The following is a 114202-nucleotide window of genomic DNA, read 5'->3' as shown; positions in this document are numbered from 1 at the left end:
TGCTGTGGTCCTTCGACCAGGCAGGCGCCCGCATCAGCGACCACCACAGCGAGTCGGAACGGTTCCTCGCCCACATCGCCAGCGAGGAACGTGCCGGCCGGCCGACCCCGGCCGACTGGACCTGGATCGTGCCGCCGATGAGCGGCGCCACGACCGGCGTCTTCCACCGGTACTACCACGAGGCGGACCAGCGGCCCGCCTTCTACCTGGACAGCGACGCCCGCGAGCTGGGCCGCCGGGGCCGCTCCCCCATCGCGCCGCAGGCCCAGGACGAGCCGGCGTCGTGCCCGTTCCACGAGGCGGCGCCGGCCGCGCCGCAGGAGCACCGGGGCTGGTTCGGCCGGCTCTTCCACCGCACCTGAGGGCCGGCGTGCAGGCGGAGGGCGACGCCTGCACGCCGTTCAGGCAGCCGGCCGTCAGCCCTTCAGCACCGCCGTCAGCGCGTCCACCGCGACGTCCACGTCCCCCTCGGTCACCAGCAGCGGCGGGGCGAGGCGGAGAGTGGAGCCGTGGGTGTCCTTCGCCAGGACGCCGTGCGTCAGCAACGCCTCGCACGCCTGCCGGCCGGTCATCAGCGCCGGGTCGATGTCGATGCCGGCCCACAGCCCGCGGCCGCGCACGGCGGTGAGGCCGTGGCCGACGAGGGTGTTGAGCCGCTCGTGCAGGTACGCGCCGACCAGCCGCGCGTTGGCCTGCGGCTGGCCGGTGCCGAGCAGGGCGATGACGGCACGGGCGACGGCGCAGGCGAGGGGGTTGCCGCCGAACGTGGAGCCGTGCTCGCCGGGGCGCAGCACGCCGAGGACGTCGCGGTTCGCGGCGATCGCGGAGACGGGCACGATGCCGCCGCCGAGGGCCTTGCCCAGGACGTACACGTCGGGGACGACGTCGCCGCAGGCGAACGTGGCGCCGGTGCGGCCGAGGCCGGACTGGACCTCGTCGGCGACGAACAGCACGTTGCTGGCGGTGCACAGCTCACGCACGCCGGGCAGGTAGTCCGGCGGCGGGACGAGCACGCCGGCCTCGCCCTGGATCGGTTCGATGAGCACGGCGACGGTGGTGTCGTCGATGGCGTCGGCGAGCGCGGCCAGGTCGCCGTACGGCACGATCCGGAACCCTGGCGTGTAGGGGCCGTAGTCGGCGCGGGCGTCGGGGTCGGTGGAGAAGCTGATGATCGTGGTGGTGCGGCCGTGGAAGTTGTCGGCGGCCACGACGATGGTGGCCTGGCCGTCGGGGACGCCCTTCACCTTGTAACCCCACTTGCGGGCCACCTTGATCGCGGTCTCGACGGCCTCGGCGCCGGTGTTCATCGGCAGGACCAGGTCCTTGCCGCACAGGGTGGCGAGCTCCTGGCAGAACGGGCCGAACTGGTCGTGCAGGAACGCGCGGCTGGTCAGCGTGACCCGGTCCAGCTGGGCGTGCGCGGCGGCGATGAGATCCGGGTGGCGGTGGCCGAAGTTGAGCGCGGAGTAGCCGGCCAGGCAGTCCAGGTACCGGCGGCCGTCGACGTCGGTGACCCAGGCGCCCTCCCCGGAGGCGATGACCACCGGCAGCGGGTGGTAGTTGTGCGCGGTCCAGTGTTCCGCGAGCTCGATGGCGGGCCCGGTGAGGCCGTCCAGAGCGGTGGTCATGAGCGCACCTCCAGCGTGCAGCACTTCGGTCCGCCACCGGCCTTGTGCAGTTCGGACACGTCGACCGGCACCGGCTGGAACCCTTTCGACGCTAGCTCCCCGGCAAGGCGGGTGGCGGCGGACGGCAGGACGACCCGGTGGCCGTCGCTGACGGCGTTGAGGCCGAGGACGGCGGCGTCATCGGCGGTGGCGATGACCGCGTCGGGGTACAGCCGGCGCAGCACCGCCTGGCTGCCGGGCGAGAACGCGCCCGGGTAGTACGCGACGTTGCGCTCCGACAGCACGGTCAGCGCGGTGTCGAGGTGGTAGTAGCGCGGGTCGACGAGCTGCAGGGTGATCACCGGCCGGCCGAACAGCTCCTGGGCCTCGGCGTGCGCGGCGAGCTCGGTGCGCAGGCCGGTGCCGGCCAGGAGGTGCTCGCCGGCGAGCAGGATGTCGCCCTCGCCCTCGTTGACGCTCTTCGGCGCGTGCACGTCGAAGCCGTTGCGCTCGAACCAGGCCAGGTAGGCGGGGCCTTCGTCGGCGCGTTCCGGGTGGCGGAACTGGGCGCCGTAGACGGTGCCGTCCACGACGGTGGCGCCGTTGGCGGCGAACACCATGTCGGGCAGGCCCGGGACCGGGTCGATGAGCTCGACGGTGTGGCCGAGGGACAGGTAGAGCTCGTACAGCCGGGTCCACTGCGCTACGGCGAGGTCGGCGTCGACGGGCGCGGTCGGGTCCATCCAGGGATTGATCGCGTAGTCAACGGCGAAATATGTCGGTCGACACATCAGGTAGCGACGGCTCATGCGATCAAACCTAAAGGCGGCACGCCTGGCGTTCCATTGCGGAAAGCTGCTTCTTACCGCGTTTTCCTTGTCCGGTACGGCCAGCGAACGGCGATTCGTTGCGCACCCGGGTGCGCACGGCCCGCCGGACGCCGACCGGCGGTCAGTGCAGCTCGCGCCAGTCGCCGGGCTGGGCGAGCAGGCCGGACACGCAGTCCATGGCGGGCTCCTCGGCGTCGAACTCGTAGGTGCGGCAGCGCCCGTCGGCGCCGCCCTCCCGCGACTCGACCCACCAGTGACCGGCGTCCTCGAACAGGTACACGTCGCGGCGGGCCAGCCGCCCCCAGGCCCCGTTCCACCAGTGCTTCCTTCGCTCCATGAGCAGTCATTCGAACACACGTACCAACGCCACGGAAGTCCGACACGCCGATATCGATCAAGTCTGCTGTGTGACGGTTAGCCGGGTGGCACGGCGGGTACGCCAACGCATGCCCGAGCCGTGGACCCTGGGGAGCTGACCATGGAGCAGGACCTCGTCGACCTGCTCGTCGCCGAACACCGCCGGATCGAGTCGCTGTTCGCCGACATCGAGACGGCGCAGTCGCCGGCCGAGCGCCGGGCCGCCCTCGACGCCGCGGTCACCGTGCTGGCCGCGCACACCGCGACCGAGGAACGGCTGCTGCACCGGCACCTGCCCGAGGAGCTGGCCGGGTACGAGGCCGCCGAGCACCGCCGCATCGACGACCTCATGGCCCGGCTGGCCGAGCCCAACGACGTCGATCCCGCGTTCGAGGTGCTGCTGGCGGCGCTGCTGGAAGCGGTGCGCGAACACTTCCAGGAGGAGGAGACCGAACTCTTCCCGCGACTGCCGAAATCGGTGCGTGTGACGGAATGACCTGGCGGGTAAGCCACTGTTCATGGCAGTTTCGGAGGACAGGCAGCCGCTCATCGCCACGCTGAAGCGTGCCGCGTACCACTTGAAGGATTCGGGCATCCCGTTCTGCCTGGCCGGCAGTTTCGCGGTCTACGCGCGCGGCGGCGAGTCCGTCGACCACGACATCGACTTCCTCATCAAGGCCGAGGACGCCGAACGGGTTCTGACCGCGCTGTCGGAGGTCGGGTTCCGCGGCGAGGTGCCGCCCGAGGGATGGCTGGTCAAGGCGTTCGACGAGGACAACCTGATCGACTTCATCTTCTGCCCGGTGCAGCGTCCGGTCACCGACGCGACCCTCGCCGACACCGACGTGATCGCCGTCAACGCCTGCCACATGCCGGTACTGTCGGCGACCGAGCTGATGATCCACAAGGTGCTGACGTGGTCGGCACACTACTGCGACTACGCCCGCGGGCTGCCGGTCGCTCGGTCGCTGCGCGAGCAGATCGACTGGCCACGCGTCTACCGGGAAACCGCACACTCGCCGTACGCGCATGCTTTCCTGTTCTTGATCGACCGCCTCGGCGTCATGTCGCTGGACGAGACCAGCGCCCTCGCCGATTCCCTGTGAGGAGGCACTCATGATCATCGACCAGCACGTCGAGAGCGAGCTGCACCAGCTGCTGATCGAGGACGAACGCATCGCCGAGCAGGGCATCCGGGTGGTCCGCACCGAAGAGGGGGTCAGCCTCGTCGGCGAGGTGGAGAGCACCGAGCGCCGCGACCTGATCTGCCAGGTGATCGCCGAGGCGTTCCCGGAGCTGCCGGTGCGCTGCAACATCGGGCTCACCAGGGTCCACGAGCCGGAAGACGTGGAGGAGCTATGACGTCCGAAGGATGCGTCAGGGTCGCCGCGGTCGGCGACGTCCACCTCGACGCCGACGTCCTCGGCCGGTACCGCCCGGCGCTGGAGCACCTCGGCGACAAGGCCGACCTGCTGCTGCTCGCCGGTGACCTGACCCGGCACGGCACCACCGACGAGGCGCAGTGCGTGGCCCGGGAGTTCGGCGGGCTCGCGGTACCGGTGATCGCCATCCTCGGCAACCACGACTACCACTGCGACCAGCAGGACGAGGTCACCAAGGTCCTGCAGGACGCCGACATCACCGTGCTGGAGTGCGCCGGCACCGTCGTGCGGGTCGGTGACGTGCGCGTCGGCGTCGCCGGGACAAAGGGGTTCGGCGGCGGGTTCGCCGGCGCGTGCGCCAGCGAGTTCGGCGAGCCGGAGATGAAGGCGTTCACCCGGCACGGCCGGGAGCTGGCGGAGCGGTTCGGGGTGGCCCTCGCGGAGCTGGACTGCGACATGCGGATCGCGCTGACCCACTACTCGCCGGTGCCGGAGACGCTGCTGGGCGAGCCGCAGGAGATCTACCCGTTTCTCGGCTCGTACCTGCTGGCGCAGGCGATCGACACCGTGCCCGGGGTGGGGCTCGCGGTCCACGGGCACGCGCACGCCGGCTCCGAGCGGGGCACGACGCCGGGCGGCGTGCCCGTCCGCAACGTCGCCCACCCGGTGATCAAGCAGGCGTACAACGTGTACCAGCTGTCGTCGGTCCTGGCCCCCGCGTAGGCCTCTGCTACGGCGGCGTGACGAGGGCGCCGCGCAGCTGGCTGAGGGCGTGGGCGAGCAGCCTCGACACGTGCATCTGGGAGATGCCGAGCCGGACGGCGATCTGCGTCTGGGTCATGTTGCCGAAGAACCGCATCGCGATGATGCGCTGCTCGCGCTCGGGCAACTCGGCGATCAGCGGCCGCAGCGACTCCCGGTCGTCGACGGCCTCCAGGTCCCGGTCGACGTCGCCGAGCAGGTCGGCGAGCTCGACGCCCGCCTCGTCGCCGCTGGCCGGGGCGTTGATGGACAGGGCGCGGTACGCGTGGCCGGACTCGATGCCCTCGATGACGTCCTCCTCGCTGACGCCGAGGCGGTCGGCCAGGTCGGCGACCGTCGGCGCGCGGCCCAGCAGCTGCGCAAGGTCCCCGGAGACCTTCGAGATCTCCAGCCGCAGCTCCTGCAGCCGGCGGGGCACCCGCACGTCCCAGCCCTTGTCGCGGAAGTGCCGCTTGAGCTCGCCGACGATCATCGGGATGGCGTAGCTGGTGAACGCGGCGCCGCGGGCCGGGTCGTAACCGTCGACGGACTTGATGAGCCCGAGGCCGGCGACCTGCACGAGGTCGTCGAGGGGCTCGCCGCGGTTGCGGAACCGCCGGGCCAGGTACTCGGCCAGGGGCAGGTACAGCTCGATGAGCCGGGCGCGGACGCCGTCCCGCTCGGCGTCGCCTGCGGGCAGGCCGGACAGGCGCAGCAGCAGCGCGCGCGCCTCGACCTCCATGTCCCGGTGCTGCTGGCGGGCGCCGGCCCGGGCGCGCGGGAGCTTGGCGGCGCGGGTGGGTCCGGTCGTGGACGGGCGGGTGATGGCGGTCATGGGGGATCCCCCTGCCTGCTGCCATGGCCGTCCGCCACGGATGCGGGCGCTGCGGCCACGTGAGGATTGTCGCCAGCTGACGCCCTGGTCTCGAGCGTCCGGCGTACTCCGCCGCCGGTCGATCGCGACTGTTTCACGACCACGGCCACATCAGCCGTTCAGCCGATGTTGCGGGTCATACCAACGTACGCCCGTCTTTCTGTGATGACAAGGTTACGAGCTGACGTCGCTGAGTGCCTCGTCGTCGGCGTCCGCGTCGCTGTCCGCCTCCGCGCCCCCGGCGCCCTGCCCGGTCACCGCCCGGTAGACCCGCTCGACGTCGGCCGCGGTGCGCTCCCACGTGTACCGGGAACGGACCCGGTCGATCGCGGCGCTCGCGTAGCTCATCCGGCGCACCTCGTCGCCGAGCAGGCCACGCAGCGCGCCCGCCAGCGCCGGCACGTCCCGCGGCGGCACCAGCAGCCCGGTGACGTTGTCGATGACGCTCTCCGCGATGCCGCCGACCTCGTACGCGACGACCGGCACCCCGCACGACATCGCCTCCAGGGGCGTGAGGCCGAACGGCTCGTACCAGGGCGCGCAGGCCAGCACGTCGGCGGAGCGGTACCAGCCGGGCAGCTCGCGCTGGGCGACGGCACCGATGAGCCTGACCCGGTCGCCGACGCCGCACCGGTCGGCCAGCTCCATCAGCCGGCGCGCCTGCGGGTCACGGTCGAGGTGGTCCGGTGCCGGCCCGCCGACGACGACCAGCTCGGCGCCGGGGACGCGGCGCAGCGCCTCGATGAGGTCGGCGAAGCCCCGGCGCGGCACGAGCGGCCCGACGCTGAGGATCCGGCGCATCCCGGCGCGCAGGTGGTCGGCACGGGGGCCGCTCGGCGCGAACAGCTCACCGTCGACGCCGGACGGCACGATCACGGTGTCGGATCTGCGGATGCCCATCCGGCCGAGCTCGGTGACCTCGTCCTCGCACTGCGCGACGACCCGGTCGACCATCGTGCCGAGGGTGCGCTCCAGGCCGATGCGGGCCTCGGGGCTGCCGTCGTGGTCCTTGAGCATGCGCCGCTTCACCGTGCCGAGCCCGTGGTACGTCTGCACCACGGGGATGCGGTGCTCGGCGGTGGCGGTGAGGGCGGCCAGCCCGCTGAGCCAGAAGTGGCTGTGGATCACGTCCGGGTGGGCCGCGTCGTCGCGCCAGTGCGCGGCGAGCCAGCGGCCGAAGTCGCCGACGTGCGGCAGCAGCGCGTCGGCGGGCAGGTCCTCGGCGGGCCCGGCGGGCACGTGCTCGACGGTGACCCCGCCGTCGGTCGTGACGACGTCGTCGGGGGCCGCGGCGTCGCGCCGGGTGTAGACCCGCACCTCGTGCCCGCGGCGGCCGAGCGCCTCGGCGAGGGAGGTGACGTGGGTGTGCTGTCCGCCGGTGCCCGATCCGCCGAGCGCCAGCGGGCTCGCGTGCACGGACACGATCGCGATCCTCAACCCGCACCCGCCCGCGACGAAGATGCCTGTTGCACCGTGCGCACCTCCACCTGGCCGACTGCGCTGACCTTCCAACGCCCCTACCCGGGCCGGATGGTGGTAAACATCAACGGTCGAGTCACAACCGGCTCGGTGACACACCGGATCCGGCCGTGCACGGCGGCTCGGGCGAGGAGGTTGGAGGGCATGGTGGCCAAGCCGTCGGGCACCGGTCGGTCGGGCGCCGGACCGGCCGGGCAGGCTCGGCCGGCCGCGCCGGGCGGGCAGGCCGCGCCGGCCGGGCGCACCGGGCAGGGCCGTTCTGCCGCTGCGCCTGGTGGGTCCTCCGGGTCGTCCGGGCCCGCCGGGCCCGGACCGGTCGAGGGTGGCAGCGCCGAGCCGGCCGAGGCGCTCGCGGCGCTCGTCGCCAAGCTGCGGGCCGAGCTCACCGGCGTCCGGACCGCGATGCGCAACCGGGCCGTGATCGAGCAGGCCAAGGGTGTGCTGGTGGAGCGGCTCGGGGTCAGCCCCGACCAGGGGTTCGACCAGCTGGTCCGGCTGTCGCAGCGCACCAACATCAAGCTGATCGAGGTCGCCGCGGCGATCGTCGGCACCACGTCACCCGACCCCGACGCGCCCGATGTGGTGAACCTCATCGACGACGAGCTGCGCCAGCACGTCGCGCGCAGCCGCACCCGTACCGCTGCCACCTCCGAAGCGCCGGCACCGGCCGTGGAGAAGCCGCGCCGCCGGGCCAGCCGCACCCCGGAGGTCGAGGCGCTGCAGTCGCAGCACCAGCTGCTCAGCGCCCGCATCGCCGCCGCCCGCGGCTACGACGAGATCGCCGAGGTCCTCGGCACCGCGCCGACCGCGTGGCCCGCGCCGAGCGCCATCATGATCACGCTGCTCGACCCGGACGGCGCGCAGCGCGGCGTCGGCGCCTTCGGCATCCCCGGCGAGGTGCGCAGCCGCTGGTCGCGCATCCCCCCGGACCCGGCGCTGCCGCTGGTCGTCGCCGTGCAGGAGGTCGAGACGATCTGGCTCGTCGGCGGCGAGGAGGTCGCCCGCCGGTTCCCGGTGATGGACCAGCTGCCGTTCAGCGGCGACACCGTCCTCGCCTCGCCGCTGATCTCCGGCGAGCGGATCCTCGGCGCCATCATCATGAGCTGGGCCGACGGCCTGCCCGACGGCGACGAACTGCGGCGGTACGTGGCGGCCCTGCTGGAGCCCGTCGCCCGGCAGATCGACACGCTCATCGGCGACGAGATCGCCAGCGCCTGGTTCCACGTCGAGGGCGAGGAGAGCGCGCAGGCCGCCCCGGCGCAGGTGTGGCTGCCGACCGTCGTCGACGTGCTGCACAACCCCGCGGCGCTGCTGTCCCCGGTCACCGTCGACGGCCAGCTCGTCGACTTCCGCGTCGAGTATGCCAACGTCATGGCCAGGCAGGTCCTCGCCACCGCCAGGGTCGACCCCGACGAGGCGACGCTGCTGGCCGCGTACCCGACGCTGGGCAGCACGACCCTGCTGCCGGAGTTCGCCCGCATGCTGCACGACGGCCAGCCCCGCCGCCTGGAAGGGCTGCGCGCCGACCCGCGCACCGACGGGGTACCGGCGGCGCAGACCATCTCCATGCACGCGGTGCGGCTGTGGGACCGGGTGTTCGCGGTGTGGCGCATCGCGACCGAGGCCGACCTGCTCTACGACCAGCTGCTGCAGGCCGAGCGCATCGCCGGCGTCGGCTCGTTCTGCTGGGAGCTGCGCGACCCCGAGCCGCGCTGCTCACCGGAGCTGATCCGGCTCTTCCACGGCGGCCGCGACGCCGCCCACGTCCCCGTCGACGAGCTCACCGCCAGCGTCCATGCCGACGACCTGCTCGCCGTGCAGGACGCGGTCCGGCGCACCGTCGTGGAGGGCAAGAACCTGCTCGCCGAGGTCCGCGGCGCCGGCCGGGTCAACGGCCGCCGGCTGCGCCTCGCAGCCGAACCCCTCTTCGACGACACCGGCAACGTGTACGCGGTGCGCGGCACCGTCCAGGACGTCACCGAGGAGCGCGCGATCGAGGCCCGCCTGCGCCGCGCCGAGGAGGCCCTGGCCGCGCAACGGCACCGCCTCGCCGACGAACGCCGGGCCGCCCAGGCCCTGCAGAAGGCGCTCCTGCCCACCGACCCCGAGCTCGGCCACATGCAGGGCGTCGAGATCTGCGGCCACTGCCGCTCCGCCGACCGCGTCGGCACCGTCGACGGCGACTGGTTCGACGCCACCTCCCTGCCCGACGGCGGCACCGTCCTCGTCCTCGGCGACGTCGACGACCGGGGCCTGTCCTCCATGACGACGGCGGCGCGGCTGCGGTACGCGGTGCGCGCGTACGCGGCCCTCGACATGACCCCCGGCGACATCCTCAGCGCCGTCAACGGGATGCTCTGCGCGATGGAGGTCGAGCACACCGCCTGCCTCGTCGTGGCCCGCTACTCCCCCGCGACCCGCGAGCTGCGCTGGGCCGCCGCGGGGCAGGTCGCGCCCGTCCGGTACACCGCGTCCGGCCAGGGCACCGTGCTGTCCGGCCCGCTCGGCCTGCCGCTCGGCGAGGTCACCGAGATGCGCTACTCCGACACCACGGTGGCCCTGGACCCCGGCGACCGCATCCTGCTGTACACCGGCGGCCAGGCCCGCGTCGACCGCCGCCGCGGCGGCGGCCTGGACCTGGTCCGCCGGGCCGGCGAGCACATCGACCTGAGCGACTTCGACGCCATGGTCACCCACCTCGTCACCAGCCTCAACATCCCCGACGACGAGGACGTGTGCGCCATGCTGGTGCACGTGCCCTGAGCTGTCACAGGGCCTGTCACACGGTCCTGGTGTCCCAGTCCCACGGCAGGCCGAGGCCGTCGAAGCGGCCGAGGGCGTCGCGGTGGCGGGCGGCCAGGACGACGCGGTCCGGGCCGAGGTGGCCGAGCAGGTCGTCGTCGCCGTAGTAGCGGGTCCCAGGGTCCGGCCAGCGCCACAGCGGGTCGTCCAGCTCGCGCAGGCGCAGCCGGACCTGGCGCAGCTCGTCGGGGGTCGGGGACAGGTAGACGAGGCCGTGCAGCGGGGCGTACGTGGCCTCGTACACCGCGGCGTACACGAGGAACCGCGACAACGGCACGCCGGTGCTGGTGGTGTCGTTCTCGACGACGATCGGGTCGGCGGGGCCCGGGGCGTAGGAGTACCAGTCCTCGGCGCCGACCCAGAAGCGGACCAGGCCGCCCGACTCGACGAGGTCGGCGGGGTCGACCATCACGTGGTCGCGGCTCAGGGGCAGCGAGTAGCGGGCGGCGGCGCGGTGCCAGCCGGCGAGCGGCTCCGGCACGAGGTCGGGGACGCCGGGCAGGTCGAGGTCGCGGCGGGGGCGGTCGGGCAGCCCGTACCAGCGCGCAACGAAGCGGGCGAGGCTGTCGTCGGCGATCACGTCGAGCTCGTACACGCCCCAAATCATGCACGGTGACCCACCGTTGCCGTTTCGCGACCAAAACCTGAACTATCACGGTTACAAATATTTATGAAACCTTGTACTCTCCGGCCGTGCCGGAACCTGAGAACGCCAGGCCGGGTGTGGTGGAGCCCGCCGAACCGGACCCCACCGAACCGGACGACACCGCGCCGGCGCCCCGGGCCGCGGTCGCCGACGCCGGTGTCAGTGCCAGCGTCGGCGCTACCCTCGATGACGAGAGCGTCCGCGAGCTCGCCGCCCAGTTCGAGGACGAGAAGCCCGGCCGCCGGCTCACCGGGGCCGTCGATCTCGGCGTCACCGTCGTCGCGGCCGCGTCGGCGGTGCTCGTGCTGTGGCAGGTGTTCCGGCCCCTCGCCCAGGGCGGCCAGTACTACCTCGCGATCTTCCTCGCCTGCGTCCTGCCGCTCGTGTTCGTCGTGTACCCGTCCGGCGTGCGGCTCCGTCGTACCCCGGCGGAACACCGACACGGGCCGACCGCCGGTGACTACGTCCTGGCGGCGGTCGCCCTCGCGGCGTGCGCCTATCCGCTGCTGCCGTTCGCCAGCGGGGGCTACGACGCGTTCCTGAACCGCCAGGGGCAGCTCGGCCCGCTGGACGTCGCCATGGGCACGGCGCTGCTCCTGCTCGTGCTCGAGGCGTGCCGGCGTACCACGGGCTGGGTGCTGCCGGTCGTGTGCGGGGTGTTCCTCGCGTACGACTACTACGGCGGCTACCTGCCGCAGCACTGGTCGCTCGCGCACCTGGGGCTGGACTTCGACCAGATCGTCGACGCGCTGTACAACTCGCAGAGCGGCTTCTACGGCACCCCGCTGGACGTCGCCGCGTCGTACATCGTGCTGTTCACGATCTACGGGGCGGTCCTGGACGCGTCCGGCGCCGGCGCGTTCTTCGTGGAGCTGTCGGTGGCGGCGTTCCGCCGGTCGCGGTCGGCGGCGGGGCGCACCGCGGTCGCGTCCGGGTTCCTGCTCGGCACGGTGTCGGGGTCCGGCGCCGCGACGACGGTGAGCATCGGCGCGGTCACCTGGCCGATCCTGCGCCGGGCCGGCTACCCGGCGGACCGGGCCGGCGGGATGCTCGCCGCGGCCGGGGTCGGCGCGATCCTGTCACCGCCGACGCTGGGCGCCGCCGCGTTCATCATCGCGGAGTACCTCGACGTGTCGTACCTGTCGGTGCTGGGCTGGGCGACGATCCCGACGCTGCTGTACTACCTGGGCATCCTGCTCGCGGTCGAGATCGACGCCCGGCGGTTCGGGGCGCGGCCGGTGGCGTTGCGGGTCCGGTCGCCGTGGGCGCTGCTGGGCCGGTTCGGGTACCACTTCGCGTCGCTGCTGGTGATCATCGTGCTGCTGGCGCTGGAGCAGCCGGCGACCCGTGCGGTCATCTACGCCACGCTCCTCGCGGCGCTGCTGTCGTTCCTGGACCGCCGGCACCGGCTCACGCCGCGGCGTCTCGTCGCGTCGCTCGCCGCCGGGATCCGCGGGGTCCTGCCCGTCGTCGCGGTCTGCGTCGCGGCCGGCATCGTCACCGCCAGCACCACCAAGACCGGCCTCGGCCCGCAGATGTCGGGGCTGATGGTCGACTGGGCGCAGTCGCTGGCGAGCGGGCACACGGCGGTGATCGCGTTGACGGCGGTGTTCGCCGCGGTCGCGTTGACGCTGCTGGGGCTCGCGGTACCGGTGACCGCGTCGTTCATCATCGGCTGGGTCATCATCGGCCAGGCGCTGCTCGACCTCGGCGTCGACCGGCCCGCGACGGCGATGTTCATCTTCTACTTCGCGGTGCTGTCCGAGGCGACCCCGCCGACTGCGCTCGCGTCCGTGGCCGCCGCGGCCGTCACGGGCGGCAAGGTGTTCCCGACGATGTGGCAGACGCTGCGGTACGCCCTCCCTGCCTACCTCGTGCCCATCGCATTCGTGGTCACCCCGGCCGGCCGGGGGCTGCTCGGCTTCGGCGGCTGGGACGACGTCGGGTTCGCGTTCGCCGCGTCCGCCGCCGGGGTGCTCGCGTTGTCCGTCGCCGCCGGCGGCTGGTTCATCGGCGTCGGCCGGGCCGGCGTCCCGGCCCGGGTCGTCGCCGGCCTCGCCGCGCTGGCACTGCTGTGGCTGTCCCTGTGGACGGTGCTCACCGGCGTCGCGCTGCTGCTCGTCGCGGCCCTGCTGGTGCTCGTCTCCGCATCCCGTTCGACCCCATCCCTGGAGGAACCCGCGTGAAACCCCGGATTCTGCTCACCGCCACCACACTCACCCTCGTCGCGCTGGCCGGCTGCGGGGGCCGGCAGGACGCGAACACCAAGGACACCGGCACCGCCACCGCGATCACCTGCGAGGTCACCGCCGACACCCGCATCTCCATCGCGACCGGCAACACCACCGGCGTGTACTACGTCGTCGGCAACGCCCTCGCCACCCAGGTCACGAAGGCCACCAACGACAAGGTGAAGGCGACCGCGGCGGAGACCAGCGCCTCCGTCGCCAACATCCAGGGCCTCGACAAGGGCCAGTACCAGGTGGCGTTCTCCCTCTTCGACAGCGCCACCGACGCCGTGCAGGGCAAGGCCGCGTTCGACGGCAAACCGGTGAAGATCGCGGCGCTCGGCCGCATCTACGACAACGCCACCCAGGTCGTCGTCCGCAAGGACGCCGGGATCACGTCCGTGGCCGGCATGAAGGGCAAGCGCATCTCGACCGGCTCCCCCAACTCCGGCACCGAGGTCATCGCCAAGCGCATCCTCACCGCCGCCGGCCTCAACCCCGAGACCGACATCCAGGCGCAGCGCCTCGACCTGCCGAAGACCACCGAGGCCATGAAGGCCGGCACGATCGACGCCTTCTTCTTCTCCGGCGGCCTGCCCACCGGCGGCGTCACCGACCTGTTCACCACCAGCGCCGACAAGGTCCAGCTGCTCGACCTCGGCGACCTGCTGCCGCAGATGCAGAAGCTCGGCCCCGCGTACCAGGAGGGCACGATCCCCGCCGCCACGTACAAGACCGCGGCGGACGTGAAGACGATCGTGGTGCCCAACGTCCTGCTCGTCCGCGAGGACATGGACGCCAACCTCGCCTGCGTCCTGACGAAGACCCTCATCGACAAGCGGGAAGACCTCGCCAGGGCCAACGCCGCCGCCAAGGGCATCACCCTGGAGACGGTCCGCAAGACCGACCCCGTCCCCCTCCACCGCGGCGCCGTGGCCGCCCTCGACCAGGCGGGCGCCAAGTAGGGCTTCGGGTCCGGGCCGCCTTGCGCTCTTCCAGCGGGGGCGGCCCGGCCTGTCCACCTGAGCCCCCACCCGACGCACAGCAAGCAGCGCACGCCATCGGAGGGGCCAGCCGTCATCCGCTCGGTCTTCCGGGCCGGGCGGTGGTGCTGTGCCGCTTCCCCGCAACGTGTAGCGATTTCGGGGTACGGGCACAATGCCGCGTAGTTAGGTATTTGCGGGTTTTGTCAAGTTGCTGTGTTTTGTGGCGTTTGGGCTGGTGGGGATGGTGTAGAGGCCTGGTCCGGTTCGCTGGAGGTGGCCTTGGCGGGTCCAGAGCGCGATTTGGGCTCTGCAGGTTTCGTAGTTGGTGAACGGTAGTCGGGCGGCGATGTCGCGGAGGTGCCAGTTGTGGGTGGGTCGGGTGTTGAGGAGGGCGATGCAGTGTTCGCGCATGCTGGTGGGTTGGTCGCCGAGTCCGGGGACGTGTCGGAGTGCGGTGCGGGGTGTCTCGGTGTGTCGGCGGGGGTGGATGGTGTGGGTGCGGGTGGTGACGGGGGTGCTGGTGTCGGGGCGGTGGTCGTCGGGGGGTCGGCGGGTGTAGCGGGAGGTCGGGGCTTTGACTTTGCGGACGCTGATGCGGTCGCGGCGTTTGGGCAGGAGCCCGGCGAGGACGGCGGTGCCGATCACGCCGAGTGCTCTGGCAGGGTCGGGGGTGATGTCGGTGCTGTTGATGATCTGGTCGGTGGCGTGTTGCAGCGCGATGGTGAAGCTGGCCCGGTCGGGGTTGGTGCCGGGGCGGGTTTCGACGGCTTCGAGCATCGCCATCCGCAGTGCCTGGTAGGTGATGAGCAGGGCCCAGAGTTCCTGGTGCAGGCCGGTCGGGTCGGTGGAGCGTAGGACGCGGCCGTTGAGCAGGGTGTGTCGTAGGGCGTAGAACGTGGATTCGATCTCCCACCGTTCGTGGTAGAGCCGGAGCAGGGCTTCGGCTGGGTGCCGGTGGTGCTGCAGCAGGGTGGTGGCGAGCCGGTACTCGCCGGTGACCTGTTGTCCGGTGCTGGTGGTGACGGTGACCACGGCTTCGATGACCCGGACGGGCAGCCCGGCGAAGGTGGTGAGGTAGGAGCCGTCCGGCAGTGGGGTGAGCACGGTCGGGCGGCGTTGTGTGGTGATGCGGGTGAGGAACTGTGCGCCGGTGCCGGCGACGGCGTGCAGGAAGGTGTTGCTGTCGAAGCCGCGGTCGGTGAGCAGCAGCATGTCCGGGGTGAGCAGGTGCAGCAGCCGGTGGGCGTAGCCGGTTTCGCCGGTGTCGGTGACCGGCCCGGACCGGGCGCCGAGCAGACCGCGGGTGCCGGTCTCGACCAGGGCCATCAGCATCAGGGCGGGGTAGCCGGCCCAGCCCTGCTGGTGGCGGATCTTGCCCAGCCAGGACCGGCTGCGTTCCGCGTCCGGGGCCTTGATCGAGCTGCAGCCGTCGAACGCGACGGTGCGCAACCCGCGATAGCGGACACCCGGTGTGTGTGGCTGCGCGAGGGGGCCGGCGACGATCTCGAACAGGGCCCGCATCGGGGCGACCCCGACCCGGCGGCGCAGATCACGCAGCGCCTTCTCCGACGGCACTGCCGGCATCCGACCCGGCAGACCGGTCAACCCCGCAACGAGTTTGTCCCAGACCCGGGCATACCCCAACCTCGGGAACAGGCCCAGCGTGAGCACGAAATAGACCCCGACCCGAGACGGCAGCAGCCGCAGCCGCCGCTGCACCCGTCCGGTCTCGGCCAGCACCGCATCAACCAGGTCGAACGGCACGAACCGGGTCAGCCCGCCCACATGCCCGGGCGCGTACACCCCGGCCGCGACGGTGATGGTGCGGGTGAACGTGGCCATGACAGACTGAGCCAACGGGACCTCCCGACAGCAGATGGATCTTGGTCGACTACCTGCCTACCAGAGGTCCCGTCTCTCATGCACCACCACCGATCAACCGAACAGCCACTTGCGCCCGCCGCAAACCGCCTAACTACGCGGCATTGGGTACGGGCACCGATTCCGCTACGCCTTGTGCGCCTGGAGTGGGACCGAGGGCGGGGCTGTCTGCCGTAGTCGTCGGCCTGCCGGGCTGGGCGGTGGTGGCGGCCGGTGCCGTCCCACTTCCCTGCAGCGCGGAGCGGTTTGGAGGGTGGGGCCGCCATCGCGACGGGCAAGCGGCGGCACATGGCATCGCAGCGGGCGAGAGACAGCACACCGCGTCGCGGCGGGCAGGGGCAGCGCACGGCGCGCCACGGCATACCGAATCGCCACGGCGCGCCACGGCATACCGAATCGCCACGGCGCCCGACAGACAGCACTGCGAAACCGCGGCGCCCCGCGGCACCCGCCGCGGCACACCCCCACCACGACGCCCACAGGACCGCCACGGCACACCCCGCCGCGGCGCCCGCAGGACCGGCCGCGGCACACCCAAACGCGGCGCGCGGAAGGCGGCGGACAGCGTCGCCGTGCGGGACGTGGCGTGACCCGCTGCCGCGGCGGCGGCGGGCGGCGGCGGCGGGCGGCGGGGTGGCTTACATGGCGGCCGCTCGGTGCTGCGCCACGATGGTGTCCAGGGCGGCCTGGATCTCGCGGGCGGCGAGCTCGGCCCTGCGCAGGGCGGCGAGGTCGGCGGCGTCGGCAGGGTAGAACGTCAAGCGGCCGTCGTCGTGCAGGGTCATCGGGACGTCGACACGGTCGAGGATCGCGCAGAGCAGCTCCTGGCCGTGGCGGAGAGCTGCCGAGGACCGGCGCAGCGCGTCGGCGGTCGCGCGGCGGTCGTCGCGCAGCCGCAGCGCGGCCTCGCGCATCGCCCGCCAGTCGCCTCGCACCCGCCACACATCGTCGACCGTGATCGCCGCAGTCATGCGTTCGACGGTAGGTGTGGGCGCTCCTGGGTGTGAAGCAGCAATTTCCTCCTGTGGATAACCGATGCGCTGCGGTGTTGCCATTGCGGTCCGCGTGCGGGTCCGATGCACCTTTTATACGAATATGTTCAGTGCAGGGGACTTTGTGGTCCCGTAGCCTCCGGCCGCGCGCATGGGTGGCGTGGTCCCGGTCCGTGCCGTAGTGCGGTGATGTTCCCCGGCCGCCGTCCTCACATGTTCCACCGCGGTCGAGGGCGTCATTCGGTGGTGCCGCACCACCGTCAGTTTCCAGAACCAGGGCACATCGATCTGAGCGACGATCATTGCGGTCCGCGGTGGTTTCCGCGGTCCAGGCAAGCGGCCAGCGGTCCAGGCCGGCAGCCAGTAATCCAGCCACCGGCCATCCGCGCCCGGAGCGGGGTGGTCACACGGAGACGGTCACGGCCACGGCGGCCAGCTCGCTCGAGTGGCTCCCGAACACCCCCACCGCCGAGGGCCGTGGCGTGAAGCCCGGCAGGCTGTCGAGCCCGTCGCTGCCGTCCACCAGGCGCAGCCGCAGCGGCCCGGTGCCCTCCAGCACGAGCGTGACCTCGATGCCGTCGGTGGGTGGGCCGTGGAAGACGACGCCGAAGCGGTCCTGCTCGGCGAGGTACGGCACGGCGTCGCGGCCGGCGACCGTCGCCTGCTGGACGCGGTGGGAGCCGACCTCGCCGTAGAAGGACACGAACCGGACCTGCCGCTGCGACGCGAGCCGGAACCGGACGGTGCGCCGGTCGCCACTGGTGGTGTCGGACAGGACGGTGACGGTCGGGACGGGCAGCGCCGCCGCCTGGGCCGGGCCGACGGACAGCTTGCCGGCGGGCAGGACCGGGAAGCGCTGGTCGAGCGCCTGCCGGTCGCGCACGTACCGCGAGGTCCAGGCGCCCGGTGCCTGCTCGAGGCTGACCCACTGGGCGGTGCCGGTGTCGCGGTCCAGCGCGTACATGAGGTGGGTCGGCTCGGGGTGGCCGGCGTCCCAGCGGTCGACGATCATGCCGGTGGTGGTGCAGGCGAGCGCGACCACGAGCGCCGCGGCCGCCGGGGCGGCGCCGAGCAAGCGGTGCCGGTCGGCGCCGGCGGGACGGAACAAGGGCTCGAACGCGGGCAGCGCGGCCAGGCCGAGCAGGGTGGCGAGGAGCGCGGGGGCGGCACCGGTGGCGAGGCCCAGCGCGGGGAAGAACAGCGCGACGGTCGGGGCGAGGATCAGCACGGCGACGGCGGCGCCCGCGGTGAGGACGGCGGCGGCGAGCCACGGCTTCGGCACGTACAGCGCGCCGATGCCGGCCAGCGCGCCGGCCAGGGCAGGCAGGGCGACGAGGTAGGAGCCGCCGGGGACGGCGGCGGCGAGGACCAGGCCGAGGACGGCGAGGAGGCCGAGGGCGCCGGTGGCCAGCGGGACGGGGCCGAGCCGCCGGCGGGTCAGGGCATACCAGCCGAGCAGGACGGCGGCGGTGAGCGCGACGACGCCGAAGCGGAACCAGGTGGGCCGGGCCGGGTCGAGCAGCTCGCCGTAGCCGGGGCGCAGCGCGACCAGCAGCGCCCACAGCAGCTGGGCGGCGACGGCCACGACGACGAGCGGCACGAGGGCGAGGCCGAGGCCGGCGGCGGTGCGGGGCACGGAGGTGAGGCCGCGGCGGCGGGCGAGGTAGGCGAGCGCGGCGACGGCCAGCAGCGCGAGGACGGCGATCGGCCAGGTGAGCGCGGACGGGTAGCGCAGCAGCAGGCCGGCGAACGGGAAGTAGACGGCGTCGCCGGAGGCGGGGCGCAGCAGCGGCGGCAGGTCGGCGCCGCCGAGGGCGCGGGTGAGGGCGAGGGCGTTGTCGCCGTGGTGCTGCAGGCTGGCCTTGTCCATCGTCGAGGGCCGGTCGAGCGGGCTGTGGTAGACGCTGGAGCCGTCGATGTAGGCGGTGTTGAGACCGGTGAAGCGCGACTGGCCCAGGAACGGGGTGAAGTCGGTGTCGTTGGACAGCAGCCGGTAGACCTCGACGGCGAGGCTGGTGCCGACGGGGTGCGGGGTGCGCGCGTAGACGTCGATGAGGTCGGCGTTGCCGACGGAGGTCTGGAACATGACGGCGGGGCCGCTGCTGCCGCGGGCCTCGAAGTTGAGCACGACGGACGGCTTCTGGCCCAGGGGGTGCCGGCTGACGAACGCCTCCGCGCCGCAGAGGCAGGCCTCCTCGGCGTCGGTGAACAGGAACACGATGTCGTTGCGGGGTGGCGCGCCGCCGGTCAGCGCGCGGGCGACCTCCAGCAGGGTGCTGGTGCCGGCGCCGTCGTCGCTGGCACCGTAGCTGACCTGGACGGAGTCGTAGTGCGCCATGAGGACGACCTGGCCGGTGGAGGCGGCACCGGGCAGCACGGCGACGACGTTGCGGACGCGCGCCATGCCGCCGTCGCCGAACTTGCCGGCGTTGACCCCCACGGTGTCCTGCACCTCGGGGCGCAGCCCGTAGCCGGTCAGGGTGGCCACGATGTGCTCGCGGACCCGGTCGGCGGCGGGGCTGCCGGTGACGTGGACCTCCTGGCCGATCCGCTCGACGTGGGTGAACGCGCGGGCCGCGGAGAAGTCGCCGGCGGGCGCCGAGGCGGGGCGGGGCGCCGGCGGCTGGACGTCGGCGATGCTCAGCACCGCGAGCAGCGCCAGCACCGCGAGGGCGGCGGCGGCCGCGAGGGGTCGCCGCGACGGTGCGGCGAAGCTTCGGTCGGACAAGGTGGGCCTCCTGGGGGGTGCCCACATTCTGCACGCCCCCACCGACAGAAACAGCGCCGGAACGCAAGGCAGGTCGCCCGGACGGAGTGCAGTGGGTCATGATCGGGTGCCGGATGGTTGTTGGGGATCCCAGGGGGCCCGCGACTGCCTAGCGTCATCGTCCATGAGCAACGAACGCACCCCCGCCGTCCCGGCCACCTTCGACGCCGGCCACTTGGCCACCGCCGAGCTCGACGCCCGGTTCCACCTCGACCGGGTCATGGCCATGGTCGGCGTCGACGGCCTGGTGGAGGCCCTGGCGCAGCCGTTCCTGCTGGCGAAGGTCGACCAGCACGCGGCCGCCGTCCGGCAGAGCATCACGGCCGCTGGGAAGCCCATCGACTCGATCTCGCTCGCCGGGTACGCCCGCAGCGTCATCGCCGTGCACCAGCGGCACGGGCGGCCCCTGCCGACGCCGGACAGCATCGACTGGAGTGACGCCGACTGGACGGTCCTGCGCCTGGTGTCGGTGTGTTCCCTGGCCGACGCCGCCGACGCGTTCTGACCCCCGCCGGGCGGTCAGCGCCGCCCGCGGCCCGTTGACTCGTTCCAGCGGAAGTGGACGAAGAGCCGGCCGAAGTTGTCCGAGTCCTTCTCCACCCGGTGATACAGCGCCTTGATCTCGCGCTGGTCCAGGAAGCGCAGGACCCGCTTCTTCAGCGCCCCCGACCCCTTTCCGGGGATGATCTCGACGAGGGTGGCCCGTTTGGCCACCGCCTCGTCGATGATCCCCTTCAGCGCGCGGTCGATGTCGCCGCTGCGGTTGAAGATGTCGTGGAGGTCCAGCTTCAGCTTCACGCGCTCTAGTTTGACACCGGCAGCCCGGCGTGTTTCCACGCCTTGAAGCCGCCGGCCAGGTCGGTCGCCCGGTGCAGGCCGAGGTCCTGCAGGGACGCGGCGGCGAGGGACGACGTGTAGCCCTCCGAGCAGAAGACGACGACGGGCAGGTCGAACCGGTCGGCGATGGGCAGCCTGGCGTCGCTGCGGGGGTCGAACCGCCACTCCAGGACGTTGCGCTCGACGATGAGGGCGCCCGGGATCCCGCCCTCGGCGGCGCGCTGCGCGGCGGGGCGGATGTCGACCAGGACGGCGCCGTCGGGCACCTCGTGCGGCGTGAGGCGGCGCAGGCGGGCGCGGGCGTCGGCGAGGATGTCGTCGATGGAGCGGCCGGTCACCAGTCGGCTCCCGCCCGGGAGATGGATTCGACGCTGAGGCGGCCCTCGTGCAGCTGGTAGCGGGTCATGACGGTGAGCGCCGGGCTGTAGGCGTGCACGGTGACGGCGGGGCGGGTGCCGGCGTTGACGACGCGGTGCACGTGGTGGGCGCCGAAGCGCCGGCCGCTGCCGGCGGTCATCGTGGTGTTGAGCAGGGTGCCGTCCTGCACGGTCTGCTCGACGATCTCGCCGGACACGACGGTGAACGCGCCGGAGGAGCCGCCGTGGTCGTGCAGGTCGGTGGCCTGGCCGGGCAGCCAGGTGAGCAGCCACACCTCGTGGTCGTCGGCGGCGTGCAGCCGTCCGTACCAGCGCTGGCGAGGGTCGAAGCGGGGCGCGAACGGCCATGCCTCCGGGTCCTCGGCGTGCCAGCGGGCGACGGAGAGCAGGTCCGTCCGGGTAGCGACAGTCATGGCAAATACTCCATTATTCTCATCTCCTAAGTAGGAATTACTATCACACGCCGCCCCGCCGCGCGACGGCAACAGGCGGATGTGCGTGAAATGACAGCGGCGTACGGCACCCTGGCGGAGGACACACCAAAGGGGGAACACCACCATGAGCTTCGCTTTCCAGGCCACCGGCCTGGTCAAGCGCTTCGGCCGGACCACCGCCCTGGCGGGCGTGGACCTCGCCGCCGAGCCCGGCACGGTGCTCGGGGTCCTCGGACCCAACGGCGCCGGCAAGACCACCGCCGTGCGCATCCTCGCCACCCTGCTGCGCCCCGACGCGGGCACCGCGGTCGTCGGCGGGTACGACGTCGTCAAGCACCCCGCCGCGGTCCGCCGCATCAGCGGGCTGACCGGGCAGTTCGCCTCCGTCGACGAGGACCTGACCGGCACCGAGAACCTGGTGCTCATCGGCCAGCTGCTGGACCTGCGCCGGCGCGACGCCAAGGCCCGCGCCGCGCAGCTGCTGGCCGACTTCGACCTCAGCGAGGCCGGCGACCGGCCGGTCAAGACCTACTCCGGCGGCATGCGGCGCCGCCTCGACCTGGCCGCGAGCCTCGTCGGGCGGCCCGCGATCGTGTACCTCGACGAGCCGACCACCGGCCTCGACCCGGCGAAGCGCGAGGACGTCTGGAACATGGTCCGGGCCCAGGTGCGGGAGGGCACCACGGTGCTGCTGACCACGCAGTACCTGGAGGAGGCCGACGCCCTCGCCGACGAGATCTCCGTGATCGACCACGGCAAGGTGATCGCGCACGGCACGCCGGCGCAGCTCAAGCACATCGTCGGCGGCCAGACGGTCAGCGTGCGCCCGGCCGACCCGGCGCACCTGGACACCGTCTCCACCATCCTCGCCAAGATCTCCGGCGGGCAGGTCGAGTCCCGCGGCCGCGGGGTGCTGTCGGTGCCGGTCGACGACGGCCGGGTCCTCGGCACCGTCGTGCGGCACCTGGAGGAGGCCGGCATCGACGTCATCGAGCTGTCGCTGCACCTGCCGAGCCTCGACGAGGTCTTCTTCACCCTGACCCGCGGCACCGCCGCCACCACGCACCAGGAGGTGCCGGTATGACCACGATGACCGCGGCCGTCCCCGGCCGGCCGTTCGGCCTGGTCAGGCACAGCCTGGTGATGGCCCGCCGCAGCCTTGTCAAGACCATGCGCACCCCGGAGCAGCTGCTGGACGTGACGCTCCAGCCGATCATCTTCGTCGTGCTGTTCGTGTACCTGCTGGGCGGCGCCATCGCCGGTTCCCGCCACGACTACCTGCAGTTCCTGCTGCCGGCGCTGCTGGTGCAGAACGTGCTGTTCGCCTCGGCGCCGACCGGCGTCAGCCTCAACACCGACATCAAGACCGGCGTGTTCGACCGGTTCCGCAGCCTGCCGATCGGCCGGTCCGCGCCGCTCATCGGCGGCGTGCTCGGCGACATGATCCGGTTCGTGGTGTCGATCGTGGTGATGCTCGGTTTCGGGTACCTGCTGGGCTTCCGTTTCGGCACGAACCCCCTCGCGGTGCTCGCCGCGTGCCTGCTGGTGATGTTCCTGGCGTTCAGCTTCAGCTGGATGTTCGTGCTGCTGGGCATGCTGGTGCGCGAGCCCGGCGCGGTGCAGGGCCTCGGCTTCGTGATCATGTTTCCGCTGACGTTCGGTACCAACGTGCTCGTACCGACGAACACGCTGCCCGGGTGGCTGCAGGCGTGGGTGAAGGTCAACCCGGTCGCCGACGCGATGCAGGCCGCCCGCGGGCTCATGGTCGGCGGACCGGTGCTCGACGCCGTGGTCAAGACGGTGCTGTGGTCGCTGGGCATCCTCGCGGTGTTCGCGCCGCTGGCGGTGCGCGCCTACCGGCGCAGGACCTGAGCCTGCACGAGGGTCAACGCCGCGGCGCGGTCCAGGGCCGCGCCGCGGCGCACCGCCTCGTCGAACCCGGCGGCGCCCAGCTCGTCCCGCAGCGCCGCGGCCTGCGCGACGAGGTCGGCGTTGGACAGGTCGTCTCCCCCGGCGAGCCCGCGGGCCACGCCGAGGATCTCCGCGGCCGTCCCCGGCGCACCGCGGGCGGCGGCAAGGGCCGCCACGCCGATCGCCACCTGCCCGACCACCGGCATGTCCCGCACCGGCACCGCCAGCTCCAGGGCGTCCGCGAGCCGCTGCCGGGCTGCCGGCAGGTCGTCGCGGCGCAGGTCCAGCTGCGCCCTGGCGACCTGCACCAGCGCCCGGTACTGCGGCGCCACCAGCGGCGACTCGGCCTGCCGGCGCCACGCCTGCAGGTAACAGCGCTCCGCCTCGTCGAGGTCGCCGGCGTGCCGGGCCAGCTGGCCGAGCTCCAGCATCGCGTGCGACACGTCGCGCGGCAACGCCGCCGGGTCCTCAGCGAAGCGGCGCAGCTCGGCGCGGGCCGCGTCCAGGCCGTCGGTGTGGCGGCGGACCGCGGCGAGCCGGATGCGCTGGTACGCCTCGCCGTCGCGGACCCCGAGCTGGTGGTGCAGGTCGATCGACTCGGCGAACAGCGCCGCCGCCGTGGCGAAGTCGCCGCGCCGCGACCGGGCGTCGGCGATCGACGCCAGGGTGATCGACAGCCCCCACCGCTCCCCCACCTCGCGGAACGCGGCCGCCGCCGCTTCGTGGGCGGCCAGCATGCCGGCGATGTCGCCGTCGTTCTCCCGCAGGTTTCCGAGGATCGCCAGCAGCATGCCGCGTGACCACGGCTCGATCGGCCCGGCGAGGCGCCGCCGCACCGACTCGGCGCCGCGGACGCCGTCGTCGCCGAACATCAGCACCACCGGCTCGACCAGTGCGACGAACGGGTGGCCGGTGCCCGGCGGCACCTCCGCGGCGAGGCGCAGCACCTCCCGCAGCAGCCCGTCGTCGAACTGGAAGTCCCCGGCGAAACCGCTGTTGATGAGGTACACGGCGAGCACGACCGTGCGCACGTCCGGCGGCACCTCACCGGGGACCGCGAGGATCCGCCCGAGCAGCCCGGCGGCCTCGGCGTGGTTGTCCTCGAACGTCCAGAACCAGCCGCACGCGGCGCCGAGCCGGAACGCGGTGGCGGCGTCGCCGCTGTCGCAGGCGTGCGCGACCGCGGCGTGCAGGTTCGCCCGCTCCGGCCGCAGCCGGGCCAGCCAGTCCAGCTGCGCGGCGGCGCGCAGGTGCGGCTCGGCCCGCTCGGCCAGGGCCAGGTAGTGCGCGGCGTGCGCGGATCTCACCGGTCCGGCGCGGCCGGCGCGCAGCAGCTCCTCCAGGGCGAACTCGCGGATCGTCTCCAGCATCCGGTACCGCACCGTCGCGCCCGCCACCACCTGCAGCAGTGACCGGTCGACGAGCAGGTCCAGGTACGGCCCCGCGTCGGGTACACCGGCGACCGCGGCGGCAGCGCCGGCGTCGAACGTGCCGGGGAACACCGCGATCGCGGCCCCGAAGTCCCGCTCCGGCTGCTCCAGCAGGTCCCAGCTCCACGCCACGACCGCGTGCAGGGTCCGGTGCCGCGGCAGGGCGGTGCGGCTGCCGCCGGTGAGCAGCCGGAACCGGTCGTCGAGGCCGGCCGCGAGCTGCTCGGCGGTGAACGAGCGCAGCCTCGCCGCGGCCAGCTCGATGGCCAGGGGCAGCCCGTCGAGCCGGCGGCAGATCTCCGCCGCGGCCGGGGTCACCTCGAATCCGGGGCGCACCGCCTCCGCGCGGTCCCGCAGCAGCCGTACCGCCGCCTGCGGGTCGAGCGGGCCGACGGGAAACAGGGTCTCGCCGAGGATGCCCAGCGGCTCCCGGCTGGTCGCCATGATCCGCAGCTTCGGGCAGCGGCCCAGCAGGTCCTCGCTGAGCCGGGCGGCCGCGTCCACGACGTGCTCGCAGTTGTCGAGCACGAGCAGCGCGGCGGCCGGGGCGAGGATCTCGGCGAGCCGGTCGGTGACGTCGGCCCGGCGGGTCCGCTGCGGCGCCTCCAGCTGCCCGCCACCGTCCAGGGCGCGCAGGACGGCGGCCGGCACCTCGGCCGCCTCGGCGACGGGGGCGAGCTCCACCAGCCACGCCGGGTGCGGGTCGCGGGCGGCGACGGTCGTGGCGAGCCGGGTCTTGCCGGCGCCGCCCGGCCCGACGAGGGTGACGAGCCGGCGGTCCAGGATCTGCGTGGCGAGCCGCGTCACGTCCTCGTCGCGGCCGACGAAGCTGGTCAGCGGGGTACGCAGGTTCCCGCCGGGGCGGTCGGTGAGCGCCAGCAGGTGCGCCTGGCGCAGCTGCGGCGACGGGTCGACGCCGAGCTCGTCGGCGAGCCGGTGCCGGCACTCCTCGAAGGCGGCGAGCGCCTCGGCCCGGCGGCCCTGCGCGTGCAGCGCCGTGACCAGCTGCGCGGCGAGGCGCTCGCGCAGCGGGTGCGCGGCGGTCAGCTCCCGCAGCCGGGCCACCAGGCCGGGCGCGCGTGGGCCGGCCGCCTCGACGTGGTCCTCGATCGCGGTGAGGCGCAGCTCCTGCCAGCGGGCGGCGAGCGCGGCGTCGACGTCCGGGGTGCCGCGCCACAGGTCCAGGGCCTCGGCGAGCAGCGCCGCGGCACGGGCCGGGTCGCCGTCGCGCAACGCCCGCCGGCCCTCGCCGGCGAGCCGCTCGAAGCGGTGCGCGTCGACCGCGTCGGCCGGGACGTCGAGGCGGTACCCACCGGCGCCGGAGACGAGCGCGGGATGCCCGTCGAGGGTCTTGCGCAGCCGCGACACGAGCGACTGCACGGCGTTGGCCGGGTCGGTGGGCGCGGCGTCCGGCCACAGCGCGCCGGCCAGCCGCTCCACGGGCACGAGGCGGCCGGGCTCGCAGGCGAGGCGGGCCAGCAGGGTGCGCAGCCGGGCGCCGCCGACGTCGACGGCCCGGCCGTCGACCTCGACGGTCAACGGCCCGAGGATGCCCACCCGCATGCGCACCACTGTGCCACCCGCCGCGTGAGGACGGGTGGCACAGGTGGGATGGTGCCTAGTAGACGCTGACGCCGTACACGCTCAGCGGCTCGGTGACCGGCTGGAAGTACGTGACGCCGCCGGTGCTGCAGTTGCCGCTGCCGCCGGAGGTCAGGCCCAGGGCCACCGAACCGGCGAAGAGCGAGCCGCCGCTGTCGCCGGGCTCGGCGCAGACCGTGGTGCGGATCAGGCCGGTGACCCGGCCCTGCGAGTAGGTGACGGTCGCGTTGAGCTGCGTCACCGAGCCGCTGCGCACGCCGGTGGTGGAGCCGCTGCGGCGCACCGACTGCCCGACGGTCGCGTTGCCGGCGGAGGTGATGTCCTGGAACGAGCCGTTGTACAGCGACACGTTGCCAGGGTGCGCGACACCGGTGGCGTAGCGCACGATGCCGTAGTCGTTGCCGGGGAAGCTGGTGCCGGTCCGGGTGCCGAGGACCGAGCCGCCGCTCGTGGTCCACGTCGAGCCGATGTTGGTGCAGTGCCCGGCGGTCAGGAAGTAGTACGTGCTGCCGCTGACCACGTTGAAGCCGAGCGAGCACCGGGAGCCGCCGGAGTAGATCGCCTGCCCGCCGGAGATGGTCGGGCGCAGCTCACCGGAGAGCCGCTCGATCCGCGCGCCGCTGCCGAGCGACGCGACGGTCGCCTCGATCGTCTTCACGTGCTCGGCCGTGACCGTCGGGTCGATGGAGACGACGACCTGGTTGGCGACCGGGTCGACGGCCCAGGCGGTGCCCGGGACGGAGACCTTCGCGTCCAGCGTCGAGGTGATGCGGGCCAGCTCGGCGCCGCTGTGCTTGACCTTGCGGGCCACGGCACCGGTCGACTCGACGCTCTTGGCGGTGTTCGCGTCGGTGACGGTGACGACCATCTTGCCGAGCTGGGCGTCCCAGTAGGAGCCAGCGGTGGCGAGCCCGAGCCGCTCCACGAGGGCGTCGGTGCTGCCGATCGGCGCGGCCTGAGCCGGTGACGGCGTGAGGACGGATCCGGCGACGAGGGCGGTGCCGGCGGCGATGACCACGGCGCGACGGAGTCTGGACCTTGTGAGTCTCACGTGAGCCTCCCCTGTATCGGAGCCGATAAATATCGGCCGCGACCGATGCTGTCATCGGACGGGGAGGCGCACAAGAATCAGAGTCCAAATTGCCCCATAGCACCCGTGTCATATCACTAAGCGACTATCCCTTCTAGAAGGTATGCACTGATTGGTCCGTACAGGTGCGGCTGGACGTTGTCGTCGATCGGCACCGTCACCGACACCCGGCCCTCGGCCTCGCCGACGAACAGCGCCGGGTCGTTGCTGTCCGCGAACGACACCACGTCCAGCCCCGCGGCGGCCGCCGCGCCCGCGAACCCGTGGTCGGCGAAGACCAGGTCCGGCATCGGCTCGCCGCGCTGCTCCAGGTCGGCCAGCATCGCCCGCATGCCGTCCGGCGAGTGCGTGTGCCACAGCGCGATGCCCCGCTCCGCGGCCATGGCGACGCCGCCGACGTACCGCAGCGCCAACGGAAAGTCGCGCCCGTCATAGCGGCCCGGATGCTCGAACGGCACCCCCGGCGCCGGGGTCAGGATCTCGCAGCCGGCCGCCCGCAACGCCGCGACGACCGCCAGGTGCACCTCGACGATACCGGCCGGGTGTCCGGACGCCACCAAAACACGCTCCTTGCGGCGCGCCGCCACCTGCAGCCGCTCCCGCATCCGGTCGAGCGCCGCGACGGTCTTGTACGGGTCGATCCTGTCGATGCCCGTGGAACGCTCCGGATCGGGGTCGATGCCGACCCGCTCCGCCATCACACTCAGCACCTGAACGACGGTCCAAGGCTTGAGCGGCGCGAGACCGAACAGGTAACCCTCGTGACCGTCGGCGAACGCCGCGGCGTTGCCGTAGTTGGAGTCCCGGGTGGTCTCGACGTCGCCGGCGAGGAGTGCTTCACGAAGATAGCTCACGAGCTCAGGCATATGACCCATGGTATTCAGACACCTCTGCGGCGCCGAGGAAAGCGGCCTAAGGTCACAGTCATGGCCGACGTGTATCTCGAGATCAGCGACAAGAAGGTGTTCGCGGCGAGCCTCGACTGGCCCGGGTGGGGACGCTTCGCCAAGACCGAGGACGACGCGCTGCGCGCCCTGGCCGACTACGGCAGCCGGTACGCGCCGATCGCCGCCGCCGCGGGCTACACCTTCCCGGCCGCGCCGACGTTCAAGGTCGTCGAACGCTGCCCGGGCACCTCCGCCACCCAGTTCGGCGTCCCCGACGCGCACCCCGAGGCCGACAACCGCGCCGTGACGAAGGCCGTCGCCGACCGGCAGAAGAAGCTGCTGACGGCCGCGTGGGCGGCCTTCGACGCGTTCGCCGCGACCGCCCCGGCCTCGCTGCGCAAGGGCCCGCGCGGCGGCGGCCGGGACCGCGACAAGATGATCGACCATGTCGTCGGCGCCGAGGCCGGGTACGCCCGCAAGCTCGGCATCAAACACCCCCAGCCGGCGATCACCGACACGGCCGCGATCGCCGCCCTGCGCGAGGACATCCTCACCGTCCTCGGCCGCCCCCACGACGGCAGCCCCGTCGTCGACAACGGCTGGACGCCCCGCTACGCCACCCGCCGGTACGCCTGGCACGTCCTGGACCACCTCTGGGAGATGCAGGACCGCGCCGAGTAACCCACCCGGTCCCATGATCCCGAATGGTTCCGGTAGCCCTGGCCACCAAGACCATTCGGGATCATGAAGGGCGGGCGAGTGATCGCCTTCGGCGCGCCGGCCGCGCGGTACGCCGGGCTGTGGACCATCGGCGGGCGCTCGGCGCACGCCGTCGCGCCGGGCGCGTTCAGCATCATGTTCGGCGCGAGGGCGACGATGGTGTACGCCCCGACCGCCGAGGGCACCCTGTGGGCCGCCCAGGTGCCGGCGGACCGGCCGCCCACGGCAACGCCCGGTCAGGAGGAGCTCGCCGCGCTGTTCGCCGGGGACCGCGGGCCGGCCGCGGACCTGGTGCGGCGGACCACGCAGTGGCATCCGCGCACGGTGATGCAGGCGATGCCGGACGGTGTACGGCGCTGGCACCGCGACGGCATGGTCGTGCTCGGCGACGCGGCCCACCCGATGGGCGCCGGGCAGGGCGCGAACCTCGCCGTCGAGGACGCGGTCGTGCTCGCGAAGTGCCTGCGGGACGAGCCCTCGACCGGCGCGGCCCTGCAACGGTACGAGCGGCTGCGCCGCCCCCGCACCGACCGGATGCTGAAGGCGGCCGGCGCCAACCGGGACGCGAAGGTGGCCGGGCCCGTCGCCGCCCGGCTGCGCGACGTAATGATGCCGTTGTTCTTCAAGCGGTTCGCGCAGCGGGGCAGCGCCTGGATGTACGACTACGACGTGGCGTGGAACGCGGTCAGCGCGCCGGCCTCGGCGGCGACCTGACGGCGGACCCGGGCGGGCAGCGGCGCGAACGGCTCCCAGGCGACCGCGCCGTCGCGCCACGACCAGGTGCCGGCGACCTGGCCGTCGACGAGGAACGTGCCGATGGACTGCGGCATCCGGACGTGGAACACCTTCGTGCGGTGCTCCTCCGGCAGGATCAGGGTCCGGCGGGCGTGCGCGAGCAGGGTCGCGTCGTAGGTCGGCAGGAACCGCACCGGCGCCGGCGTGTCCGGGTCCGGCAGCGGCTGGTCCGGCAGGTCGACCAGCTCGCGGCCGCGCTCGTCGCGGAAGCGGCGCAGCTCCATCGGCGCCAGCACCTTCGCGACGTCGGCGACGCTCAAGCCGGCCCAGTCGGCGATCTCGGAGCGGTGCGCCGGGCCGAAGCCGCCGAGGTACCGGCGCACCAGCAGCTCACGGGCCTCGGCGACGGTGACCCCGGTCGGCGGGACCCAGTCCTCCGCGAGCCCGAAGAGGTCGGCCCGGCGGCGGGCCCACGTGCCGGACGGCGGCACGCGGACCATGTCGAGATACATGCCGACCCCGCCGCGGACCTCCGCCCCGTACATCTGGTCGATCTCGGTGCGCCGGACCGGCCGCTGCCGCAGCAGCTCGCGCAGGCCCTCCGCGGCCCGGGCGAGCTCCTCCGGGCCGACGTTGTTGCGGATGACGCGGTGGTACCACTCGCGCCGCGCGTCACGGACGGCGACGACGAACGGCCAGAAGTCGGCCCGGGACACGAGGTGGATGGTTGCCCGCAGCAGCGTCGCCTGCACCACCTCGCGGGCCTCGAGCAGCCGGGTCAGCGACTCCCGCTCGAAACCCTCGATCCGGGTCCACAGCCCGATGTACATCGAGGGTGCGTACTGCGCCTGCAGCCCGGCCATCCGCTCCAGCACGGCCGGCGGGCCGGCGGGCACCCGGGCGAGCAGGCACTGCCGGGCCAATAGCGCGCGGTTGAGGTCCCGCCACGTGAGGGTCCGCTCCATGGGCCCCCACGCTAGCGCCTACGCGACGTTGCGCAGCGCCGCCTTGACGAGCTCCGTGGTGCGCTCGTAGCTCATGCCCTGCTCGCGCAGCAGGCGGCCGCCGGTGCCGCGCTCGTCGCGCAGGACGCCCAGCAGCAGGTGCTCGGTGCCGATGTAGTTGTGCTTCATCGACAGCGCTACCCGCAGCGACAGCTCCAGGGCCTTCTTCGAGTCGTTGCCGAACCGGCCGGACAGCTTGCTGCGCCGGAACAGGAACCCGCCGCGGCGGGGCGGCTCGGCGCGCTCCAGGGCGCCCGGGCCGAACGTCTCCTCGACCTTCTCGCGCACCGCGTCGAGGTCGATGCCGACGGAGCGCAGCGCGGCCGCGTCGTCGGCGCCGGCGACCGTCGCGCGGAGCTGCTCGGCCTCGATGCCGCAGGCGCGCAGCACGTCGGCGGCGATCCCGCCGGCGGTGAACATGGCCAGCACCAGGTGCTCGGTGCCGACCGTGCGGTGGCCGAGGGCGTCGGCCTCCTCGTGCGCCGATTGGACCACGGTGCGGGCCCGAGTGGTGAACCGCTCGAACATCACTGCTCTCCCATCTCTGAAATCACTGGGGTCCGGCCGGCGTGCTTCTTGTGCACCGCCTGGCGCGTCACGTCGAGGGCGTCCGCGATCTCCTGCCACGACCAGCCGTGCCGGCGCGCGTTGTCGACCTGGAGGGTCTCGAGCGCGTCGGCGAGGCGGCGCAGTGCCACCGCGGCGCGAAGGCCGATCCTGGGATCGGGGCTGGCCGCGGCGTCGGCGAGGTCGCCTGCTTCCGTCATGTGTCAACCGTAGTTGACAACGCCGAACGCGTCAACATTGGTTGACAGTTAGTCTCCGTCGCATGGACGCGCTGCCGGTCATCGACATCTCCGACCTCGCCACCGCCGCCCCGCAGATCGAGGCGGCCTGCCGCAGCAGCGGTTTCTTCTACGTGACCGGCCACGGTGTACCGGCCGAGCTGACCGACCGGCTCGACGCCGCCGCCCGCGCCTTCTTCGCACTCCCCGAGCAGGAGAAGCTGGAGATCGCGATGGCCCGCGGCGGCCGGGCCTGGCGTGGCTTCTTCCCGGTCGGCGCGGAGCTCACCTCCGGCGTCCCCGACCGCAAGGAGGGCCTCTACTTCGGCACCGAGCTCGGCCCCGACGCCCCGCAGGTGCGCGACGGGCTGCCGCTGCACGGCGCCAACCTCTTCCCGCGGCAGGTGCCCGACCTGCGCCCGGCGGTCCTGGCGTACCTGGAGCGCATGACCGGCGTCGCGCAGCGCGTCCTGCGGGGCGTGGCGCTCAGCCTGGGACTGCCCGAGGAGTACTTCGCGACGTCGTACACCGCCGACCCGACCGTGCTGTTCCGGATCTTCCATTACCCGCCGGACGACCCGGACCAGCAGCCCGGCAGCGACGAGTGGGGCGTCGGCGAGCACACCGACTACGGCCTGCTGACCCTGCTGCTGCAGGACGGCAACGGCGGGCTGCAGGTGCGCACCCCCGGCGGCTGGCTCGACGCGCCGCCGATCCCCGGCACGTTCGTGTGCAACATCGGCGACATGCTCGACCGGCTCACCGGCGGGTGGTACCGCTCGACCCCGCACCGGGTGCGCAACACCAGCGGCAACGAGCGGCTGTCGTTCCCGTTCTTCTTCGACCCCGACTTCAGCCAGGAGGTGCCGCCGCTGCCGGCCACCACCCACGAGGCCGGGCAGCGGTGGGACGGACAGGACCTGCGGGCGTTCACCGGTACGTACGGCGCATATCTCGTCGGCAAGGTGGGCAAGGTGTTTCCAGAGCTGAGTGCGGACACCCGTCACCAGGAGGTCCCGAACATCGGTTAGACCTGTGGTCAGGTGCTGCTCAGGCGCCGGATCGGCTGGCACGATGACGGGAGCAAACCTGCGCGCGGTGTACCTACCGTTTGAGTCACCACACCGCAACAGGAGGCCCCCCGATGACCACCCCGACCACGACCCGCAAGATCACCAACCTCGACAGCGAGCAGGGCATGCTGGTGTTCCTCGCCGTGCTCGTCCTGATCAGCGTCATCGGCGTGATCGTCGTCGGCGGCTGATCCCCCAGGTGACTGTGAGGCACACCGAAGTGCAATCACCGGCGCCCTTCATACCGTCATGAGGGTATGACCTCCGACGCCTCGCTCGAACAGGAGCTGCGGGACGTGTTCCAACGCCACGAGCATCTCGCCGAGGACCTGCGCCTCGACGACCGGCCGGCCGGCGCACCGTCGAGCCGGCCTTCGTCGTCCCCACAGCCCTCGCGCCCGGCCGCCCGCCGCGGCGCCGCGAAGCAGCGGCCCGGCTCCCCCGGTCCCGGCCGGACCGGCGACGGCTCGCTGCGGCGCAGCCGGAAAGACCCCCGATGGGCGCGCGCGCTGGTGGTGGCGGGCGCGCTCATGATGGTGGTGGCGGGCAGCGCGTTCGTGGTCAAGGACGTGCTGTTCGACTACGCCACGGGCAGCGTCAAGCAGGAGGACCTGATCGTCCCCGCCGCCGAGCAGCAGGGCCGGCACGTCTCGATCAGCGGCGCGAAGAACATCCTGCTCATGGGCATCGACCCGCGCCCCGGTCAGGACGAGTCCGAGGCGATCCGCTCCGACTCGATCATCGTCCTGCACATCCCGGCGAGCCACGACCAGGCGTACCTGGTCTCGATCCCCCGCGACACGTGGGTGAAGATCCCCAAGTTCGACAACGGCAAGAAGAGCTACGCCGGCGGCCACGACAAGATCAACGGTGCGTTCGCGATCGGCGGGCTCGGCACCACCGGCAAGGACCAGCGCAAGTTCGGCGTGGCCCTGCTCGCCGACACGATCAAGGAGAACTGGGGCATCACGTTCGACGCCGCGGCGATCATCGACTTCACCGGCTTCCAGGACGTGGTCTATGAGCTCGGCGGCGTCGACATGTACGTCGACCAGGAGGTCAAGTCGGTCCACATCGGCCACGACGCCAAGGGCAACACCAAGGTCCCCTACATCCAGCGGGACAACGGCCGCGGCGGCACCGACCTCATCCCGATCGCCGGGGTGACCCCGCAGACGTACCACGTCGGCTTCCAGCACCTGGAGCCGTGGCAGGCGCTGGACTACGTGCGCCAGCGCGAGACGCTGCCCAACAGTGACTACGACCGGCAGCGCCACCAGCAGCAGTTCATCAAGGCGCTGTTCAAGCAGATCGTGAGCAAGAACGTGCTCACCAACCCGGCCAAGCTCAAGAGGGTCCTCGATGTCATCGGCCACTCGATGACGATCGACTCCGGCGGCATCGGCCTGGACGACTGGATCTTCGCCATGAAGGGCATCAGCGGCGACAACCTGCTCACCATCAAGACCAACAACGGCACGTTCCACTCGTCGCCGGAGAACCCGGGCGCCGAGGCCCTCGACGCGACGACCCTGGAGCTGCTGGCGGCGATCAAGGCCAACGCGGTGGAGTCCTTCATGCAGGAGCACACGAACCTGATCTCCAGCTAGGTGCCCCGGTGACCTCGGCCGGGTTTTCCGTCGCACCCGTGCCGAGGTGCCCCGGGTCAGGGGCGCGGTGGGCGGGCAAGTAGAAACATCGGTATGGCACGGATCGTCGTCACAGGAGCACACGGCAAGACCGGGCGGGCGGTCGTCAGCGACCTGCTCGCCCACGGCCACCACGTCGTGGCGACCGACGCCACCGGCCCGGCCGGGCACCTCAGCCGGCTCGGCACGCCGATGGTGGTCGCCGACCTGACCGACTACGGCCAGGCGGTCGAGGTGCTGCAGGACGCCGACGCCGTGGTGCACCTGGCGAACATCCCGGCGCCCGGCATGTATCCGCCGGCCGTCACGTTCAACCGCAACTCGGCGATGAACTTCAACGTGTTCCACGCCGCGCATCAGGCCGGGGTCGGCCGGGTCGTCTGGTCCTCCAGCGAGACGACCCTCGGCCTGCCGTTCGACACGCCCCCGCGCTACGCCCCGGTCGACGAGGAGCACTTCCCGTTCCCCACGACGACCTACGCGCTGTCCAAGGTCGTCGGCGAGACCCTGGCCCGGGAGATCTCCGCGTGGAGCGGCATCCCGTTCGTCGGGCTGCGCCTGTCCAACGTGCACGCCGCCGAGGACTACGCGGCCGTCCCCGGGTACTGGTCCGACCCGCACCTGCGCAAGTGGAACCTGTGGGGGTACGTGGACGTGCGCGACGTCGCCGCCGCCTGCCGGCTCGCGCTGGACGCGCCGGTCACGGGCGCCGCGTCGTTCGTCATCGCCGCCGCCGACACGATCATGGACCGGCCCTCGGCGGACCTGATGCGCGAGGTCTTCCCGGACGTGCCGCTGACCCGGGAGCTGAGCGGGTTCGAGACGCTGCTGGGCATCGACCGGGCCCGCGAGGTCCTCGGCTACGACCCGCAGCACAGCTGGCGCACCGAGCTGCAGCGGTAGGCGCGCCGCAGCCGGCCGGAGCGTCCCGCCGGAGCACCCCGCCGGAACGCCCGGCCGGAACGCCCGGCCGGAATGCTCTGCCGGGCCGCGGCGCGCGGCCCAGACTCAGACCGGTGGGGCGGCGAGCAGGGCGAGCAGGTCGGGCAGGGCCGCCGAGGAGACGGCCAGCTCGTGCAGGTTGCACTCGATGCCCGTCTCGGAGACCAGCACGCCAGGGGTGGCGGGGTGGATCCGGCGCCAGCCGCGGGAGGTCAGCGCCGCCTCCATCACCACGACCACCGACGGGGTGGCGTCGAGCTCCTCGGGCTCGACGGGCGGCTCGGGCTGGGCCGGCCAGTTCGCCGCGACCAGCTCGTCCAGGCGGGTCAGCAGCACCTCCACGACCTCCGCCGGTCCGACCGCCTGGCGGCCCAGCAGCGTGGCGACCTGATCGTGCACGGCGCGGGCCTGCCGCACCACCCAGCCGGGCCAGGCGCTCGGCGGCACCGCGGCGAACGTGGTCCACTCCGCGGGTGAGCGGCGCAGCACGTGCCGGGCCAGGGCGCGCTCGTCGGCGGCCGGGAGCGGGTCGACGGGCACCAGGTCGGCGGCGCGCAGCGCGACGTGCGCGGCGGTCAGCGGCGCGATCGCGCCGGCGAGGTTGGGGTGCCGGCTCATCAGCGCGGTGCGGGTGTCGTCGTCGACGGAGGCGATCACGGCGCCGGCGCGGATCGCGGCCCGCCAGCCGTCGTGGACGTCCTGGATGGCGGCGGCGGCGTGCTGCCAGACCTGCTCCTCCAGGTCGAAGGCCAGATCGGCGAACTCGAACTCGGCCAGGTCGGCCTTGACCACCGCCCGGGCCGCGGTGTGCAGCCCGGACGCGCTGCTGGCGGCCTGGTCGGCCTTGCGCTCCAGGGCGCTGGCGAACTCGCGGGTGGCCCGCAGCACGGCCGCGACGCGGGGCGGCAGCTCGACGCGGGACGGGTCGGCGGCCTCCTCGTACAGGTCCCGCAGCCGCGCGACGAGGTGGGCGCGGCGGTGGTCGACGACGGCGAGCTCGTGCGCGACGAGGGCGCGGACCTCGTCGACGGTGAGGCAGTACAGCAGCGGCAGCCCGACGAACAGCAGGCGCCGCCGGCGGCTGGCCCAGGAGCGGATGGCGCCGTGACCGGTGAGCAGCACGGCGTCCGGAGCGGCCACGCCGACCCGCGCGGCGACCTCGGTGACCAGGGCGAGCAGCTGTCCGGTGGCGGCGACGCCCGCAGGTGGGGGTTCTGGGGGACGGCCGTAGCGCATCAGGACCCATCTGGCGCGCCACACACTGATCTTGCCGGGCAACGGATCTTCGACGACGGCAACCGACACAGCGATGCATCCTCACGACGGCAGCGGTGCACGTCAACGAGCGCCGTCCATCCGGCGTGGGTGAATCCCGAAAGTCACCCTGATCGGTGCCGATGATGCCCTTGAGGGCTCGGGGGTGAGATGTACCAGACGTTCAGTCCGTTGCTGGACGCGCTGAAGCAACGCGGGGCGGACCCGCAGGCGGTCGACCGGGCGGCGGAGGAGGCGGAGCGCACCGGGCGGTCGATCCGGGCCGTGCTGATCAACGATCACATCGTCACCGAGGATCAACTGACCGAGGCGTCCGCCGACGCGTACGGGATCCAGACGCTGGACCTGGTCGGGTACCCGATCGACCCGGCCGCGATCACCAAGATCCCGATGGCGCTGGTCCTGAAGCACCGGGTGCTCGGCATCGCCCTCAACGAGCACGAAATCACCGTCGGCATCACCGACCCGGGTGACGTCCTGGCGCTGGATGACGTCCGCGCCGCGACCGGGCTCACGGTCCGCCCGGTCGTGGTGGCCCGCTCCGAGCTGCGCAAGATCATCGACCGGTTGAAGCGCGAGGAGAACGATCTCGGTGAGGTCGCCGAGAGCCTGCGCGCCGAGGCGGCGCCGTCGGTGTCGAACCTCACCACGCTCAACGAGGACGCGCCGATCGTGCGGTACGTCAACTCGCTCATCGAGCAGGCGATCGTGAACCGCGCCTCCGACCTGCACCTGGAGCCGGGCGAGCACAAGATGCGGGTGCGGTACCGCATCGACGGCGTCCTGCACGAGGTCGACACGGTGCCCAGGCACGTGCAGTCGGCGCTCATCTCCCGGCTGAAGATCATGTCGAACGTCGACATCACGGAGCGGCGCGTCCCGCAGAACGGCCGGATCACCGTCGAGATCAACCAGCGGGCGGTGGACCTGCGCACCGCGACGCTGCCGACCGTGTGGGGCGAGAAGATCGTGCTGCGGGTCCTGGACACCAGCGGGATGGACCTGAAGCTGTCGAAGCTCGGCTTCAGCAAGGCCAACGCGGAGCGGTTCGCGGCGTCCTACAGCAAGCCGCACGGCATGCTGCTGGTGACCGGCCCGACCGGCTCGGGCAAGTCGACGACGCTGTACGCGACCCTCGCCGAGATCAGCAAGCCCACGGTCAACATCATCACCGTCGAGGACCCGGTCGAGTACCGGTTGCCCGGCATCAACCAGGTGCAGGTGGACCACAAGGCGGGCCTGACGTTCGCGGCGGTGCTGCCGGCGATCCTGCGCTCGGACCCCGACGTCGTGCTCATCGGCGAGATCCGGGACCGCACGACCGCGCAGCTGGCAGTCGAGGCCGCGCTCACCGGCCACCTGGTGCTGTCGACGCTGCACACGAACGACGCGCCGAGCGCGGTCACCCGGCTCGTGGAGATGGGCATCGAGCCGTTCCTGGTCGGCTCGTCGGTCGACTGCGTGCTGGCCCAGCGGCTCGCCCGCCGGCTGTGCGACTGGTGCCGCACCGAGTACGAACCGACCGAGGCGGAGCTGGCCGGCGCGCGCTGGCCGTTCGACCTGCTCGGCCCGCCGGAGCGGCTGTGGCGCCCGGTCGGCTGCCGGTCCTGCGCCAACACCGGCTACCGGGGCCGCATCGCGCTGCACGAGGTCATGCCGGTCTCCGCCGAGATCGAGAAGCTGGCGATCGACCGGGCCTCGGCGCACGAGATCCAGGCCGTCGCCCGCCGGGAGGGCCTGGTCGACCTGCGCCTGGACGGGCTGGCGAAGGCCGCCGAGGGGCAGACCTCGATCCCCGAGGTGGTCCGCGTCGCCGTGTAAGTCTCAACCCGGCGCGGCGCCTGCCGATGGGCCGCGTGTGGAGACCATGGTGACCAGCGACGAGCGCGCCTCGCTCGACGCGATGCTGGTGTCGCTCGTCCGCGTCGGCGGCTCCGACCTGCACCTCACCGTCGGCGCGCCGCCGACGGTGCGGATCAACGGCGGGCTGCGGTACCTGCCGGGCTACGACGACCTCACGCCCGGCGACACGGAGATGCTGGTCCGCGCCGCGGTGCTCAACGAGAGCCAGTGGAAGCACTTCGAGCAGGTCCAGGAGCTCGACTTCGCCTACGCGATCGAGGGCGTGTCGCGCTTCCGGGTCAACCTGTACGCGCAGCGCGGCTCGTTCGGCGCGGCGTTCCGGGCGATCCCGCACACCATCAAGCCCCTCGACCAGCTCGGCGTGCCGGAGCAGGTGGCCCGGTTCGCGCACCTGCACCGCGGCCTGGTCCTGGTCACCGGGCCGACCGGGTCGGGCAAGACGACGACCCTCGCCGCGATCCTGGACCTGGCGAACCGCACCCGGTCCTCGCACATCGTGACGATCGAGGACCCGATCGAGTTCCTGCACGAGCACAAGCGGTGCCTGGTGAACCAGCGCGAGGTCGGCGCCGACACCACGTCGTTCTCGACGGCGCTGAAGCACGCGCTGCGCCAGGACCCCGACATCATCCTCGTCGGCGAGCTGCGCGACCTGGAGACCACCTCGACCGCGCTGACCGCGGCCGAGACCGGCCACCTGGTCCTGGCGACCCTGCACACGCAGAGCGCGGCGCAGACGGTCGACCGGGTCATCGACATCTTCCCGCCGCACCAGCAGCAGCAGATCCGGGCGCAGCTGTCCAACGCGCTGCAGGGCGTCGTCACGCAGACCCTCGCGCCGCGCGCCGACGGGCAGGGCCGCACGATCGTCACAGAGATCATGTTCGCCACCCCGGCGATCCGGAACCTGATCCGTGAGGGCAAGAACCACCAGATCCCGTCGTTCATGCAGTCCAGCGGCAACGACGGGATGCTCTCGTTCGACCAGCACCTGGCCGAGCGAGTCCGCCAGCAGCTCGTCACCTACGAGACGGCGCTGGAGCTGTGCCACTCGGCGGAGGAGTTCCGCCGCCTCGCCGGCCGGATGTGAGTCAGCCGTAATGACAGCCACCAAGACCTACGACCACCAGTCGATCGACCACGACGGCAAGCGCACCAAGGGCAAGATCGAGGCCTCCAACGAGCTGGCCGCCGCGCAGCAGCTGCGCCAGCAGGGCCTGACCCCGCTCGCCATCACCAACGCGGACACGCTGATGAAGCGCGACATCCGCATCCCCGGCCTCGGCGACCGCACGTCGCTGAAGGACCTGTCCGTGTTCTCCCGGCAGTTCGCCACGATGACCCAGTCCGGCATGTCCCTGCTGCGGTCCCTCGCCGTCCTGGAGGAGCAGGCGCAGAAGGAAAGCCTGAAGAAGGCCGTCGGCGAGGTCCGGCTCGACATCGAGGGCGGCATGTCGCTGTCCGGCGCGCTGGGCAAGCACCCCAAGGTGTTCCCGGCGCTGATGGTGGCGATGATCCGGGCCGGCGAGACCGGCGGCTTCCTCGACAGCGCGCTGGACCGCATCGCGACCAACTTCGAGAAGGACGCGCAGCTGCGCGGAAAGATCAAGAGCGCGCTCACGTACCCGGTGATCGTGCTGATCTTCACGGTCGTGATGATCAGCGCGGTGCTCATCTTCATCGTGCCGATCTTCGAGAAGATGTTCCAGCAGCTCGGCGGCGAGCTGCCGCTGCCGACGCAGATCATCGTCAACGCCAGCCATACCCTCTTCTGGCTCGGGCCGCTGATCATCGGGGTGCTGGTGGTGTCCACGGTGACGCTGCGCAGGATGATGGCGGTGAATCCGGCGGTGCGGCTGCGGGTCGACCGGGTGAAGCTGAAGCTGCCCGTGTTCGGGCCGCTGTTCACGAAGATCGCGCTGAGCCGCTTCTCCCGCAACCTCGGCACACTGCTGGGCGTCGGCGTGCCGGTACTGCAGGCCCTCGACGTCGTCGGCGCCACCACGGGCAACGCCGTCATCAGCACCGCCATGGCCGACCTGCAGAACGCGGTGCGCGAGGGCCGGCCCATGTCCTCGCAGCTCGGCGCGCACAAGATCTTCCCATCGATGGTCGTGCAAATGGTCGAAGTCGGCGAAGAGAGCGGCCAAATCAGTCAGATGCTGGAAAAGGTTGCCGATTTCTACGACCGGGAGGTGGACAGCGCGGCCGAGGCTCTCACCGCGTCCATCGAACCGATCATGGTGCTCGTCATGGGCGGCGTGGTCGGCGGGATGATCATCTGCCTCTACCTGCCGATGTTCTCGATCTACCAGAACATCCAGAGCAACTGAACACGAACGGCGCAAGGCAGTGGAGCCTCGCCAACACCTCACCATTGCATGCAGGAGCAGGAGGCTCATCCATGAAGGAAACGCTGCGCAGGATGCAGAAGAAGCGTGCCGCCGGAGACAGCGGCTTCACGCTCGTCGAGCTCCTCGTCGTTGTCGTGATCATCGGCGTGCTCGTCGCGATCGCCGTGCCGATGTACCTGAACTACCGCAAGGGCGCGGCGAACAAGTCCGCCGAGTCCGACGTACGGGCCGCCGTCAGCGCCGTCGAGCAGTTCTACACCGAGAACGGCAACAAGTACCCGGACGACGTCCTCACCCCGGGCACCGCGGGCAACAACGTCGTCTTCAAGATCGGCGCCGCGACGGACGGCCAGCAGATCGCGACCCTCTCGCCCGGCAACACCCTGGTCTACAAGCAGCTCACCACCGGCACGTACCGGATCTGCGGTATGAACGAGGACGGCAAGGTCGTGTACAAGTACGAGAGCGCGGTCGGCGGCTCGGTCAAGAAGGCCACCGAGAAGAACCTCCCCGACTGCATCGGCGCCGCCGCGCCCGCGACCCCCTGACCGGTCCAGTCCGACGCTGTGGCGGCCCGTCTCCAACGGGCCGCCACACCCGGCTCTGCCGCAAGAAACCCTGACGCACGAAACTTTCGCGCACGAAAGGAGCACGCTGATGCTGTTCACGCTCGTCGGCGTGCTCGGCCTGGCGATCGGGTCGTTCCTCAACGTCGTCATCCACCGCGTCCCCCGCGGTGAGTCGCTGCTGCGCCCGGCGTCGCACTGTCCACAGTGCACGGCGCCGGTCCGGCCGTGGCACAACGTCCCGGTCCTCGGCTGGCTGCTGCTGCGCGGCCGCTGCGCCGACTGCGCCGCCCCGATCAGCGTCCGCTACCCCCTGGTGGAGCTCGGCACGGCCGCCCTGTTCGTCGCCGTCGCCGCCCGGTTCGGCTGGTCCGCGGCGCTGCCCGCGTGGCTGTACCTCGCCGCGGTCGCGGTCGCCCTCGCCCTCATCGACCTCGACGTGCTGCGGCTGCCGAACGCGATCGTCCTGCCGTCCTACCTGGTGGTGCCGGCGCTGTTCCTGCCCGCCGTGGTGCTGGAGCGGGACTGGTCCGCCGGGCTGCGCGGCCTGCTGGGCATGGCGGTGCTGTTCGCCTTCTATCTGCTGCTGTCCGTGGTGTACCCGGGCGGCATGGGCTTCGGCGACGTCAAGCTCGCCGGCGTGCTGGGTCTCTACCTCGGCTGGCTCGGCTGGGCGCCGCTGGCCGTCGGGACCCTGGCGGCGTTCCTCCTCGGCGGGGTCGCCGGGGTCGCGCTGATGGCCGGCGGCAGGGCCGGCCGCAAGACCGCGCTGCCCTTCGGCCCCTCGATGCTCGCCGGGGCGCTGGTCGCGCTCTTCGCGGCGGCGCCGATCGCCGACTGGTACACCGCCATCCTCCTGCCCGCCTGACGGTCTTATCTAAGGAGCACGATGCCTGCCATCAACCTGATCGGACTGGACATCGGCACGACGTCCATCCGCGCGGCGGAGACCAGCAACAGCAAGGACGGGCCGATCATCAGCAACTTCGGCCACATCCTGCTGGGCCCCGGTGTCGTGCAGGGCGGCGCGGTGCAGGACGAGACCGCGGTGACCGTGGCGCTCAAGCAGCTGTGGTCGACGCATCGGTTCCGCAGCCGCAAGGTCGCCCTCGGCGTCACCCACCAGCAGGTCGTCGTCCGCGAGACCACGGTGGCCAACCTGCCGGCGAAGGAGATGCGCAAGGCGCTGCCCTTCCAGGTCCGCGACGCGCTGCCGCTGCCCCCGGAGAAGTCGCTCATCGACTTCTACCCCCTCGCCGAGCCCGACGGCGACACCGTGCGCGGGCTGCTCATCGCCGCGCCGAAGGAGCCGGTCCTCGCCGCGATCCGCGCCATCGAGGCGGCGAAGCTGCGCGTGGTACGGGTGGACCTGTCCTCGTTCGCGCTGCTGCGCGCCGCGTCCCGGCTCGACGAGTACGTCGAGGCCCTGGTCGACATCGGCGCCCATGCGACCAGCGTCATCGTGCACCACGACGGCGAGCCCCTCATCGTGCGGACCATCCCCCGTGGCGGCAACGAGATCACCAAGACCATCGCCGACCGGCTCGACGTGCCGGTCGAGCAGGCCGAGCAGCTCAAGTGCCGCATCGGCCTGCGCACCGACACCGACGGGCGGACCGCCTCGGCGCTCAAGGACGCGGTCCGGCCGCTCATCAACGAGATCGGCAGCTCGTTCGCGTACCTCACCGCCGGCGGCCGGCAGGCCCGGGTGAGCCGGCTCGCCCTGTCCGGCGGCGGCTCGATGCTGCCCGGCCTCCTGGAGGCCCTGCACACCCAGCTGCGCGTGGAGGTGATCGCCGTCGACCCCGTCATGCGGGTGCGCGGCCTGCGCCGCGTCCGGCACGGCAGCCTCGAACAGGTCCGCGCCTCCGCGGCCGTGTCGGTCGGCATGACCCTGGCGGGCGCCTCATGAGCGGCCAGCGCAGCGTCTCGGGCCGCTCATCATGTGGCAGTTGTGGCTCAGGCCGGCGCCGGAGCGCAGCGGAGGTGACGGCATGAGCGGCCAGCGCAGCGTCTCGGGCCGCTCATCATGTGGCAGTTGTGGCTCAGGCCGGCGCCGGAGCGCAGCGGAGGTGGCGGCATGAGCGGCACCTGGTGGGAGGACGAGCCCGAGCGCAAACTCACCGGCATCGTCCTGCCCTCCTGGGACAACGACCCGGACGACGGCCCGGACGACGGCCGGGGCGACGGCCCGGACGACGGCCGGGGCGACGGCCCGGACGACCGTCCGAACGACGGCGGCCGTGGTCCGGGCCCGTCCGCGCAGCCCCTGGGCCGCCACCAGCCGGCGCCCCCGACCGGCGAACGGCCCGCCGACCCGCTCACCGACCCCCTCGACGGCGGCTGGTGGCAGGAGCCGGCGGCGGCGCGGCCGGAGCGTCTCGTGCCGGTCGTGCCGTCGGGGCCGCCGCCGGTGTGGCCCCCCACCACCCCCGAAGCCGCGGTACCCGAAGGCACGGGCGCCGTCGCCGCCGACCCCTTCCCGCAGGCCCGCGTCGATTTGCGGCCGCTCACCGCCGCGGCCCCCGAGGCGGCACTCGTCCCGCAGGCGGCGGAGGCGGCCGCGCCGCAGCGGGCGTTCCCGCCCCCTGCTGCGGAGATGGCCGCGCCACGGCGGGCGTTCCCCAAATACATCGCCGGAGAGCTCGTCCTGCCCGGCACCGCCGAGCCTGCCGCCACCCCAGACACGCGCACCCGGCCCGTCGAGACCGGGCACCAGCCGGCCGGCGCCCTGACGCGGCCGGCCGAGACGTGGGCTCCCCAGCCGACCTCCCAGCAGTTCCCCCAGCCGACCTCCCAGTCGGCCTCCCAGCCGGAGGCCGGCCCGTACGCCGCCCCACCACCGCGCCCTGCGCCGCCGGTCACGCAGCCGCCATCGATCACGCAGCCGCCGGAAGAGGCCGATGCGACGCACCCCCGCGCGAAGCAAGCCGGCGAGCGGCCCGCGGACGCGGTGACCGCGGTCCAGCCCGCCGTGCCCGCAGTGGTCCACGCCGCGCAGCAGGGCGCGCCGGGCACCGGGCAGGAGGGGCAGGCACCGCCCGTACCGGCGAAAAAACACCGTGAAGGCGCGCCGCATCCCGCGTTCCCCGACGCGACGGCGCGGACGATGCGGATCCTGCCGATCGCCGCCGATCTGCTGCCCTTGGAGATCACGGAGCTGCGACGGCTGCGAATGGTGCGGCGGCTGGTGATCGCCGGGGTGGCGATGTGCGTCGCGCTGCTGCTCGGGTGGTACGTGGTCGCAGACGGCCAGACCGACGAAGCGCAGTCGGAGCTGACCGCCGTGCAGGACCTCCGGCGCGACCTGAACCGCAAGAAGGCCACCTACACGCAGCTGGAGTCGACCCGCCAGCAGATCAAGGACATCACGACCCAGCTGGGAATCCTGATGGAGCGGGACATGTCGTGGTCGGCCCTGCTCGGCTCGCTGCGCAAGGCGGCGCCGAGGAACGTCACGGTGGCGAACGTGACCGGTTCGCTGGACCTGGACGACACCACGGGCACCACGGGCACTGCGGACACCTCCGGCGACGTGGTCGGCATGCTCACCCTGTCCGGCACGGCACCGTCCAAGGACGAGGTCGCGTCCTACGTCGACACCCTCGGCACGGTCCCCGGCCTGGCCAACCCGTTCCCCTCCGAGGCGACGCAGGACGACTCCGGGCTCCACTTCACCATCCGGGTCGACATCACCAAGGCGGCGCTCGGTGGGCGGTTCACCTCGCCCGGCGCGGCTCCGAGCGCGTCAGGAGGCAAGTGATGCGACCCGAGCGGCTCTGGATCATCGGCGGCGCGTTCACCGCCGCCATCCTGCTGGTGGTCGGCTACTACTTCGTCATCCGGCCGCGGTACCAGGAAGCCGAGGACCTCAGGGCGCAGGCCGACGAGACGACCATCGAGGTGGCGAAGCTGCGCGCCCGTATCGCGGACCTGGACAAGGACAACCGGAACCTCGATCAGTACACCGCGCAGCTGGGCAAGGACCTCGACGCGCTGCCCGCCTCGGACTCGGTGGCCGCGCTGCTGCGCCAGGTGCAGAACGCGGGCGACCTGACCGGGGTCACCGTGAGCGGGGTCAGCGTTGGCGGCGCGACCGACGTCGCCGTCCCCGGGCCGTTGAAGGTCCATGCGCTGCCGATCAGCCTGACCGCCGCAGGCCCCGCCGGGAAGATCGACCCGTTCCTCGACCAGCTGCAGAAGGTGCAGCCCCGGGCGCTGCTCGTCGGCGCCGCGAACCTGGCCACCACCACCGAGGGGCGCACCTCGCTGACCCTGACCATCCAGGCGTTCTACGCCACCGGGAAGTAGCGGGCACCATGCGACGGACTCCCCCATCCGACGCCGGGTTCAGCCTCGTCGAGACGCTCACGTCGATCGCGATCATCGGCGTGGTCATGACCGCGCTGACCACGTTCTTCGTGCGCACGACCACGACGCTCAACACGCAACGCGGCCTGCAGAGCGCGGTCCGGCTCGCCCACGACGGCGTCGACCTGGTGAAGTCGCTGCCGGGCGCGACCATCGTCGCCGGCCGTGGCGGGCTGGACGCGAAGCAGCAGCTCGACGACCTCAAGGCGGGCACCATCCCCGGCCTCAGGCTGCCGAGCCTGCGCAACCTGCTGGACACAATGACGCCGGCGTTCGACCCGGACCTGGGCCCCCTCGCCAAGAGCGGGCCGGCCCCGGCCCTGCCGATCGCGCCGGAGGTGGACACGGTCAACAACACCGAGTTCAAGCGGTACTGGTTCGTCGGCTCCTGCACCATGCCGCTGGGCAACCTGTCGATCCTGAAGGCGGAGCAGCTCGGCGTGTGCAGCCTGGCCTCGCTGCCCGGCATCCTGGTGCCGTACTACCGGGTGATCGTCGCCGTCACGTGGAACAACGACCGGGGCTGCCCGGACACCGGCGGGGTCTGCCACTACGTGACGCAGACCCTGGTCAGCGCGGCGGCAACGGACCCGGTCTTCAACCCGAGCGTGACCGTCACGCCACCGCTGCCGGACAACCCCGACAACAGGACCGACGAGGTGACGGTGCCGCTGGCGGCGCCGCTGACGCTGACCGCGACGACCGCGTACCCGCCGCTGACCTGGACCGTGGAGGGCCTCCCGCCCGGCCTGACGTGGACACCCGCCGGCGTCATCAGCGGCACCCCGACGACCGCCGGCTCCTACGTGGTGCGCATCGTCGTCACGGACGCCATGTCGGCCAACGACGCGTCGTTCACCTGGACGGTTGCCGCGCTACCGGCGCTCGCGCCGGCCACCCAGGCCTGGGATCCGAACCTGGCCGTGTCCTATCAGGTGCCGCTGACCGGCGGAATCGGGCCCTTCACGTGGACGGCGACCGGCCTGCCGCCCGGCCTGGCGATCAACCCCGCCACCGGCCTCATCACCGGCACGAAGACAGCGGCCGCGCCGGCGACGAACACGGCGATCAAGGTGACGGTGGTCGACAAGAACCAGAAGAGCGCCACGGCGACGTTCCAGCTGAACTGGAAGGTGGCGGTGCAGTTCCCGAACTCGACGACGCCGATCGCGTTGGACAAGGACGCGCAGTACACCGGGAACGTCACCGGGTACGGCGGCACCGCACCGTACACCTGGAGCGCGGAGAACATGCCGTCCGGGTTGTCCATCGACAGCGCGGGGAAGGTCACCGGCAAGGTGTCCGGCACGACCCGCTACCTGGTCAAGCTGAACGTCACCGACAGCAAGGGCGGAACCAACTCGACCCTGGTGCCGGTCAACGTCACCGCGACCTCGGGGCTGCGGGTGACCTCACCGTCGTTCGACCCGAAGGTCTGGACGCCGGACCTGACCACCGTCAAGGGGACGGCGGTCACCAACTTCCCGACCCTGACGGCCGCCGGCGGGACCGGCGCGACGACCTGGACCCAGAAAGGGCTGCCGGCCGGCCTGACGTTGAGCGGCAACAAGATCACCGGTACGCCCACGACGCCCGGCACCTATCCGGTCACCCTGACCGTGACCGACGGCAGCGGTACCAAGTCGGTCTTCATGTTCGTGTGGACGGTGACCGCGTGAACGTGCTGCCCCGGGCCCTGGCGCGGCTGCGCCGCGACGACGGCGTCACGCTCGCCGAGCTGGCCGTGACGACCGGCATCATGTCGGTGGTGATGGCCGTCTTCACCACCGGGGTGGTGCAGCTGTTCCAGGCCGGCAACAACAACGAGCTGGTGGCGATGACCCAGGCGCAGCTCAACACGGCGTTCCTGCGGCTGGACCGCAACGTGCGCTACGCGGCGGGGATCAGCAGGCAGCACACCAACGCCGCCGGCAACAAGGTCGTGGAGTACCTCAACACGGAGGTCGCGTCCGGCCAGCCGGAGTGCGCCCAGCTGGAGCTGAACGCGGCCACGCAGGTGCTGCGCCGCCAGGTGTGGCCGCAGGCGACGAAACCACCCGGCAACTGGGTCGTGCTCGCCAGCCAGATCGACGTCGGCAAGAGCTCGTTCGAGCTGCTGGACCCCGGACCCAACACCGGTTTCCAGCGGCTGAAGATCGTCCTGGTGGTGGCCAGCAACCCGGGTCGCGGCAAGACCGCGGCGGAGACCGAGATCACGTTCACCGCACTGAACTCCACCAGGCTCACCAAGCCGGCCGACATCTGCCCGGAGGCGAGCAAATGAGTGTGCTCAGGTGGTTCCGCCGCGACGACCGCGGGTCGCTGCCCCTCGCCATGATGCTGACCCTCGTCGGGACGTCGCTGTCCACGCTGATGGTGCCGGTGGTGATCACCCAGCTGCGTGACACCGCGGCGACGGTCGACCGGGCGCAGGCGCTGCACGCCGCGCAGGCGGGCATCGACATCGTGATGGGCCGGATCCGCGGGTCGCTCGGCAGCATCGCCAACCTGGTCTGCGTCCCTGCCGCCACGCCGCTGCGCGGGACGATCGGCGCCACGGCGTCCGGTGTCGCCGACGCGCTGCCCGGCCGGTACCAGGTCTCCGTCGAATACCAGGACGCGGTGAACAAGGCCATCCCGTGTGTGGAGACGACGGCCGGGATCCTGACGGTCCAGAGGGCGCCGGCCTACGCCGTCATCACGGCCCTGGGGACCGACGAGCCGGGCGGGGTCACCGACGAGATCGACCCCAAGGACCGGCAGACCCGGACGCTGACCGCCACGTACGTCTTCCGGTTCACCAACGAGAACATCGACGGTGGCCTGCTCCGCCTGTACGGCGGGGCGTACTGCCTGGACGCCGGCTCCGGCTCGCCCGCGACGGGCACGATCGTCACCACCCAGCCGTGCAACACCGGCAGCTCCCGGCAGACCTTCGCCTACACGAAGGACCTGACGCTGCGGCTGGTCTCGTCGATCACCGCCAAGAACCCGCTGGGCATGTGCATCAGCTCGAAGGCCGACCCGGTCGCCGGGGACCTGCTGCAGTTCCAGACGTGCGGTGTCAGCCCGGTCATCCCGTACTACCAACGCTGGAGCCTCAACGACAGCTCCAACTTCCAGAACACCGCGAGCAACGGCACCGACCTCGGCAAACTCTGCATGCACGCGAAGGCCGGCGGCACGAAGGGCGCCTTCATGGAGCTCACCTCGTGCGGCGGCTCCGCGGACAACACCCGCACATTCGCGCCGGACGCGACCGTGGGCGCCGGCGCCGCCGACGCGCCTGACCAGCTGGTCAACTTCCAGCAGTTCGGCCGGTGCGTCGACGTCACCAACTTCAACGTGAACCTCGGGTTCCTCATCGTGTGGCCGTGCAAGCAGGCACCCGTCATCACCGGCGTCGGCTGGAACCAGCGCTTCGTGGTGCCGGTCGCGCCTGACAAGAAGGGCACGGTCAGTGGCCGCATCACCACGTACGACAGCACGAACAAGAAGACCTACTGCCTGACCACGTTCACGCCGGGCGGCGGCTCACACTTCGTCACGATGAAGACCTGCCCGGCGCCCACCGCGAGCAACGAGGACAAGAAGGCCGTCGAGTGGAAGGTCTCCTACCAGGAGGGCACCTACGGGACGAGCTACGTCATCGTCGACGCCAACGACCGGTGCCTGAGCCCGGCGGACCTCGACGACCCCAAGCTGCCCGCCGAGGACATCTTCAAGGGCAGCACCGTGGTCAGCAAGCTCACCACCGCGGTGTGCAACGGCGGAAAGCTGCAGAAGTGGAACGCGCCGGCGAACATCGCCAACCCGACACCCCTGAAGGACGTCGGGGAGAAGTGACGATCCCGTAAGGGAAGTCCTGACACCGGCCCGCAGCAGAGATCAGGGTCGGGTCCGTGCATCGCCTGGATGGCGTGCGGCGCCGCGGTGACGAGGCTGTACGCCATGACCATCACCTGGGAGAAACCGGCCCTGCGACGGGTGGGCCTCGGCCGGCAGGTCGGCATCGTGGCGGCGGCGGTGACCGCGTACTTCGGGGTCCGCGGCGCCACGGAGGCGGCGACGGACACCGCGCTCGCGAACGCGGCGGCCGTCGTGAACTTCGAGAAGTCGGTGGGGCTGTTCCACGAATCGTGGCTGCAGTCGACGTTCGCCGGCACACCCGCCGTGGCGACGTTCTTCAACTGGATCTACATCTACGGGCACTGGCCGGTCATCGTCGCGACCCTCGTCTGGCTCGCGCGGACCAACCCGGCGATCTACTACCGCACGCGCAACGCGATGCTGCTGTCCGGCGGGATCGGCCTGGTCGTCTTCATGCTCTTTCCGCTCGCCCCGCCGCGGCTGGCCGAGCTCGGCCTGGTCGACACCGTGACGCAGTCCGACGGCGCGTACCGGGTGCTGCAGCCGACCATGTTCACCAACCAGTACGCCGCGATGCCGAGCCTGCACGTCGGCTGGGACCTGCTCATCGGCCTGGCGATCCTGGCCGCGGCGCGCGGGCCGCTGCTGCGGGCGTTCGGTGCGGCGATGCCCGTGCTGATGACGGCCGCCGTCGTGCTGACCGCCAACCACTACATCGTCGACGCGATCGCCGGCGCCGCGCTCACCACCACCTGCTGGTTCGCCATGCTCGCCCAGGAGCGGCGCCAGCCGCGCGGCTATGCCGGATGGGACGGCCTGGTCGTGCGTTAGGGCCTACGCTTTGCACATGGAACCCCTCGACCTGGAACACCTCGGGTTCCCGGCAGACGTGATCCCGCTGCAGTATCAGGCGTTGCTGCTGTCCGACGACCGCCGGATGGAGGCCTTCTCCACCGCGATCGCGCACGCGGTGCGGCCCGGCTCCCGGGTGCTCGACCTCGGTTGCGGGACCGGCGTGCTGTCCTACTTCGCCGCCCGGCAGGGCGCCACGGTCACCGCCATCGAGCGGGAGCCGCGGGTCTTCGCCGCCGCCGAGGCGGCGTTGCGGGCCTCCGTCGGCGACGCGGTCACCGTCCTGCACGCCGACGCCCGCGACCACCTGCCCGAGGAGCCGGTCGACGTGGTGCTGTGCGAGATGCTGCACGTGGGGCTGCTCCGGGAGCGCCAGATCGAGGTCGTCAACAGCTTCAAGCGGCGGTATCTGCGCCACATCGGCGGCCCGCTGCCGCGCTTCGTGCCCGAGGCGTGCGTGCAGGCGATCCAGCCGGTCGAGCAGGACTTCACCTACTTCGGCTACACGGTGCCGGCACCGGTGTTCCAGCTGCCGGAGAGCTTCCAGCCGCGCACCGTGGAGGCCGCCGCACCGCAGGTGTTCCAGCAGTTCTTCTACGCCGACCCGCTGCCGCACCACTGCACCGGCGACCTGCGCTTCGTCGCCGAGCGCCCGGCGCTGGTCAACGCGGTGCGGGTGGTGACGAAGAACCTGCTCTGCCTGCTGTACGAGCCGCCGGGCAGCATCGACTGGACCATGAACTACCTGGTGGTGCCGCTGCGCGAGCCGGTCGAGGTGCTCACCGGCGACGAGGTGCGGATCCGGTTCGACTACTGCCCCGGTGACGAGATCACCGTCCTGGCCGACAGCCTCACCGCCAGCGTGCCGGCCCACGCGCGGTGATGCTGCGCTGGGGCGCGATCCTCGCCGCGTGCGCCGCCCTGGGCGGGCTGTGGTGGCTCGCCGCCGGCCGCCGCGCCGCCGACCGCCGGCGCGCGTTGGGCCTGGTCGTCTCGGTCTGCGGCACACTGCCGTGGATCTGGATGATCCTCACCCCGGCGGCGGCGCCACGCCGGGTGCAGCTCGACCCGGTCGCGGGCCTGGCGGGGGTGCTGTCCGGCGGCGTCGGCGCCGCCGCCGTGCAGCTGGTCGGCAACCTGCTGGTCTTCGCCGCGTTCGGCGCGTTCGCCCCGCTGCGGTGGCCGCGGCTCACCCTGTGGTGGGTGCTGCCGCTGGCCGCGCTCGGCTCGGCGACGGTGGAGGTGCTGCAGTACGCGCTGGACCTGGGCCGGGTCAGCGCCACCGACGACGTGCTGGTCAACACGCTCGGCGCGGGCCTGGCGTACGGGGCCGGGCGGCTGCTGCTGCGGCCGCCCGGCCCTGCCGCCTCAGGCCCCCTTGATGTGGAACCGTTCGTCCGCGACGAGGGCGGTGAGCCGCTCCTCGGTCAGGGGTAGCGCCGCGAGGGGCTTGGCGCCGCCGCCGGGGCGGTCGTCGAGCTTCTGCTGGGCCAGGAACACCACGGTGCCGTCGGCGTGCCGGTAGGCGGCCCACTGGTCGTAGTCGCCCTTGGTGCCGCTGGCGAGGCCGACGGTAACGCCGGTGGTGGTCGTCACCAGCCGGCAGTCCGCCGGGGCGGTCCAGAACGCGGCCGCCACCGCGCAGTTGTCGCCGGCCACCGTGATCAGGCCCGGCTCGTACACGGTGACCAGCAGCTCGCCAACCCCGCCGTCCTTGCCGAGCTGGGTGCTGGCCAGGTATGACCACGCGTCCCGGTCGCCGACCTTGTTCTCGAACTGGGCCTGCGCCATGCGCGACGACACCAGTTGGTCGGTGCCGGGGTTGTCCAGCGCCGTGTAGCCGGCCGGCACGACGGCGAGCAGGTCGACCATGAGCTGCTGGCCCAGGTCGTACTTGGTGCCGGCGCGGGCGGTGCGGTCCTGCTGCGGCTCCCCGTTGGGCTGGGTCGGCCAGACCGTCTTGCCGCTGACGGTCGGGACGGGTGTGGTGACCGCCGGTGTCCCGCCGGGCGTCGGTGTGCCGCCCGCGGTCGGCGTGCCACCCGGCGCGCCGACCTGTTGCGGTGCCGCCGAGCCGAGACCGCCGCCGGCGACCGCGACCGCCACCGCGGCGACGACGGCGGCCACCGAGACCGCCGCCCCTGCGGCGAGCAGGTTGCGGCGGCGGACGGCTCGGCGCCCGCTGGTCACGGCCACGGCCGGCGACATCGGCGGCGGTGGGGTGGCGCTGTCGAGGGCGTCGCGCAGCGACACCCGGAATTCATCCTCGTTCATATCCGATTCCTCGTGGCATGCGAGTGGCTGCTGGATTCCAGATGGGTGCGTAGGGTCTGCAGCCCCCGCGCGGCCTGGCTCTTGACGGTGCCGGTCGTGCAGCTGAGCAGGGTCGCCGTCTCCTCGACGGACAGGTCCTCCCAGTACCGCAGGATCAGGACCGCCCGCTGCCGGGCGGGCACGGCAGACAGGGCGGCGAGCATCGCCATCCTGTCGTCGGGTGACCTGTCGTGGGTGGCGCCGTCCAGCGGCACGTCCGTGACCCGGACCCGGTGCCACCAGCCGAGCCGCCGCTCGTCCAGGAACGCCCGGAAGAGCACCTGCCGGACGTACCCGTCGAGGGCCTCGTGCCGGCTCACCCGGTCCCACGCCAGGTACAACTTGGTGAACGCCACCTGGGTGAGATCCTCGGCCCGGTGCCAGTCGCCGCACAGCAGGAACGCCGTGCCGCGCATCGCGTCCGAACGCGCGGCGAAGTACTCGGCGAACGCCGTGTCCCGATCCGTCATGCGTTACTCACGGTCCCGGCAGTCGGATCGGTTGCACAGACTTCCGCAAAAGTCCCGCCCCGATACAGTCGGTAGGTGACCACGGACAACCCGTTCTTCGCCGCGAGTGACCTGCCGTATCAACTGCCGCCCTTCGACCGCATCGAGACCGGGCACTACCTGCCCGCGTTCGAGCGGGGCATGGCCGAGCAGCGGGCGGAGGTCGAGGCCATCGCCACCCTGCCCGAGCCGCCGACGTTCGACAACACCCTCGTGGCGCTGGAGCGCTCCGGCCGCGTGCTGCAGCGCGTCTCCGCCGCGTTCTTCAACGTCACCAGCTCCGACACCAGTCCCGAGCTGCAGCAGATCGAGTCGCAGGTGGTGCCGCTGCTTTCCGCGCACGGCGACGCGATCATGCTCGACCGGCGGCTCTTCGCCCGCATCGAGCAGCTGTACGCCGAGCGCGACGCCCTGGCCCTGGACGGCGAGTCGGCGTGGCTGCTGGAGCGGTACCACACCGAGTTCGTCCGCGCCGGGGCGCGGCTGTCCGAGGACGAGCACGTACGGCTGCGGGAGCTCAACGCCGAGCTCGCCGCCCTGGCCACCGAGTTCGGCAACAAGGTCCGCGACGAGATGAAGGCCAGCGCCGTCGTCGTGCAGGACGCCGGGGACCTCGCCGGGCTGTCCGCCGACGCGGTCGCCGCCGCCGAGGTCGCGGCCCGGGACCGGGGCCTCGAGCAGGGCTACGCGCTGAACCTGATCCTGCCGACCGCGCAGCCGGCGCTCGCGTCGCTGCACAACCGGGCGGTCCGGGAGCGGCTGCACGCCGCCTCCGTCGGGCGCGGCTCCGGCGGTGGCGAGCACGACACGACCGCGCTGGTGCTGCGCATCGTGCGGCTGCGGGCGGAGCGGGCCCGGCTGCTCGGCTTCGAACACCACGCGGCGTACAACATCGCCGACAACACCGCCCGCAGCGTCGGCGCCGTCCAGGAGATGCTGGCGAAGCTGGCCCCGGCCGCCGTCGCCAACGCGCGGATCGAGGCCGAGGACCTGCAGGAGACGATCGGTGACGCGTTCACCCTGCAGCCGTGGGACTGGGCGTACTACACCGAGCAGATCCGCCGGGACCGGTACGCGATCGACGAGGCGGAGCTGCGGCCGTACTTCGAGCTGGAGCGGGTCCTGCACGACGGGGTGTTCTTCGCCGCGGGCCGGCTGTACGGCATCCGCTTCGAGGAGCGGCCCGACCTGCCCGCGTATCACGCCGACGCCCGCGTCTTCGAGGTCTTCGACCGGGACGGCGGGCCCCTCGGCCTGTTCATCGGCGACTTCTTCACCCGCCCGTCGAAGCGCGGCGGCGCCTGGGCCAACGCCCTCGTGCCGCAGTCGCAGCTGTTCGGCACCGCGCCCGTCGTCGTCAACAACCTCAACATCAACCGGGCACCGGACGGCGAGCCGACGCTGCTCACCCTCGACGAGGTCCGGACCCTGTTCCACGAGTTCGGTCACGCGCTGCACACCCTCTTCTCGCAGGTGCACTTCCCGAAGTTCGCCGGCACCCGGGTCCCCCGCGACTTCGTCGAGTATCCGTCGCAGGTCAACGAGGTCTGGATGCTGTGGCCGGAGGTCCTGGCCAACTACGCCACGCACCACCGCACCGGCGAGCCGCTGCCGGCCGCGGTGGTGGAGCGGCTGCAGGCGGCGGAGCAGTTCAACAAGGGCTTCGCGACCACGGAGTACCTGGCCGCGACGCTGCTCGACCTGGCCTGGCACACGCTGACCGTCGAGGAGGCCGATGCGGTGACCGACGTGCTCGCCTTCGAGGCTGCGGCGCTTTCGCGGGCCGGCGTCGCGGTGCCGTTCGTGCCGCCGCGGTACCGGACCACCTACTTCGCGCACATCTTCAGCGGCGCCGCGTACAGCGCGGGCTACTACTCCTACATCTGGAGCGAGGTCCTCGACGCCGACACCGTCGACTGGCTCACCGAGCAGGGCGGGCTGCGCCGCGAGCTCGGTGACACGTTCCGTGACGGCCTGCTCGCCAAGGGCGGCAGCGCCGACTCGATGGACGTGTACCGGGCGTTCCGCGGTCGCGATCCGTTGATCGAGCCGCTACTCAAACGGCGCGGATTGATCAGTGTTCCTTAGGTTTTGTTAAGACGACTACCGGACGGGGCGCCGCGTTCCCTAAGCTTGCGCGGTGCGTGGCGCCACCCCCCGGCGGAGGCCCGCTGCCGCACGTCGCCTGCACCTGAGCAGGATGGCGCTGCTTGCCGCGGTCAGCCTCGTCGCCTCACTGATCAGTGTCGGTATCTCCTGGGCGATTTTTCCCAACGAGCCGGCGGCGGTCACCGACGACATCTCCTTCGACGCCGCCAAGTTCTACGAGACGCACGCACGGGCCAACGCCGCCCGCGGGGTCGAGCTGGCCTCCGCCCCCGGCGCGTCCCTGGTCCCGAAGCCCGTGGCCGGTCTCACCCAGGCAGCGACCAACAACGCCTTCATCGTCATCGAGGTCGGCCGCCAGATGGGCCTGCCAGAACGCGCGTTCGTCGTGGCGATCGCGACCGCGCTGCAGGAGACGTACCTGAAGAACCTGGCCAACCCGAAGGTCCCCGCGTCGCTGAAACTCCCCCACGAGGGCACCGGCACCAACTACGACTCCGTCGGCATCTTCCAGCAACGCGTCAGCATCTGGGGCACCGTCGAGCAGCTCATGGACCCGGCCGTCGCGTCGGCGAAGTTCTACACCAGGCTGATGAAGGTCTCCGGCTGGCAGTCCATGAGCGTCACCGGCGCCGCGCAGGCGGTGCAGCGGAGCGCTTTCGCCAGCGCGTACGCCAAGCACGCCACGACGGCCCAGAAGATCGTCGACCAACTGACCGACTGAGCCCGCTGACCCCCTGCTGGCCTGCGCTGGCCACACTGGCCTGCGCTGGCCACACTGGCCTGCGCTGGCCACACTGGCCTGCGCTGGCCACACTGGCCTGCGCCGACCGCACTGACCTGCCGGCCCCGCCGGCCCCCGCCGGCCCCGCCGGCGGCACCGCCGCCCGGTGATCGAAGTCGCCGGGCGGTCGTCGGGACGGCCATTCCCGTCCTTGGATCACCAGCAGCACCACGGCTGATCCACAACCCGGCGCCCACCGGCGGGCGAACGGCTCACGCCGAACGGCGGAGATAACCCTTGCCCGGCCACGCCACCCGCGGCCCAGCCCGCCCGCACCGATCCAGCCCGCCCGCACCGATCCAGCCTGCCCGGAACCTGCCTCGGCACCGTCCGGTGCCGGCCCGCGCCACCGCCCGATGATCGAAGTCGCCGGGCGGTCGTCGGGACGGCCATTCCCGTCCTTGGATCACCAGCAGCACCACGGCTGATCCACAACCCGGCGCCCACCGGCGGGCGAACGGCCCACGCCGAACGGCGGAGATAACCCTTGCCCGGCCACGCCACCCGCGATCCAGCCCGCCCGCACCGATCCAGCCTGCCGCGCCGATCCAGCCTGCCCGGCACCTGCCTCGGCACCGTCCGGTGCCGGCCCGCGCCACCGCCCGATGATCGAAGTCGCCGGGCGGTCATCGGGATAGCCATTCCCGTCCTTGGATCACCAAGAGCACACCGGCTGATCCACAACCCGGCACCCACCAGCCAGCGAACGGCCCACGCCGAACGGCGGAGACAACCCCCTTGCCCGGCCACGCCACCCGTGATCCAGCCCGTCCCCATACCGCCGCCACCCGCGTCGAATTGCGCCGGCACGCCCGCAGCGGCCGGGGACCTGCGCAACGCCCATGCCGCCCCGCCCCGCGACCCGCCCCGCGACCCGCCCCGCGACCCGCCCCGCGACCCGCTGCGGCAGGCCGCAGAACCACACCTACCGACCGCGATCACCCCGGCACCGACTGCTCAAGTAGCGTGGCCGCGTCCAATCCGGCGCCACTGCCAGCACGACACTCCGCATCAGTGCCGCAATCCGTGCCAGCACCACGCCGGTCCCCTCACCAGACCACCAACTCTGCTGTTGGTCCAACCAGTTGATGTGTGAGACAGTCACCCGGTGACATTGACGCCGGCTCCTCGTAGCAACGTGTCCGACCATGTGTTCGCGCAGCTGCGGGATGCGATCGTCAGCGGGGCGTACGAGCCCGACGCGAGCCTGCCGAGTGAGCGCGAGTTCGCGGCGACGTTCGAGGTGAACCGGCATGCGGTGCGTGAGGCGCTGCGCCGGCTGCAGCAGCTCGGCCTGGTCAAGGTCAGCCAGGGCGGTGCGACCAGGGTCCTGGACTGGCGGCTGCACGCCGGGCTCGACCTCGCCATGTCCACCGCCATGGCCGCCGGTGACGTCCTGCCGCTCGGCACACTCGTGCGCGACATGATGGAGATGCGCGCCTGCATCGGGGCCGATTCGGCCAGGTTGTGCGCGCTTCGGGGTACACCTGCCGCGAAAGCACAAATCGCTGCCAGGGTCGACGACCTCGCCGCCGCCGCGCCGGACCTGGACCGGATGGGCGAGGCCAATGTCGCGCTGTGGCGGGCGGTCGTCACGGGGAGCGGCAACACGGCGTACCTGCTGGCGTTCAACAGCCTCGTCAGCGGTGCCCTCGCGGTCGGGCACGTGCCACCGCGGCTGCGCACCGCCGAACTGCTCGACGTCGCGGGGCACCGGCGGCTCAGCGAACACATCGCCGACGGCGCCGCCGATCTCGCCGAGGAGCAGGCCCGGACGCTGCTCACCGCCTCCCTTTCCGCGCCGCTCGCCACGCGCAAGGAAAGCCCCGCCCCGCGCGAGGAAAGCCCCGCACCGCGCAAAGCAAACCCCGCCCCGCGCAAGGACCACCCCGCCGCGCGAAAGGAAAGCCGAGCATGATCCCCGCCGTGCTCTACGCCGTGCCCGCGTTCCTGCTGCTCATCGTGATGGAGGCGGTCTCGTACCGCTTCCTGCCGGACGACGACGAACGCGGCTACGAGGTCCGCGACACCACCACCAGCCTCTCCATGGGACTCGGCAGCCAGATCATCGGCGTGCCGTGGAAGATCGTGGTCGCGCTCGCGTACGCCGGCCTCTACGTCCTCACCCCGCTCAAGCTCGACCCGCACAGCCCTTGGACGTGGGTCCTGCTGTTCTTCGCCGACGACCTCGCGTACTACTGGTTCCACCGGCTGCACCACGAGGTCCGGCTGTTCTGGGCCGGCCATGTCGTGCACCACTCGAGCGTCTTCTTCAATCTGTCCACGGCGCTGCGGCAGAGCTGGACCCCGATGACCGGCACCCCGTTCTGGCTGCTCCTGCCGCTGCTGGGCATCCCGCCGTGGATGGTGTTCCTGCAGCAGTCGATCAGTCTCGCGTACCAGTTCTTCCTGCACAGCGAGCGGATCAACCGGCTTCCCGCCGTCGTGGAGTGGTGCTTCAACACCCCGTCGCACCACCGCGTCCACCACGGCGCCAACGCCGAGTACCTGGACCGTAACTACGGCGGCATCCTCATCGTCTGGGACCGCCTCTTCGGTACGTTCGAGCCCGAACGAGCCCGCGTCGTCTACGGGCTCACGAAGAACATCACCACGTACAACCCGCTGCGAGTCGCGACCCATGAGTACCGCGACATCTGGCGCGATGTGCGTACCGCCGCCTCCTGGCGTCACCGGCTGCGCTTCGTGTTCGGCCGCCCCGGCTGGCAGCCGGCCGCATGAGACTCCCCCTGTGGCTCTTGGCCTGCGCGGCCACCGCCGAGCTCACGGGCGTCGCGCTGTCCTGGCACCCGTTGCAGTGGGTGGCGAAGCCGCTCCTTGCTCCGTTGCTGCTCTGGTACCTGCTCCGCACGGCCGGCAGGTCCGCACTCGGCTGGGGCCTGGCCTTCGCGTGCGCGGGTGACGTGGCGCTGCTCGTGCCGGGTACCGCATCCTTCCTGATCGGCATGGCCTGCTTCCTGGGCACCCAGGTCTGCTTCCTGCTCGCCTTCCTGCGCCGCGCTCCCCTGCACCGCCCGGCCGCCGCAGGTTACGCGGTGCTGTGGGCGTCGCTCAACGCCGTACTCTGGCCGTCATTGGGCTCGCTGCGGGTGCCGATTCTGGTGTACAGCCTCGCTTTGAGCGCCATGGCCGCCGCCGCGTACGCCGTCTCCCGCCGCGTCGCCGCCGGAGCCGCCCTGTTCCTGCTCTCGGACCTCCTGATCGGCCTGGGCGCCGCCGACCTGGACTTCCCGGCCCGCGACCTGATCGTCATGACAACGTACATCGCCGCCCTCTTCCTCATCACCACCGGCTACGTACGGGCATTGGATGGTGACGGAGAGGTCATGGAGCGTCGGGGCGCTGGACGGGGGGTGGTGCGCCCGGGAGAATGAGGTGCGGCGCCTACCGGGGGGGAGGCGGCACGTGCCACGACCGTATTTCTCTTTGGACGCACCAGATTCCGGTGCGTTCTCGTCCTTCGACTCGATCGACTGGGAGGCCCGTTTCGCGGCCGCCCGAGCCGACCGCGCCCGTCGGCGTGACGAGCGGCTGCGGGTCAGAGCGGAGTTCGCCGAGGCTCGCCGGCATGGGCTGATCGCCCGCCACGCGACGAAGCTGGCCAGGCTGCGGACCGCCCGCCTGCTGTCGACGGGACCTGATGCGGCTTCACTGGGCGACGGTGGTTCGCAGCGGGCAGCCGCGCCGGTCGACGCTGCTTCGCAGCGGGCAGCCGGGAGTCAATCGACGGTGCCGCCGCCGGGCCGGGCCGCGGCTGTCGGGCCGGCGCCTGTTGATCAGGCGCCTGGACGCTCGATGCCTGCACGTTCGGTGCCTGCGCGCCTGGCATCGGGACGCCCGACGACGGCGGACCCGACACCGGCGAGCTCAGCACCCGAGCATCTGCCGCCGACTCGGCCACCACTCGCGGAATATCCGCCAGTAGGCTCGACGCCCGGTCGCTCGACGTCTATTCACCAAGCGCCCGCACCCGAATCGCCGACATCGGTGCCGGTGACACCGACCCGACCGACGCCTGCATCGATCCGGTCAGTACCCGAACGATCGACACCTGCGCGACCGGCACCCGTACGGTCGGTGCCCGAGCGATCGGCACCCGCATTCGCACGGCCAAAGCCAACGCGGGCACCCTCGCCGAACCCCGCACCGACGTCCGGCCGACCGGCATCGCCACCGCTGACATCCACACCAGCACAGCCCATGCCGACACAACCAGCGTCCACGCCGACGCCGCCAACACCAGCACGGGGAACGCCGACGTTGGCACAGGCAACGTCGACACCGCCGGAGAATCCGCAAACACCGGCACGGGCGCCGCAAGCACCGCCGACGCCGACACCGGCACGGGCGCCGCAGGCAACACCGACACCGGCGACGCCAGTACGTCCAGTGCCGCCACGGTCCGCGCCGGCACTGGGCCGCTCAGCAGGGCTGCAGTCAACACCGGCGCCCGCTCGACCGGGGCGCTCGGCCGGACCGACGGCGCCGCCGGGTAACGCACCGGCAGCGGACCGCCCCGCTCGTCCGCAGCGAAGGCCCGCACCTGCCGCAGCCATTCGGCGACGTCCGCCGCGCTCGGTCCATGCAGCGACACAGCCCGCCACCACCCGGCCGACATCCGCAAGTTCAGCACGGGCGGCAGTGATCAGCGCGGCACCTTGTCGACGAAGACCCGCACCTGCCCACGGGGCAACCATGCCCGCTGCCCGGACCCGGCGCTGCCGGGCTAGCCGCCGGTGGTCATGGCGGGCATCGCGGGGTCCGCCGGACTGGCGCAGTGGCAGGGCGTGGACGGTCGGCTCCGCAGATCGCGAGCCGTCCGGCGACGGGATCGGCATTTGCCCATCTCGCGATCCGCCACGGGGCGATTGCCAGACGGCGCGCTGCCTGAGGCCCGGCGGCCGGACCTCGGTGCCGCGGTTCACGCCCGGGCAGACGAGATCCGAGCGGCCACGGCGGCTGGGCCGGGAAGGTCAGGCTGCCCCGTCGCGCGAGCCACGGCCGAGGTCAAGGCCGGCACGCGCGAGCCACGGCCGAGGTCAAGGCCGGCACGCGTGAGCCCGCGGCGAAGGGAGGGTGCGACGTGGCGGGCGACCACAGGATGCCGCGCGCACGCGCCAGAAGCTGCCGCGCGCACGCGCAGGCAGTGCGAGCGGCAGCGAGCATTGGGGGTGTGGGGTGAGAATCCCCCACCGGCCGCGAGAGCGGCCAGCATCACAGCATGCCGTGTTGGACGATCCAGTCGAAGGAGGCGGTCTCTTCGTACGTGAACTCCAGGGCCACGATCAGGGTGAAGCGGCGGTCGATCTGGTACGGGGTGAAGCGGTGAACGGCGCACTCCATCCAGACGGGGATGCGCGACGCCGGGTTGGCCAGGACGGCGTGTTTGCCGCAGCGGTGCTCCATGGCCCGCAACGCTATCGACGGTGGCGCGATGGCATCAGCCTGCTGCCTGATACTCCAAATGGTGTACGAGAGGGTGCCTCCGCGCGGACGACGACCTGGCGAGCTGCCGCCCCTAGCGTTCGACGGCATGACGAAGACGAAGATGGTCGCCGCGTTCGCCGCGGTCACGTTCATCGCGGTGCTGAGCGGCAGCGGGGACCGGCTGACAGAAGGGTCGTTGCCGCTGGCGACCTGGCTGGCGGCGCTGGTCTGGGCGCAGGTGCGGTGGCCGCTCACCGGGCTGGTCGCCGGGATCTGCAGCGTCGTGGCGATGCGGCTCGCCGAGCTGACCACCGGCGGCTGGCTGTGGCCGGTGACGCTGCTGTACGTGTCGGTGGTCATCGGGCCGCGGCCGCGGCTGCGGCTGGTCGTGGGGATCGCGGCCGTGCACGCGGTGTGGGCGTTCAACCTGGAGTGGACGGTGCTGCAGCACAGCGCGAGCCGGGCGATCGCCGGGGTCGGTCCGGACGTGCTGTGGCTGACGGCGGCGCTCGCGGTGACCGTGGCGATCGGCAGCTGGCGGCAGTGGACCCAGGCCACGATCCAGCAGCAGCGGGCCGAGGCCGAGCAGCAACGGGCCGAGATCCAGCAGCAGCGAGCCGAGGCGAAGCAGCAACGCGCCGAAGCAGAGCGGCAGCAGGCCGAGATCGAGCGGCAACAGGCCGAAGCCGAGCGGCAGCGGGCCGAGATCCAGCAGCAGCGCGCCGAAGCCGAGCAGCAGCGGAGCGAGATCGAGCGGCAGCGGGCCGAAGCCGAGCGGCAGCGGGCTGAGGAGCGGCTGCGGGTCGCGCGGGAGGTGCATGACACGGTGGCGCACACCCTCGCGGTCGTCGGCGTGCACCTGAATGTCGCCGCCGATGCCCTCGACAGCGCGCCTGAGGAGGCGCGGGCGGCATTGCGGCTGGCGCAGGACGTGCGGCGCCGGGCGATGGGTGACCTGTCCTCGCTCGTCGGGGTGCTCCGCGAGGACCTGCGGCCGACCGCCGAGCCGCTCGACCTGGAGGCCCTCGTGGCGCAGGTACGGGCGGCCGGGCTCGACGCGCGGCTGCACGTCGACGGAGGCGGAGGCGCACACGGAGATGCACGCACACACGGAGACGCAGGCGCACACAGAGACGCAGGCGCACACAGAGACGGAGGCGGAGGCGCACGCGGAGACGCACGCACACACGGAGACGCAGGCGCACACAGAGACGGAGGCGGAGGCGCACACGGAGACGCACGCACACACGGAGACACAGGCGCACACAGAGACGGAGACGGGGGCGAAGACAGAGACGGGGGTGAAGTCCCGCTGCCCGTACGGCTCGCGGTCGGGCTCATCGTCCGGGAAGCGCTGACCAACACCGTCCGGCACGCTGCGGCCAGCACGGTCACCGTGGAGGTCCACTATGGACCGGCGACCAGGGTGACGGTCATCGACGACGGCAGGGGTTCCACGGCGCCGGCCGGGCACGGGCTGACCGGGATGCGGGAGCGGGTCGAGGCGCTCGGCGGCCGGCTCACCACGGACGGCGCCGGTGGCTTCACCGTACACGCGACAATCCCGTCATGACGGTGCACGTGTTGCTCGCCGACGACCAGGCCCTCGTCCGCGCCGGGTTCAGCAGCCTGCTGCGGCGGGCGCGGGACATCACGGTCGCCGGTGAGGCGTCCACCGGTGACGAGGCGGTCCGGCAGGCCCGGCGGCTGCGGCCCGACGTGGTGCTGATGGACATCCGGATGCCAGGACTGGACGGGATCGCGGCGACCGCGCAGATCGTCGCGGACCGGGACCTCGCCGGCACCAGGGTCGTCATCCTGACCACGTTCGAGACCGACGAGCACGTGTTCGCGGCGCTGCGGGCCGGTGCGAGCGGCTTCCTCACCAAGGAGGTCGAGCCCGACGAGCTGCGCCGTGCGGTGCGGGTGGTGGCGGCCGGCGAGGCGCTGCTGTCGCCGAGCGTGACCGCGCGGGTGATCGGCCAGTTCGCGCACCGGCCGGCCGGGCCGGCGGGCGACGGCGGCGGCCGGCTCGCCGTCCTGACCCCGCGGGAGGTCGAGGTGGTGCGCCTGGTCGCCGCCGGCCTGTCCAACGAGGAGGTCGCCCGGGAGCTGTTCATCAGCCCGCTGACCGCGAAGACCCACGTGACCCGCGCCATCGCGAAGGTGGGGGTACGGGACCGCGTCCAGCTGGTGATCCTCGCCTACACGTCGGGGCTGGTCAGCTGATCACGGCTTGTGCCGGTCGACGCCGAAGCCGTTGCACTGCCGGCCGCCGTTGATGCAGTGGCTGACGAGGGCGGCCTGGCGGGCGGCGTCCCAGCCGTTCATGTAGTCGTAGTGGAACGACGAGCCGTTGCCCGAGGAGTACGCGAGGCCGGACGTGTTGCCGCCGGGCAGCTTGTACGGCACCTTCATCTCGAACATCGGCAGCGGCACCGGGTTGCTCTTCGGGCAGACCCCGTTGACGGGCCACACCACGTGCGACTTGTGGTCGGCGCTGTCCAGGCTGCGGCCGTCCCAGCAGCTCGGGGCCTGCATCCGCACGATCAGCGACGACCCGGCGGGGCACGACGGCGGGATGGCCTTGCCGAGGTAGTCACCGCAGTTCCAGGTGCCGCTGAACTGCGCGGCGTCCTGCAGCTTCATGTCGCCGACGATGAGCCGGAAGCCGGCGGGGAACGGCTGCACGGTCCGGTAGTCCTTGACCCCGGACTTGTAGTAGACGGTGACCCGTTCCGGTTTCACGACGGCGCCGTTCTGGGTCAGGGTCGGGAACCAGTACGACGACGCGTCGAGGGTGTCCTCGCAGGAGGTCCGGCCCTTGAGCAGGGTCTGCGGGGTGGAGGTCGCGTTCGCGGCGGGGTTGCCGACGAACGTGTGGTTGTGCGCGGCGCCCGCGAGGCCGGGGAAGACGATCGGGTCGTCGCTGAGCCGGTGCGTCTCGGTGCAGTTGGCGGGGAACTCGCGGTACTGCGCCTGCGGCGGCTTGTCGGTGAACGTCTTGACCGGCGCGGCGGTCGCGGTCGGGACCGGGGCCGACGGCAAAGACCGGGAAGGCGGGGAAGGCGCGGCGCTGGAGGGCGCGGCCGACGACGGCGGAGGCGGCTGGGAGATCACCACCGGGCCCTGGTTCGGATCGCACGCGGCCAGCAGCAGGCCGGCTGCCAGCAGGAACCCAAGACGTCTGCGCACGGTTGCGGTGCCTTTCGAGATCGACGGTGCAACCCACCGCCGAACCTATGGCCGCCCGCGGCGAACGGTCATGAGTCGAAAGTCCCAGCGCGCCAGCGGACCACCGCCTCGATGCGGCTGCCGACCTGCAGCTTGCCGAAGGCGTTGTACAGGTGGTTCTTCACGGTCTTCTCGGTGAGCCCGAGCCGCTCGGCGATCGCCGCGTTGGACAGCCCGTCGCAGAGCAGGTCGAGCACGTCGCGCTCCCGGTCGGTGAGGCCGGCGCGGTCCCGGGCCTGCCGGCGTGTCCCCTGCTCGCGCAGCGCCGACGCGGCCACCGACGCGGCGACCGGCGACAGCCAGCCCTGCCCGGCGGCGACGGCGAGGACCGCGCGGTGCAGGTCCGGCGGGTCGAAGTGGCCGTGCACCAGGTACCCGCGGGCGCCGCCGCGCAGCATCGAGGCGATCACGCCGGGGCTCGCGTCGCTGGTGAGGGCGAGCACCGAGGTGTGCCGGGCGAGCTCGTCCACGATGGACAGCCCGTCGGCGATCGGCATGCGGTGGTCGAGCAGGGTCACGTCGGGCCGGTGCCGCAGCGCCAGGGTGAGCGCGTCCCGGCCGTTGCCGGCCTCCCCCACGACCCGCACGTCGTCGCTGAGCTCCAGCACGCCGCGCAGCGACTCCCGTACGACCGGGTTGTCGTCCACGACGAGCACGGTCACCGTCATCCCGGTACCTCCGCCGCGTCCGCCTCCATGGGGGTGACCGCCACGATCTCGGTGCCGCCGCCCGGCACCGACGACACCCGCAGGGAGCCGCCGACGGTGCGGGCCCGCTCCGCCATTCCGACGATGCCGAGGTGCCCGCCGGCCTGCAGCTCGGCCAGGTCGCGCGGGGTGAAGCCGCGGCCGTCGTCGCGGATGCGCAGCTCCAGCCGGCCGCGGGCGGCGCGGACCGTGACGTCGACGTGCCGGGCGCCGGCGTGGCGGGCCACGTTGTGCAGCGCCTCGGCGAGGATGCGGACCAGCTCGTAGCGCACCTCGACGCCGGGCTCGAGCGGTGCCGCGTCGACCCGGACCGGGATCCGCCAGCGGTCGGACCAGTCGTGCGCGGTGGCCCGTACGGTCTCGGCGAAGTCCAGGTCGAGCTGGTCGATGCGCAGCCCCTCCAGCAGCTGCCGGGCCTCCCGGGCGGCGGCCTCCGCGCCGCGGGACACGGTGCCGGCGAGCTGCTCGGCCAGGGCCGGGTGCCGGCGCAGCGACTGCGGCAGGGCCAGCGCGGCGAAGGACACGCCACGCAGCGTCTTGGCGACCGAGTCGTGCAGCTCCCGGGCGAGCCGGGCCCGCTCGGAGGCGGCCGCCGAGCGCTGCGCCGCGCCGACCACCTCGACGGCGAGGTCCAGGTGCCGTTGCAGGGCCGTGGTCGCGGCCGCCGCGCCGATCCCGGCGAGCACGCTGACCATCGGGAACGCGACGATGAACGCGGCCACGTCCGGCGGCGGGTCGTTGGCCCGCAGGACCGCACCCGCCGCGGCGAAGCCGAGCGCCGCCTGCGCCGCCCACAGCGGCAGCGCCCGCATGCCGAGCAGCGCGCCGCCGAGTGCGGCGGAGCCGGCGACGTAGCAGAAGAACGCCATCCCGCCGCGGCTGAGCACCAGCACCGCCACGGCGCCCCCGAGGTCCGCGGCGAGGGCCGGCCACGGGTGGCGGGTCACCGCGGGCCAGCGCGTCAGGACGCTCACTGCCGCGACGGTACCGGCGGCAACGACCGCCACGACGGTACCGGCGGCGACGACCGCCACGACGGCGAGGATGCGCCACCAGTCCTCGACGAGCAGCAGCCCCGCGGCCGCGGCGGTGGACGCGATCGCGGCCCGGCCGAGCAGCACCGCCCGGGCGATGGCGGCCGGGGCGGCGGCGGTGACGGCGAGCGGACCCATCAGCGCAGCTGCAGGTCGTCGACGAAGAAGCGGTACGCGTTGGGCAGCATGTCGGTCGCGACGACCAGGTCGATCCGGCGCACCGGCCGGCCACCTCCGCAGAACCGCGCTGACGGCACCGAAGGCGCCTCTGACCTGGCACAACGATTCGGATCGAGGCTGCGATGCGCACGTCAGCCGACCCGGGTGAGCGGCGGGGCCGGGATGGGGCCGAGGGCGCGGGCGTACGCGTCGGCGAGGGCGGACGCCTGCGCCTGCGGGGTGTGCCGGGCCGCGAACGCCTCCTGCAGCCGGGGGCGGCCGGGCCGGCCGGTGGTGAGGACCGTGCCGAGCTCGGCGGCGACCGCCTCCGCGGTGCTCAGGTCCGGGTCGAGGCCGAGGGAGTCCAGCGCGGGGATGCTGCGGGCGACCAGCGGCAGCCCGGCCACGGCCGCCTCCAGCAGCGGCAGGGGACAGCTCTCCCAGGCGGCGGTGTGCAGGTACACGTCGGCGGCGGCGAGATGGTTGCGCACCTCGGCGGGTGACCGCCAGCCGGTCACCCGGACCCCCGCGGCGCGCAGGGCGGCCTCGCCGCGCGGATCGCCGCCGCCGACCCAGGTCCAGGTCACGCCGCTGCCGGCGAGCCGGTCGTCGCGGGCGAGCAGGGCCTTGACCCGTAGGAGGAAGGCGGGGTCCTTCTGCGCGCAGACCCGGCCGACGGTGACGATCGAGCCGTCGTGGCGGCGGCGGTCGGGCCGGGCGGTGCGGGCCCGGGTGGTGTTGGGCACGACGACGGCGGGGATGCCCAGCTCCGCGGCGAGCTCCGCCTCGCGGGGGCTGACGCAGACGGCGAGGTCGGTGGAGGCGGCGACGGCCCGTTCGGCGGCCCGCAGCAGCCGCGTGACCGGCGCCGGCACGCCGGTGCGCTCGAAGCTGAAGCAGTGCGGCGTGAACAGGATCGCCGGTCCGGTCGCGGAGCGGGCGACCGCCGGGATCACCGTCCGGCCGACCAGGCCGGCCCAGGTGCCGTGCAGGTGCACGACGCGCGGCGCCACGGCGGGCAGCGTCTCGCGCAGCGCCCGGGCGAGGTGGACCCGGCCGCCGCCGGCGTCGCGGCTGCCGGCGAACAGGTCCTCGTGCCGGACCGGCACCTCGCTGCCGGGGCGCCGGCGGAACAGCAGATGGTGCTCGAACTGCGGGGTCGAGCGGACGAACTCGACGACCGCGCCGGCGGTGCCGCCGCCCATGGACCCGGTGACGTGCAGGATGCGCGGGATCTCACGCCGCATGTCTCGCCCCTCCGCTCGCAGGACCGGCGGCCGGACCACGCGCCGGACCACGCCGGACCACGCGTGGCCTGTCACCGGCACGTCGAACCACCTATACGGAACGTATCAGCGTAAACACCGTGTGTTCGTACACACCACGCAAATCACCCGGGCAGAACGCATGGGGATCCGGTGACACCGCGCATCTGCCCCTTGGCACCGCCGGGCCGCACCGTCGAGGCATGACACGAACACTGCACCGGCCCGCCGTGGCCGCCGGGGTCCTCATCGGCGTGCTCGGCCTCGCCGACCTCGGCCCATTCACCCCCGGCGGGCCCGTCACCTGGATCCTGCCGCTCGTCGCGCTCGGCTACCTCATCGCCGCCCACCTGCGCGGCACGCCCCGGCGCCGGCAGCTCGCCGGGCTGGCGGCGTTCACCGGCGTCGCGGCCGTCACGCTGCTGCTCGACCCGGCCGTCGGGCAGTTCGTCCTCGCCGCCGGCTGGGTCGGCCACGCCGCCTGGGACTGGGCGCACCGTGACGGTTCGGTCGTGCCGCGCTGGTACGTCGACTGCTGCCTGCCGCTGGACCTGCTCATCGCCGCCTCGCTGGTGGCCGCCGCCGTTAGCATCGGCTGATGTCGACGCGACCCGCAGACCAGCAGCTGCGCCAGGCCCGGCACGGCTGATGTCGACGCGACCCGCAGACCGGCGGCTGCGCCGGGCCCGGCACGTCGCGCTGGCCGCGCTCGCCACCGGCGCGGCCGGCGGCCTCCTCGCCCCTGGGTGGGTCGTGCTGCGCGAGGGTCACCAGGTGCCGCTCGGGCTCGCCGGGGTGCTGGCCTTCGCCGCCGGGCACGCCGCGGCGCTGCACGCGGCGCTCACCCCGTGGCTGCCGGAGGCGACGAGGATGCGGCGGCTGCTCTGGTACGTGACAGCCGCCGCCCTCTCCGTCGCGCTGGTCGGGGCCACGGCAGGCCCACGCGCCTGGGCATGGATCGGCGCCGCGGTCGTCGGCAGCGCGCCGCTGCTCGGCCACCGGGGTGCGGCCCTGCTCGCCGCCCTCGCCCCGCCGGCGGTCACCGCGGGCCTGGGCTGGTGGCAGCACGACGTGGCCGGGCCGGTGCTGCTCACCGCCGCCGTCGGCGCCGGGATCGCACTGGTCAACCGGCTGCAGCTGTGGTTCTGGGACCTGCTGCTCGACCTCGACCAGGGCCGGGCCGCCCAGGCGTCGCTGGCCGCCGCCGAGGAACGGCTGCGCTTCGCTCGCGACGTGCACGACCTGCTCGGCCACAGCCTGACCGTCATCGCGCTGAAGGCGGAGCTCGCTGCCCGGCTCGCCGCCGTCGACGCCGGCCGCGCCGCGCGGGAGGCCGCCGAGGTGCAGCGCCTCGCCGCCGGCGCCCTCACCGGCGTGCGCGACGCCGTGCACGGGTACCGCAGCGTCGACCTCGCCGGGCAGCTCGAGGACGTCCGCCGGCTGCTGGACTCCTGCGGCGTCCGCTGCACCGTCACGGCGCACGGTACTGTGCCGCCCGACCCGGCCGCCCAGTTCGCCGCGGTGCTGCGCGAGGCGGCCACCAACGTCCTGCGGCACAGCAGTGCGACCTGGTGCACGATCGACGTGGCCGCCGATGGGCCCGGCGCCACGCTCACCGTCACCAACGACGGCGCCAAGCCCGGGACCGCCGGCGGCCACGGGCTGCGCGGTCTGGCCGAACGCCTCGCCGAGGCCGGCGGCACCCTCACCCACCGGCTCGACGGCGACCGGTTCGAGCTGCGGGCCACCGCGTGATCCGGGTCGTGCTCGCCGACGACGAGGAGCTGATCCGGGCCGCCCTCGCCGCGCTCCTCGGCCTGGAGCCGGACCTCGACGTCGTCGCGCAGGCCGCCGACGGCCGGGCGGCGCTGGACGCGGCCCTCGCGCACCGGCCCGATGTCGCCGTCGTCGACCTGGAGATGCCGGCCCTCGACGGCCTGCAGGTCACCGCCGAGCTGACCCGGGCGCTGCCGGAGTGCGCGGTGGTGATCCTGACCGGCCGGGGCCGCCCCGCCCACCCGGCCCGGGCCCTCGCCGCCGGCGCGAAGGGCTTCCTGGTGAAGGGCGCCCCCGGCGGTGCCCTCGCCGACGTGATCCGCCGGGTGCACGGCGGCGGCCGGTACGTCGACCCGGCCCTCGCCGCCGACGCCCTCGCCGCCCCGCCGTGCCCGCTCACCCCACGCGAGCTGGAGGTGCTCCGGCTCGCCGAGCACGGCACCCCGACCGCGGTCATCGCTCGCCGGACGAACCTGTCCGCCGGTACGGTCCGCAACTACCTTGCCGCCGCCACCCAGAAGCTCGGCGTCGCCGACCGCGCCGAGGCGTACGCCCTCGCTCACCGCCACGGCTGGCTCTGACCCGCGGCTCCCACCCCCGGCGGCGGCCGGACCGGAGAGCGCTCTCCATCCGCGTCGTAAGTTCCGCTGAGATACGACCGGAATATCCGGCTTCGCACCGGCAGGATGTCGCCACGTATTGACGGACCGGCCACGCGGGCGCAACATTTGGGAGAGCGCTCTCCAAACGACGCTACCCGCCACTGGTTCCTCGCCGGCACCGGCGACGCGTGTGACCGCCGCACGTCGTCGCGCACCACCCACGGCCCGGCGACGGCGCCCGCCCACACCCCTGGGAGCTCCATGAGTACAAGACGGCTCAGAAGAATCCTGACCCCCATCGGGGTCACCACCGCGGTGGTCGCATCGATGGTCGTCGGCGCGATCCAGCTCACGGCCGCCGACGCCGCGGACGTCACCCTGCTCTCGCTCAACAAGCCGGCCCTCGCGTCCTCGCAGGAGCTCGGCGAGTCACCACCGGCCGGCGCGTTCGACAACAACCCCGGCACCCGCTGGGGCAGCCAGTGGAGCGACCCGCAGTGGCTGCGCGTCGACCTCGGCGCGACCGCGACCATCACCCAGGTCGTGCTGCAGTGGGAGAACGCGTACGGCAAGGCGTTCCAGATCCAGACCTCGCCCGACGGCAACGCCTGGACGAGCATCTACAGCACCACCACCGGCGCCGGCGGCACGCAGACGCTCAACGTCAACGGCACCGGCCGTTACGTGCGGATGTACGGCACGCAGCGCGGCACCGGCTACGGCTACTCGCTGTGGGAATTCAAGGTCTACGGCACGTCGACCGGCACGCCGCCGGCGACCAGCGGCCCCGGCTGGGTCATGGCCCCGAACCCGGTCACCGGCGTGACCCCGTCCACGGCGACCCCGCCGCCGACGAACCCGCCGACGACCCACCACGAGTTCCAGGCCAACTGCGCGGTGAGCCGCAGCAACCTGCCCGACGACCCGATCGTGTTCTTCGGGCTGCCGGGTGCGTCGCATTCGCACACGTTCATGGGCAACACCACCACCAACGCGAACACGACCCTGTCGTCGCTGCAGGCCGGTGGCACCGCCTGCATCACGCCCGGCGACAAGACCGCGTACTGGATGCCGACCCTGCTCAACAACGGCGTCGCCGTGCAGCCGATCGACCGCCAGGTCATCTACTACAAGAGCGGCGTGCTCGACTGGCGCAGCGTCCGGCCGATGCCGGCGGGCCTGCGGTACGTCGTGGGCAGCCCGTCCTCGACGCTCGAGCAGTTCCGGGACCACCCCGGCGCGGTCGAGGGCTTCGAGTGCGGTGACCTGACCCGGCAGTGGGACATCCCGGCCAACTGCGCCCCGGGCAGCCAGCTCAACGTCCGGTTCCAGGCCCCCAGCTGCTGGGACGGCCTGCACCTGGACTCCCCGGACCACAAGGCGCACATGGCCTACCCGGTCGTCGGGGTCTGCCCGTCGTCGCACCCGGTCGCCGTCAACATGATCGAGTTCAAGATGGCGTGGCCGGTCAGCGGCAACATGGCGAACGTGCAGTTCTCCAGCGGTCGCGGCTTCTCGTTCCACTACGACGTGTACAACGCGTGGGACCCGGCGACCCTGGCCGCGCTGACCACCCACTGCATCAACGGTGGCCTGCAGTGCAACCCGCGGGGCTACGACCAGTACAAGCCGGAGCGGGGCGCGGCGCTCAACGAGAACTACGTCCTGCCGTAACCGTCCGGTGAACGTCCCGGCGCCCCACCCGCACCCGGGTGGGGCGCCGACTCACGTCCAGGTCCGCGTCTATGTCGTGCGGCGCCGCGGGGCGTAGAGTCCCGGCCGTGGGGCAGCATGTCGACAGGGTGGTGGCGCCGGCCGCCCTCGGACGTGCGGTGCTGCTCGGCCGGGCGGCCGTCACGCTGACCGCCGGCACCGTCGGGCTGCGGCTGGTCCCCGACCTCCGCCCGCTGCTGGCCGCCCTCGCCCTCGTCGCCGTGACCACCGCGGCCGGGCTCGACCTGCTCGCCGAAGGGCTGTCCAACGCGGCGATCGCGCACCGCCTGCTGCTGACGGAGAAGACGGTGAAGAACCACCTGCACCACATCTTCACCAAGCTGGGCGTCAGCGGCCGCATGGAGGCGGTGCTGCTGTGGACCGGCCGCCGGTGACCGGCGACGCCACCGTGGACGGCGAGGGCCGGGTGTGGCCGCGCCGGCTCGGCTGGGCGGCGCTCGCGGTCGCGGTCGGGGCCACCGCGACGTTCGTGCCGCCGCTCGTGCTGCCGGGCGGCCGCGACCACCCGCCGGCCGCGACCGCCCCGACGCCCACGCCGGCTGCGGGGGTGGGCGGCAGCACCCCGGCGCCGGTCCCGACGTCGCCGGCCACCACGCCGTCGCGCTCGGCGGTGCCGTCCACCTCGTCCGCGAGACCCTCGGCGAGGCCGGGGTTCGACCCGATCAGCCTGCACGCGGCCGACGAGGCCAACCTGCGCAACGGTGCCCGGGTCATCGAGTGCCCGACCTGCGTCGGCGGCAGCCGGGTCGGCTACATCGGCGGGCCGAACACCCTGGCGATCCGGGTCGCGGACGTCCCGGCCGCCGGCGAGCGGACCCTGACCGTCACGTACGAGACGGCGGAGACCCGCACGCTGCTGGTCGCCGTCGGCGACGGGCCCGTCCAGGCGCTGACCCTCAGCGGCGCCGGCGACTGGCGCATCCCGGCGACGGTGTCGCTGCGGGTACACCTGCCGGCCGGCACCAGCTGGGTCAGGTTCTTCAACGACGCCGGGCCGGCCCCCGACGTCAACCGCATCGAGCTGCGCTGACGCCGGGGGCCGGCTCAGGTCAGAACGTGCCGGCGGTGTTGCACTTGGCTCGCTGCACGACGCAGTTCTTCACCCGCTTGCCGAGGACGGTGTTGTCCCAGGCGAGGAACGCGTCGCCGTGGAACGACGAGGCCATCCCCGACGACAGCGTGAACCCGTCGACGGAGCCCGGCGTCGGGTACGCGATGACGAACGACACCGACGGGATCGCCACCGGGAACGCGGCGGGGCAGGTGCCGTCGTTGGTGTAGGCGACGTGCCCCTTGTGGGTCGGGCTGTCCAGGTTGACGCCGTCCCAGCAGTCCTGGAAGACGAGCTGGAACAGCAGCGACGCGCCGGGCGCGCACCGGGGCCAGTTGCCGTCGGCGCTGCGGCCGACCTCGCCGCCGGGGCCAGCGCAGTAGAACTGGTTGACCGTCCCGGCCGGGGTCGGCGCCTGCAGCTTCGCGTCACCGGCGATCATCCGGAAGCCCTGCGGGAACGGCACCGTCTTGCTGGAGTCGGTGAGGCGGGAGCCGTAGTAGACGACCACGGCCTTCGGCTCGACGGGCTGGCCGTGCTCGTACAGCGTCGGCACCCAGTACGCGGAGAGGTCCGGCGCGGGCGCGCAGCTGGTGCCGGCGTTGGCCAGCAGCGTGTCGGCGGTGCTGTTCGCGTCGGTGCTGCGGTTGCCGATGAAGCTGTGCATGTGCGACGCGCCGGGCAGGCCGGGGAAGACGATCGGGTCGTCCTTGCGCGAGTGGCTGTACGTGCACGACGCGTTGAACTCCGGAACCCGCACCGCGTTCGCCGGCGCCGGGTCCATCGGCAGCGCGTCGAACGCGGCCAGCTGCGCGTTCCACTTCGCCTGGTCGACCCGCACCCAGCCGGTATCGGACGCGGGGGCGGACGGGGTACCGCTGCCGCCGCTGGTGAACGAGAACCAGTTGATGTTCACGAAGTCGGCGCCGCCACTGGCCCGCACGACCGCGAACACCGCCTGCGGGCCGGCCGTCGCGTGGGTGCCGGTCGCGGACAGCGTCGTCCACGCCTGCCACCCCCCGGTGGGCGTGATCGGGAACTGGGCGAGCAGCGGCCCGCTCACCGAGCCGGTGCGCAGCTCCACGGTGCCGCTGCCGGTGGCCGACGCGACCCGCGCCGCGGCGGTGACGCTGCCGGCGGGGCCGAGGTCGACGCCGTCGAACCGCATCCAGTCACCGTTGGCGAGGTACGCGACGTTCTGCCCGCCGCCGGTGTCGACGGTGGTCTCGACCTGGACGCCGGACTGCGCGGCGTACGCCTCGGCCTGCACGACGACGGTGGTCGCCGCGTCGGCCATGGTGACGGCGGTGACGGTGACACCGGCGAGCACGACGGCGAGGATGCCGGCCGCGCGCCTGAGTCTGGACATGATGCTCCTCCTGGCGGGGAAGGGGAACGATTGCGTTCCACGCTAGGAGCCGCCGCCGGTGGGCACCTGAGTCCAAAGGTTCATGCGGGAGGCCCAATTCCCGTCCACAGGCCGGTGGCGGTGCCGGCGTCGACGTGCCGCTCGTACGTGGCGACCTTCCCCGCGATCAGGCCGAGGCAGTCGTGCAGCTCGGCCAGCTGCCGCTCGATCCTGCCCCGGTGCTCGCGCAGCAGCTCCAGGCGCTCGGCCTCGTTGCCGGGGCCGGCCTTGACCAGGTCCGCGAACCGCCGGATCGACTGCAGCGGCATGCCGGTCGCGCGCAGCTTCGTGCACACCTCGAGCCAGTCGAGGTCGGCCTGGCCGTAGACCCGCCGGCCCGTCGCGGAGCGGCGGACCTCCGTGGTGAAGAGCCCTTCCCGTTCGTACATGCGCAACGTGTGGACGCTGAGTCCGGTGCGCTCGGCGACCTGGCCGATGCTCAGCGCCGTGTCAAGGGCCGTCATGGCTGGCAGGGTACCGCCGTTGACCTAGACCACGGTCTAGGAAATAGCGTCCGCGGCATGACCCATCCCACCGCCGACGACGTCCTGCGCGGCGTCGACCTGACCGGCCGGACCGCGATCGTCACCGGCGGCACCTCCGGCATCGGCCTGGAGACCGCGACCGCCCTCGCCCGGGCCGGCGCCCGCGTCATCGCCGGGGCGCGCAGTGTTTCTGGAGCCGTGTCCGGCGTTGAGGTGCGCCGGCTCGACCTCGCCGACCTCGACCAGGTCCGCGAGTTCGCCGCCGGCTTCGACACCGTCGACATCCTCATCGCCAACGCCGGCATCATGGCGTGCCCGCTCACCCGCGTCGGACCCGGGTGGGAGGCGCAGTTCGCGGTCAACCACCTCGGGCACTTCGCGCTCGTGCACCACCTGTGGCCGGCGCTGCTGCGGGGGCGGGCCGCCCGGGTCGTCGTGGTGTCCTCCAACGCCAAGCCCGACGCGCCGATCCGCTGGGACGACCCGCACTTCACCACCGGCTACGACAAGTGGGCCGCCTACGGGCAGTCGAAGGCCGCCAACGCCCTCTTCGCCGCGCAGCTGGACGTATTGGGTCAGGCCGCAGGGGTACGGGCAAGCTCCACCCATCCGGGAGCGATCCTGACGCCGTTGCAGCGCCACCTGACCCGGGAGGAGATGGTGGCGGCCGGCTGGATCGACGCGACGGGCCGGCCGGCGGACTACTTCAAGACCCCGGCACAGGGCGCGGCGACGCAGGTCTGGGCGGCGATCACACCTGAGGCGGCGGGCCGGCACTGCGACGACTGCGCCGTGACACCGTTCCGCCCGTCACCGCAGGACGCCGCGAGGCTGTGGGAGATGTCGGCGTCGATGACGGGCGTTTTTTGTCGTACCTGATGGTTAGGGTGGCGGCGTGAATCGGACGGACAGGTTGTATGCGCTGGTCGAGGAGCTGCGCGCGGTCGCCCCTCGGCCGCGCAGCGCCCGCTGGCTCGCCACCCGCTTCGAGGTCTCCACCCGCACCGTGGAGCGCGACATCAGCGCCCTGCAGCAGTCCGGCGTCCCGATCTGGGTCTCCCTCGGCCGCACCGGCGGCTATGCCCTCGACCGCTCCCGCACCCTCCCCCCGCTGAACATGACGCCGGCCGAGGCGGTCGCGGTCGCGGTGGCCCTGCACCGCCTCGCCGACACCCCGTTCCACGCCGCCGCCCGCACCGCCCTGCACAAGCTCCTCGCCGTCATGCCCGCCGCCGACGTCACCCGAGCTGAGGACCTCGCCGCCCGCATCCACCTCGTCCAGGGCACCGCTTCGGGCCGGTCCTCATACAGCGCCGGGTCGCCGGCTGCGGTGACCCCTCCTGGTGCGACTTCGTCCACCGCCACTGTCCCGGCTACCGCGACCGCGCCCGGTGCGGCCTCGGCCACCGCCGTTGTGTCCCCTGCCGCCGCCGACTCGGCTGTCGCGGTCTCTCCTGCTGGGGCTTCGTCTGCTGCCTCTCCCGCTGCCACCTCCGCCGTTGCCATCGCTCCTGTTGCGGCTTCATCCATGGCCGCGGCGGCTGCCTCTCGCACCGCTGTCTCGTCCACCGCCACCGCTCCCGCCGCCTCCCCTGTCACGGCCTCGACCGCCACGGCCTCGACCGCCAGGGTCTCGCCCGCGAAGGTCTCGCCCATCCTCGTCGAGGCTTTCACCACCGGCCGCGTCCTCGACATCGCCTATGCCGACCGCTTCGGCGTCACCACCCGCCGCCAGATCGAGCCAGCCGGCTACCTCGGTGGTCCCGCCGGCTGGTACCTGCTCGCCTGGTGCCGCCTGCGCGGCGACCTGCGCTCGTTCCGCATCGACCGCATCCACGAGGTGGTGGCGACGGCAGAGCTCGCCGCCCGCCGCCCGCTGCCGGACCGCGCCCTCGACATTCCGGGCCACCTGGTGAGGCGGGTCGCCATGGCCGCCTGACACTTCAAGCAGGCCGCCAGCATCTTGCTCGGCTTCCTCCGCTTTCCACGCCTTTGCCCGCGGCCTCCTTCTTCATCCGGCGTCACCGAAGTCACCGGCCACCTGGCGTCGCCGTCCTTGCGGCGTCGCCAGCGTCTCCGTTCGTCTGGCATCGTTCGCCCGGCATCGCCGGTCGTCCCGCGTTCCCGGCATCGCCGGTCATCTGGCATCGCCGTTTTTCGGCGTTCTCAGCGTCGCCGTTCGTCTGGCATCGCCGTTCGTCCAGCGTCGCCGACGGCGCCGTTTGTCCGGCGCCCCGGGCATCGCCGTTCGTCGGGATCGTTCGTCTGGCAGCGCCGTTCGTCCAGCGTCCCCGACGGCGCCGTTCGTCCAGCGGCCCCGGCATCGCCGTTCGTCTGGCAGCGCCGTTCGTCCAGCGTCCCCGACGGCGCCGTTTGTCCGGCGCCCCGGGCATCGCCGTTCGTCTGGGTCGTTCGTCTGGCAGCGCCGTTTGTCCAGCGGCCCCGGCATCGCCGTTCGTCTGGCGTTTCCGGCATCGTTGGTGTCGGCCCGCCGGCCGGTGACGGCGCGCTCATCGAGCGTGGCGGGGACGGGTTCCAGCCGATGTTCGTCGCGTTGCTCCATCGCGAGCAGCAACGCCCGTCACCGGGCCACGACGCCAACGACGACCACGGCGCCGGCGGGCGGCAGTTGGCTTGCTCGCCGCCCTCTTCGCCTTGTCCCGTCAGCGTGGACGTGGCCGCCGACGTCGTTGTGCTCGCCGGCCGCTGAGGGTGGCGAGCCAGCCGCACCACCATGCCGTCGAACGTACCTCCCGGGTACGACACTTTCGGCGGTGCCGGCGGCACGTCGGCTGAGGGCTGCTTCGGGAAGGAAGAAAGCGAATGGAAATGCCGACAGGACGGTGTCGGGGGACGGGCGGAGGGTGGGGGCACGCGGCCGGGGGTTGCCTGGCTGGATGGAATGAATGGAGTAGTGGCGACGATGAACGGCATCGGGTGGTTCCAGATCGGGGTCAGTGACGCGCAGGTGGCGCGCCGGTTCTACGGGGACCTGTTCGGGTGGACGTTCGGCGAGGATCCGGCGTACCAGATGATCACGACACCGGACGAGCGGTCGGTCAAGGGTGGGCTCGCTGTCGGGCAGCCGGGGCACGCGGTGTTCTGTGTGGTGGTCGAGGACGTGCCGGGGGTGTGCGGGAAGGCGGAGGCGGCCGGGGGCAAGGTGCTCGTGCCGCCGACGACGACCGAGGACGGGCTGGTGTTCGCGAACATCACCGACCCCGAGGGCAACCACTTCGGGATCTTCCAGCCGCGGGCATGACAGGCGGGCGTGACCGGCGGGCGTGACCGGCGGGCGTGACGTGCCGCGGGCGTGACAGGCGGCGGGGTCTGGTAGATCTACCGGATGCTCCTGACCTCGGATGCGCGGGCCCTCGAAGCGGCGCGGCGGCCCGCGTGGTTCCGGTTCGTGCCGGGCGTGGTCCTACTGGTCGCGGCGGCGGTGCTCGGTGGACTGCACGCGACGTTCGACGTGGTGCCGGTGTGCACGGACGCTGAGCCGTGCGGGCCGGCGCCGTTCGGGGCGGTGGCGGTGGGGCTGGCGTTCGCGGCGCCGTTCGCGGCGCTCGCCTCGACGCGGGTCGCGGCGGGGCTGGCCTGCGGGTTCCTGGCGACCGACATCGTGGGGCAGCTGACCGCACCGCAGCCGCAGGAGCAGGCCGCCTGGTTGTGGCTGCTCGACGCCGGGTACGCCGCGCTCGCCCTGGTCATCGCCGTCGCCGCCGGGACGCGGCGGGCCGGGACATGGCAGGTCGGGACGCGGCGGGTCGGGCGGGTCGAGGCGGCGTGGGCGGCCCGGGCGGAGCACCGTACGCCGCCGTCGGCCGGGCCGGGGCCAAGGCGGCACGGGTTCGGGTGGCGGCTCGCCGCGGTGGCACTCTTCGTGGTCGCGGCCGGGATCGCCGCGGCGGCCCTCGCAGCGCAGGCCGGCGCGCAGGCGCAGCAGGACTCGGCGCGGCGGGTCGCGGGTGAGGTGACCGGGCACCCGGACGAGTTCACCGTGCAGGTGCGCCTCGTGACCGGCGACGTGACCCGGATCGACGTGATCGACGCGCGGTCCCACCCGCTCGGCGCCCGCCGCACCGTCCTGGTCGACGACGACGGGCTGCGGCAGCTGGCCGCCGAGCCGTACGACGCGACCGGCTGGCTCGCCCTCGCCGTCATCGCCGCCGGGGTGGGGATGGCGCTGCTGACCCCGGCGCGGGAGCCGGGCGCCGCCCTGCGCGCGTTGTTCACCCGGGAGCAGCCGGCGGCACGGGTGTACGCCCGCACAGCGCCCGGCCGGGTCGCCGTCTACGCCGCCGACGCCCGCCCTGGCGAGCCAGCGATCCTGGAACTGGAACTGGAACTGGAGACGGAAACGGAGACCGAGACCGAAGCGCACGAATACGACGAAGACGAAGACGAAGTCACCATGACGGCCGTCCGCCCCGCTGTCCTGTACGGCATCCCCGCCCCTGGACACTGGTGCGCGGTCGAGGTCGGCGGCCGGGTCCTCGTGCCCCGGCGCCCGGCCCGCGTCCCCGTGCTGGCCCCCGCGTTCACCACCCCGCCGCCCGACGGCGCGCCGATCGAGGTGGTCCCCCTCGACGTCGCCACGCCGCGGCCCGAGGCGCTGCCGCTGCGGCCCGAGGAGGTCGCCGCGCTGCGCCCCGAGGACCGCGACACCGACCCCGACCTGATCCGGACCCACCGGCGCGGCCCGCTCACCCTGTACGGCTTCGTCCTCGTCGCGCCGCTGTCGCTGTGGGGGACGCGGCAGTGGCTGCCGGACTGGCCGGTCCCGGTGTGGGTGACGGTGGCCGCCGCGGCCGTGGCGCTGTCCTGTTACGGCGGCTGGCGGGTGTACCTGCGCCCGGCGCTGAGCTGGAACGGCGCCGGCATCAGCGCCGTCGGCGTGGCCGGAGCGGGACTGCTCACGTGGAACGGCGTCGACGCGGTCGAGCTGGACAGCGACGGTTCCGTCCTCGTCCGGACCGGCGACGGCGGGTTCCTGTTCACCGCGCACCAGGGCGGGCCCCTGGCCCGGCTGCTGCACCACGGCGAACGCAGCGGCACGCAGCTCGTGGCGGCCCTGCGGCTGGCGCAACGGCGGGCCCGGGAGCGAGAGGAGGCCGGCGAGCGCGACGTCACGACGCTGCCCCCGCCGCCGGCGCCGTCGCGGGCACCCGTGGTGCTGTGGTGTCTCGGTCTCGCCGAGGTCATCGCGTACGCCTGGCTGCTGTCCTCGATGTGACCCACCCGACGCTGCCGTCTCGATGTGAACCAGCCGGCGCTGCCGTCTCGATGCAACCCAGCCGGCATTGCTGTCGTCGATGTGACCCAGCTGGCACTGTCCGAAAGCCGGGCGTTCGGTTAGACCGGATTCGCGAATTCCGACAGGCCGGCCGCAGGTCACGACTGTGTATCATCGCCCGGTGAAGGTATGCGTCGTCGGAACTGGATACGTCGGCCTCACCACCGGCATCTGCCTGGCCTATCTCGGTCATGAGGTCACCTGCGTCGACCTCAACCAGGAGAAGGTCGACCTGCTGCGTGGGGGGCGCTCACCCATCTACGAGCCGTTCCTCGACGAGCTCATGCACGAGGCGGCACACAACCTGACCTTCACCACCGACTACGCCGAGGGCGTCCCGGGCGCCGAGGTCGTGTTCGTCGCCGTGCAGACCCCGTCGCTGCCGGACGGTCAGCCGGACCTGCGCTACCTGCGGATGGCCGCGGAGAGCATCGGCCGCACGATCGACGGCGAGTTCACCGTCGTGGTCAACAAGTCGACGGTGCCGATCGGCAGCGGCAACTGGGTCGAGTCGATCCTGCGGGAGTCGTTCGAGCAGTTCCACTCGCGGCGGGCCACGGGCGAGTTCGCGGTGGCGTCCAACCCGGAGTTCCTGCGCGAGGGTTCCGCGATCCACGACACGCTGTACCCGGACCGCATCGTCATCGGCTCGGACAACCCGCGCAGCCTCGACGTGCTCAACCGGCTCTACCGGGCGGTGCTCAACCAGTCGTTCACGGCGCCGACGTTCCTGCCGCGGCCGGAGGAGCTCGGCGCGGTGCCGCTGGTCTCCACCGACCTTGCCTCGGCCGAGCTGATCAAGTACGCGGCCAACGCCTTCCTGGCGCTGAAGATCAGCTACATCAACGAGATCGGCAAACTGGCCAACAAGGTCGGCGCCGACATCAACCAGGTGGCGCGGGGCACCGGCCTGGACGCGCGGATCGGCTCGCGGTTCCTGCAGCCGGGCGTCGGCTGGGGCGGGTCGTGCTTCGGCAAGGACACCGCGGCGCTGATCGCGACCGCCGCCGAGTACAGCTACGACATGCCGATCGTCGCCGCCGCCCGCGTGGTCAACCAGCGCCAGCGCGAGGAGGCGGTCAACAAGCTCCTCGACGAGCTGCGCATCCTCAAGGGCCGCAAGATCGGCCTGCTGGGCCTGGCGTTCAAGCCCAACACCGACGACCTGCGCGACTCCCCCGCGATCGACATCGCCCGGCTGATGATCGCCCGGGGCGCCCGGGTGAAGCTGCACGACCCGATCGCCGCCGAGCGGTTCCGGGCCGAGGAGCCGGAGCTCGCCACGAGCCTGTGCGAGACGGTCGACGAGGTCTTCGACGACAGCGACGCCGTCGTGCTGGTCACCGAGTGGCCGCAGTACCTGGAGCTCGACTGGGGCAAGTACGTCGGCCTCATGCGCACCCCGCTCGTCCTGGACGGCCGCAACGTGCTCGACCCGCAGCGGCTGAGCCGGCTCGGCTACACGTACCTCACCATCGCCGGGCGGCCCGTCGGCCTCTGAAGGTCCGGCGCGGCCGGCGGTGAAGTTGCGCGGCGGGCGCACAGTGGGCGGATGCGACGCCTCCACGTGGTGCTCTCGCTACTGGTCGCCGCTGAGGTGGCGGTCCAGGCGGCGGCGCTCGCCTGGTTCGTCGCCGGCCTCAACCGCTGGATGGTGTCCGGCGGTTGAGGCCGGGTGTCGCGCACCCGTCGCGGCGCTCCTCCTTCGGCGGCACCGCGCCCGGGGAGCTCGACCGGCGGCTGCCGCACTCGGCCGCGCAGTGGCTCGACGCCGGGCCGGTCGCCGAGCGGCTGCGCGAGCTGCTCGACGAGATCGACCGCGGCGACTACGACGGCGACCGCGAGACCGTCACCGAGCTGCTCGGACACCTCGAGTTCTGCCGCCGGCACGACCTGTTCATGGTCGTGGCCTAGCGTTTCACGGCCGCGGCCCCCGGTACTTGACGCCGAGGTGCGCCCGCGCGACGGCGGCCACGGGCGCGTCGCCGCCGGGGTGCCAGCCGAGCCACGCCTCGCGGCGGCCCTGCAGGCCCAGCCGGGGAGAGCGGGGCATCGGGACGCCGGTGCGCACGTGGTACAGGTGGCCGCCGGCGGACGGCACGGCCCGCAGCTCGTCGACGTCGATCCACCCGATGGTCGCCGTGCGGTCGCCGGAGCGCAGCACGATGCCCCGGTCGGTGATCTCGGTCGATCCGGCCAGCCAGGGCAGCTCCAGGGCGACCAGAGCGGCCGCGGCAAGCACGGACAGCACCGCGACGACCGCCCACGCCCAGCGCAGCCCGGCCGTGAGCCCCTCGAGGAACCCGGGCAGCTCGGCGTCGCCGCTGGTGACCGCGGCCTGCAGCGCGCCGCACCCGGTCAGCACCAGCAGGACGGCGAGCAGCAGCAGCGTCAGCCAGTGGCTGCGGTGCAGCGCCCGGGCCCGCCGCAGCACGAGCGGGGCCACGGTCAGTACCCGCCCTGCCGGCGCAGGCGCTCGAGGGTCTCCATGGCCTCGTCGGCGGACATCTGGAAGCGCTGCTCGGCCTCGGCGACCAGCTTGCCCGGGTCGCCGGTGCCGTCGACGGCGGCCATCACGTCGTCGCCGAGGACCTCGCGCATCGCCTCCATGGTCTGCCGCCGCAGGTCCTCCAGGGCGCCCTGGGCGGCGCGCAGGGTCGCCTCGCCGAGATCCTGCGACGACGTGCGCATCGCCCGCGGGTCGATGCTGATCTGCGACAGCCCGGCGTCGCCGCGCGCCTCGGCGGTGACCAGCCCGTCGAGGGCCTCACCGCGGCCGACCATCGCCGCCGAGCGCCGCTGGAAGTCCTCGACCTGCCGCATCTGCCGCAGCGCGTCCTCGACGAGCCTGTCCGGGTCCACGTTCGGGTCCACAGCTGTTCCTATCTCACTTCGCTGGTCCGGGCAGCTCGCGCCGCGGCGCGACATACCCGTTGCCGCCGTTCAGCGGCGAGTAGTCGATGGTGATGACCTTGAAGTCGGCGCCCTTGACGCCGCCCGGCTGCGACTGGAACGCCTTGGCCAGCGCCACCCCGGCGAGCAGGATGGCGGTGGCGCCGCCGGCGATCGCGGTGATCGTCTTCGCGGCCGCGCCCGCGGTGATCGCCACCGCCGAGACCGCCGCCTCGGCCGCCGCCCGCACCGCGGGGAACGCCGGGGTCGCCATGGCCAGGCCGACCGCGACGGCGCAGGCGAACGCGAACGTGCCGGCCACGATCGCCATCGCGGCGAACGCGTAGTACGCCGCGGCGACCGCCTGCAGGCTGGTCCCCACGTTCTCCAGGTACTTCTTGAGGTCGTCGACCTCCTGGTTGTACACCGAGACGGCGTTGAGGTAGGCGTCCTTGTCCTCCGCGATCCACTGCGGGCCGACCTTGGCGTTCGCGTTGGCGATCCGCGTCTTGACCACCTCGAGCTGGTTGGCCGCCTGCTTCCACTCGTCGCCGGCCTGCCAGATCGACCCCGGGTTGGACACCCCGAGCCCGACGGCGATGCCGAGCCGCACGGCGCTGGACACGAACGGGGCGGCCCCGAACGACGAGCCCAGCGCGAAGCGCAGCATGATGACACCAGACGTGAACGGGTTCATGACGCCTCCTACCGGTACATGACCTGGTTGGCTGACTCGGCCTGCTCCCACGTGGCCGCGATGCCGTCGAGCTTGTCGCGGAACGTGCCCAGCTGCCCCTTGCCGGCCGCGACGTAGTCGGCGAGGTAGCCCTGCGCCGATTCGTACGCCCCCTGCAGCGCGAACCCGAGCAACCCGAACCCGGGCGCCTCGATCGCCGCCTCGGCGACCTGGCGCGCCACCGGATCGAACGCGGGCGCCGCGTCCTCCACCAGGTCCTTGCCGAGCTGCCGGATCGCGTTGGACGTGACGTGGATGTCCTGGGCCATCGACCCTCCCCGAATCGTTGCGAAGCCCCGACTGTATCGGTTCCCGCCGACCCGCGAGCCGCAGGCCGCCGCCCTCCTCCCCGTCCCGGCCGGTCAGCCCGCCCGCGCGGCAGCCCGGCGAACGGCGAGGTAACTTCGTCCGATAAGCGTGCTTGAGTGGGGTATACGCTTGATGCGGCGACCGACATGGAGGTGTCGGAATGGGAGCAGGCGAGACGCTGCTCGGCCGAGATCCGCCCGTTCTGGGCGAAACAGTGCACGAGAGCGAGCGCACGCGCGTGACTCGGCTGTTCCTGGAGGGGCGCACGGTCGTCCGCAAGGAGCCGTTGGGGGCGGACGCGCAGCACCGGCTGCGGCACGAGACGGCGATCCTGGAGCTGCTCCGTGGTGTCACCGGAGTTCCGCAGCTGGTAAAGGCGCCGCAGCACCCCGAGGCGATCGTCATGGAGGACGTCGACGGCGCCTGCCTGGCCGATCAGGCCACGCCGCTGGCGGTCGACGAGCTGGTCGGGCTGGCCATTGGGTTGGCCCGTACGGTGGCGGGCATGCACCGGCGGGGTGTGATGCACCGGGACATCACGCCGGCGAACATCCTCGTCACCCGCGGCGACCGCGCTCCCTGCCTGGTGGACTTCGCCCTGGCGACGCCGTTCGCCGAGCTTCGTCCCGAGTTCACGCACCACACCGAGATCGTCGGGACGTTGCCGTACCTCGCGCCGGAGCAGACCGGGCGGACCGGCCGGCCGGTGGATCAGCGCGCCGACCTGTACGCGTTGGGTGCGACGCTGTACGAGCTGGCGACGGGCGCGCCGCCGTTCGGCTCCGGGGACCCGTTGCGGCTCACCCACGCGCATCTGGCGTGCGTGGCGGTGCCGCCGGCCGAGGTGAACCCGGCGGTGCCGGCGCCCCTGTCCGAGATCGTCATGCACCTGCTGGAGAAGGAGCCGGACAACCGGTACCAGACGGCCGAGGGCGTGCTCCACGACCTGCAGCGGCTGCGGGACGCGGATCCCCGGCTGCGGGTCGGCGAGCGGGACGTCCCGCTGCGGCTGCTGCCACCGTCTCGGCTTATCGGGCGCGACGACGAGGTGGCGGCGCTGACGGCGGCATTCGAGGACGCGCTGGCGGGCCGGTGCCGTGGGGTGCTGGTCTGCGGGGCGCCGGGGGTGGGCAAGACGGCGCTGGTCGACAAGCTGCGGCCGGTCGTGACAGGCAGCGACGGCTGGTTCGTGGCGGGCAAGTTCGACCAGTACCGGCGCGACCTGGACTTCGACGCGGTGTTCCAGGCGTTCCGCGCGCTGGGCCGGCTGCTGCTGGCCGAGCCGGAGGACGAGCTGGTCTGGCTCCGCGAGCGGATCCTGGCGACGATCGGGGCGAACGCGGGTCTGCTGACCGCGCTGATCCCGGAGTTCGCCGCGCTGCTGGCGGTGCCGCCCGACCGCGGGGACCCGCTGACCGCGCAGGTGCGGACGCAGCGCGTGGCGGTGGACGCGCTGCGGGCGGTCGTGTCGCCCGACCGGCCGCTGGTGCTGTTCGTCGACGACCTGCAGTGGGCGGGGCGCACGCCGCTGGGGTTCGTCGACGCCGTGCTGAGCGAGGAGCAGATCGACGGCCTGCTGCTCGTGGCCGCGTACCGCGACGACGACGTGGACGCGATGCGCCTGCTGGCAGCGCCGCTGTCCCGCTGCCGGGAGCAGCCCGCGGTGCGGCACCTGCAGCTGACCGACCTGCCGCCGTCAGGGGTCGTCGCCATGGTCGCCGAGATGCTGCACAGGGACCGGGCCGCGGCGGCGAGTCTGGCCGAGGCGATCCGCCCGTGTACGTCCGGCAACCCCTACGAGATCGTGGAGGTGCTCAACGCTCTGCGCCGCGACGGCGTACTGTCCGCGACGGCCGCCGGGTGGCGGTGGGACCCGGCGGCAGTACGTGCCCATCTGGGCGAGTCCGAGGTCGCCGAGCTGCTGGCGGCGCGGGTCGAGGCCCTGCCGGAGCCGTCGCGGCAGACGGTGGAGGCGATGGCGTGCTTCGGCGGGTACGCCGAGCCGAGTACGCTGCAGGCCGCGACCGGCGCGCCACCGGGCATGGTGGAGCAGTGGCTGGCACCCGCCCTCGACGAGGGTCTGCTGGTCATGGAGCCCGGGGCGGGCAACACGGTACGGTTCCGCCACGACCGGATCCGCGAGGCGGTCCTGCAGAGGCTGGAGCCGCGGCAGCGCCGCACCCTGCGGCTGGCGATGGCGCGGCGGCTGGCCGGCGTGCCGGCGCGGTTCTCGTGCGCGGCGGAGCAGTACCTGCCGGTGATCGACGCGGTCGACGACCCGGCGGAGCGGCGGACGGTCGTCGGGCTGCTGCGGCGCGCCGCCGACCAGGCGACGATGATCGGCAACTACGTGGTGGTGAACGCGCTGCTGACCGGCGCGCTGCGGCTCGTCGAGCCGGGCGACGCCGCCGCCCTCGCCGCGCTGCACACCGGCCGGCACGCCGCACTGTTCGGCATGGGCCGGCTGGAGGAGGCGGACGAGGAGTACCAGACGATCGAACGCCTGCGCACCGACGCCATGGACCGGGCGGACGCGACAGTGGTGCAGGCGTGCAGCCTGACCCACCGCAGCCGGTTCCCGGAGGCGATCGACCTCGGTGTCCAGTCGTTGCGCGCGCTCGGCGTCACCATGCCCGCCGGCGAACCCGGCCACCAGTTCGATCGCCTGTACCAGTGGCTGGAGCACGTCGACGCCGCGGACGACCTGGCCCGCCCGGACATCACCGACGCGAGGCTGCTCGCCACTGCCCGCCTGATCAACGCGGTTCTGCCGGCGGCGTACGTCTCCGCCGACCACGCCTCGCTCGCCTGGCTGAGCCTGGAGGCGCTACGGATGTGGATGGAGCACGGCCCCGCCGCCGTGCTGCTCGGACCGGTGGGCCACACCGCCTTCGCCGCCGGCTCGGTGCACGGCGACCACGCCGCCGGCTGGCGGGCGATGCGGCGGGTCCTGGCGCTGGGCGAGGCCCGCGGCTACGAGCCCGCCACCTCCCATGTACGCCTCCTGTACACGCTCCTGAGCTCCTGGTTCGAGCCGGTCGAAGCCGGTGTCCGGGCGGCTCGGCAGTCCCGGGAGGGGCTGATCGCGGGGGGTGACCTGACCAACGCCGGTTACACGTACCACGCGATCATGAGCGGCCTGCTGGACAGCGCGCCGTCGCTGGACGTCTACGTCGCCGAGGTGGAGGCCGCGCTGGCCTTCGTGCGGCGGACCGGCGGCCGGCAGCTCGGCGAGTCGTTCGACACCTACCAGTGGCTGGCCGGCGTGCTGCGCGGCGAGAGCGCGACCGCCGCCGGCGTGGCGCTGGCCGCCGACGTGTGCGTCGACAACGTCCAGGCGCTGCTGGACACCCATGTCACCCGCGCGCTCGCCGCCGCCGTCCTCGGCGACCAGATCGCGCTGGCCCGGCACAGCGCGGCGGCGATGCCGCTGCTGCCGAACGCCGTCGGCCTCCACACGGTCGCCGTGACGCACCTGCTGCGCGGGTTGGCCCTCGCCGGCCAGGCCCGCGACAGCCGCGGTGACGAGCGCGACAAGCTGCTCAGCGAGCTGGACGGCGTGACCGAGTGGCTGGCCACCCGCGCCGCGGACGCGCCGGACAACTACCTGCACCTGGTGCGGCTGCTCGAAGCGGAGCGGGTCTGGGCCACCGGCGACTTCCGTGCCGCCGCGCTCGCCTTCGACGCCGCCCGCGGCGAGGTCGCCGGCCGCCCGCGGCCGTGGCACCGGGCCCTGATCGCCGAACGCGCGGCCCGCTTCCACCTGACCCACGGCCTCGAACACGCCGGCGCCGGCCTGCTCGCCGAGGCCCGCCGCGAGTACCTCGCCTGGGGCGCGACGGCCAAGGTCGACCAGCTCGACTGGGCGTACCCGACCCTGCGGCCGCAGCTCGACGCGGCCGCCGGCCGGCCCGCGGACGTCCAGCACCGCCGCGCCACCGTCACGACCGGGACGCTCGACCTGCTCGGCATCCTGTCCGCGTCGCGGGCGCTGAGCTCCGAGACCAGTATCGGCGGGCTGCACGCCCGGCTGGTCCAGGTGCTCAGCGCCATGACCGGCGCAACCGCCGTACACCTGCTGCTGTGGAGCGACGACCAGCACCGGTGGCTGCTGCCCGACGGCGACGGCGCCACCGTCCCGCTCAACGGCACCGGACCCGAACCCACGGTCCCCATGTCCGTGCTGCGCTACGCCCAGCGGATCTGCGAACCACTGGTCGTGGCCGACGCCACCCGCGACGACCGCTTCGCCCGCGACCCGTACTTCACCGGCGTCGCCCGCTGCTCGCTGCTGGCGGTGCCGATCCACAACCGCGGCACCCTGCGGGCCGTGCTGCTGCTGGAGAACCGCCTCATCCGCGGCGCCTTCACCATCGAACGGCTCGACGGTGTCAAGCTCATCGCCGGCCAGCTCGCCGTCTCCCTCGACAACACGCAGCTGTACGCCGCGCTCACCACCTCCCGCGCGCGCATCGTCGCCACCGCCGACCAGACCCGCCGGCGCATCGAACGGAACCTGCACGACGGCGTCCAGCAGCAACTGGTCGCGCTGGCGCTCGAGCTGCGCACCGCGCAGGCGGCGGTGCCCCCCGAACTCGAAGCGCTGCGCGCCCAGCTCGACCAGGTCGTCGCCGGCGCGATCGGCGCACTGGACGAACTGCGCGAGACCGCCCGCGGCATCCACCCCGCGATCCTGACCGAGGGCGGCCTGGGCCCGGCGCTGCGCACACTCGCCCGCCGCGCGCCGATCCCGGTCCATCTGGACATGCACGTGGAGGGCCGGCTGCCCGAGCACGTCGAGGTCAGCACGTACTACGTCGTCGCCGAGGCCCTGACCAACGCCGCCAAGCACGCGCGCGCCTCAACCGCCACCGTCACCGTCGAGACCACCGGCGACGTCCTGCGCGTCGCCGTGCAGGACGACGGCATCGGCGGCGCCGACTTCGCCCGCGGCACAGGCCTGGTCGGCCTGCGCGACCGCGTCGAGGCGCTCGGCGGCCGGATCGTGCTGGACAGTCCCCCGGGAGCGGGGACCAGCCTGCGCCTGGAACTGCCGTGCCCACGCGCGAGCACGGCGGAGTGCAGGTCCGACGGCTGATACGTCCCCGTCCGGGTTTCGTCGCCAGTCGGTAGCCTGCCGTGTATGCAGCCCGCCTCGAAGCTGGAGCGTCGCGTAGTGGCCGCCGCCGAGCAGTCGCTGACGAAACAGCGTCACGTGAGCCCGCTCGACGTGCTGACCGGAATCGGCTGGGTGCCGCTCGGGCTGGTCACGGACTGGAGGCAGGGCCGGGCGCCGCACCTGGAGGCGGTCGCGGCAGTGCCGGCCGACCGGCTCGCCGAGGCGCTGGAGGCGTTCCACCGCTGGGTCGCCGGCCGTGGCCTGCAGCCCATGGAGGTGGAGTACGTGTCGGCCACCCGCGACCGGCGGCCGCTGCGCTTCACGGCCGCCGGCGACCCCGCGCTCGAGCTGGCGTACCGCACCCACTGGATGCCGGCAGACCTGCCGCAGCAGCAGCGAGCCCGGCTGACCGCCAAACAGAGCAAGCTGCCGGACCTCGTGGTGGTACAGCCGCTGAAGACGTTCACCTGTGTCTCCTGCGGGAGTACCGACGCCGACATGCTGACGATGGAGGACGCCGGGCCGGTCTGCCTCACCTGTGCGGACCTCGATCACCTGGTGTTCCTGCCAGCCGGCGACGCGGCCCTGACCCGCCGGGCCAAACAGACCAGCCGGCTCTCGGCTGTCGTGGTGCGGTTCAGCCGCTCCCGCAAGCGCCACGAGCGGCAGGGACTCCTGGTCGAGGAGGCGGCCATCGAAGAGGCCGAACGGCAATGCCTGTCCGACGAGGATGCCCGCGCCCGCCGCCGGGAGCGGGACCGGCAGCGGCGAGAAGCCTCGGACGATCGGTTCCAGCAGGAGCTGGCCGAGCAGATCGGCAGGCTGTTCCCCGGCTGCCCACCAGAGCGGGCAGCGGCGATCAGCCGGCACACCGGCACCCGCGGCAGCGGCCGGGTAGGACGCAGCGCCGCCGGCCGGGCCTTCGACTCGGACGCCGTGACCCGGGCCGTGATCGCCTCGGTCCGGCACGAGGACACCGCGTACGACGAGCTGCTGATGGCTGGCCTGCCACGGGAGCAGGCCCGGGAACGGATCCGGGACGACATCGACCGGGTCATCGAACGGTGGCGGCACGCGGACTGAGCCGCTTACACCTGGAATGCGCCGGTTTCAGCGCGCATCTGGCGTTCTGACTGGCGGGGCGCACAGCGGGTGACGTCGATGGTACAAATCCGCCATGATCTCTATTGTTGCCCGCGGATTCGTCCGCGGGGCGGTGACGCTGGCGGTTGCCGCCACCGCGATCATCGGTGTTTCGTCCACGGCGCAGGCCGCTGGACCGGGCGGAAAGCTGTCGCTGTCCGCGTTGTCGTTCGCGCAGTCCACTGTGAACTCCACCGCTGGGGCCGTCGCCGACGACCTCACCTGGACCGTCAAGGACTCGAGCCAGGACGCCGTCCAGGTGTCCGGGCACGTGACGATCCGGATGTACGACAACGCCGCGGGGGCGTTCGTCGGACACGACTACGTGATCCCCTTCTCGTACGGCAACACCTGCTGCAGCAGCGAAATCGGCAGGTACGTGGACGGAACCCCGCAGGAGTCGACCTACACGTACACGTTCGTGGTCCCGCAGTGGGCGAGTTCGTCGTCCGTGACCTGGAAGGTCACGAAGGTCACCCTCGAGGACAACCTGGGCAACACCGCGACCGTCGGTGCGGCCAAACTTGAGACCTTCGGCTCCACGATCGCGACCACCGCGGCGGTCGACGGGGCCGCCCCGACCATCAGCGGGCTCAGCCTGTACCAGAACGTGTCGCCGCTGCGCCCGTACGTCTACGTCAACGGCACCAGCGCGAACGTGACGTACACCTTCTACATCCAGGACTGGCAGACCGGCTTCTGGAAGGGTTCGTTGAAGCTCGCCGGACCCTCCGGCCAGAGCGTCACCACGCACTTCCAGTACACGAAGCCCGAGTCCAGCACCGGGGTCACCTGCGGCGGCGGCTTCATGGGCGGCACCGTGTACGACCTCTACTGCGGCGTCACCGTGACGCTGCCGGCCGGCTCCGCCGCGGGCAACTGGCGGGTCGCGCAGATCGTCGTGTTCGACAACGCCGGCCGGCAGGCCACCTTCAAGAACCCGGCGGCACAGTCCGTCACGGCGACGTCGAACGCCGCCATCACCGCGAGCAACCTCACCCTCAGCCCCAACCCGGTCAACAACTGGCGCGGCGACGTGACGGGCGCCCTGACCTTCTCGGTCGCCGGCGCCACGAAGGGCGTCTCCGCGGTCTACGTCAACTTCTCCGACAACAGCTGCACGGCGTGGGGCGCCACGACCGCCAACGCCGACGGCACCGTCTCGGTGCCGGTGCGCATCTTCTCGTCCAGCCAGGGCTGCGCCGTCACCGGCATCGCCGTGGTGGACGGGGCGGCGAACGTCTCGCTGTACGGCGTCCAGTACAACGCGCCCGACCCCGGCCTCGCATTCACGCGGGTGCCGAACACGACGCCACCGGTCGCCACCAGCGCGTCGCTGAGCACGACCTCGATCCCGCTCAGCGAACTGAGCCAGACCTCGGTGCAACTCGTCGTCAACGCCGAGATCCTGACCGCGCCGATCACCGGCTTCGGCTACTACGTCTACAACGCCGCCGGCGACATCGTCAGCCAGTCCTTCGGTGGCACCGGCCAGGCCGCCGACGGCACCGTCACCATGTACCTCTACCTGCCGTGGTGGGGCGGGATGGGCCCGGGCGAGTACCGGGTCGGCTTCTACCTCAGCGACGCCGGCTACCTGGCCAGCTACTACGACGTCCTCGGCGACCCCCGCAGCCAGCCCCTCCCCGGCGGTCCCTTGACCTTCACGATCGTCGACGACTCCACAACCGCCGCCTGACAGCTCACCGACGAGGCCGGCCGTACCCTCCCTGGTCCGGCCGGCCTCGCACCCCGTACGAACGTCGCCTGTCATGCGGCGGAACGGAGGTGCGAGCAGGACCGCTCGCAGGATGAGCGAACTGCTGAGCCGATGGAGCCAGGATCGGCTGAACGCAAGAACGGCGGACGAATCGCCCAAATCAACCCCGGCCGCCCGGCCACACAACGCACGCCCGCCCGGCAGCTGCGACAAAGTCCAGCCCTGGAGACGGTCTTGAGAGGGTGCGGGCTACGCCCGTGCGCGGGGAATCCCACCGACCGCGGCGAGCCGGACCGGAGGTCCGGCGAGCAGGGTCGACCCAGGTCGGTGGAGCGCACGACGCACCATGCGAACCGCGCGATTGCGGTCGCCGGCAGCCCACTGACCGAATGCTTGAGCAACTCGCGCGTCGGACGTACTGCTTGAGTGCCCGTGCCAGGCCATATCCTCGGAGTACCACACTCGCCCGCACTTCGCAGACCGGTAGCACCTGTTTTTATCTACGCGTTTCATGCATGGCGAAAATTTTTATCGCTGTTCATCTATATTTTCTCCCAGTGATCAATCGACATCAGTTAATCTATAATTGATCGCTTCACTCACGGGGAGGAACCCACATGCCATCACCATGCCATTCGAGCGCACTGCGCAGGCTGTTCACGCTCGCCGTACCAGGACTGGTTCTGCTCGGTGCAGTGCTGACACCAGCGGCGGCGCACGCAACCCCCGACGGCAAGCCCGGAGACAACTCCGGCGGCAAGGTGACTCAGGTCCGGGCCGAATCCCGCATGTACCTGGTCGGCTTCGACGAAAAGCTGGCCAGGGCCAACGGCCGGGAAATCGTGACACTGCCGGACGGCTCGCTCGCATCCGTACCCGCCGACAAGGCAGCCGCAGCGCGGGCCGGCACGTACCGGCCTGCCTCCGGGATCGTGCCGAGCGCCAGCGCAGCGACCTCCAGCTACGGTGAGGTACATGGCGAATGCGGCACCTCTTGGGTTTCCCTGGATCCAGTGGGGAATACAGACGCGACCCTCACCACCGGCATGCGACTGTCCCCCAACGCCGGCACGCCGTGGGACGTGCACTGGCACGCCGACATCGCCGACACCGCCGGATACTCGTCACAGAACTACACCGAGCAGGACGGCTTCACCGGGAGCTTCTCCTGGACTGCGTACGCTCGGGTGCTGAATCTGTCGCCCGGCTGGGCAAACGCCACGATCACCTGGGGAAGCTTCGCCCTGACGTCAGAGGCATGGCTCTGCTACTCCTATTCACCCACTACGTCGACGACTATCTACTAGTCAGGGTCAAGCGGGGGCACCACGCTCCGGCGGGTGCCCCCGTTCGCCGTACCCGCGGGCGTTTCCGCAATGCGAGAATGGACTCGGTACGACACGGGGAGGCAGAAGCCATGGAATTCGACCGGTCCCGCCGAGCGGACGAGTACTACGCCAGCCAGACGGATCGCATCCGCCGGACGCTGCGCGACAGCAACATGCCGATCGTCGCTCTGACCGAGTCGACGCGACCCGCGGATGAGCTGTTCGGCGGCCTGACGGAGGCCGATGACAAGATCGTCGGCGTGCGGGTCGTATACCCGAGCCCACAGCCGGACGGACCCTGGGTAAGCGTGGATACCACACGGTGGGCCGGCACCCGGACAAACTCCGGGCCCCTACGGTGGCTCGTCGAGCATCGCCTACGCCAGCAGGGCGAACGACTGTCCTCGTTCGACTGGTCCGAAGAGCCTGCCACGGTGCTGGTGGACGGCGAACCGGTCGGCGGCCGGTTGGTGCGCGCCGGTACACGATGGTGGGCAGCCCGCTGCAACAGGGCCGATGTCGAGATCAGCGTGTTGGCCGAGAACTGGCACCCAGACACGATCGCTGTGAACACAGTCACCGACGTCGCACCGATGCTCGACCGACTCCGGTCGCGCCCGGCGCCGTCACAGCACAAATCTCCCGAGCCATTGCCCGAACCTCTGCGCAGTGAGCCGCATCGGGCACTGGTCGACATCGTCCTGCGATCCGCACAGCAACACTCCGGCTGGATGGCCGATGGCGGACCGGTTCCCGAACTCCCGGCCTACTGGTCCACACTGTGGACCGCCGCGATCCAGCGCCAGATCGCCCTGACCGACCAATCCGAACCCGAGGCCCGTGATTCCGTTCGCCGACTGGCGGACCACGTGGCCAACCTCCACCACGACGCGGCCTGGTTCCGCGACAACACCGATCTCCGGACGCGCGCCGTCGCCGAGACGCTCCTGCACTGCACCATGCCAGACGCCAGCGTCCCCAGCCGCCCGGCTCAGCAAGCCTGGCAACATCGTCAAGTTGTGGCCGGCACCCACCGCCGGCCCGAAATCGCCGCAGCCGCCGACCGTGCCTGGCGCGAAGCCTGGATCACCTGGATCAACACCGTCGGCTGACGCCGACCCTCATCTTTGGCCGACTTCAGGAGTGCGACAGCCGCGTACGGGTATCTCGCCGCTCGCGCACCTGCCCGGCGATCACCTGCGCAAGCAGGGCGGGTCGACGCAACACCCCGACGACTCGGGACCACGGTGCCAGCGCACGGCAACCGCGACGTCGCCAAAGGCACGCTGAGAGGCATCCTCAACGATGTCTCTATGACCATTGACGAACTCGCCTGGAGCGACAAAACCACCGAAGGACTGCTTTGACGGGCGCACACGACCGCGAGACGTCGGATGGGTGAGCACATCCACCACCGAACTGGACCGCAGCGAGCGTGCAGCACAGCGATTCGCGCAACGCATCGCCCGCTCAGCACGAACGAGCAGGTGAGGGCATCGGTGGGGCGCACGATGCATCACACGAACCGGACGATCAACGTTGAAGGACAGCCGCTTACCACAGAACGTCCAGCAACCAATGCGACAAGCCCGACCAGACGGTCTTGAGTACACGCGGGCGGAGCGAAGCGACCAACGCACCAAGCCCAGCCCGGGACGGGTTTGAGGGGGTGCGGGTGGAGCGAAGCTCCCCCACCGGGGAGCACGGCGAAGCCGTGCGCGGGGAATCCACCAACCGCCGGCGAGCGCCCCCGAAGGGGGCGCGAGCAGGGTTCACCCCGGTTGGTGGAGCGCACGATGCACCACGCGAACCGCTCGATCAACATCGAAGGCCAGCCACTCACCACCGACACACCCAGCGTCCGACGCGACAAGAGCACCCCGCGACGGGGTTGAGGGGGCGTGGGTGGAGCGAAGCTCCCCCACCGGGGAGCAGCCGAAGGCTGCGCGAGGAATCCCACCGACCCACGGCGAGCCGGACCGAAGGTCCGGCGAGCAGGGTCGACCCAGGTCGGTGGGGCGGGCGGGACTCGAACCCGCGACCGAGGGATTATGAGTCCCCTGCTCTAACCCGCTGAGCTACCGCCCCGAGCGTCGCAAGCTTACCGACCTGCGCAACCGGGACGCCGCCCGGAAAGGGGTCCAGGCGCTAAAATGGCCCCGGTAAGGGGCCGTTTGGAGCTCCCGCGATAGGACTCGAACCTATAACCTGCCGGTTAACAGCCGGCTGCTCTGCCAATTGAGCTACGCGGGATTGCAGCACCCTCCGGGTGAACCCGGTGAATCAGGGCGACCGGGAAAGAGTACAGCACGCACCCGGGGGTCGCGCCAGCGGGTTGTCTCCGGCGCGGCGGACACCATCCCATCGTGTGCCAGATCTCGGCAAACGGGTACATGATCGATGTGTCGGAACGAGGATGGACGGGTAACTCACAGGCAGGACGGCGCTGAGAAGCAACGATGACCGGGCGCCGCTCAGAAGGAGGTTCGTCGCTATGCGCGGCAAGCTACTGTTCCTCGGCGGCCTGGCCGCGGGCTTTGTGCTCGGTGCCCGGGCTGGTCGGGAGAAGTATGAGGATCTCAAGGCGACTGCTCTGAAGATCAAGGAGAGCCCGACGGTGCAGGAAGCCGCCGGGGTCGTCCAGGAGCAGGCGACGCGGCTCTACAGCGAGGGCAAGACCAAGGTGACCGACAAGCTGGCCAACAGCCGGTTCGCTGAGAGCGATCTCGGACAGCGGCTGATGGGCTCGTCGGAGTCCACGACGCCCGCGATCGAGCGGGACATGATGGCCACGACTGGGCCGTCGAAGACGACACCCAGCGGGGGCACCAGCTTCTAACGGGAGCATCAGCGCCTGGTAAGCGTGACAAGGCCGGCCCGATGACGGGCCGGCCTTGTCAATGACCTCAGGACGACGACGAGAACGCGGCGTCGAAGGCGGCCGCCGGCGCGTCGAACGCCAGCCGCCGCACGAACGCCAGGGCCTCCGGGGCGCCGACGAGGCGGTCCATGCCGGCGTCCTCCCACTCGATGGAGATCGGTCCGCGGTACCCGATCGCGTTGAGCGCCCGGAAGCAGTCCTCCCACGGCACGTCGCCGTGGCCGGTGGAGACGAAGTCCCAGCCCCGGCGCATGTCGGCCCACGGCAGGTGGGAGGCGAGCCGGCCGCGGCGGCCGTCACCGGTGCGGACCTTCGCGTCCTTGCAGTCGACGTGGTAGATCCGGTCGGCGAAGTCGAAGATGAAGTTCACCGGGTCGAGCTCCTGCCACACGAAGTGTGACGGGTCCCAGTTGAGGCCGAACGCGGGCCGGTGACCGATCGCCTCGAGGGTGCGCTTGGTGGTCCAGTAGTCGTACGCGATCTCGCTGGGGTGCACCTCGTGCGCGAAGCGGACGCCGACCTCGTCGAAGACGTCGAGGATCGGGTTCCACCGGTCGGCGAAGTCCTGGTAGCCGTCCTCGATCATCTGCGGGGGTACCGGCGGGAACATGGCCAGCGTGTGCCAGATGGACGAGCCGGTGAAGCCGATGACGGTGTCGACGCCGAGTTTGCGGGCGGCGCGGGCGGTGTCCGCGATCTCAGCAGCGGCGCGCTGGCGGACGCCCTCGGGCGCGCCGTCGCCCCAGATGCGGGCGGGCAGGATGCCCTGGTGGCGCTGGTCGATCGGGTGGTCGCAGACGGCCTGGCCGACGAGGTGGTTGGAGATCGCGAAGACCTTCAGGTTGTGCTTGGCCAGGGTCTCGAGCTTCCGGTCCACGTAGGACTCGTCGGACAGTGCCTTGTCGACCTCGAAGTGGTCGCCCCAGCAGGCGATCTCGAGGCCGTCGTAGCCCCATTCCGATGCCAGGCGGCAGACCTCCTCGAACGGCAGGTCGGCCCACTGGCCGGTGAAGAGCGTGATTGGACGCGCCATGCTGTTCCTCCGGTGCTACGGCGGTGATTGAGCACTGTGGGTTCAGGCGCGAGGGAGACCTGCAAACAGGACCGACGGCACGAGGACACGAGAAACGGCGCGGGTGGGTTGCGCCTCCCACCCGCACCTGTCCAGGGGCCGATCAGGTGCTGAGACCCATTTTAGGAACGAGCCTCAGCCGGTACAAGCCGCAAAACAGGCGACCCGTCCGCCCGGATCGCACCTGCCCGGCCGCGGGGGGAGTCGGCGTCACCACCCGAGGCGGTTGTGCAGGTGCTGTGGTGCTTCCGAGCGGACGGGGCCCGGGCGGCGGGGCCGGTCGGCGTCGCGACCCCGCCACCCGTCTGTCCAGCCGCGGGCAGGGCAGGCCCGCGGCTGCGGTTCAGGTGGCGTACAGCGTGAACTCGTCCACGTCGAACAGGGACCCGCTGCCGCCGCGGAACACCAGGTAGAGCGTGGTCGCGGCGTTGGCCGTCAGCGGCACCGACGCCGTGCGGAAGGTGTCCCAGCTGCCGGTGTTGGCGACCGCGACGCTGCCGAGCAGCGCGCCGGTGGCCGAGCCGGCCCGGAACTCGATGGTGCCGCCCGCGCCGGCCGAGGACCATCTGACCCGGACGCCGGCGGCGGTGCCGAGAGCCAGGCCCGAGTACGCGGCCCAGTCGTTGTTGTCGATGAACCCGGCGGTCTGGCCGCCGGTGGCGGTGCCGTGCGCGGCGACCTGCAGGCCGCTGGTGGACGACCACGCCTCGCCCTGCCGGGTGGTGGCCGCGCGGGTCAGGGTGAGCTGGTCGAGGTCAAACAGGGAGCTGCCGGCGCCCTTGAACACCAGGTACAGCGTGGTGCTGGTACTGGTGGCCAGCGGGGTGAACCCGTCGCGGAAGGTGTCCCAGCTGCCGGTGCTCGCGACCGCGACGCTGCCGAGCAGGGTGCCGGTGGTGCTGCCGGCGCGCAGTTCGATGGTGCCGCCCGCGCCGGCCGAGGAGGTCCGCGCGACGGCGCCGGTGACGGTGGAGAGGTTCACCCCGTTGAACGCGATCCAGTCGTTGTTGTCGATGTATCCGGCGGTCTTGCCGCCGACGGCCGGGGCGTGGTTGGCGACCTGGACGCCGCCGGTGGAGGACCACGCCTCACCCTGGTAGACGCTGCCGGACGGGGCGACCGGGGCGGCGCAGTCGCCGTCGACGCGCTTGGCCGTGTACCGCAGCGCGCCCAGCAGCAGGTTGCGGAAGTTCGCGTCGGCGTAGCTCTCCTCGGTGTGGCCGAAGCCGGTGTAGAACGACCGACCGTTGTCGATGGTCTTGCACCAGGTGATCGGGTGGTCGCCGCTCATCGAGCCACCCGAGTACGACGACTCGTTCAGCGAGGCCAGGACGTGGGCCGTGGCCCGCGGGTTGGTCTGGTAGTTGTACCACTCGTCGGTGCGGGTCCAGGTGGCGCCGAGGTGGGCCGTGGCCGGGTGGGTGCGGTCCTCGACGTTCACGCTCGCCTGCTGGATCGCCGGGTGCGAGGCGAACCACGCGCCGACCAGCGTGCCGTAGAACGGCCAGCCGTACTCGGTGTCGGCCGCCGCGTGCACGCCGACGTACCCGCCGCCGCCCCGGATGTAGGACTCGAAGGCGGTCTGCTGGGCGTCGTTGAGCACGTCGCCGGTCGTCGACAGGAACACCACCGTCTGGTACTGGGCCAGGTTGGCGGTGCTGAAGGCGGCGGCGTCCTCGGTGGCGGTGACGGTGAAGTTGTTGGCGGCGCCGAGCGACTGCACGGCGGCGATGCCGGTGCCGATCGACGAGTGCCGGAAACCGGCGGTCTTGGAGAAGACGAGGACCTTGTACGGGGCGTCGGCGGCGCTGGCGGGCGCCGGGGTGAGTGTCGCCGCGGCGAGCAGGCCCGCCGTAGCGGCGGCGAACCAGTTGCGGGCTGAGCTTCTGGTCATGACAGTTCCTTCACGATGGGCGTGAGCGCGCGCCGTCGCGCCGTCATGGTGTCGTCGTGCGTTGTGCCCGTCCGCCGGCGCGGCATGCGTGTGCCATGCCGCGCCGGCCTGACGGACCCTTCCTCGCCGGCCACCCCGGCCGCGGGGCGCAACCGCGGCCGGGCCCTCGCTGCCGGCGAGGAAAGCTGTTATCCCCTGATCCCCAGCAGGTGTTCCATGGCGAGCTGGTCGAGGCGCTCGAAGGCCATCCCGCGGGCGGCCACCGCGTCGACGTCGATCTCCTCGGCGCGCAGCGTCGCCAGGGTCTCCCCCGGCATCAGCGTCGGCACCGAGAGCTCGTCGACACGGGCCGCCGCGAGGGCCGCGGAGACCTCGGGGTCGTCGCGGAACGCCCGGACCTTGTCCTTGAGGATCAGGTAATTGCGCATGCACGCCGCGGCGGTGACCCACACCCCCGCGGCGTCCTCGGTACGTGGTGGCTTGTAGTCGAAGTGGCGGGGTCCCGCGTACGCCGTGGGGTAGCCGGAGCTGTTCTCCAGCACGTCGACGGTCCAGAACGCGCCGCGCAGGTTGCCCGCGCCGAAGCGCAGGTCCTGGTCGAAGCGGGGGCCGTGCTGGCCGTTGAGGTCGACGTGGAACAGCTTGCCGTGCCACAGCGCCTGCGCGATGCCGTGGGCGAAGTTGAGCCCGGCCATCTCCTCGTGCCCGACCTCCGGGTTGAGCCCCACCCGCGAAGGCTCATCCAGGGTGGAGATCAGGGCGAGGGCGTGACCGATCGTCGGCAGCAGGATGTCGCCGCGGGGCTCGTTGGGCTTGGGTTCGATGGCGAGGCGGATGTCGTAGCCGCGCTCCCGGATGTACGCGCACAGGGCGTTGACCGCCTCGCGGTACCGGTCCAGCGCCGCCCGCATCTGCTTGCCGGCCCCGGACTCGGCGCCCTCGCGGCCGCCCCACAGCACGTAGGTCGGCGCGCCGAGCTCGGCGGCCAGGTCGATGTTGCGCAGCACCTTCCGCAGCGCGAAGCGGCGCACGGCGCGGTCGTTGGCGGTGAACGCGCCGTCCTTGAAGATGGGGTGCCCGAACAGGTTGGTGGTGGCCATCGACACCACCATGCCGCTGGTGTCGAGGGCCTCCCGGAAGCGGCCGACGAGCTTGTCGCGGACGGTGTCGTCGCTGCCGAACGGGATCAGGTCGTCGTCGTGGAAGCTCACCCCGTACGCCCCCAGCTCCGCCAGCCGGTGCACGGACTCGACGGGGTCGAGCGCCGCGCGGGACGCCGAACCGAAGACGTCCTGGGCCTGCCAGCCCACGGTCCAGAGCCCGAAGGAGAACCGGTCGGCGGGAGTGGGGGCGTAAGGGTCGTTCATGCCGTCGCCTCCGCTGCGCTCCAGCGCCGGCCTGAACCGGCACTGAGCCCATGATGAGCGACCTCTCCGCTGCGCTGCGGGTCACTCATGCCAGCACGCTGACCCACGACGCGTCGGACTTCTCCACGGCGTCCAGCACGAGTTGTACCTGCAGCGCGTCCTCGAACGAGGGCGTCGGGTCGGTGCCGGTGGCGACCGCCTCGATGAAGTCGCGCATCTCGTGGGTGAAGGAGTGCTCGTACCCGATGATGTGGCCCGGCGGCCACCAGGCGGAGACGTACGGGTGCTCCCCCTCCGTCACCAGGATGCGGCTGAAGCCCTGCTCGGCCGTGGGCCGGGTGGCGTCGTAGTACTCCAGTTCGTTGAGCCGCTCCAGGTCGAACACCAGCGAGCCGAGCTCGCCGTTGATCTCGACCTTGAGGCCGTTCTTGCGGCCGGTCGCGAAGCGGGTCGCCTCGTAGGTGGCCAGGCCACCGCCGGAGAGCCGGGCGACGAAGACAGCCGCGTCATCGACGGTGACCTCCCCCGTCGTCGCGCCGGCTCTCGCGGACAGCCCGCTGGACGCCTCCGGCAGCGGGCGTTCCTTGATGAACGTCTCGGTGATGCCGGTGACGCCGGTGATCTGCTGGCCGGTGACGAACTGGGTCAGGTCGATGATGTGCGCGCCGATGTCGCCGAGCGCGCCCGAGCCGGCCTTGTCCTTCTGGAGCCGCCAGACGAGCGGGAAGTTCGGATCGGTGATCCAGTCCTGTAGGTAGACGGCTCTGACGTGCCGGATCGCGCCGAGCCGGCCGTCGGCGACGAGGTTGCGCATCAGCGAGACGGCGGGGACCCGGCGGTAGTTGAACCCGCAGGCGGACCGGACGCCGAGCGCCCGGGCCTTCACCGCCGCGGCGACCATCGCGCGCGCCTCGTCGACCGTGTTGGCGAGCGGCTTCTCGCACAGCACGTGCTTGCCCGCTTCCAGCGCGGCGATGGCGATCTCGGCGTGGCTGTCGCCCGGGGTACAGATGTCGATGACATCGATGTCGTCCCGGGCGAGCAGCTCGCGCCAGTCGGTCACCGCTTCGGCCCACCCGAGCCGGCTCGCGGCTTCCGCCACCTTCGCCCCATCGCGGCCGCAGACGGCGACCATGGTCGCCCGCGCCGGCAGGTCGAAGACCCGGTTCACGGTGCGCCACGCCTGTGAGTGCGCGGCGCCCATGAACGCGTAGCCGACCATGCCGACGCGCAGCTCCCCGCTGCTGCCCTGAGTGGACACTTGGCGGTTCCTTTCTGGTGGTTGGCTCTACCTGACGACCTGCTAGGACTTGAAGCCGAGCGGCAGGTACTTGTCGACGTTGTCCTTGGTGATCGTCTCGGACTGCAGGACGATCAGCTTCGGCACCTGCAGCTCGACCAGGTCGCCCATGCCTTTGCCCTGGGCGGCGAGGCGGGCCAGGATGATCGCCGAGGACGCCATCGACGGCGGGTAGGTGACCGTCGCGGTCAGCACCGTGTCGCCCGCCTTGATGTGGTCCATCGCGTCGCGGGAGCCGGCGCCGCCGACCATGAAGAACTCCTTGCGGTTCGCCTGCTGGATCGCGGCGAGGACGCCGACGCCCTGGTCGTCGTCGTGGTTCCACACGGCGTCGAGCTTCGGCGCGGCCTGCAGCAGGTTCGCCGCCGCCTTCTGGCCGGACTCGACGGTGAAGCCGGCCGCCACGCGGTGCTTGACGGTCAGGCCGTAGGTCTTGAGCGCGTCGGCGAAGCCCTTCGACCGGTCCTTGGTCAGCTGGAGCTCGTCGATGCCGGGGATCTCGCCGATGACCGCGTCGGTCTTGCCCTTGAGCTTCTCGCCGATGAAGTGGCCGGCGGCGATGCCCATGCCGTAGTTGTCGCCCTTGATCAACGAGAACGACGCGGCCGGGTCGGAGAACTCACGGTCGAGGTTGATGACGATGATGCCGGCCGCGGTGGCCTTCCGGCCGATCTCGGTGAGCTGGGCCCCGTCCTGCGGCAGCAGCACGATCGCGTCGGGCTTCGAGCCGATCAGGGTGTCCAGCGCGGCGATCTGCGCGGGTGCGTCCTTACCGGCGTCGACGACCTTCAGGGTCACGTCGGAGAACTTGGCGGCCTGCGCCTTGGCGTTGGCGGTGATGGCACCGATCCAGCCGTGGTCGGCGGCCGGCGCGGAGAAGCCGATGGTGACGGCCTTGCCGGGCGCCTCCGTGGCGTTGTTGACCTTGGTGTTGGTCCCGGTGTCGGAGTCCTTGGTCTCGTTGGACGTGCAACCGGCAAGCAGTGCGCCGGCGCCGAGCGCCGCCCCGCCGAGGAGAAGCTTGCGGCGGGACATGTCACCCGAGGATGCGCTCATCACGACCTCCTGGTCGTCTGTGGGATGGGGGTGTGTACTGGTTCGGTGCGTTTTTGGGCGTGTTGATCAGCACTGCCGTCGCGGCTGGACGGCGGTGTGGTGTCGCGGTGAGGTGCCCTATGCGGTTTGGGCTCTGGTGCCTATCTGTTGAGCCGGGTCCTGAAGAACGAGCCGACCCGGAACTGCTGGATCAGGACCGCGACCACGATGATGCCGCCGTTGATGATCCGCTGGACGTCCAGCTGCAGGTTGTTGACGATGAACAGGTTCGTGATCTGCGTGAAGATCAGCACGCCGAGCAGCGAGCCGACGATGGTGCCGCGGCCGCCGGTGAGGGCGGTCCCGCCGATGATCGCGGCGGCGATGGCGTTGAGCTCGTACAGGTCGCCGTGCGTGTTGCTGCCCGACGTCGTCTGGGACACGATCATCAGCGCGGCGATGCCGCAGCAGACCCCGGACAGCACGTACAGCAGCATGGTCTGCAGCCGGACGTTGATGCCGGCGAGGCGGGCGGCCTCGGCGTTGCCGCCGATCGCGATGGTGCGCCGGCCGAAGGTGGTGCGGTTGAGCAGGACCCAGCCGATCACGACGACCGCCAGGAAGATGATGACCATGTACGGCACCCCGAGCAGCCGGTCGCCGGCGAGGCTCTTGATGAAGGGGTCCGCGGTGATCTGGGTGTGCGACCCGGAGATGTTCTGGGCCAGCCCTCGCGCCGACAGCATCATGGCGAGCGTGGCGATGAAGGGCACCAGCTTGCCGTACGCGATCAGCCCGCCGTTGACGAGGCCGGCGACCGCACCGACGGCGAGCGCGGTGAAGACCATCGCCGCCGGGCCCATGTCCTGGGTCGCCACGGTGGTGCACCAGACACTGGCGAGGGCGAGCAGCGCGCCGACCGACAGGTCGATGCCGCCGCTGATCATCACGAAGGTCATGCCGACCACGATCACGCCGATGCTGGACGCCTGGGTCAGGACGGTCAGCTCGTTGGACCAGAGCCGGTCGACGTCGAGGAAGATGTCGGGGCGGGTGACGGCACCGATGATCAGCAGCAGGACCAGCACGCCGATGAGGGCGAGGTTGCGCTTGATCGAGTCGGCGCCGTCGCGCTGCCACCAGCCCTGCTGGGCGGCCGCGCCCTTGTTCAGCTCCACCGGGGCGGTGGACGGTGTGGTCGCGGTGCTCATGCTGCGGTCCCTTCGGGGGCGGTGCTCGCCAGGTCGGCCCCGTCCAGCAGCGAACCGGCCATCACCAGGTCGAGCACGGTGTCTTCGTCGAGTTCGTCGGCGGGCGCCTCGCGGACGAGCCGTCCCTCACGCATGACGAGCACGCGGTCGGACAGGCCCAGCACCTCGGGCACCTCGCTGGACACGAGCAGCACACCGACGCCCTCGTCGGCGAGTCTGCGGATCACCTGGTACAGCTCGGCCCGGGCACCCACGTCGACCCCCCGGGTGGGCTCGTCGAGCAGCAGGAGCCGGGTGCCGCCCAGCAGCCAGCGGCCGACGACGACCTTCTGCTGATTGCCGCCGGACAGGGTGCGCACCGGGCGCCGGACATCGTTCGGGCGCAGGTCGAGGCCTTGGGTGATCGTCTCGGCCTCGGCGCGCTCGCGTCCCGAGTCGGTGAAGCCGACCCGCGCGAAGCGGGTGAAGCCGGCCAGGGTGACGTTGCGGTAGATCGGCTCGCCGAGCAGCAGCGCCTGGCTCTTGCGCTCCTCGGGGGCCATGCCGATGCCGGCCTTCACCGCGGCGTTGACGCTGCCGCGGCGCAGCGCCCGGCCGCCCACCGCCACCGTGCCGGCGGTCGCCCGGCGGGCACCGAAGACGGTCTCGAGCACCTCGGACCGGCCGGAGCCGACCAGCCCGGTGATGCCGACGATCTCCCCGGCGTGCACGGTCAGCGAGACGTCGCTGAACCGGCCCTCCAGCGACAGTCCCTGCACTTCCAGGAGCTTTTCGCCGTACACCTTCGCCGCGGGCTTCTCGGGGAAGACGTACTCGATGGTGCGGCCGGTCATCCGGCTCACCAGCTCGCGGGTCGGCGTGGTCTTCGCGTCGAGGTTGGCCGCGGTCGTGCGGCCGTCCTTGAGCACCGTCACGCGGTCGCCGATCTCGCGGATCTCCTCCATGCGGTGGGAGATGTAGATGACCGCGATGCCCTGCGCGGTCAGCGCGCGGACCATGCGGAACAGGTTCTGCACCTCGTCATGGGCGAGCACGGCGCTCGGCTCGTCCATGATGAGCAGCCGCGCCTCGCGCGACAGCGCCCGGCCCATGCTGACGATCTGCTTGGCCGCCGCGGGCAGCTTGCCGACCTCCCGGCCGACGGGGATCTCCGCGTGGCCGAGCCGCGCCAGGATCTCCGCCGCGCCGCGGCGCGCGGTGCGCCGGGCGACGAACCCGGCGCTGTGCGGCTCGTGACCGAGGTAGATGTTCTCCGCGACGCTGAGCCCGTCGACGAGGTCGAGCTCCTGGTAGATGGTGGCGATGCCGGCCTTCATGGCCGTCTGCGGGCTGTTGAACGCGGCCGGCTGCCCCAGCCACAGAATCTCGCCGGAGTCCGGGGTGTGCGCGCCGGAGAGCACCTTGATCAGCGTCGACTTGCCGGCGCCGTTCTGCCCGAGCAGGCAGTGCACCTCCCCGGCCCGCACCTCCAGCTGCACGCCGTCGAGCGCGCGGACACCGGGGAAGGTCTTCACCACATCGGTAAGCCTGAGGACGATGTCGTCCGTACTTGTCATGATGGCCGTCCATATGCGAGTTCGCTGGCCAGTACCGCGGCGCCGACAACGCCGGCGCGGGGGCCGAGCTCGGACAGGACGACCGGCAGATTGCCGGTCGCGAGGGGCAGCGAACGCCGGTAGACGACGCTGCGGATCTCCGCCAGCAGGATGTGACCGAGGCCGGCGAGACCGCCGCCGATCACGATCATCGACGGGTTGATGAAGCTGACCAGGCCGGCCAGCACCCCACCCACCCGGCGCCCACCGTCACGGATGAGACGGATGCACGTGACGTCACCCTCGGCCGCGCCGTCGGCGACGTCCTTGGCCGTCACCACGCCGTTGGCGTTGAGCCGCTCGGCGAGGGCCGGCGAGGCGCCACTGCGCGCCGCCGCCGTCGCGTCACGGGCCAGCGCACCGCCGCCGAACAGGGCCTCCAGGCACCCGACGTTGCCGCACGAGCACACCGGCCCGTGGCTGTCGACCTGGATGTGCCCGATGTCGCCGGCACACCCGTCGGTGCCCCGGTAGACCTCGCCGTTGAGGTAGATGCCGCACCCGATGCCCGTGCCGACCTTGAGGAACAGCAGGTTGTCCACCGAGTGCGCGACGCCGCCGTAGCGCTCGCCGATGCTCATGATGTTGACGTCGTTGTCGACGACGACCGGGCAGTTGAACTCGCGCCCCAGCACCTCCCGCACCGGGAACCTGTCCCAGCCCGGCATGATGGGCGGCGAGACCGGCACCCCGTCGCGGAAGCTGACCGGCCCCGGCACGCCGATACCGATGGCGTGCAACCGCTCGTACGACCCCTCCGCACGGAACTTGTGCAGGATCTCGTTGACCCGCTGCAGGATCACCTTCGGCCCCGACCTGATGTCGGCGGGCTCGCCGTACGCAGCCACCGGCTCCAGCCGCCCGTCGGTGATCTCCACGTCGATCGAGCTCGCCCCCAGGTCCACCGCGGCGAACCGCAGGTCCGGGCTGAGCTCCACCAGCGTCGAGCGCCGCCCGCCCCGGCTCGCGGCGGGCCCCGCCTCGCGGATGAGCCCGGTCGCGACGAGCGCGTCCAGATCCGCGAGCAGCCGCGGCCGCGGCACCTCCAGGCGATCCGCCAGCTCCGCACGCGACAACGCACCGGTGTCCCGCAACAAGCGGAGCAGGCGCGACTGAACCGGACCATCCACCGCACTGACCGTGTTCACAATGGCACCTCCTCATCTGGTCGCAGGCAGGGAGTCCGCGACACGCGGCTACACCACCACACCCCCGCCAAGGTGCTGGTTGCCGGGTCGTGTGCCGTGCGTTACACCCGTGTTGCGTCGAGACTTTAGGCCCTTCACCGCGCCACGTCTAGGTCTTCTATCTTCCGTTACCAAACTTTCGCTGAATCCAACGGAAGTTGACCCACTTCCGAACGTTTCCTCATTTCCGCAGGTGAGCACGTGTACGGACGCTCCACCAAACCCCCGCGCACCGGACAAATCGCACGGTCGGGCGGTGCGGGCCGGCCGGGGCTTGATGATCGCGGGCCGAGCCTGGCGGCCACCGCCGCCGCCTGATTGAACCTCGCCGGCATGAGCGCGACCGGGCAACACAACCCGGTGGATCCCTGTGCGCCGGGGAACAGGGATCCACCGGGTTCCAGGGATCCACCGGGTTCCAGGGATCCACCGGGTTGGACCCGTGCTCCAGACCGCCCGCAAGCACATCGACATGCATGCGTGGGGAGCCATCATTGCGTCATACGGTCGGCGTCCACGGAGAGTGACGCAACGTCGCTGTGCTGACTCGCCTGTGGCTCAAGCGATGGTCAACAAGTCACCCTCGCCCGTCACGGTAACCACCGCGGCCACGGACACCGGCGTCGACCCGGGCACAGGTCTCCCCGGGGCTCCGCCGTCGAGAGGGGCACCGCCGACGCGTGCGCAGCTGGCCAACATCACACCGGGTGGACGCAGGCGACAGCAAACGCAGCCATCGGCGAAACGCACCAGCTGACCGCGCTTACCGGCAGATCGACCCACCACGAACGCACACCAACAGAACACGGACCAACAGAACGCGCAGAGAACGCCCTTTCAGAGAACGCCCTCGCAGAGAACGCCCTCGCAGAACACGCACCGACAGCACACGCCCTGACAGCACGCGCTGACACGACGTGCCCTGACAGCACGCGCGCTGACAGGCCGACCACCGCCAGCACAAACCGCCAGCACAAACCGCCAGCACAAACCGCCAGCACGAACCACCGGCACGAACCACCGGCGAGCGACCCGGCACGCTTCGCCGAGCCAGACGCGGCACCGCCCGCCGCGAGCCACCAACAGCATGCACGCCAGCAACGACCGCACCGACGACGACAACCGCCCGCGAGGACAACGGCCGAATCAACAAAAGCCAGCCAACGATGACGGCCCTCGCACCAGGCCCCGGCAGCGGGGCGCCGCAGCGCTGCAATGACGAACCAGCGAACGGCCCCAGCAAAGCCCAACGGCTCATGGTTACTTCAGCAGCAGCCTCCCCATCCTCCGGCTGGCCATCGTCAACCCGGCCACCGCCAGCGCCACCAGATACCCCGCGTGCCACAGCATCGACCAGTCCGGCGAGCCGGTCGTGATCGCCCGGAGCAGCGCCACGCCGTGGTACAGCGGGGTCAGCTCGATCAGGACCTGCAGCGGCACCGGGAAGTCCGACGGTGGTGAGAAGGTGCCGCTGAACAGGAACAGCCCGAGCTGGGTCACGTTGATGTAGTCGAAGTCCTGCCACGAGCGCAGCAGCGTCGACAGGCCCATGCCGAGCGCGCCGAACGCGAACCCGACGAGCAGCGTCACCGGCAGCGCGACCACGGCCCAGCCCCAGGTGGTCAGGTCGAGCGCGGCCATGACGACGAGGAAGACCGCGGAATACCCGCCGCCCCGGCACATCGCCCAGATGAGCTCGCCGGCGGAGACCTGCATCGGGGTGATCGGGGTGGCCAGCGTCGCATCGTAGATGCGCATGAACTTGAGCTTGCCGTAGAAGTTCATCGTGGTCTCGGCCAAGGCCCCGTTCATCGCGGACGCCGCCAGCATCGCCGGCGCCACGAACTGGGCATACGTCACCAGCCGCCCGTCGGGCAGCGCGATGTCCCCGACGAGCCGCCCCACCCCGACACCGATCGACAGCAGGTAGAGCAGCGGCTCGACGAAACCGGACAGCAGCACCCACCAGTACGCGGCGTGCCTGGCCGCGGCGAGATTCCGTGCGGTGACCGACAGTGCGCCGGAGGTGCGGTGGTCGAGGCGGGACATCGCCCGCGGGAAGATCAGCGTCGAGACCATCAGTCGCCCAGCTTCCGGGTGAACGCACGCAGCGCCAGCACGTAACCGGCGGCGCACCACAGCAGCAGCACCGCGGTGTGTGCGGGCAGCCCCCACGCGGTCGACGTGCCGAGGGTCGCGGCCCGCGACAGCTCGACGCCGTGCCACAGCGGCGACACCCATGCCAGCACGCGGGCGGGCCCCGGCAGGCTCTCCACCGGGAAGAACACGCCGGCGAACAGGGTCATCGGGACCACCCCGACGCGGAACAGCACCGCGAACGCGCCGTCGTTGTCGGCCCGTGCCGCGTACGCGAAGCACGGCGCCGCACACGCCGCGCCGAGCAGCACGCAGACCAGCGGGGTGGCGAGCGCCCACCACGAGTGCAGCGCGCCGAACAGCAGCAGCACCACCAGGAAGGCGACGCCGGACAGCGCGACCCGCAGCATGGCGAACAGCAGATGCCCCCGCAGCATGTCACCCACCGTGAGCGGCGAGGCTCGCATCGCGTGGTAGATCCGGCTCCAGTGGAATCCGCTGTACACCGGCCAGGTCGAGTCGCCGACCGCGACCTGCAGCGCGGTCGAGGCCAGCAACCCCGGGCCCAGGTAGTCCAGATAGGGCACGCCGATCGCGGTGGACCGCTCGTCGATGTAGCGCCCCACGGTGATCCCCATCGCGACGAGGAACATCGCCGGCAGCGCGAACGAGCTGAACACGCTCGATCGCCAGGTGCGCCGGTAGGACACGAGGTGATACTCGAGTGCCAGAGCCGTCGGGCGTGCCATCAGTCGACCAACGTCCGGCCGGTGAGCTGCAGGAACACGTCTTCGAGCGACCCGCGGCGGACCAGCACGCTGGACGGTGTCAGCCCCAGGCCGTGCACCTGCGCCGCGGCCGCGTCGCCGTCGTCGGTGTAGACCAGGATGCGGTCGGGCAGCACCTCGGTGCGCTCGCCGATGCCGTCGAGCTTCTCCGCGAACCGGTCGAGCGGCTCGGTGCCGAACCGCACCTCGAGCACCTCCCGCGTCGAGTGCCGCTCGATGAGCTCCCGCGGCGAGCCCTCCGCGACGATCCGGCCGGTGTCCATCACGACCAGGCGGTCGCACAGCTGCTCCGCCTCGTCCATGTAGTGCGTGGTCAGCACCAGCGTGACGCCGCGCTGCTTGAGCCGGAACAGCCGCTCCCAGACCAGATGCCGAGCCTGCGGGTCGAGGCCGGTCGTCGGCTCGTCGAGCAGCACGATCTCCGGCTCGTTGACCAGGGCCCGCGCGATCGTCAGCCGGCGCTTCATCCCGCCGGACAGCGGCTCGACCTTGTCCCCGGCGCGGTCGGCGAGCTGCACAAAGTCGAGCAGCTCCATGGCCCGCGCCCGCGCCACCCGGCGGGGGATGTTGAAGTAGCGCGCGTAGACCGTCAGATTCTCCAGGACCGTGAGCTCCAGGTCGAGCGAGTCCTGCTGCGGGCAGACCCCGAGCCGCGCCCGGATCGCGGCCCCTTCCTTCGCCGCGTCCATGCCCAGGATCCGCAGCGAGCCCCCGGTGGGCCTGGACACGCAGCCGATCATCCGCATCGTCGAGGACTTGCCCGCCCCGTTGGGGCCGAGGAACCCGAACGCCTCCCCCGCCCGCACCCGCACGTCGATGCCATCGACCGCGGTGAAATCCCCGAACTGTTTGACCAGTGCGGTCGCCGCGATCAATGCTTCGTCTTCAGCCACGGTGCGACATTAACGCGCGGGTACGACACTTTCTGCGGACTCGGCCAGGGTCGGTTTGCGGTCGCCCGTCGGCGGTTGGCACGATGTGCGGGTGAGCGTCAACCCGCGCTGGCTCGGGCTGGCCGCCACCGTCCTGCTCGCCACCAGCGGTTTCCTGGCCGGCAAGCCACAGCCACGCGACGGCGCGTGGCTGCTCGGTCTCCTCGTGTGGTTCGTCGCCCTCGCGATGCTGATTCGCGCCTGGTGGGCGCTGCGGGAGGAGACCGGCCAGCGAAGCGTCCTGGTCACGGCCGCGATCTGGAGCGTGCCGCTGCTGTTCGCCCCCCCGCTCGGCAGCCACGACGTCTACGCGTACGCCTGCCAGGGCCAACTCTTCAACGCGGGCCTCGACCTCTACGAGGTGGGCCCTGCGGCGCTGCCGTGCACGTGGCTGTCCGACGTGCCTGAGCTGTGGCGGGACACCCCGACGCCCTACGGTCCACTGTGGATCACCATCGAGGGCGCCGCGGCCTGGCTCGCTCATGGCAGCCTGCCTGCGGTCGTACTGCTGCTGCGCGTCGCCGCGGTGCTCGGCCTGCTGCTGTGCGTCGCCGCCGTGCAGCGCCTCTCCCGCGGCAACGCGCTGCTGGCCGCGAGCCCGCTCGTGCTGGTCCATGTCGTGTCCGGCGCGCACAACGACGTCGTGCTCGCGGGGCTGCTGCTGGCCGGGTTCGTCGCCGCCCGCCGCCCGGGCCCCACGGCCGGCGCCGCGTCCGGGATCGCCGTCGGCCTCGCCGTGGCGGTGAAGGTGACCGCCCTGGTGGCCGTCCCCTTTGCCCTGCTGTTGCTCTTTTTCGCCGGTACGCCCAAAGCCCGCTGGACCGCCCCACTCGCGTTCACCGGGGCCGTCGGCGCGACGTACGCCATCCTTGCCCTGCTCACGGGGCACGGCCTCGGCTTCCTGCAGGCCCTCGGCTCCACCAGCACGATGATCCAGTGGCTCTCCATCCCGACCGGCGTGGGCATGGCGGTCGACTACGTACTGCGCATTGCCGGTCACTCGGAGTGGGGTTCGACATCGGTCGCCGCCGCGCGGGCCGTGGGGCTGCTAGCGTTGGCGGTGGTGCTGCTGGTGCTGTGGTGGCGGGCCGCGAGGACCTTGGCCGCCCTTGCCCGCGGCGACGTGCAGCTCTCTGACCTGCACTTGGGCGGCGGGTCACGGGACGCCGGCGCCGTGGATCGTGGTGGTCGGGACAGCGCGGTGGGCGGCCCACAGCACGACAGCGGCGCGAGCGCCCGGGCGGCGGACGGCGGCGCAACCGGCCAAGCGGCGGGCGGCGCACCTGGCCCAGCGGCGGACGGCGGCGCGGACCGCCCGGCGGTGGACCTCGACGCGGCCGGCCAAGGGCTGGACGGCGGCACGAGCGGTCGCCGCCTGGACGTCGCCGCGAACAGCGTCCAGGGTCAGGACGGCGCCGCGAGCGGTGTACGCGGACCGGACAGCGGCGCGGAGGACGCTCGCGGCCTGGACATCGGCGCGGGCGGCGTTCGGAGACAGGACGGCGGCGCGACCGGCAGCTCAGTGGCCGGCGGGCTACTGGCCGGTGGACAGCTGGCCGACGGGGTGGCCGGCGGGCTGCTGGTCGACGGGGTGATCGGGCGCCGTGGGCAGGACGTGGTGCTCACCGCCGCCGGGTGCGGGATGCTGGCCGCCGCGGTGCTCGGGCCGGTCTTCTACGCCTGGTACGCGATCGCCGGCATCGCCCTGCTGGCCGGCACCGAGCTCACCGGCCGGCTGCGCACCGTCGTGCACGTCGCGGCGGCCGGGTTGCCGCTGCTCACGCTGCCCGACAGCCTCGGCCTGGCCACGAAGACCAAAGCCCCAGGTGCGTTCCTCGACGTCGCCCTGGTCACGGCCGCCGCGGTCCACCTGATCCGCCGCCGGCGCCGGGCCCGGGCAGTCATCCCGGCAGCACCGACCACGGCTCCGGCAACCACCGGCGGCACCGACCACGGCACCACCTGACCGATCAGCGCGGCACGGCGCCCGGAAGTACTCGGCAAACCGGGATGCACGCGGCCCCGAAGCACGGTCCGCAAACGCGGCGAGCCAGGCGCCAAACGCGGCGAGCCAGGCGCCCGGCACGGTCCGCAAACGCGGCGAACCGGACACCCGGCGCCAGCCGGACCGGCCGATGACCGCGCAACCCACCAACCCCGGCGCGGCCAGCTGGGGCACCCAGCGCCAACCCGACCGGCCGATGACCGCGCGACCCCACCAGCCCCGGCACAGCGAACCGGACGCCCGGCGCCAGCCGGACCAGCCGGTGACCGCGCAACCCCACCAGCCCCGGCACAGCGAACCGGGCACCTAGCCCCAACCGAACCGGCCGATGACCGCGCAACCCACCAACCCCGGCGCGGCCAGCTGGGCACCCAGCGCCAACCCGACCGGCCGATGACCGCGCAACCCCCAACGCCCACCCCAGCGAACCGGACAGCCAACGCCAACCGGAACCAGCCGATGACCGTGCGGCGCGCCAACCCCGGCAAAGCCCGTCAGGACGCCAACCTCCGGGCAGCCGTTAGGCAGTGGCCGGCGTGCCGATCGACTGGCGGGCCCATTCGACCAGGGCGGCCGTCTCCTCCGCCACACCCGGGAACGCCGGGTCGGCGCCCTCGTCGTAGCGGACGGTCCAGCGCAGCCCGTCGACGCCGCTGACCCGGCGGGCCACCACGCGCACGCCGAAGCCGCCGGGGAGCGGGTGGTGGGACGTGTGCGCGATCGACTTGTTGACGCGGGTGCGGACCTGCTCGGGCACGCGGTCAGGGTCGAGCAGGGTGAGCGCCAACGGCGGCAGGTCCTCCATGACGGCGTAGCCGCTGGGGGCCTCGGCGGGCAGTTCGCGGGCGGCGACGAGGGACAGCTGCCGGCCGGACCAGGTCGCCTTGTGGATCTCGTGCCAGCCGAGGCGTTCGCCGGCGCCGGGGAGCCAGAGGCCGAGGTTGGTGACGACCACGACGTTGTCGCCGGTGGTGCTGGCCCAGGACAGGATCCGCTCGTCGGGGGCGAGGGCGGGCCGCCGGTCGGCGGGCAGGCGGCGCTTCTTCAGGAAGCCGAACACGACGCTCTCCTTCTGCGGGACCACCGGCGCTCGATCTGGCCGATACGGGACACCAGCGCCCGACCGGGCCGATACGGGACCACCAGCACCCGGCCGGACCGATACGGGACCACCGGCGCCCGACCGGGCCGGTACGGGGACGCACGGTCACCACCGGCTGGCGCCGCGGTCGCGCAGGGCCCTGGCGTGCTGCTCCAGGGACACCAGCTCGCTGAACAGGCGCAGGTACTCGTCGGCGTTGGTGACCGGGTTGATGCGCTGCTGCTTGGACTTCAGGTCGGCGATGCGCCGGTTGAGCGCGGGCAGCTGCAGCCGCACCACCGTCGCCTCGACGTAGCGCGGGTCGGGCTCGCCGTCGAGGCGCAGCGGCTCAACGGCCAGCTCGGTGACCAGGGCGGCGGCGGCAGGGTCGGTGCAGGTC

102 protein-coding genes and 2 tRNA genes (2 of these 104 running past the window's edge) are annotated in these 114202 nt (G+C 72.1%); 56 read left to right on the top strand and 48 right to left on the bottom strand.

The genetic code is table 11. The features are described from left to right. Positions 1-362 carry the 3' portion of a nitric oxide synthase oxygenase gene (locus tag AB0H83_RS06615; protein WP_360087918.1) on the top strand. Its footprint begins 925 nt before the window's first position, so 362 of the gene's 1287 nt are visible here — the last part of the coding sequence; the start codon falls outside the window, past its left edge; its stop codon occupies positions 360-362. A 54-nt stretch (positions 363-416) separates the two neighbouring features. Here AB0H83_RS06615 and rocD read toward each other — a convergent pair whose 3' ends face one another. From rocD to AB0H83_RS06600, 3 genes are all read right to left on the bottom strand, one after another. Continuing rightward, positions 417-1628 (bottom strand): ornithine--oxo-acid transaminase, encoded by a 1212-nt coding sequence (rocD, locus tag AB0H83_RS06610; protein WP_360087915.1) that lies wholly within the window; start codon positions 1626-1628, stop codon positions 417-419. After that, positions 1625-2416 carry a dimethylargininase gene (ddaH, locus tag AB0H83_RS06605; RefSeq protein ID WP_360087912.1) on the bottom strand — a complete coding sequence of 264 codons (792 nt, stop codon included), beginning with the start codon at positions 2414-2416 and terminating at the stop codon, positions 1625-1627. The genes rocD and ddaH overlap by 4 nt, the downstream gene beginning before the upstream one ends. 142 nt (positions 2417-2558) lie before the next feature. After that, a complete protein-coding gene (locus AB0H83_RS06600; RefSeq protein ID WP_033362416.1) occupies positions 2559-2774 on the bottom strand; it encodes a hypothetical protein in 216 nt (71 codons plus the stop codon). Positions 2775-2915: 141 nt separating this feature from the next. Here AB0H83_RS06600 and AB0H83_RS06595 point away from each other — a divergent pair, with 141 nt between their 5' ends. From AB0H83_RS06595 to AB0H83_RS06580, 4 genes are read left to right on the top strand one after another with little or no spacing between them, the layout of a single operon-like run. Then, positions 2916-3290, top strand: coding sequence for a hemerythrin domain-containing protein (locus tag AB0H83_RS06595; protein WP_360087909.1), 375 nt, complete (start codon positions 2916-2918; stop codon positions 3288-3290). Positions 3291-3312: 22 nt separating this feature from the next. Then, positions 3313-3900 carry a nucleotidyltransferase family protein gene (locus tag AB0H83_RS06590; protein WP_360087906.1) on the top strand — a complete coding sequence of 196 codons (588 nt, stop codon included), beginning with the start codon at positions 3313-3315 and terminating at the stop codon, positions 3898-3900. A gap of 10 nt (positions 3901-3910) precedes the next feature. After that, a complete protein-coding gene (locus AB0H83_RS06585; protein ID WP_360087903.1) occupies positions 3911-4156 on the top strand; it encodes a hypothetical protein in 246 nt (81 codons plus the stop codon). Next, on the top strand, positions 4153-4899 hold the full coding sequence (locus AB0H83_RS06580; protein ID WP_360087900.1) for a metallophosphoesterase: 747 nt from the start codon (positions 4153-4155) through the stop codon (positions 4897-4899). Before AB0H83_RS06585 ends, AB0H83_RS06580 begins: the two co-directional genes overlap by 4 nt. 7 nt (positions 4900-4906) lie before the next feature. On the opposite strand, the gene AB0H83_RS06575 is transcribed toward AB0H83_RS06580, so the two are convergent. Together AB0H83_RS06575 and AB0H83_RS06570 are read right to left on the bottom strand one after the other, a co-directional pair. Beyond that, positions 4907-5752, bottom strand: coding sequence for a SigB/SigF/SigG family RNA polymerase sigma factor (locus AB0H83_RS06575; protein WP_360087897.1), 846 nt, complete (start codon positions 5750-5752; stop codon positions 4907-4909). 213 nt (positions 5753-5965) lie between these two features. Continuing rightward, on the bottom strand, positions 5966-7213 hold the full coding sequence (locus AB0H83_RS06570; RefSeq protein ID WP_360087894.1) for a glycosyltransferase: 1248 nt from the start codon (positions 7211-7213) through the stop codon (positions 5966-5968). Positions 7214-7414: 201 nt separating this feature from the next. Between AB0H83_RS06570 and AB0H83_RS06565 the strand changes: the two genes are divergently transcribed. Further along, positions 7415-10033: a SpoIIE family protein phosphatase gene (locus tag AB0H83_RS06565; protein ID WP_360087891.1), complete on the top strand. Its 2619-nt coding sequence runs from the start codon at positions 7415-7417 to the stop codon at positions 10031-10033. Between the two features lie 16 nt (positions 10034-10049). Here AB0H83_RS06565 and AB0H83_RS06560 read toward each other — a convergent pair whose 3' ends face one another. Next, positions 10050-10667: a hypothetical protein gene (locus tag AB0H83_RS06560; RefSeq protein WP_360087888.1), complete on the bottom strand. Its 618-nt coding sequence runs from the start codon at positions 10665-10667 to the stop codon at positions 10050-10052. Between the two features lie 98 nt (positions 10668-10765). Between AB0H83_RS06560 and AB0H83_RS06555 the strand changes: the two genes are divergently transcribed. Both AB0H83_RS06555 and AB0H83_RS06550 read left to right on the top strand, forming a co-directional pair. After that, entirely contained in the window at positions 10766-12904 is a 2139-nt protein-coding gene (locus AB0H83_RS06555) for a TRAP transporter fused permease subunit (protein WP_360087885.1), read from the top strand. Continuing rightward, on the top strand, positions 12901-13911 hold the full coding sequence (locus tag AB0H83_RS06550) for a TAXI family TRAP transporter solute-binding subunit (RefSeq protein WP_360087882.1): 1011 nt from the start codon (positions 12901-12903) through the stop codon (positions 13909-13911). The genes AB0H83_RS06555 and AB0H83_RS06550 overlap by 4 nt, the downstream gene beginning before the upstream one ends. A 204-nt stretch (positions 13912-14115) precedes the next feature. Here AB0H83_RS06550 and AB0H83_RS06545 read toward each other — a convergent pair whose 3' ends face one another. The 3 genes from AB0H83_RS06545 to AB0H83_RS06535 form a co-directional block, all read right to left on the bottom strand. Continuing rightward, entirely contained in the window at positions 14116-15789 is a 1674-nt protein-coding gene (locus AB0H83_RS06545; protein ID WP_360087879.1) for an IS4 family transposase, read from the bottom strand. A 662-nt stretch (positions 15790-16451) separates the two neighbouring features. Next, positions 16452-16784, bottom strand: a complete 333-nt coding sequence (locus AB0H83_RS06540; RefSeq protein ID WP_360087876.1) for a hypothetical protein — start codon at positions 16782-16784, stop codon at positions 16452-16454. A 424-nt stretch (positions 16785-17208) separates the two neighbouring features. Further along, a complete protein-coding gene (locus tag AB0H83_RS06535) occupies positions 17209-19533 on the bottom strand; it encodes a M28 family peptidase (protein WP_360087873.1) in 2325 nt (774 codons plus the stop codon). Positions 19534-19696: 163 nt separating this feature from the next. Between AB0H83_RS06535 and AB0H83_RS06530 the strand changes: the two genes are divergently transcribed. After that, positions 19697-20077, top strand: a complete 381-nt coding sequence (locus AB0H83_RS06530) for a DUF6401 family natural product biosynthesis protein (RefSeq protein ID WP_360087870.1) — start codon at positions 19697-19699, stop codon at positions 20075-20077. A gap of 14 nt (positions 20078-20091) precedes the next feature. Here AB0H83_RS06530 and AB0H83_RS06525 read toward each other — a convergent pair whose 3' ends face one another. Genes AB0H83_RS06525 through AB0H83_RS06515 form a run of 3 tightly spaced genes read right to left on the bottom strand, consistent with a single transcriptional unit; the run spans position 20092 to position 21199 of the window. Further along, positions 20092-20370 carry a Smr/MutS family protein gene (locus AB0H83_RS06525; protein ID WP_033363966.1) on the bottom strand — a complete coding sequence of 93 codons (279 nt, stop codon included), beginning with the start codon at positions 20368-20370 and terminating at the stop codon, positions 20092-20094. A 5-nt stretch (positions 20371-20375) separates the two neighbouring features. Continuing rightward, positions 20376-20747 carry a rhodanese-like domain-containing protein gene (locus AB0H83_RS06520; protein WP_360087866.1) on the bottom strand — a complete coding sequence of 124 codons (372 nt, stop codon included), beginning with the start codon at positions 20745-20747 and terminating at the stop codon, positions 20376-20378. Continuing rightward, positions 20744-21199: a cysteine dioxygenase family protein gene (locus AB0H83_RS06515; protein WP_360087863.1), complete on the bottom strand. Its 456-nt coding sequence runs from the start codon at positions 21197-21199 to the stop codon at positions 20744-20746. The genes AB0H83_RS06520 and AB0H83_RS06515 overlap by 4 nt, the downstream gene beginning before the upstream one ends. A 145-nt stretch (positions 21200-21344) precedes the next feature. Here AB0H83_RS06515 and AB0H83_RS06510 point away from each other — a divergent pair, with 145 nt between their 5' ends. Then, the gene (locus AB0H83_RS06510) at positions 21345-22304 is read left to right on the top strand and encodes an ATP-binding cassette domain-containing protein (protein ID WP_360087860.1); all 960 of its coding nucleotides are present in this window, start codon (positions 21345-21347) and stop codon (positions 22302-22304) included. Further along, the gene (locus tag AB0H83_RS06505) at positions 22301-23092 is read left to right on the top strand and encodes an ABC transporter permease (protein ID WP_360087857.1); all 792 of its coding nucleotides are present in this window, start codon (positions 22301-22303) and stop codon (positions 23090-23092) included. Before AB0H83_RS06510 ends, AB0H83_RS06505 begins: the two co-directional genes overlap by 4 nt. Here AB0H83_RS06505 and AB0H83_RS06500 read toward each other — a convergent pair. From AB0H83_RS06500 to AB0H83_RS06490, 3 genes are all read right to left on the bottom strand, one after another. Then, the gene (locus AB0H83_RS06500) at positions 23074-26124 is read right to left on the bottom strand and encodes a BTAD domain-containing putative transcriptional regulator (protein WP_360087854.1); all 3051 of its coding nucleotides are present in this window, start codon (positions 26122-26124) and stop codon (positions 23074-23076) included. The two genes, AB0H83_RS06505 and AB0H83_RS06500, sit on opposite strands and share 19 nt — an antisense overlap. A gap of 55 nt (positions 26125-26179) precedes the next feature. Then, positions 26180-27214, bottom strand: a complete 1035-nt coding sequence (locus AB0H83_RS06495; RefSeq protein WP_360087851.1) for a S1 family peptidase — start codon at positions 27212-27214, stop codon at positions 26180-26182. A 116-nt stretch (positions 27215-27330) separates the two neighbouring features. After that, on the bottom strand, positions 27331-28119 hold the full coding sequence (locus AB0H83_RS06490) for a phosphatase (protein WP_360087849.1): 789 nt from the start codon (positions 28117-28119) through the stop codon (positions 27331-27333). A 60-nt stretch (positions 28120-28179) separates the two neighbouring features. Between AB0H83_RS06490 and AB0H83_RS06485 the strand changes: the two genes are divergently transcribed. Further along, on the top strand, positions 28180-28821 hold the full coding sequence (locus AB0H83_RS06485) for a hypothetical protein (RefSeq protein WP_360087846.1): 642 nt from the start codon (positions 28180-28182) through the stop codon (positions 28819-28821). Positions 28822-28884: 63 nt separating this feature from the next. Next, positions 28885-29574, top strand: a complete 690-nt coding sequence (locus AB0H83_RS06480; RefSeq protein WP_360087843.1) for an FAD-dependent monooxygenase — start codon at positions 28885-28887, stop codon at positions 29572-29574. On the opposite strand, the gene AB0H83_RS06475 is transcribed toward AB0H83_RS06480, so the two are convergent. Genes AB0H83_RS06475 through AB0H83_RS06465 form a run of 3 tightly spaced genes read right to left on the bottom strand, consistent with a single transcriptional unit; the run spans position 29523 to position 31366 of the window. Further along, positions 29523-30560 carry a winged helix DNA-binding domain-containing protein gene (locus tag AB0H83_RS06475; RefSeq protein ID WP_360087840.1) on the bottom strand — a complete coding sequence of 346 codons (1038 nt, stop codon included), beginning with the start codon at positions 30558-30560 and terminating at the stop codon, positions 29523-29525. The genes AB0H83_RS06480 and AB0H83_RS06475 overlap by 52 nt on opposite strands. 18 nt (positions 30561-30578) lie before the next feature. Beyond that, on the bottom strand, positions 30579-31127 hold the full coding sequence (locus AB0H83_RS06470) for a Clp protease N-terminal domain-containing protein (RefSeq protein WP_360087837.1): 549 nt from the start codon (positions 31125-31127) through the stop codon (positions 30579-30581). Continuing rightward, a complete protein-coding gene (locus AB0H83_RS06465; RefSeq protein WP_360087834.1) occupies positions 31127-31366 on the bottom strand; it encodes a helix-turn-helix domain-containing protein in 240 nt (79 codons plus the stop codon). Before AB0H83_RS06465 ends, AB0H83_RS06470 begins: the two co-directional genes overlap by 1 nt. Positions 31367-31428: 62 nt before the next feature. Between AB0H83_RS06465 and AB0H83_RS06460 the strand changes: the two genes are divergently transcribed. The 3 genes from AB0H83_RS06460 to AB0H83_RS06450 all read left to right on the top strand — a co-directional run bounded on the left by AB0H83_RS06460 (position 31429) and on the right by AB0H83_RS06450 (position 35009). After that, positions 31429-32415, top strand: coding sequence for a 2-oxoglutarate and iron-dependent oxygenase domain-containing protein (locus AB0H83_RS06460; protein WP_360087831.1), 987 nt, complete (start codon positions 31429-31431; stop codon positions 32413-32415). 299 nt (positions 32416-32714) lie between these two features. Beyond that, a complete protein-coding gene (locus AB0H83_RS06455; RefSeq protein WP_360087828.1) occupies positions 32715-34067 on the top strand; it encodes an LCP family protein in 1353 nt (450 codons plus the stop codon). 93 nt (positions 34068-34160) lie between these two features. Continuing rightward, positions 34161-35009, top strand: a complete 849-nt coding sequence (locus AB0H83_RS06450; protein ID WP_360087825.1) for an NAD(P)-dependent oxidoreductase — start codon at positions 34161-34163, stop codon at positions 35007-35009. A 105-nt stretch (positions 35010-35114) separates the two neighbouring features. On the opposite strand, the gene AB0H83_RS06445 is transcribed toward AB0H83_RS06450, so the two are convergent. Next, entirely contained in the window at positions 35115-36353 is a 1239-nt protein-coding gene (locus AB0H83_RS06445) for a hypothetical protein (RefSeq protein WP_360087822.1), read from the bottom strand. A gap of 120 nt (positions 36354-36473) precedes the next feature. On the opposite strand from AB0H83_RS06445, the gene AB0H83_RS06440 reads away from it, so the two are divergent. The 14 genes from AB0H83_RS06440 to AB0H83_RS06375 all read left to right on the top strand — a co-directional run bounded on the left by AB0H83_RS06440 (position 36474) and on the right by AB0H83_RS06375 (position 51636). After that, entirely contained in the window at positions 36474-38144 is a 1671-nt protein-coding gene (locus tag AB0H83_RS06440) for an ATPase, T2SS/T4P/T4SS family (RefSeq protein ID WP_360087819.1), read from the top strand. Positions 38145-38190: 46 nt separating this feature from the next. After that, positions 38191-39276: a type IV pilus twitching motility protein PilT gene (locus AB0H83_RS06435; protein WP_360088095.1), complete on the top strand. Its 1086-nt coding sequence runs from the start codon at positions 38191-38193 to the stop codon at positions 39274-39276. 10 nt (positions 39277-39286) lie between these two features. Next, entirely contained in the window at positions 39287-40519 is a 1233-nt protein-coding gene (locus AB0H83_RS06430; RefSeq protein WP_360087816.1) for a type II secretion system F family protein, read from the top strand. 71 nt (positions 40520-40590) lie between these two features. Further along, positions 40591-41088 (top strand): prepilin-type N-terminal cleavage/methylation domain-containing protein, encoded by a 498-nt coding sequence (locus AB0H83_RS06425; protein ID WP_360087813.1) that lies wholly within the window; start codon positions 40591-40593, stop codon positions 41086-41088. A gap of 109 nt (positions 41089-41197) precedes the next feature. Continuing rightward, complete coding sequence (locus AB0H83_RS06420; protein WP_360087810.1) at positions 41198-41974, top strand: prepilin peptidase; 777 nt, start codon at positions 41198-41200, stop codon at positions 41972-41974. A 21-nt stretch (positions 41975-41995) separates the two neighbouring features. Then, positions 41996-43018 (top strand): type IV pilus assembly protein PilM, encoded by a 1023-nt coding sequence (gene pilM / locus AB0H83_RS06415; protein ID WP_360087807.1) that lies wholly within the window; start codon positions 41996-41998, stop codon positions 43016-43018. Positions 43019-43186: 168 nt separating this feature from the next. After that, positions 43187-44869 carry a hypothetical protein gene (locus AB0H83_RS06410; RefSeq protein ID WP_360087804.1) on the top strand — a complete coding sequence of 561 codons (1683 nt, stop codon included), beginning with the start codon at positions 43187-43189 and terminating at the stop codon, positions 44867-44869. Beyond that, the gene (pilO, locus tag AB0H83_RS06405) at positions 44869-45417 is read left to right on the top strand and encodes a type 4a pilus biogenesis protein PilO (protein WP_360087801.1); all 549 of its coding nucleotides are present in this window, start codon (positions 44869-44871) and stop codon (positions 45415-45417) included. The genes AB0H83_RS06410 and pilO overlap by 1 nt, the downstream gene beginning before the upstream one ends. Positions 45418-45425: 8 nt before the next feature. Continuing rightward, positions 45426-47156, top strand: coding sequence for a putative Ig domain-containing protein (locus tag AB0H83_RS06400; RefSeq protein ID WP_360087798.1), 1731 nt, complete (start codon positions 45426-45428; stop codon positions 47154-47156). Beyond that, positions 47153-47761 (top strand): hypothetical protein, encoded by a 609-nt coding sequence (locus AB0H83_RS06395; protein WP_360087796.1) that lies wholly within the window; start codon positions 47153-47155, stop codon positions 47759-47761. The genes AB0H83_RS06400 and AB0H83_RS06395 overlap by 4 nt, the downstream gene beginning before the upstream one ends. Then, positions 47758-49323: an RICIN domain-containing protein gene (locus AB0H83_RS06390; RefSeq protein ID WP_360087793.1), complete on the top strand. Its 1566-nt coding sequence runs from the start codon at positions 47758-47760 to the stop codon at positions 49321-49323. Before AB0H83_RS06395 ends, AB0H83_RS06390 begins: the two co-directional genes overlap by 4 nt. A 105-nt stretch (positions 49324-49428) precedes the next feature. Continuing rightward, positions 49429-50178, top strand: coding sequence for a phosphatase PAP2 family protein (locus AB0H83_RS06385; RefSeq protein WP_360087790.1), 750 nt, complete (start codon positions 49429-49431; stop codon positions 50176-50178). Positions 50179-50194: 16 nt separating this feature from the next. After that, entirely contained in the window at positions 50195-51082 is an 888-nt protein-coding gene (locus AB0H83_RS06380) for a methyltransferase domain-containing protein (RefSeq protein WP_360087787.1), read from the top strand. Then, positions 51082-51636: a VanZ family protein gene (locus tag AB0H83_RS06375; RefSeq protein WP_360088092.1), complete on the top strand. Its 555-nt coding sequence runs from the start codon at positions 51082-51084 to the stop codon at positions 51634-51636. The genes AB0H83_RS06380 and AB0H83_RS06375 overlap by 1 nt, the downstream gene beginning before the upstream one ends. On the opposite strand, the gene AB0H83_RS06370 is transcribed toward AB0H83_RS06375, so the two are convergent. Both AB0H83_RS06370 and AB0H83_RS06365 read right to left on the bottom strand, forming a co-directional pair. Next, positions 51568-52473, bottom strand: a complete 906-nt coding sequence (locus tag AB0H83_RS06370; protein WP_360087784.1) for a hypothetical protein — start codon at positions 52471-52473, stop codon at positions 51568-51570. The genes AB0H83_RS06375 and AB0H83_RS06370 overlap by 69 nt on opposite strands. After that, positions 52470-52982, bottom strand: a complete 513-nt coding sequence (locus AB0H83_RS06365; RefSeq protein WP_360087781.1) for a SigE family RNA polymerase sigma factor — start codon at positions 52980-52982, stop codon at positions 52470-52472. The genes AB0H83_RS06370 and AB0H83_RS06365 overlap by 4 nt, the downstream gene beginning before the upstream one ends. A gap of 75 nt (positions 52983-53057) precedes the next feature. Between AB0H83_RS06365 and AB0H83_RS06360 the strand changes: the two genes are divergently transcribed. The 5 genes from AB0H83_RS06360 (at position 53058) to AB0H83_RS06340 (ending at position 59306) form a co-directional block, all read left to right on the top strand. Beyond that, positions 53058-55109 (top strand): M3 family metallopeptidase, encoded by a 2052-nt coding sequence (locus AB0H83_RS06360; protein ID WP_360087778.1) that lies wholly within the window; start codon positions 53058-53060, stop codon positions 55107-55109. Positions 55110-55221: 112 nt separating this feature from the next. Continuing rightward, the gene (locus AB0H83_RS06355) at positions 55222-55851 is read left to right on the top strand and encodes a hypothetical protein (protein ID WP_360087775.1); all 630 of its coding nucleotides are present in this window, start codon (positions 55222-55224) and stop codon (positions 55849-55851) included. A 1168-nt stretch (positions 55852-57019) separates the two neighbouring features. Further along, positions 57020-57829 (top strand): GntR family transcriptional regulator, encoded by an 810-nt coding sequence (locus AB0H83_RS06350; RefSeq protein WP_360087772.1) that lies wholly within the window; start codon positions 57020-57022, stop codon positions 57827-57829. After that, the gene (locus tag AB0H83_RS06345; protein ID WP_360087769.1) at positions 57826-58653 is read left to right on the top strand and encodes a sterol desaturase family protein; all 828 of its coding nucleotides are present in this window, start codon (positions 57826-57828) and stop codon (positions 58651-58653) included. The genes AB0H83_RS06350 and AB0H83_RS06345 overlap by 4 nt, the downstream gene beginning before the upstream one ends. Further along, on the top strand, positions 58650-59306 hold the full coding sequence (locus AB0H83_RS06340; protein WP_360087766.1) for a lysoplasmalogenase: 657 nt from the start codon (positions 58650-58652) through the stop codon (positions 59304-59306). The genes AB0H83_RS06345 and AB0H83_RS06340 overlap by 4 nt, the downstream gene beginning before the upstream one ends. Positions 59307-59881: 575 nt before the next feature. Here AB0H83_RS06340 and AB0H83_RS06335 read toward each other — a convergent pair. After that, the gene (locus AB0H83_RS06335; protein ID WP_360087763.1) at positions 59882-60526 is read right to left on the bottom strand and encodes a hypothetical protein; all 645 of its coding nucleotides are present in this window, start codon (positions 60524-60526) and stop codon (positions 59882-59884) included. 620 nt (positions 60527-61146) lie between these two features. Continuing rightward, on the bottom strand, positions 61147-61338 hold the full coding sequence (locus tag AB0H83_RS06330; RefSeq protein WP_360087760.1) for a hypothetical protein: 192 nt from the start codon (positions 61336-61338) through the stop codon (positions 61147-61149). A 127-nt stretch (positions 61339-61465) separates the two neighbouring features. On the opposite strand from AB0H83_RS06330, the gene AB0H83_RS06325 reads away from it, so the two are divergent. Together AB0H83_RS06325 and AB0H83_RS06320 are read left to right on the top strand one after the other, a co-directional pair. Then, on the top strand, positions 61466-62932 hold the full coding sequence (locus AB0H83_RS06325) for a histidine kinase (RefSeq protein ID WP_360087757.1): 1467 nt from the start codon (positions 61466-61468) through the stop codon (positions 62930-62932). Further along, positions 62929-63588 (top strand): response regulator transcription factor, encoded by a 660-nt coding sequence (locus AB0H83_RS06320; protein WP_360087754.1) that lies wholly within the window; start codon positions 62929-62931, stop codon positions 63586-63588. Before AB0H83_RS06325 ends, AB0H83_RS06320 begins: the two co-directional genes overlap by 4 nt. Here AB0H83_RS06320 and AB0H83_RS06315 read toward each other — a convergent pair whose 3' ends face one another. The 4 genes from AB0H83_RS06315 to AB0H83_RS06300 all read right to left on the bottom strand — a co-directional run bounded on the left by AB0H83_RS06315 (position 63589) and on the right by AB0H83_RS06300 (position 67740). Continuing rightward, positions 63589-64554, bottom strand: a complete 966-nt coding sequence (locus AB0H83_RS06315) for a DUF1996 domain-containing protein (RefSeq protein ID WP_360087751.1) — start codon at positions 64552-64554, stop codon at positions 63589-63591. Positions 64555-64622: 68 nt separating this feature from the next. After that, complete coding sequence (locus AB0H83_RS06310) at positions 64623-65261, bottom strand: response regulator transcription factor (RefSeq protein ID WP_360087748.1); 639 nt, start codon at positions 65259-65261, stop codon at positions 64623-64625. Then, the gene (locus tag AB0H83_RS06305; RefSeq protein ID WP_360087745.1) at positions 65258-66472 is read right to left on the bottom strand and encodes an ATP-binding protein; all 1215 of its coding nucleotides are present in this window, start codon (positions 66470-66472) and stop codon (positions 65258-65260) included. The genes AB0H83_RS06310 and AB0H83_RS06305 overlap by 4 nt, the downstream gene beginning before the upstream one ends. 173 nt (positions 66473-66645) lie before the next feature. Further along, positions 66646-67740 (bottom strand): glycosyltransferase family 4 protein, encoded by a 1095-nt coding sequence (locus AB0H83_RS06300; protein ID WP_360087742.1) that lies wholly within the window; start codon positions 67738-67740, stop codon positions 66646-66648. 221 nt (positions 67741-67961) lie between these two features. Between AB0H83_RS06300 and AB0H83_RS06295 the strand changes: the two genes are divergently transcribed. The 6 genes from AB0H83_RS06295 to AB0H83_RS06270 all read left to right on the top strand — a co-directional run bounded on the left by AB0H83_RS06295 (position 67962) and on the right by AB0H83_RS06270 (position 72900). Further along, the gene (locus AB0H83_RS06295) at positions 67962-68357 is read left to right on the top strand and encodes a hypothetical protein (RefSeq protein ID WP_360087739.1); all 396 of its coding nucleotides are present in this window, start codon (positions 67962-67964) and stop codon (positions 68355-68357) included. Between the two features lie 49 nt (positions 68358-68406). Next, positions 68407-69513, top strand: coding sequence for a histidine kinase (locus AB0H83_RS06290; protein WP_360087736.1), 1107 nt, complete (start codon positions 68407-68409; stop codon positions 69511-69513). Continuing rightward, the gene (locus tag AB0H83_RS06285; RefSeq protein ID WP_360087733.1) at positions 69510-70115 is read left to right on the top strand and encodes a response regulator transcription factor; all 606 of its coding nucleotides are present in this window, start codon (positions 69510-69512) and stop codon (positions 70113-70115) included. The genes AB0H83_RS06290 and AB0H83_RS06285 overlap by 4 nt, the downstream gene beginning before the upstream one ends. Positions 70116-70397: 282 nt before the next feature. Further along, complete coding sequence (locus AB0H83_RS06280; RefSeq protein ID WP_360087730.1) at positions 70398-71810, top strand: DUF1996 domain-containing protein; 1413 nt, start codon at positions 70398-70400, stop codon at positions 71808-71810. A 107-nt stretch (positions 71811-71917) separates the two neighbouring features. Continuing rightward, positions 71918-72244: a LuxR C-terminal-related transcriptional regulator gene (locus tag AB0H83_RS06275; protein WP_360087727.1), complete on the top strand. Its 327-nt coding sequence runs from the start codon at positions 71918-71920 to the stop codon at positions 72242-72244. Next, the gene (locus tag AB0H83_RS06270) at positions 72226-72900 is read left to right on the top strand and encodes a hypothetical protein (protein ID WP_360087724.1); all 675 of its coding nucleotides are present in this window, start codon (positions 72226-72228) and stop codon (positions 72898-72900) included. Before AB0H83_RS06275 ends, AB0H83_RS06270 begins: the two co-directional genes overlap by 19 nt. A 19-nt stretch (positions 72901-72919) precedes the next feature. Here the strand turns inward: AB0H83_RS06270 and AB0H83_RS06265 are convergent, their stop codons facing one another. Both AB0H83_RS06265 and AB0H83_RS06260 read right to left on the bottom strand, forming a co-directional pair. Next, positions 72920-74290: a DUF1996 domain-containing protein gene (locus AB0H83_RS06265; protein ID WP_360087721.1), complete on the bottom strand. Its 1371-nt coding sequence runs from the start codon at positions 74288-74290 to the stop codon at positions 72920-72922. An 80-nt stretch (positions 74291-74370) separates the two neighbouring features. Then, a complete protein-coding gene (locus AB0H83_RS06260) occupies positions 74371-74793 on the bottom strand; it encodes a MerR family transcriptional regulator (protein ID WP_360087718.1) in 423 nt (140 codons plus the stop codon). A 57-nt stretch (positions 74794-74850) separates the two neighbouring features. On the opposite strand from AB0H83_RS06260, the gene AB0H83_RS06255 reads away from it, so the two are divergent. The 6 genes from AB0H83_RS06255 (at position 74851) to AB0H83_RS06230 (ending at position 82024) form a co-directional block, all read left to right on the top strand. Beyond that, positions 74851-75693 carry an SDR family NAD(P)-dependent oxidoreductase gene (locus AB0H83_RS06255; protein WP_360087715.1) on the top strand — a complete coding sequence of 281 codons (843 nt, stop codon included), beginning with the start codon at positions 74851-74853 and terminating at the stop codon, positions 75691-75693. A 16-nt stretch (positions 75694-75709) separates the two neighbouring features. Further along, the gene (locus tag AB0H83_RS06250; protein ID WP_360087712.1) at positions 75710-76753 is read left to right on the top strand and encodes a WYL domain-containing protein; all 1044 of its coding nucleotides are present in this window, start codon (positions 75710-75712) and stop codon (positions 76751-76753) included. A 984-nt stretch (positions 76754-77737) separates the two neighbouring features. Further along, positions 77738-78076 (top strand): VOC family protein, encoded by a 339-nt coding sequence (locus AB0H83_RS06245; RefSeq protein WP_360087709.1) that lies wholly within the window; start codon positions 77738-77740, stop codon positions 78074-78076. Positions 78077-78160: 84 nt separating this feature from the next. Continuing rightward, positions 78161-80050, top strand: coding sequence for a hypothetical protein (locus tag AB0H83_RS06240; RefSeq protein ID WP_360087706.1), 1890 nt, complete (start codon positions 78161-78163; stop codon positions 80048-80050). 181 nt (positions 80051-80231) lie between these two features. After that, the gene (locus AB0H83_RS06235) at positions 80232-81611 is read left to right on the top strand and encodes a UDP-glucose/GDP-mannose dehydrogenase family protein (protein WP_360087703.1); all 1380 of its coding nucleotides are present in this window, start codon (positions 80232-80234) and stop codon (positions 81609-81611) included. A gap of 164 nt (positions 81612-81775) precedes the next feature. Further along, entirely contained in the window at positions 81776-82024 is a 249-nt protein-coding gene (locus tag AB0H83_RS06230; protein WP_360087700.1) for a hypothetical protein, read from the top strand. A 4-nt stretch (positions 82025-82028) separates the two neighbouring features. Here AB0H83_RS06230 and AB0H83_RS06225 read toward each other — a convergent pair whose 3' ends face one another. Genes AB0H83_RS06225 through AB0H83_RS06210 form a run of 4 tightly spaced genes read right to left on the bottom strand, consistent with a single transcriptional unit; the run spans position 82029 to position 84007 of the window. Further along, on the bottom strand, positions 82029-82556 hold the full coding sequence (locus tag AB0H83_RS06225; protein WP_360087697.1) for a hypothetical protein: 528 nt from the start codon (positions 82554-82556) through the stop codon (positions 82029-82031). 2 nt (positions 82557-82558) lie between these two features. Next, positions 82559-82984: a YbaB/EbfC family nucleoid-associated protein gene (locus AB0H83_RS06220; RefSeq protein ID WP_360087694.1), complete on the bottom strand. Its 426-nt coding sequence runs from the start codon at positions 82982-82984 to the stop codon at positions 82559-82561. A gap of 13 nt (positions 82985-82997) precedes the next feature. Beyond that, on the bottom strand, positions 82998-83699 hold the full coding sequence (locus AB0H83_RS06215) for a hypothetical protein (RefSeq protein WP_360087692.1): 702 nt from the start codon (positions 83697-83699) through the stop codon (positions 82998-83000). Positions 83700-83707: 8 nt separating this feature from the next. Next, positions 83708-84007 (bottom strand): hypothetical protein, encoded by a 300-nt coding sequence (locus AB0H83_RS06210; protein ID WP_360087689.1) that lies wholly within the window; start codon positions 84005-84007, stop codon positions 83708-83710. Positions 84008-84285: 278 nt separating this feature from the next. On the opposite strand from AB0H83_RS06210, the gene AB0H83_RS06205 reads away from it, so the two are divergent. The 5 genes from AB0H83_RS06205 (at position 84286) to AB0H83_RS06185 (ending at position 94469) form a co-directional block, all read left to right on the top strand. After that, on the top strand, positions 84286-89145 hold the full coding sequence (locus tag AB0H83_RS06205; protein WP_360087686.1) for an AAA family ATPase: 4860 nt from the start codon (positions 84286-84288) through the stop codon (positions 89143-89145). Between the two features lie 45 nt (positions 89146-89190). Then, complete coding sequence (locus AB0H83_RS06200; protein ID WP_360087683.1) at positions 89191-90249, top strand: DUF2293 domain-containing protein; 1059 nt, start codon at positions 89191-89193, stop codon at positions 90247-90249. A gap of 94 nt (positions 90250-90343) precedes the next feature. After that, the gene (locus AB0H83_RS06195; RefSeq protein WP_360087680.1) at positions 90344-92008 is read left to right on the top strand and encodes a hypothetical protein; all 1665 of its coding nucleotides are present in this window, start codon (positions 90344-90346) and stop codon (positions 92006-92008) included. A 638-nt stretch (positions 92009-92646) separates the two neighbouring features. Next, positions 92647-93336 (top strand): hypothetical protein, encoded by a 690-nt coding sequence (locus tag AB0H83_RS06190; protein WP_360087677.1) that lies wholly within the window; start codon positions 92647-92649, stop codon positions 93334-93336. Between the two features lie 110 nt (positions 93337-93446). Continuing rightward, complete coding sequence (locus AB0H83_RS06185; RefSeq protein ID WP_360087674.1) at positions 93447-94469, top strand: hypothetical protein; 1023 nt, start codon at positions 93447-93449, stop codon at positions 94467-94469. 902 nt (positions 94470-95371) lie between these two features. Here AB0H83_RS06185 and AB0H83_RS06180 read toward each other — a convergent pair. Continuing rightward, positions 95372-95445: transfer RNA gene (locus AB0H83_RS06180), tRNA-Ile, on the bottom strand. Positions 95446-95537: 92 nt separating this feature from the next. Further along, a tRNA-Asn gene (locus AB0H83_RS06175) sits at positions 95538-95610 on the bottom strand. Positions 95611-95851: 241 nt separating this feature from the next. Between AB0H83_RS06175 and AB0H83_RS06170 the strand changes: the two genes are divergently transcribed. After that, positions 95852-96196, top strand: coding sequence for a hypothetical protein (locus AB0H83_RS06170; RefSeq protein WP_360087671.1), 345 nt, complete (start codon positions 95852-95854; stop codon positions 96194-96196). A gap of 67 nt (positions 96197-96263) precedes the next feature. Here AB0H83_RS06170 and AB0H83_RS06165 read toward each other — a convergent pair whose 3' ends face one another. The 11 genes from AB0H83_RS06165 to AB0H83_RS06115 form a co-directional block, all read right to left on the bottom strand. Further along, on the bottom strand, positions 96264-97271 hold the full coding sequence (locus AB0H83_RS06165; protein WP_360087668.1) for a sugar phosphate isomerase/epimerase family protein: 1008 nt from the start codon (positions 97269-97271) through the stop codon (positions 96264-96266). A gap of 382 nt (positions 97272-97653) precedes the next feature. Continuing rightward, positions 97654-99204, bottom strand: a complete 1551-nt coding sequence (locus AB0H83_RS06160) for a ThuA domain-containing protein (RefSeq protein WP_360087665.1) — start codon at positions 99202-99204, stop codon at positions 97654-97656. A 188-nt stretch (positions 99205-99392) separates the two neighbouring features. Continuing rightward, the gene (gene xylA / locus AB0H83_RS06155) at positions 99393-100571 is read right to left on the bottom strand and encodes a xylose isomerase (protein ID WP_360087662.1); all 1179 of its coding nucleotides are present in this window, start codon (positions 100569-100571) and stop codon (positions 99393-99395) included. Positions 100572-100656: 85 nt separating this feature from the next. After that, the gene (locus AB0H83_RS06150) at positions 100657-101793 is read right to left on the bottom strand and encodes a Gfo/Idh/MocA family oxidoreductase (protein WP_360088089.1); all 1137 of its coding nucleotides are present in this window, start codon (positions 101791-101793) and stop codon (positions 100657-100659) included. An 81-nt stretch (positions 101794-101874) separates the two neighbouring features. Next, positions 101875-102927 (bottom strand): substrate-binding domain-containing protein, encoded by a 1053-nt coding sequence (locus AB0H83_RS06145; RefSeq protein ID WP_360087659.1) that lies wholly within the window; start codon positions 102925-102927, stop codon positions 101875-101877. Positions 102928-103067: 140 nt separating this feature from the next. Then, the gene (locus AB0H83_RS06140) at positions 103068-104117 is read right to left on the bottom strand and encodes an ABC transporter permease (RefSeq protein WP_360087656.1); all 1050 of its coding nucleotides are present in this window, start codon (positions 104115-104117) and stop codon (positions 103068-103070) included. Then, entirely contained in the window at positions 104114-105673 is a 1560-nt protein-coding gene (locus AB0H83_RS06135) for a sugar ABC transporter ATP-binding protein (protein ID WP_360087653.1), read from the bottom strand. Before AB0H83_RS06135 ends, AB0H83_RS06140 begins: the two co-directional genes overlap by 4 nt. Next, the gene (locus AB0H83_RS06130) at positions 105670-106842 is read right to left on the bottom strand and encodes an ROK family transcriptional regulator (protein WP_360087650.1); all 1173 of its coding nucleotides are present in this window, start codon (positions 106840-106842) and stop codon (positions 105670-105672) included. Before AB0H83_RS06130 ends, AB0H83_RS06135 begins: the two co-directional genes overlap by 4 nt. Before the next feature lie 1317 nt (positions 106843-108159). After that, on the bottom strand, positions 108160-108978 hold the full coding sequence (locus AB0H83_RS06125) for an ABC transporter permease (protein WP_360087647.1): 819 nt from the start codon (positions 108976-108978) through the stop codon (positions 108160-108162). Next, positions 108978-109745, bottom strand: a complete 768-nt coding sequence (locus tag AB0H83_RS06120; RefSeq protein WP_360087644.1) for an ABC transporter permease — start codon at positions 109743-109745, stop codon at positions 108978-108980. Before AB0H83_RS06120 ends, AB0H83_RS06125 begins: the two co-directional genes overlap by 1 nt. Continuing rightward, entirely contained in the window at positions 109745-110677 is a 933-nt protein-coding gene (locus AB0H83_RS06115; protein ID WP_360087641.1) for an ABC transporter ATP-binding protein, read from the bottom strand. Before AB0H83_RS06115 ends, AB0H83_RS06120 begins: the two co-directional genes overlap by 1 nt. Before the next feature lie 91 nt (positions 110678-110768). Here AB0H83_RS06115 and mptB point away from each other — a divergent pair, with 91 nt between their 5' ends. Then, on the top strand, positions 110769-112682 hold the full coding sequence (gene mptB, locus AB0H83_RS06110; RefSeq protein WP_360087638.1) for a polyprenol phosphomannose-dependent alpha 1,6 mannosyltransferase MptB: 1914 nt from the start codon (positions 110769-110771) through the stop codon (positions 112680-112682). A 559-nt stretch (positions 112683-113241) separates the two neighbouring features. On the opposite strand, the gene AB0H83_RS06105 is transcribed toward mptB, so the two are convergent. Both AB0H83_RS06105 and dnaG read right to left on the bottom strand, forming a co-directional pair. Then, entirely contained in the window at positions 113242-113781 is a 540-nt protein-coding gene (locus AB0H83_RS06105) for a hypothetical protein (RefSeq protein ID WP_360087635.1), read from the bottom strand. Between the two features lie 147 nt (positions 113782-113928). Then, positions 113929-114202 carry the end of a DNA primase gene (gene dnaG / locus AB0H83_RS06100; RefSeq protein ID WP_360087632.1) on the bottom strand. 1574 nt of this gene lie beyond the right edge of the window, so only the last 274 of its 1848 coding nucleotides appear in the window; its start codon lies off the right edge, out of view; it ends in the stop codon at positions 113929-113931.

Source organism: Dactylosporangium sp. NPDC050688 (genome assembly GCF_040654515.1).
In the GTDB taxonomy this organism is placed as follows: domain Bacteria; phylum Actinomycetota; class Actinomycetes; order Mycobacteriales; family Micromonosporaceae; genus Dactylosporangium.
This window is presented reverse-complemented; position numbering and strand designations above follow the sequence as displayed.

What these genes read in the sequence shown, in the direction of transcription:
- AB0H83_RS06385 (WP_360087790.1), top strand. Translation starts at nt 49,429, where the DNA reads ATGACCATCACCTGGGAGAAACCGGCCCTGCGACGGGTGGGCCTCGGC.
- rocD (WP_360087915.1), bottom strand. Translation starts at nt 1,628, where the DNA reads ATGACCACCGCTCTGGACGGCCTCACCGGGCCCGCCATCGAGCTCGCG.
- AB0H83_RS06265 (WP_360087721.1), bottom strand. Translation starts at nt 74,290, where the DNA reads ATGTCCAGACTCAGGCGCGCGGCCGGCATCCTCGCCGTCGTGCTCGCC.
- AB0H83_RS06135 (WP_360087653.1), bottom strand. Translation starts at nt 105,673, where the DNA reads ATGACAAGTACGGACGACATCGTCCTCAGGCTTACCGATGTGGTGAAG.
- AB0H83_RS06515 (WP_360087863.1), bottom strand. Translation starts at nt 21,199, where the DNA reads ATGACTGTCGCTACCCGGACGGACCTGCTCTCCGTCGCCCGCTGGCAC.
- AB0H83_RS06470 (WP_360087837.1), bottom strand. Translation starts at nt 31,127, where the DNA reads ATGTTCGAGCGGTTCACCACTCGGGCCCGCACCGTGGTCCAATCGGCG.
- ddaH (WP_360087912.1), bottom strand. Translation starts at nt 2,416, where the DNA reads ATGAGCCGTCGCTACCTGATGTGTCGACCGACATATTTCGCCGTTGAC.
- AB0H83_RS06125 (WP_360087647.1), bottom strand. Translation starts at nt 108,978, where the DNA reads ATGGTCTCGACGCTGATCTTCCCGCGGGCGATGTCCCGCCTCGACCAC.
- AB0H83_RS06190 (WP_360087677.1), top strand. Translation starts at nt 92,647, where the DNA reads ATGCCATCACCATGCCATTCGAGCGCACTGCGCAGGCTGTTCACGCTC.
- AB0H83_RS06500 (WP_360087854.1), bottom strand. Translation starts at nt 26,124, where the DNA reads ATGCGGGTGGGCATCCTCGGGCCGTTGACCGTCGAGGTCGACGGCCGG.
- AB0H83_RS06280 (WP_360087730.1), top strand. Translation starts at nt 70,398, where the DNA reads ATGAGTACAAGACGGCTCAGAAGAATCCTGACCCCCATCGGGGTCACC.
- AB0H83_RS06480 (WP_360087843.1), top strand. Translation starts at nt 28,885, where the DNA reads ATGAAGGGCGGGCGAGTGATCGCCTTCGGCGCGCCGGCCGCGCGGTAC.
- AB0H83_RS06195 (WP_360087680.1), top strand. Translation starts at nt 90,344, where the DNA reads ATGATCTCTATTGTTGCCCGCGGATTCGTCCGCGGGGCGGTGACGCTG.
- AB0H83_RS06325 (WP_360087757.1), top strand. Translation starts at nt 61,466, where the DNA reads ATGACGAAGACGAAGATGGTCGCCGCGTTCGCCGCGGTCACGTTCATC.
- AB0H83_RS06540 (WP_360087876.1), bottom strand. Translation starts at nt 16,784, where the DNA reads ATGACTGCGGCGATCACGGTCGACGATGTGTGGCGGGTGCGAGGCGAC.
- AB0H83_RS06185 (WP_360087674.1), top strand. Translation starts at nt 93,447, where the DNA reads ATGGAATTCGACCGGTCCCGCCGAGCGGACGAGTACTACGCCAGCCAG.
- AB0H83_RS06355 (WP_360087775.1), top strand. Translation starts at nt 55,222, where the DNA reads ATGGCGCTGCTTGCCGCGGTCAGCCTCGTCGCCTCACTGATCAGTGTC.
- AB0H83_RS06310 (WP_360087748.1), bottom strand. Translation starts at nt 65,261, where the DNA reads ATGACGGTGACCGTGCTCGTCGTGGACGACAACCCGGTCGTACGGGAG.
- AB0H83_RS06565 (WP_360087891.1), top strand. Translation starts at nt 7,415, where the DNA reads ATGGTGGCCAAGCCGTCGGGCACCGGTCGGTCGGGCGCCGGACCGGCC.
- AB0H83_RS06245 (WP_360087709.1), top strand. Translation starts at nt 77,738, where the DNA reads ATGAACGGCATCGGGTGGTTCCAGATCGGGGTCAGTGACGCGCAGGTG.
- AB0H83_RS06460 (WP_360087831.1), top strand. Translation starts at nt 31,429, where the DNA reads ATGGACGCGCTGCCGGTCATCGACATCTCCGACCTCGCCACCGCCGCC.
- AB0H83_RS06455 (WP_360087828.1), top strand. Translation starts at nt 32,715, where the DNA reads ATGACCTCCGACGCCTCGCTCGAACAGGAGCTGCGGGACGTGTTCCAA.
- AB0H83_RS06295 (WP_360087739.1), top strand. Translation starts at nt 67,962, where the DNA reads ATGACACGAACACTGCACCGGCCCGCCGTGGCCGCCGGGGTCCTCATC.
- AB0H83_RS06475 (WP_360087840.1), bottom strand. Translation starts at nt 30,560, where the DNA reads ATGGAGCGGACCCTCACGTGGCGGGACCTCAACCGCGCGCTATTGGCC.
- AB0H83_RS06170 (WP_360087671.1), top strand. Translation starts at nt 95,852, where the DNA reads ATGCGCGGCAAGCTACTGTTCCTCGGCGGCCTGGCCGCGGGCTTTGTG.
- AB0H83_RS06150 (WP_360088089.1), bottom strand. Translation starts at nt 101,793, where the DNA reads ATGGTCGGCTACGCGTTCATGGGCGCCGCGCACTCACAGGCGTGGCGC.
- AB0H83_RS06485 (WP_360087846.1), top strand. Translation starts at nt 28,180, where the DNA reads ATGGCCGACGTGTATCTCGAGATCAGCGACAAGAAGGTGTTCGCGGCG.
- AB0H83_RS06210 (WP_360087689.1), bottom strand. Translation starts at nt 84,007, where the DNA reads ATGGCCCAGGACATCCACGTCACGTCCAACGCGATCCGGCAGCTCGGC.
- pilM (WP_360087807.1), top strand. Translation starts at nt 41,996, where the DNA reads ATGCCTGCCATCAACCTGATCGGACTGGACATCGGCACGACGTCCATC.
- AB0H83_RS06400 (WP_360087798.1), top strand. Translation starts at nt 45,426, where the DNA reads ATGCGACGGACTCCCCCATCCGACGCCGGGTTCAGCCTCGTCGAGACG.
- AB0H83_RS06370 (WP_360087784.1), bottom strand. Translation starts at nt 52,473, where the DNA reads ATGAACGAGGATGAATTCCGGGTGTCGCTGCGCGACGCCCTCGACAGC.
- AB0H83_RS06425 (WP_360087813.1), top strand. Translation starts at nt 40,591, where the DNA reads ATGAAGGAAACGCTGCGCAGGATGCAGAAGAAGCGTGCCGCCGGAGAC.
- AB0H83_RS06380 (WP_360087787.1), top strand. Translation starts at nt 50,195, where the DNA reads ATGGAACCCCTCGACCTGGAACACCTCGGGTTCCCGGCAGACGTGATC.
- AB0H83_RS06330 (WP_360087760.1), bottom strand. Translation starts at nt 61,338, where the DNA reads ATGGAGCACCGCTGCGGCAAACACGCCGTCCTGGCCAACCCGGCGTCG.
- AB0H83_RS06510 (WP_360087860.1), top strand. Translation starts at nt 21,345, where the DNA reads ATGAGCTTCGCTTTCCAGGCCACCGGCCTGGTCAAGCGCTTCGGCCGG.
- AB0H83_RS06290 (WP_360087736.1), top strand. Translation starts at nt 68,407, where the DNA reads ATGTCGACGCGACCCGCAGACCGGCGGCTGCGCCGGGCCCGGCACGTC.
- pilO (WP_360087801.1), top strand. Translation starts at nt 44,869, where the DNA reads ATGCGACCCGAGCGGCTCTGGATCATCGGCGGCGCGTTCACCGCCGCC.
- AB0H83_RS06140 (WP_360087656.1), bottom strand. Translation starts at nt 104,117, where the DNA reads ATGAGCACCGCGACCACACCGTCCACCGCCCCGGTGGAGCTGAACAAG.
- AB0H83_RS06340 (WP_360087766.1), top strand. Translation starts at nt 58,650, where the DNA reads ATGAGACTCCCCCTGTGGCTCTTGGCCTGCGCGGCCACCGCCGAGCTC.
- AB0H83_RS06145 (WP_360087659.1), bottom strand. Translation starts at nt 102,927, where the DNA reads ATGAGCGCATCCTCGGGTGACATGTCCCGCCGCAAGCTTCTCCTCGGC.
- AB0H83_RS06240 (WP_360087706.1), top strand. Translation starts at nt 78,161, where the DNA reads ATGCTCCTGACCTCGGATGCGCGGGCCCTCGAAGCGGCGCGGCGGCCC.
- AB0H83_RS06580 (WP_360087900.1), top strand. Translation starts at nt 4,153, where the DNA reads ATGACGTCCGAAGGATGCGTCAGGGTCGCCGCGGTCGGCGACGTCCAC.
- AB0H83_RS06165 (WP_360087668.1), bottom strand. Translation starts at nt 97,271, where the DNA reads ATGGCGCGTCCAATCACGCTCTTCACCGGCCAGTGGGCCGACCTGCCG.
- AB0H83_RS06365 (WP_360087781.1), bottom strand. Translation starts at nt 52,982, where the DNA reads ATGACGGATCGGGACACGGCGTTCGCCGAGTACTTCGCCGCGCGTTCG.
- AB0H83_RS06375 (WP_360088092.1), top strand. Translation starts at nt 51,082, where the DNA reads ATGCTGCGCTGGGGCGCGATCCTCGCCGCGTGCGCCGCCCTGGGCGGG.
- AB0H83_RS06345 (WP_360087769.1), top strand. Translation starts at nt 57,826, where the DNA reads ATGATCCCCGCCGTGCTCTACGCCGTGCCCGCGTTCCTGCTGCTCATC.
- AB0H83_RS06215 (WP_360087692.1), bottom strand. Translation starts at nt 83,699, where the DNA reads ATGAACCCGTTCACGTCTGGTGTCATCATGCTGCGCTTCGCGCTGGGC.
- AB0H83_RS06530 (WP_360087870.1), top strand. Translation starts at nt 19,697, where the DNA reads ATGAGCAACGAACGCACCCCCGCCGTCCCGGCCACCTTCGACGCCGGC.
- AB0H83_RS06255 (WP_360087715.1), top strand. Translation starts at nt 74,851, where the DNA reads ATGACCCATCCCACCGCCGACGACGTCCTGCGCGGCGTCGACCTGACC.
- AB0H83_RS06595 (WP_360087909.1), top strand. Translation starts at nt 2,916, where the DNA reads ATGGAGCAGGACCTCGTCGACCTGCTCGTCGCCGAACACCGCCGGATC.
- AB0H83_RS06465 (WP_360087834.1), bottom strand. Translation starts at nt 31,366, where the DNA reads ATGACGGAAGCAGGCGACCTCGCCGACGCCGCGGCCAGCCCCGATCCC.
- AB0H83_RS06390 (WP_360087793.1), top strand. Translation starts at nt 47,758, where the DNA reads ATGAGTGTGCTCAGGTGGTTCCGCCGCGACGACCGCGGGTCGCTGCCC.
- AB0H83_RS06410 (WP_360087804.1), top strand. Translation starts at nt 43,187, where the DNA reads ATGAGCGGCACCTGGTGGGAGGACGAGCCCGAGCGCAAACTCACCGGC.
- AB0H83_RS06300 (WP_360087742.1), bottom strand. Translation starts at nt 67,740, where the DNA reads ATGCGGCGTGAGATCCCGCGCATCCTGCACGTCACCGGGTCCATGGGC.
- AB0H83_RS06600 (WP_033362416.1), bottom strand. Translation starts at nt 2,774, where the DNA reads ATGGAGCGAAGGAAGCACTGGTGGAACGGGGCCTGGGGGCGGCTGGCC.
- AB0H83_RS06505 (WP_360087857.1), top strand. Translation starts at nt 22,301, where the DNA reads ATGACCACGATGACCGCGGCCGTCCCCGGCCGGCCGTTCGGCCTGGTC.
- AB0H83_RS06120 (WP_360087644.1), bottom strand. Translation starts at nt 109,745, where the DNA reads ATGGCACGCCCGACGGCTCTGGCACTCGAGTATCACCTCGTGTCCTAC.
- AB0H83_RS06320 (WP_360087754.1), top strand. Translation starts at nt 62,929, where the DNA reads ATGACGGTGCACGTGTTGCTCGCCGACGACCAGGCCCTCGTCCGCGCC.
- AB0H83_RS06585 (WP_360087903.1), top strand. Translation starts at nt 3,911, where the DNA reads ATGATCATCGACCAGCACGTCGAGAGCGAGCTGCACCAGCTGCTGATC.
- AB0H83_RS06450 (WP_360087825.1), top strand. Translation starts at nt 34,161, where the DNA reads ATGGCACGGATCGTCGTCACAGGAGCACACGGCAAGACCGGGCGGGCG.
- AB0H83_RS06200 (WP_360087683.1), top strand. Translation starts at nt 89,191, where the DNA reads ATGCAGCCCGCCTCGAAGCTGGAGCGTCGCGTAGTGGCCGCCGCCGAG.
- AB0H83_RS06160 (WP_360087665.1), bottom strand. Translation starts at nt 99,204, where the DNA reads ATGACCAGAAGCTCAGCCCGCAACTGGTTCGCCGCCGCTACGGCGGGC.
- xylA (WP_360087662.1), bottom strand. Translation starts at nt 100,571, where the DNA reads ATGAACGACCCTTACGCCCCCACTCCCGCCGACCGGTTCTCCTTCGGG.
- AB0H83_RS06430 (WP_360087816.1), top strand. Translation starts at nt 39,287, where the DNA reads ATGACAGCCACCAAGACCTACGACCACCAGTCGATCGACCACGACGGC.
- AB0H83_RS06305 (WP_360087745.1), bottom strand. Translation starts at nt 66,472, where the DNA reads ATGGGTCCGCTCGCCGTCACCGCCGCCGCCCCGGCCGCCATCGCCCGG.
- AB0H83_RS06435 (WP_360088095.1), top strand. Translation starts at nt 38,191, where the DNA reads ATGGTGACCAGCGACGAGCGCGCCTCGCTCGACGCGATGCTGGTGTCG.
- AB0H83_RS06590 (WP_360087906.1), top strand. Translation starts at nt 3,313, where the DNA reads ATGGCAGTTTCGGAGGACAGGCAGCCGCTCATCGCCACGCTGAAGCGT.
- AB0H83_RS06575 (WP_360087897.1), bottom strand. Translation starts at nt 5,752, where the DNA reads ATGACCGCCATCACCCGCCCGTCCACGACCGGACCCACCCGCGCCGCC.
- AB0H83_RS06490 (WP_360087849.1), bottom strand. Translation starts at nt 28,119, where the DNA reads ATGCCTGAGCTCGTGAGCTATCTTCGTGAAGCACTCCTCGCCGGCGAC.
- AB0H83_RS06420 (WP_360087810.1), top strand. Translation starts at nt 41,198, where the DNA reads ATGCTGTTCACGCTCGTCGGCGTGCTCGGCCTGGCGATCGGGTCGTTC.
- AB0H83_RS06260 (WP_360087718.1), bottom strand. Translation starts at nt 74,793, where the DNA reads ATGACGGCCCTTGACACGGCGCTGAGCATCGGCCAGGTCGCCGAGCGC.
- AB0H83_RS06440 (WP_360087819.1), top strand. Translation starts at nt 36,474, where the DNA reads ATGTACCAGACGTTCAGTCCGTTGCTGGACGCGCTGAAGCAACGCGGG.